Annotated in this window: 103 protein-coding genes and 1 tRNA gene (1 of these 104 running past the window's edge); 62 read left to right on the forward strand and 42 right to left on the reverse strand. The window is 57.8% G+C overall.

The genetic code is table 11. The features are described 5' to 3' along the window. Nucleotides 1–275: 275 nt before the first annotated feature. Nucleotides 276–1,478, reverse strand: coding sequence for a tyrosine--tRNA ligase (gene tyrS, locus Q0Y21_RS16835; protein ID WP_297797956.1), 1,203 nt, complete (start codon nt 1,476–1,478; stop codon nt 276–278). Nucleotides 1,479–1,780: 302 nt separating this feature from the next. On the opposite strand from tyrS, the gene Q0Y21_RS16840 reads away from it, so the two are divergent. Then, nucleotides 1,781–3,172 (forward strand): peptidoglycan DD-metalloendopeptidase family protein, encoded by a 1,392-nt coding sequence (locus Q0Y21_RS16840; RefSeq protein ID WP_297797958.1) that lies wholly within the window; start codon nt 1,781–1,783, stop codon nt 3,170–3,172. Between the two features lie 4 nt (nt 3,173–3,176). Next, nucleotides 3,177–4,274 (forward strand): anhydro-N-acetylmuramic acid kinase, encoded by a 1,098-nt coding sequence (locus Q0Y21_RS16845; RefSeq protein ID WP_297797961.1) that lies wholly within the window; start codon nt 3,177–3,179, stop codon nt 4,272–4,274. Here the strand turns inward: Q0Y21_RS16845 and erpA are convergent, their stop codons facing one another. The 4 genes from erpA to argC form a co-directional block, all read right to left on the reverse strand. Beyond that, on the reverse strand, nt 4,275–4,607 hold the full coding sequence (gene erpA, locus Q0Y21_RS16850) for an iron-sulfur cluster insertion protein ErpA (protein WP_297798503.1): 333 nt from the start codon (nt 4,605–4,607) through the stop codon (nt 4,275–4,277). Nucleotides 4,608–4,693: 86 nt separating this feature from the next. Further along, complete coding sequence (locus tag Q0Y21_RS16855) at nt 4,694–5,158, reverse strand: polymer-forming cytoskeletal protein (protein ID WP_297797963.1); 465 nt, start codon at nt 5,156–5,158, stop codon at nt 4,694–4,696. Between the two features lie 3 nt (nt 5,159–5,161). Continuing rightward, the gene (locus Q0Y21_RS16860) at nt 5,162–5,902 is read right to left on the reverse strand and encodes a DUF6776 family protein (RefSeq protein WP_297797965.1); all 741 of its coding nucleotides are present in this window, start codon (nt 5,900–5,902) and stop codon (nt 5,162–5,164) included. 9 nt (nt 5,903–5,911) lie between these two features. Then, nucleotides 5,912–6,949, reverse strand: coding sequence for an N-acetyl-gamma-glutamyl-phosphate reductase (gene argC, locus Q0Y21_RS16865; RefSeq protein ID WP_297797967.1), 1,038 nt, complete (start codon nt 6,947–6,949; stop codon nt 5,912–5,914). Nucleotides 6,950–7,095: 146 nt separating this feature from the next. Here argC and Q0Y21_RS16870 point away from each other — a divergent pair, with 146 nt between their 5' ends. The 6 genes from Q0Y21_RS16870 (at nt 7,096) to Q0Y21_RS16895 (ending at nt 13,200) form a co-directional block, all read left to right on the forward strand. Beyond that, a complete protein-coding gene (locus Q0Y21_RS16870; RefSeq protein WP_297797969.1) occupies nt 7,096–8,871 on the forward strand; it encodes a chloride channel protein in 1,776 nt (591 codons plus the stop codon). Between the two features lie 3 nt (nt 8,872–8,874). After that, a complete protein-coding gene (hemJ, locus tag Q0Y21_RS16875) occupies nt 8,875–9,297 on the forward strand; it encodes a protoporphyrinogen oxidase HemJ (protein ID WP_297797971.1) in 423 nt (140 codons plus the stop codon). Nucleotides 9,298–9,335: 38 nt separating this feature from the next. Beyond that, nucleotides 9,336–10,097 carry a hydroxymethylpyrimidine/phosphomethylpyrimidine kinase gene (locus tag Q0Y21_RS16880; protein ID WP_297797973.1) on the forward strand — a complete coding sequence of 254 codons (762 nt, stop codon included), beginning with the start codon at nt 9,336–9,338 and terminating at the stop codon, nt 10,095–10,097. Between the two features lie 4 nt (nt 10,098–10,101). Then, complete coding sequence (gene thiE, locus Q0Y21_RS16885; RefSeq protein WP_297797975.1) at nt 10,102–10,812, forward strand: thiamine phosphate synthase; 711 nt, start codon at nt 10,102–10,104, stop codon at nt 10,810–10,812. Between the two features lie 2 nt (nt 10,813–10,814). Beyond that, nucleotides 10,815–12,095, forward strand: a complete 1,281-nt coding sequence (gene hemL / locus Q0Y21_RS16890; RefSeq protein ID WP_297797977.1) for a glutamate-1-semialdehyde 2,1-aminomutase — start codon at nt 10,815–10,817, stop codon at nt 12,093–12,095. Nucleotides 12,096–12,309: 214 nt separating this feature from the next. Continuing rightward, on the forward strand, nt 12,310–13,200 hold the full coding sequence (locus Q0Y21_RS16895; protein WP_297798505.1) for a triacylglycerol lipase: 891 nt from the start codon (nt 12,310–12,312) through the stop codon (nt 13,198–13,200). Between the two features lie 46 nt (nt 13,201–13,246). On the opposite strand, the gene Q0Y21_RS16900 is transcribed toward Q0Y21_RS16895, so the two are convergent. From Q0Y21_RS16900 to Q0Y21_RS16915, 4 genes are all read right to left on the reverse strand, one after another. Further along, nucleotides 13,247–14,479, reverse strand: coding sequence for a tetratricopeptide repeat protein (locus Q0Y21_RS16900; RefSeq protein ID WP_297797979.1), 1,233 nt, complete (start codon nt 14,477–14,479; stop codon nt 13,247–13,249). Nucleotides 14,480–14,744: 265 nt separating this feature from the next. Further along, nucleotides 14,745–15,218 carry a hypothetical protein gene (locus Q0Y21_RS16905; RefSeq protein WP_297797981.1) on the reverse strand — a complete coding sequence of 158 codons (474 nt, stop codon included), beginning with the start codon at nt 15,216–15,218 and terminating at the stop codon, nt 14,745–14,747. Continuing rightward, complete coding sequence (locus tag Q0Y21_RS16910) at nt 15,215–15,928, reverse strand: zf-HC2 domain-containing protein (RefSeq protein WP_297797983.1); 714 nt, start codon at nt 15,926–15,928, stop codon at nt 15,215–15,217. Before Q0Y21_RS16910 ends, Q0Y21_RS16905 begins: the two co-directional genes overlap by 4 nt. 4 nt (nt 15,929–15,932) lie before the next feature. Then, nucleotides 15,933–16,520, reverse strand: coding sequence for an RNA polymerase sigma factor (locus Q0Y21_RS16915; RefSeq protein WP_297797985.1), 588 nt, complete (start codon nt 16,518–16,520; stop codon nt 15,933–15,935). A 243-nt stretch (nt 16,521–16,763) separates the two neighbouring features. On the opposite strand from Q0Y21_RS16915, the gene Q0Y21_RS16920 reads away from it, so the two are divergent. Then, on the forward strand, nt 16,764–17,651 hold the full coding sequence (locus Q0Y21_RS16920) for a DUF4382 domain-containing protein (RefSeq protein WP_297797986.1): 888 nt from the start codon (nt 16,764–16,766) through the stop codon (nt 17,649–17,651). A 59-nt stretch (nt 17,652–17,710) separates the two neighbouring features. Here Q0Y21_RS16920 and Q0Y21_RS16925 read toward each other — a convergent pair whose 3' ends face one another. Together Q0Y21_RS16925 and mrcB are read right to left on the reverse strand one after the other, a co-directional pair. Next, nucleotides 17,711–18,295 (reverse strand): tetratricopeptide repeat protein, encoded by a 585-nt coding sequence (locus Q0Y21_RS16925; protein WP_297797988.1) that lies wholly within the window; start codon nt 18,293–18,295, stop codon nt 17,711–17,713. Further along, entirely contained in the window at nt 18,292–20,619 is a 2,328-nt protein-coding gene (mrcB, locus tag Q0Y21_RS16930; RefSeq protein WP_297797990.1) for a penicillin-binding protein 1B, read from the reverse strand. Before mrcB ends, Q0Y21_RS16925 begins: the two co-directional genes overlap by 4 nt. Nucleotides 20,620–20,741: 122 nt before the next feature. On the opposite strand from mrcB, the gene Q0Y21_RS16935 reads away from it, so the two are divergent. From Q0Y21_RS16935 to Q0Y21_RS16945, 3 genes are all read left to right on the forward strand, one after another. Then, nucleotides 20,742–22,319 (forward strand): bifunctional aminoglycoside phosphotransferase/ATP-binding protein, encoded by a 1,578-nt coding sequence (locus Q0Y21_RS16935; RefSeq protein WP_297797992.1) that lies wholly within the window; start codon nt 20,742–20,744, stop codon nt 22,317–22,319. 67 nt (nt 22,320–22,386) lie between these two features. Further along, nucleotides 22,387–22,743: a pentapeptide repeat-containing protein gene (locus Q0Y21_RS16940; RefSeq protein WP_297797994.1), complete on the forward strand. Its 357-nt coding sequence runs from the start codon at nt 22,387–22,389 to the stop codon at nt 22,741–22,743. Beyond that, the gene (locus Q0Y21_RS16945) at nt 22,740–23,108 is read left to right on the forward strand and encodes a Rieske 2Fe-2S domain-containing protein (RefSeq protein ID WP_297797996.1); all 369 of its coding nucleotides are present in this window, start codon (nt 22,740–22,742) and stop codon (nt 23,106–23,108) included. The genes Q0Y21_RS16940 and Q0Y21_RS16945 overlap by 4 nt, the downstream gene beginning before the upstream one ends. On the opposite strand, the gene sfsA is transcribed toward Q0Y21_RS16945, so the two are convergent. Then, nucleotides 23,092–23,820: a DNA/RNA nuclease SfsA gene (gene sfsA, locus Q0Y21_RS16950; RefSeq protein ID WP_297797998.1), complete on the reverse strand. Its 729-nt coding sequence runs from the start codon at nt 23,818–23,820 to the stop codon at nt 23,092–23,094. The two genes, Q0Y21_RS16945 and sfsA, sit on opposite strands and share 17 nt — an antisense overlap. 176 nt (nt 23,821–23,996) lie before the next feature. Here sfsA and dksA point away from each other — a divergent pair, with 176 nt between their 5' ends. The 10 genes from dksA to pgi all read left to right on the forward strand — a co-directional run bounded on the left by dksA (nt 23,997) and on the right by pgi (nt 36,320). Further along, complete coding sequence (dksA, locus tag Q0Y21_RS16955) at nt 23,997–24,437, forward strand: RNA polymerase-binding protein DksA (protein WP_012139308.1); 441 nt, start codon at nt 23,997–23,999, stop codon at nt 24,435–24,437. 54 nt (nt 24,438–24,491) lie between these two features. Further along, on the forward strand, nt 24,492–25,364 hold the full coding sequence (gluQRS, locus tag Q0Y21_RS16960; RefSeq protein WP_297798000.1) for a tRNA glutamyl-Q(34) synthetase GluQRS: 873 nt from the start codon (nt 24,492–24,494) through the stop codon (nt 25,362–25,364). A 316-nt stretch (nt 25,365–25,680) separates the two neighbouring features. Next, complete coding sequence (locus tag Q0Y21_RS16965; protein ID WP_297798002.1) at nt 25,681–25,857, forward strand: hypothetical protein; 177 nt, start codon at nt 25,681–25,683, stop codon at nt 25,855–25,857. Beyond that, a complete protein-coding gene (locus tag Q0Y21_RS16970; RefSeq protein ID WP_297798004.1) occupies nt 25,847–28,810 on the forward strand; it encodes an ATP-binding protein in 2,964 nt (987 codons plus the stop codon). The genes Q0Y21_RS16965 and Q0Y21_RS16970 overlap by 11 nt, the downstream gene beginning before the upstream one ends. A 6-nt stretch (nt 28,811–28,816) precedes the next feature. After that, nucleotides 28,817–30,226 (forward strand): sigma-54 dependent transcriptional regulator, encoded by a 1,410-nt coding sequence (locus Q0Y21_RS16975; protein WP_297798006.1) that lies wholly within the window; start codon nt 28,817–28,819, stop codon nt 30,224–30,226. Nucleotides 30,227–31,034: 808 nt separating this feature from the next. Beyond that, entirely contained in the window at nt 31,035–32,357 is a 1,323-nt protein-coding gene (gene pcnB, locus Q0Y21_RS16980) for a polynucleotide adenylyltransferase PcnB (RefSeq protein ID WP_297798507.1), read from the forward strand. 2 nt (nt 32,358–32,359) lie between these two features. After that, a complete protein-coding gene (folK, locus tag Q0Y21_RS16985; protein ID WP_297798008.1) occupies nt 32,360–32,875 on the forward strand; it encodes a 2-amino-4-hydroxy-6-hydroxymethyldihydropteridine diphosphokinase in 516 nt (171 codons plus the stop codon). Nucleotides 32,876–32,988: 113 nt separating this feature from the next. Further along, a complete protein-coding gene (gene panB / locus Q0Y21_RS16990; protein WP_297798010.1) occupies nt 32,989–33,783 on the forward strand; it encodes a 3-methyl-2-oxobutanoate hydroxymethyltransferase in 795 nt (264 codons plus the stop codon). Next, entirely contained in the window at nt 33,780–34,631 is an 852-nt protein-coding gene (gene panC, locus Q0Y21_RS16995; RefSeq protein ID WP_297798012.1) for a pantoate--beta-alanine ligase, read from the forward strand. Before panB ends, panC begins: the two co-directional genes overlap by 4 nt. A 30-nt stretch (nt 34,632–34,661) precedes the next feature. Further along, nucleotides 34,662–36,320, forward strand: coding sequence for a glucose-6-phosphate isomerase (gene pgi, locus Q0Y21_RS17000; RefSeq protein ID WP_297798014.1), 1,659 nt, complete (start codon nt 34,662–34,664; stop codon nt 36,318–36,320). Here the strand turns inward: pgi and folK (Q0Y21_RS17005) are convergent. Next, the gene (gene folK, locus Q0Y21_RS17005) at nt 36,306–36,827 is read right to left on the reverse strand and encodes a 2-amino-4-hydroxy-6-hydroxymethyldihydropteridine diphosphokinase (protein ID WP_297798016.1); all 522 of its coding nucleotides are present in this window, start codon (nt 36,825–36,827) and stop codon (nt 36,306–36,308) included. The genes pgi and folK (Q0Y21_RS17005) overlap by 15 nt on opposite strands. Then, nucleotides 36,827–37,183 (reverse strand): dihydroneopterin aldolase, encoded by a 357-nt coding sequence (gene folB / locus Q0Y21_RS17010; protein ID WP_297798018.1) that lies wholly within the window; start codon nt 37,181–37,183, stop codon nt 36,827–36,829. Before folB ends, folK (Q0Y21_RS17005) begins: the two co-directional genes overlap by 1 nt. 144 nt (nt 37,184–37,327) lie before the next feature. Here folB and plsY point away from each other — a divergent pair, with 144 nt between their 5' ends. Continuing rightward, entirely contained in the window at nt 37,328–37,912 is a 585-nt protein-coding gene (gene plsY / locus Q0Y21_RS17015) for a glycerol-3-phosphate 1-O-acyltransferase PlsY (RefSeq protein ID WP_297798020.1), read from the forward strand. A 7-nt stretch (nt 37,913–37,919) separates the two neighbouring features. Here plsY and tsaD read toward each other — a convergent pair whose 3' ends face one another. Next, nucleotides 37,920–38,975, reverse strand: coding sequence for a tRNA (adenosine(37)-N6)-threonylcarbamoyltransferase complex transferase subunit TsaD (tsaD, locus tag Q0Y21_RS17020; RefSeq protein WP_297798022.1), 1,056 nt, complete (start codon nt 38,973–38,975; stop codon nt 37,920–37,922). Nucleotides 38,976–39,215: 240 nt separating this feature from the next. Between tsaD and rpsU the strand changes: the two genes are divergently transcribed. The 6 genes from rpsU (at nt 39,216) to Q0Y21_RS17050 (ending at nt 46,259) form a co-directional block, all read left to right on the forward strand. Beyond that, nucleotides 39,216–39,431: a 30S ribosomal protein S21 gene (gene rpsU, locus Q0Y21_RS17025; RefSeq protein WP_007153483.1), complete on the forward strand. Its 216-nt coding sequence runs from the start codon at nt 39,216–39,218 to the stop codon at nt 39,429–39,431. A gap of 154 nt (nt 39,432–39,585) precedes the next feature. Further along, nucleotides 39,586–41,322, forward strand: coding sequence for a DNA primase (gene dnaG, locus Q0Y21_RS17030; protein ID WP_297798024.1), 1,737 nt, complete (start codon nt 39,586–39,588; stop codon nt 41,320–41,322). A 174-nt stretch (nt 41,323–41,496) separates the two neighbouring features. Further along, nucleotides 41,497–43,335: an RNA polymerase sigma factor RpoD gene (rpoD, locus tag Q0Y21_RS17035; RefSeq protein WP_297798026.1), complete on the forward strand. Its 1,839-nt coding sequence runs from the start codon at nt 41,497–41,499 to the stop codon at nt 43,333–43,335. A 112-nt stretch (nt 43,336–43,447) separates the two neighbouring features. Beyond that, nucleotides 43,448–43,524, forward strand: a tRNA-Ile gene (locus Q0Y21_RS17040). 163 nt (nt 43,525–43,687) lie between these two features. Continuing rightward, complete coding sequence (locus Q0Y21_RS17045) at nt 43,688–44,851, forward strand: acyl-CoA dehydrogenase family protein (RefSeq protein WP_297798027.1); 1,164 nt, start codon at nt 43,688–43,690, stop codon at nt 44,849–44,851. 16 nt (nt 44,852–44,867) lie between these two features. Continuing rightward, the gene (locus Q0Y21_RS17050) at nt 44,868–46,259 is read left to right on the forward strand and encodes a sensor domain-containing diguanylate cyclase (RefSeq protein ID WP_297798029.1); all 1,392 of its coding nucleotides are present in this window, start codon (nt 44,868–44,870) and stop codon (nt 46,257–46,259) included. A gap of 72 nt (nt 46,260–46,331) precedes the next feature. Here the strand turns inward: Q0Y21_RS17050 and Q0Y21_RS17055 are convergent, their stop codons facing one another. Then, complete coding sequence (locus Q0Y21_RS17055; protein ID WP_297798031.1) at nt 46,332–46,880, reverse strand: PEP-CTERM sorting domain-containing protein; 549 nt, start codon at nt 46,878–46,880, stop codon at nt 46,332–46,334. A 646-nt stretch (nt 46,881–47,526) separates the two neighbouring features. On the opposite strand from Q0Y21_RS17055, the gene Q0Y21_RS17060 reads away from it, so the two are divergent. The 5 genes from Q0Y21_RS17060 (at nt 47,527) to Q0Y21_RS17080 (ending at nt 58,535) form a co-directional block, all read left to right on the forward strand. Then, nucleotides 47,527–50,643 carry an Ig-like domain-containing protein gene (locus Q0Y21_RS17060; protein ID WP_297798033.1) on the forward strand — a complete coding sequence of 1,039 codons (3,117 nt, stop codon included), beginning with the start codon at nt 47,527–47,529 and terminating at the stop codon, nt 50,641–50,643. Nucleotides 50,644–50,963: 320 nt separating this feature from the next. Further along, nucleotides 50,964–52,301: an alkane uptake protein AupA gene (gene aupA / locus Q0Y21_RS17065; protein ID WP_297798035.1), complete on the forward strand. Its 1,338-nt coding sequence runs from the start codon at nt 50,964–50,966 to the stop codon at nt 52,299–52,301. A 13-nt stretch (nt 52,302–52,314) separates the two neighbouring features. Next, nucleotides 52,315–55,578, forward strand: coding sequence for an Ig-like domain-containing protein (locus tag Q0Y21_RS17070; RefSeq protein WP_297798037.1), 3,264 nt, complete (start codon nt 52,315–52,317; stop codon nt 55,576–55,578). Nucleotides 55,579–55,753: 175 nt separating this feature from the next. Then, on the forward strand, nt 55,754–58,060 hold the full coding sequence (locus tag Q0Y21_RS17075; RefSeq protein WP_297798039.1) for a molybdopterin-dependent oxidoreductase: 2,307 nt from the start codon (nt 55,754–55,756) through the stop codon (nt 58,058–58,060). Nucleotides 58,061–58,079: 19 nt separating this feature from the next. Beyond that, a complete protein-coding gene (locus tag Q0Y21_RS17080; protein WP_297798041.1) occupies nt 58,080–58,535 on the forward strand; it encodes a DUF2489 domain-containing protein in 456 nt (151 codons plus the stop codon). 303 nt (nt 58,536–58,838) lie between these two features. Here the strand turns inward: Q0Y21_RS17080 and Q0Y21_RS17085 are convergent, their stop codons facing one another. From Q0Y21_RS17085 to Q0Y21_RS17095, 3 genes are read right to left on the reverse strand one after another with little or no spacing between them, the layout of a single operon-like run. After that, nucleotides 58,839–60,203 carry an HDOD domain-containing protein gene (locus Q0Y21_RS17085; RefSeq protein WP_297798043.1) on the reverse strand — a complete coding sequence of 455 codons (1,365 nt, stop codon included), beginning with the start codon at nt 60,201–60,203 and terminating at the stop codon, nt 58,839–58,841. 45 nt (nt 60,204–60,248) lie between these two features. Beyond that, on the reverse strand, nt 60,249–62,324 hold the full coding sequence (gene recG, locus Q0Y21_RS17090; protein WP_297798045.1) for an ATP-dependent DNA helicase RecG: 2,076 nt from the start codon (nt 62,322–62,324) through the stop codon (nt 60,249–60,251). An 8-nt stretch (nt 62,325–62,332) separates the two neighbouring features. After that, complete coding sequence (locus tag Q0Y21_RS17095) at nt 62,333–63,292, reverse strand: hydrogen peroxide-inducible genes activator (protein WP_297798047.1); 960 nt, start codon at nt 63,290–63,292, stop codon at nt 62,333–62,335. Nucleotides 63,293–63,403: 111 nt separating this feature from the next. Between Q0Y21_RS17095 and Q0Y21_RS17100 the strand changes: the two genes are divergently transcribed. Beyond that, complete coding sequence (locus Q0Y21_RS17100; RefSeq protein ID WP_297798049.1) at nt 63,404–64,273, forward strand: SDR family oxidoreductase; 870 nt, start codon at nt 63,404–63,406, stop codon at nt 64,271–64,273. A 53-nt stretch (nt 64,274–64,326) separates the two neighbouring features. Here Q0Y21_RS17100 and Q0Y21_RS17105 read toward each other — a convergent pair whose 3' ends face one another. The 5 genes from Q0Y21_RS17105 to Q0Y21_RS17125 all read right to left on the reverse strand — a co-directional run bounded on the left by Q0Y21_RS17105 (nt 64,327) and on the right by Q0Y21_RS17125 (nt 69,021). Then, nucleotides 64,327–64,713, reverse strand: coding sequence for a RidA family protein (locus Q0Y21_RS17105; protein WP_248185376.1), 387 nt, complete (start codon nt 64,711–64,713; stop codon nt 64,327–64,329). Nucleotides 64,714–64,798: 85 nt separating this feature from the next. Beyond that, nucleotides 64,799–66,931, reverse strand: coding sequence for a RelA/SpoT family protein (locus Q0Y21_RS17110; protein WP_297798052.1), 2,133 nt, complete (start codon nt 66,929–66,931; stop codon nt 64,799–64,801). Nucleotides 66,932–67,112: 181 nt separating this feature from the next. Next, complete coding sequence (gene rpoZ / locus Q0Y21_RS17115; protein ID WP_012139274.1) at nt 67,113–67,325, reverse strand: DNA-directed RNA polymerase subunit omega; 213 nt, start codon at nt 67,323–67,325, stop codon at nt 67,113–67,115. 91 nt (nt 67,326–67,416) lie between these two features. Continuing rightward, nucleotides 67,417–68,049, reverse strand: coding sequence for a guanylate kinase (gene gmk, locus Q0Y21_RS17120; protein ID WP_297798055.1), 633 nt, complete (start codon nt 68,047–68,049; stop codon nt 67,417–67,419). A gap of 105 nt (nt 68,050–68,154) precedes the next feature. Continuing rightward, nucleotides 68,155–69,021 carry a YicC/YloC family endoribonuclease gene (locus Q0Y21_RS17125; protein ID WP_297798057.1) on the reverse strand — a complete coding sequence of 289 codons (867 nt, stop codon included), beginning with the start codon at nt 69,019–69,021 and terminating at the stop codon, nt 68,155–68,157. A gap of 191 nt (nt 69,022–69,212) precedes the next feature. Here Q0Y21_RS17125 and rph point away from each other — a divergent pair, with 191 nt between their 5' ends. Then, entirely contained in the window at nt 69,213–69,929 is a 717-nt protein-coding gene (gene rph, locus Q0Y21_RS17130) for a ribonuclease PH (protein ID WP_297798059.1), read from the forward strand. Nucleotides 69,930–70,140: 211 nt separating this feature from the next. On the opposite strand, the gene Q0Y21_RS17135 is transcribed toward rph, so the two are convergent. Continuing rightward, nucleotides 70,141–70,947, reverse strand: a complete 807-nt coding sequence (locus Q0Y21_RS17135; protein WP_297798061.1) for an exodeoxyribonuclease III — start codon at nt 70,945–70,947, stop codon at nt 70,141–70,143. Nucleotides 70,948–71,028: 81 nt separating this feature from the next. Between Q0Y21_RS17135 and pyrE the strand changes: the two genes are divergently transcribed. After that, nucleotides 71,029–71,667, forward strand: a complete 639-nt coding sequence (pyrE, locus tag Q0Y21_RS17140) for an orotate phosphoribosyltransferase (protein ID WP_297798063.1) — start codon at nt 71,029–71,031, stop codon at nt 71,665–71,667. A 6-nt stretch (nt 71,668–71,673) separates the two neighbouring features. Next, the gene (locus Q0Y21_RS17145) at nt 71,674–72,315 is read left to right on the forward strand and encodes a DUF4124 domain-containing protein (protein WP_297798065.1); all 642 of its coding nucleotides are present in this window, start codon (nt 71,674–71,676) and stop codon (nt 72,313–72,315) included. Between the two features lie 71 nt (nt 72,316–72,386). Here the strand turns inward: Q0Y21_RS17145 and Q0Y21_RS17150 are convergent, their stop codons facing one another. Further along, a complete protein-coding gene (locus Q0Y21_RS17150) occupies nt 72,387–72,788 on the reverse strand; it encodes a hypothetical protein (protein ID WP_297798067.1) in 402 nt (133 codons plus the stop codon). A gap of 135 nt (nt 72,789–72,923) precedes the next feature. Next, complete coding sequence (locus Q0Y21_RS17155; protein WP_297798069.1) at nt 72,924–73,262, reverse strand: DUF2782 domain-containing protein; 339 nt, start codon at nt 73,260–73,262, stop codon at nt 72,924–72,926. Nucleotides 73,263–73,346: 84 nt separating this feature from the next. Here Q0Y21_RS17155 and polA point away from each other — a divergent pair, with 84 nt between their 5' ends. After that, complete coding sequence (polA, locus tag Q0Y21_RS17160) at nt 73,347–76,076, forward strand: DNA polymerase I (protein WP_297798071.1); 2,730 nt, start codon at nt 73,347–73,349, stop codon at nt 76,074–76,076. Nucleotides 76,077–76,295: 219 nt separating this feature from the next. After that, nucleotides 76,296–76,673: a hypothetical protein gene (locus Q0Y21_RS17165; RefSeq protein ID WP_297798073.1), complete on the forward strand. Its 378-nt coding sequence runs from the start codon at nt 76,296–76,298 to the stop codon at nt 76,671–76,673. A 37-nt stretch (nt 76,674–76,710) separates the two neighbouring features. Here the strand turns inward: Q0Y21_RS17165 and Q0Y21_RS17170 are convergent, their stop codons facing one another. The 3 genes from Q0Y21_RS17170 to Q0Y21_RS17180 form a co-directional block, all read right to left on the reverse strand. Then, nucleotides 76,711–78,132 carry an outer membrane protein transport protein gene (locus Q0Y21_RS17170; RefSeq protein ID WP_297798075.1) on the reverse strand — a complete coding sequence of 474 codons (1,422 nt, stop codon included), beginning with the start codon at nt 78,130–78,132 and terminating at the stop codon, nt 76,711–76,713. Between the two features lie 122 nt (nt 78,133–78,254). Further along, nucleotides 78,255–79,376, reverse strand: a complete 1,122-nt coding sequence (locus Q0Y21_RS17175; protein WP_297798077.1) for a PilT/PilU family type 4a pilus ATPase — start codon at nt 79,374–79,376, stop codon at nt 78,255–78,257. A gap of 167 nt (nt 79,377–79,543) precedes the next feature. Further along, a complete protein-coding gene (locus tag Q0Y21_RS17180) occupies nt 79,544–80,578 on the reverse strand; it encodes a type IV pilus twitching motility protein PilT (protein ID WP_297798078.1) in 1,035 nt (344 codons plus the stop codon). Nucleotides 80,579–80,725: 147 nt separating this feature from the next. On the opposite strand from Q0Y21_RS17180, the gene Q0Y21_RS17185 reads away from it, so the two are divergent. The 10 genes from Q0Y21_RS17185 (at nt 80,726) to Q0Y21_RS17230 (ending at nt 89,743) form a co-directional block, all read left to right on the forward strand. Then, the gene (locus Q0Y21_RS17185; RefSeq protein WP_297798080.1) at nt 80,726–81,430 is read left to right on the forward strand and encodes a YggS family pyridoxal phosphate-dependent enzyme; all 705 of its coding nucleotides are present in this window, start codon (nt 80,726–80,728) and stop codon (nt 81,428–81,430) included. Between the two features lie 62 nt (nt 81,431–81,492). Further along, nucleotides 81,493–82,326 (forward strand): pyrroline-5-carboxylate reductase, encoded by an 834-nt coding sequence (proC, locus tag Q0Y21_RS17190; protein WP_297798082.1) that lies wholly within the window; start codon nt 81,493–81,495, stop codon nt 82,324–82,326. A gap of 22 nt (nt 82,327–82,348) precedes the next feature. After that, on the forward strand, nt 82,349–82,930 hold the full coding sequence (locus Q0Y21_RS17195; protein ID WP_297798084.1) for a YggT family protein: 582 nt from the start codon (nt 82,349–82,351) through the stop codon (nt 82,928–82,930). 234 nt (nt 82,931–83,164) lie between these two features. After that, nucleotides 83,165–85,129: a dynamin family protein gene (locus Q0Y21_RS17200; RefSeq protein ID WP_297798086.1), complete on the forward strand. Its 1,965-nt coding sequence runs from the start codon at nt 83,165–83,167 to the stop codon at nt 85,127–85,129. 119 nt (nt 85,130–85,248) lie between these two features. After that, nucleotides 85,249–86,397 carry a homoserine O-acetyltransferase gene (locus Q0Y21_RS17205; protein WP_297798089.1) on the forward strand — a complete coding sequence of 383 codons (1,149 nt, stop codon included), beginning with the start codon at nt 85,249–85,251 and terminating at the stop codon, nt 86,395–86,397. Further along, on the forward strand, nt 86,394–86,996 hold the full coding sequence (metW, locus tag Q0Y21_RS17210) for a methionine biosynthesis protein MetW (RefSeq protein WP_297798091.1): 603 nt from the start codon (nt 86,394–86,396) through the stop codon (nt 86,994–86,996). The genes Q0Y21_RS17205 and metW overlap by 4 nt, the downstream gene beginning before the upstream one ends. Continuing rightward, complete coding sequence (locus Q0Y21_RS17215; protein WP_297798093.1) at nt 86,996–87,445, forward strand: DUF4426 domain-containing protein; 450 nt, start codon at nt 86,996–86,998, stop codon at nt 87,443–87,445. The genes metW and Q0Y21_RS17215 overlap by 1 nt, the downstream gene beginning before the upstream one ends. Beyond that, nucleotides 87,445–88,062, forward strand: coding sequence for an RdgB/HAM1 family non-canonical purine NTP pyrophosphatase (rdgB, locus tag Q0Y21_RS17220; RefSeq protein WP_297798095.1), 618 nt, complete (start codon nt 87,445–87,447; stop codon nt 88,060–88,062). Before Q0Y21_RS17215 ends, rdgB begins: the two co-directional genes overlap by 1 nt. A 26-nt stretch (nt 88,063–88,088) precedes the next feature. Beyond that, nucleotides 88,089–89,210 carry a radical SAM family heme chaperone HemW gene (hemW, locus tag Q0Y21_RS17225; protein WP_297798097.1) on the forward strand — a complete coding sequence of 374 codons (1,122 nt, stop codon included), beginning with the start codon at nt 88,089–88,091 and terminating at the stop codon, nt 89,208–89,210. Then, nucleotides 89,210–89,743: a hypothetical protein gene (locus tag Q0Y21_RS17230; RefSeq protein ID WP_297798099.1), complete on the forward strand. Its 534-nt coding sequence runs from the start codon at nt 89,210–89,212 to the stop codon at nt 89,741–89,743. Before hemW ends, Q0Y21_RS17230 begins: the two co-directional genes overlap by 1 nt. Before the next feature lie 14 nt (nt 89,744–89,757). Here Q0Y21_RS17230 and trmB read toward each other — a convergent pair whose 3' ends face one another. From trmB to Q0Y21_RS17245, 3 genes are all read right to left on the reverse strand, one after another. Further along, nucleotides 89,758–90,474, reverse strand: coding sequence for a tRNA (guanosine(46)-N7)-methyltransferase TrmB (trmB, locus tag Q0Y21_RS17235; RefSeq protein ID WP_297798101.1), 717 nt, complete (start codon nt 90,472–90,474; stop codon nt 89,758–89,760). A gap of 74 nt (nt 90,475–90,548) precedes the next feature. After that, entirely contained in the window at nt 90,549–92,072 is a 1,524-nt protein-coding gene (locus Q0Y21_RS17240) for a YifB family Mg chelatase-like AAA ATPase (protein WP_297798103.1), read from the reverse strand. 69 nt (nt 92,073–92,141) lie between these two features. Continuing rightward, nucleotides 92,142–92,396 (reverse strand): accessory factor UbiK family protein, encoded by a 255-nt coding sequence (locus Q0Y21_RS17245; protein WP_297798105.1) that lies wholly within the window; start codon nt 92,394–92,396, stop codon nt 92,142–92,144. Between the two features lie 387 nt (nt 92,397–92,783). Here Q0Y21_RS17245 and glnK point away from each other — a divergent pair, with 387 nt between their 5' ends. Together glnK and Q0Y21_RS17255 are read left to right on the forward strand one after the other, a co-directional pair. After that, nucleotides 92,784–93,122, forward strand: coding sequence for a P-II family nitrogen regulator (glnK, locus tag Q0Y21_RS17250; RefSeq protein ID WP_004578958.1), 339 nt, complete (start codon nt 92,784–92,786; stop codon nt 93,120–93,122). Between the two features lie 71 nt (nt 93,123–93,193). After that, the gene (locus tag Q0Y21_RS17255) at nt 93,194–94,462 is read left to right on the forward strand and encodes an ammonium transporter (RefSeq protein WP_297798107.1); all 1,269 of its coding nucleotides are present in this window, start codon (nt 93,194–93,196) and stop codon (nt 94,460–94,462) included. A 71-nt stretch (nt 94,463–94,533) separates the two neighbouring features. Here Q0Y21_RS17255 and Q0Y21_RS17260 read toward each other — a convergent pair whose 3' ends face one another. Both Q0Y21_RS17260 and speE read right to left on the reverse strand, forming a co-directional pair. Then, the gene (locus Q0Y21_RS17260) at nt 94,534–94,728 is read right to left on the reverse strand and encodes a DUF6316 family protein (RefSeq protein ID WP_297798109.1); all 195 of its coding nucleotides are present in this window, start codon (nt 94,726–94,728) and stop codon (nt 94,534–94,536) included. 93 nt (nt 94,729–94,821) lie between these two features. After that, a complete protein-coding gene (speE, locus tag Q0Y21_RS17265; protein ID WP_297798110.1) occupies nt 94,822–95,703 on the reverse strand; it encodes a polyamine aminopropyltransferase in 882 nt (293 codons plus the stop codon). A gap of 201 nt (nt 95,704–95,904) precedes the next feature. Between speE and speA the strand changes: the two genes are divergently transcribed. The 3 genes from speA (at nt 95,905) to Q0Y21_RS17280 (ending at nt 99,220) form a co-directional block, all read left to right on the forward strand. Continuing rightward, a complete protein-coding gene (speA, locus tag Q0Y21_RS17270) occupies nt 95,905–97,824 on the forward strand; it encodes a biosynthetic arginine decarboxylase (RefSeq protein WP_297798112.1) in 1,920 nt (639 codons plus the stop codon). 158 nt (nt 97,825–97,982) lie between these two features. Then, the gene (locus Q0Y21_RS17275) at nt 97,983–98,582 is read left to right on the forward strand and encodes a sigma-70 family RNA polymerase sigma factor (protein WP_297798114.1); all 600 of its coding nucleotides are present in this window, start codon (nt 97,983–97,985) and stop codon (nt 98,580–98,582) included. Beyond that, the gene (locus Q0Y21_RS17280; protein WP_297798116.1) at nt 98,579–99,220 is read left to right on the forward strand and encodes a ChrR family anti-sigma-E factor; all 642 of its coding nucleotides are present in this window, start codon (nt 98,579–98,581) and stop codon (nt 99,218–99,220) included. The genes Q0Y21_RS17275 and Q0Y21_RS17280 overlap by 4 nt, the downstream gene beginning before the upstream one ends. A 41-nt stretch (nt 99,221–99,261) precedes the next feature. Here the strand turns inward: Q0Y21_RS17280 and Q0Y21_RS17285 are convergent, their stop codons facing one another. Continuing rightward, a complete protein-coding gene (locus Q0Y21_RS17285; RefSeq protein WP_297798118.1) occupies nt 99,262–100,005 on the reverse strand; it encodes an SDR family NAD(P)-dependent oxidoreductase in 744 nt (247 codons plus the stop codon). Nucleotides 100,006–100,209: 204 nt separating this feature from the next. Here Q0Y21_RS17285 and Q0Y21_RS17290 point away from each other — a divergent pair, with 204 nt between their 5' ends. The 3 genes from Q0Y21_RS17290 to Q0Y21_RS17300 all read left to right on the forward strand — a co-directional run bounded on the left by Q0Y21_RS17290 (nt 100,210) and on the right by Q0Y21_RS17300 (nt 104,901). Beyond that, nucleotides 100,210–101,985 (forward strand): acyl-CoA dehydrogenase C-terminal domain-containing protein, encoded by a 1,776-nt coding sequence (locus Q0Y21_RS17290; RefSeq protein ID WP_297798120.1) that lies wholly within the window; start codon nt 100,210–100,212, stop codon nt 101,983–101,985. Between the two features lie 231 nt (nt 101,986–102,216). Further along, nucleotides 102,217–103,008 carry a tRNA cyclic N6-threonylcarbamoyladenosine(37) synthase TcdA gene (gene tcdA / locus Q0Y21_RS17295; RefSeq protein WP_297798122.1) on the forward strand — a complete coding sequence of 264 codons (792 nt, stop codon included), beginning with the start codon at nt 102,217–102,219 and terminating at the stop codon, nt 103,006–103,008. Nucleotides 103,009–103,029: 21 nt separating this feature from the next. Further along, nucleotides 103,030–104,901 (forward strand): sodium:proton antiporter, encoded by a 1,872-nt coding sequence (locus tag Q0Y21_RS17300; RefSeq protein WP_297798124.1) that lies wholly within the window; start codon nt 103,030–103,032, stop codon nt 104,899–104,901. 13 nt (nt 104,902–104,914) lie between these two features. Here the strand turns inward: Q0Y21_RS17300 and Q0Y21_RS17305 are convergent, their stop codons facing one another. The 4 genes from Q0Y21_RS17305 to Q0Y21_RS17320 form a co-directional block, all read right to left on the reverse strand. Continuing rightward, nucleotides 104,915–105,898 carry an NADP-dependent oxidoreductase gene (locus Q0Y21_RS17305; protein ID WP_297798126.1) on the reverse strand — a complete coding sequence of 328 codons (984 nt, stop codon included), beginning with the start codon at nt 105,896–105,898 and terminating at the stop codon, nt 104,915–104,917. Between the two features lie 74 nt (nt 105,899–105,972). Further along, nucleotides 105,973–106,449, reverse strand: a complete 477-nt coding sequence (locus Q0Y21_RS17310; protein ID WP_297798128.1) for an acyl-CoA thioesterase — start codon at nt 106,447–106,449, stop codon at nt 105,973–105,975. Then, nucleotides 106,436–107,533, reverse strand: a complete 1,098-nt coding sequence (locus tag Q0Y21_RS17315; RefSeq protein WP_297798130.1) for an SMP-30/gluconolactonase/LRE family protein — start codon at nt 107,531–107,533, stop codon at nt 106,436–106,438. The genes Q0Y21_RS17310 and Q0Y21_RS17315 overlap by 14 nt, the downstream gene beginning before the upstream one ends. An 81-nt stretch (nt 107,534–107,614) precedes the next feature. After that, entirely contained in the window at nt 107,615–108,406 is a 792-nt protein-coding gene (locus Q0Y21_RS17320; protein WP_297798132.1) for an alpha/beta fold hydrolase, read from the reverse strand. A gap of 406 nt (nt 108,407–108,812) precedes the next feature. Between Q0Y21_RS17320 and Q0Y21_RS17325 the strand changes: the two genes are divergently transcribed. The 3 genes from Q0Y21_RS17325 to Q0Y21_RS17335 all read left to right on the forward strand — a co-directional run bounded on the left by Q0Y21_RS17325 (nt 108,813) and on the right by Q0Y21_RS17335 (nt 112,074). After that, nucleotides 108,813–109,871 (forward strand): AraC family transcriptional regulator, encoded by a 1,059-nt coding sequence (locus Q0Y21_RS17325; RefSeq protein ID WP_297798134.1) that lies wholly within the window; start codon nt 108,813–108,815, stop codon nt 109,869–109,871. Nucleotides 109,872–109,873: 2 nt separating this feature from the next. Beyond that, nucleotides 109,874–111,304 (forward strand): cardiolipin synthase, encoded by a 1,431-nt coding sequence (cls, locus tag Q0Y21_RS17330; protein ID WP_297798136.1) that lies wholly within the window; start codon nt 109,874–109,876, stop codon nt 111,302–111,304. Between the two features lie 89 nt (nt 111,305–111,393). Next, complete coding sequence (locus tag Q0Y21_RS17335) at nt 111,394–112,074, forward strand: GntR family transcriptional regulator (protein ID WP_297798138.1); 681 nt, start codon at nt 111,394–111,396, stop codon at nt 112,072–112,074. Between the two features lie 13 nt (nt 112,075–112,087). Here the strand turns inward: Q0Y21_RS17335 and Q0Y21_RS17340 are convergent, their stop codons facing one another. Together Q0Y21_RS17340 and Q0Y21_RS17345 are read right to left on the reverse strand one after the other, a co-directional pair. After that, a complete protein-coding gene (locus tag Q0Y21_RS17340; RefSeq protein ID WP_297798509.1) occupies nt 112,088–114,286 on the reverse strand; it encodes a patatin-like phospholipase family protein in 2,199 nt (732 codons plus the stop codon). Between the two features lie 30 nt (nt 114,287–114,316). Further along, nucleotides 114,317–114,913, reverse strand: coding sequence for a hypothetical protein (locus Q0Y21_RS17345; RefSeq protein ID WP_297798140.1), 597 nt, complete (start codon nt 114,911–114,913; stop codon nt 114,317–114,319). 218 nt (nt 114,914–115,131) lie between these two features. Between Q0Y21_RS17345 and Q0Y21_RS17350 the strand changes: the two genes are divergently transcribed. Beyond that, nucleotides 115,132–115,343, forward strand: partial view of a hypothetical protein gene (locus tag Q0Y21_RS17350; protein ID WP_297798142.1) — the 5' portion only. The gene runs 154 nt beyond the window's last position; 212 of the gene's 366 nt are visible here — the first part of the coding sequence; it begins with the start codon at nt 115,132–115,134; the stop codon falls past the right edge of the window.

Here is a 115,343-nt window from a genome sequence, read left to right on the forward strand (position 1 = left end):
CGTTTACTTTTCCTTGTTTTCCGTCTCCGGAAAGCGCCGAAAAATGAACCGGCTTACTGCTTGTTTCGAGGCGCGCATTCTACACTGAACCGCCACCTTGTCAACCGCTTTCTGAAGAAATTCAAAACTCATTTTCTTCAGTACTTTCAAACAGTTGCCTTTCGAATCCGGAGCCGCCTGAGTGGCTTACCCCTCGAAAGAGATGCGCATTCTACAGAGCTCAGGCGAGGTGTCAACGCGCTTTTCAATATTTTCTCAAAAAACCAGGATTCCGCTCAATCCTTGACCAGAACACGGGCAATCTTCTTCTTACCCGCCTGGACAACATAGTCATCCCCGGCCGCGAACATCCGCTCGTCAGTGACCTGCTCACCATTGATGTATACCGCCCCGCGACCAAACACGTCTTTCGCCGCCTTGCCATTGCTCGCCAGGTTAGCCTCTTTCAACAACGACACAATGTGCAGCTCACCACGACCCGCCAGAGAAACCTCCACGGTTGGCACATTCTCGGGAATCTCGCCAAGACCCACGCGGTTGCCTGCCGACTTATGCGCAGTCGCTGCAGCTTCGGCATCATGGAAGCGGGTAATAATCTCCTCCGCCAGCACCTTCTTGTAATCCTGGGGGTTGGCGCCTGCCTCCACCTCTTTACGGAAACCTTCAACTTCCGCAAGCGGACGGAAGCTCAGTAATTCAAAGTAACGCCACAACAAATCATCCGGGATGGAAAGCAACTTGGTGTACATCTCACCCGGCGCATCGTTAACCCCTATATAGTTACCCAGGGATTTGGACATCTTCTGGACACCATCCAGACCTTCCAGAATGGGCATGGTCAAAATGACTTGAGGTTCCTGACCGTAGCGACTCTGAATCGTACGCCCCATCCCCAGATTAAAACGCTGATCGGTGCCGCCAAGCTCGACATCCGCCTCGAGCGCTACGGAGTCGTACCCCTGCACCAGCGGGTAAAGGAATTCGTGAATCGCGATGGGCTGATTCGAATCATAGCGCTTTGAAAAGTCGTCGCGCTCAAGCATCCTGGCCACAGTGCTCTGACCGGCCAACCGGATCATATCCGCCGCACTCATCTTGCCCATCCAGTCGGAATTGAAAACCACACGGGTTTTCGACGGGTCCAGAATCTTGAAGACCTGCTCTTTATAGGTAACGGCATTATCCGCCACTTGCTGGTCGGTCAACGGGGGACGCGTCGCACTCTTACCAGTGGGATCACCAATCTTGCCGGTGAAGTCGCCAATCAAAAAGATGACTTCGTGCCCCAGATCCTGAAACTGCCGCAGCTTATTAATAAGGACAGTATGCCCAAGATGGAGATCCGGCGCGGTGGGGTCAAACCCCGCCTTGATACGCAACGGCCGACCTTCCTTTAATTTTGCGACCAGATCGTCTTCCGGAATCAATTCGTCAACGCCACGCTTGATTATGGCTAACGCCTCATCGATAGATGCCATGAACTACACGTCCCCAGTTTTATCTAGAAAGATTCTCTCAGTTACAGACTTCAACAAAAGAAATCTGTGAGTTACCCGATCCCCTGATACATTAAATGCTCAGATTTTGAGCAAATTCGGATATACAGGGCGGCGCATTATAGCAATGACGCCACCAGAAATCTGGCGGATGGAGCCGTAACCGTAATGTTACACGCTGTCCCACATGCATTTTATACGGTAATCTGTTGGACTATACTTGAACAACAGCTTTAATTAGGTAGTTCAACCTACCGGAATACCGATTAAAACGGGTGTCACACGTGCTAAAAACGTTTCCCAAAACACACATTACCATTGCTGCCGCGGCAACAGTGGTAGTAACGACCGCCATTCTCATGAGCCCCAGCTCCGACGTTGAGGCCAAGAGAATGTCCTATTCCCTGGACCTGAATGGCAACCCAGTCACCAACTCTGCGCCCAAGGAAAGCACTCCGGTTGCAACTGAAGATAGGTCCGCGTCCGGAGCGAACGAGCGTTCAGCGACAGTGAATACCGAGCTCGCCAGCGCCGAATCGGCAGAGGACCAGGCGCCCAAGCTGAACTGGCAGGAACACAAGATCAAGTCAGGGGACACATTGTCCTCTCTGTTCCGTGAAGCAGGGTTCAACGATGCCATCATGCTCAAGGTCATCCACGGTGAAGGTGACGCAAGCAAACTGCAGCGCCTGTACGCAGGCGAAACCATCGCCTTCGCTACCGATGCCAATGGTGACCTGGCGGCCGTTGACCTGAAGCGCAGCTTGCTGGAAACCCTTCACATTTCCAGAAACGAGGACGGCTTCAAGGGAGAGACTGTTGTCCTCAAGCCAGAAGCCCGTCCGGCCTTCGCCTCCGGTGTCATCGACGGTTCCCTCTATGTTGCAGCCCGCGAAGCCGGGATGAGCGACAGGCTTGCCATGGAGATGGCTGGCATCTTCGGGTGGGACATCGACTTTGTGTACGATGTTCGCAAAGGCGACCGGTTCGAGGTGGTCTATGAAGAACTTTACCTCGACGGCGAAAAGTTCGACACCGGTCGCATTCTTTCTGCCCGCTTTATTAACAGGGGTGAAGACAACGTAGCGCTCCTCTACACCGACAGCCATGGTGACAGCGACTATTATTCTCCGGATGGCTCCAGCATGCGCAAGGCATTCCTGAGGACGCCGATCAACGCACGGGTTTCCTCCCCCTTTAACATGCAACGCCGCCACCCTGTTCTTGATGTCGTTCGCCCTCACGAGGGCACTGACTATGCCGCCCCTCCCGGAACCCCCATCAAGGCCGCCGGCCATGGCCGTGTACATTTCGCTGGCTGGAAGGGCGGTTATGGCCGCACTGTAATTCTCACTCACGGCGACAACATAACCACCCTGTATGCGCACATGAGCCGTTTGGGTAAAGGCATCAGGAACGGCTCCCGAGTGAAACAGGGGGAGACCATTGGCTACGTCGGCTCCTCCGGCATGGTCACCGGGCCACACCTGCACTATGAATTCCGCAAGAACGGCGCACCACGAAACTCCCGCACGGTGGATCTGCCGGATGCCAAACCGGTACCCAAATCCGAAATGGCTCGTTTCAGCAAGTTTGCGAAGCAGCAGGTCGCCCAGCTCGAAGTGTACCGCGACGGCCACCAGCAGCTCGCAATGGCCCAGGACCGGGACGAGTAAGCTCATGAGCAAGTGGCTGGGACTGATGTCCGGCACCAGCATGGACGGTATTGATGCCGTGCTGGTGTCCTTTCTGTCTGACCGGATCCAGATACACACCACGCACAGCATTGCTTACCCTGAGGATATTCGCCAACGCCTGACCCAGTTAAGCCAGAATCAGGGCACACCCGACGAACTCGGCGAGCTGGATCACATTGTGGGCAGCCTGTTTGCTGAGGCGGCCACACTTGCCATCGAGAAGGCAGGCATCCCCCGCAGCGAAATTTCAGCCATCGGCAGCCACGGCCAGACGATTCGCCACCAACCCCGGGGCAACACACCGTTTTCCCTCCAAATTGGCGACCCCAACCTGATTGCCGAGAGAACAGGCATTACCACCGTGGCCGACTTTCGCCGGCGGGACATGTCAGCAGGCGGACAAGGTGCACCGCTCGTTCCGGCGTTTCACAAAGCCTTTTTTGGCTCGGAGGCTGAAAACCGCTGCATTCTCAATCTTGGCGGCATCGCCAATATCAGCTGTCTGCCGGCCAGTGGAAGTCAGGCGGTCACCGGTTTTGACACTGGCCCCGCTAACGCCCTGATGGACGCCTGGTGTCAGTACCAGACCGGACGCCCTTTCGATGAAGATGGGCGATGGGCCGAAGAAGGCATGATCCATCAGGAATTACTCGAAGATATGCTCTCGGACGGCTACTTTATGAGGCCGCCCCCGAAAAGCACCGGGAAAGAGAAGTTCAACCTGGAGTGGGTTAAAACCCTGGCGCGCAGACATCCGGAAGTGTCTGAAGTTGATGTGCAGAGAACGTTGCTGGAGCTCACGGTGGCGTCCATTGCCCGCCAACTACCACATGCGCCGGATATGACTATTTTTGCCTGTGGTGGCGGTACCCGGAACCCGTTTCTGATGCGGGAACTGAAGCGTGCCTGCAGCCCGCTGACAATCACCTCTACAGCAGACTTGGGGCTTGACCCTCAGTGGGTGGAACCGGTTGCCTTCGGCTGGCTGGCCAAGCAAACCATGGAAAAACGCCCCGGAAACCTGCCTGAGGTAACCGGGGCGTCCAGGGAGAGGATTCTCGGCGCAGTCTATTTCGCCTGATCAGATGGAAAAGGAGCTACCGCACCCACAGGTGGAACTTGCATTAGGGTTACTCACCACAAACTGCGAGCCCTGAAGGCCTTCCGTGTACTCCACCGTTGCCCCCACCAGGTATTGATAGCTCATGGGATCCACCAGCAGCGTCACGCCATCCTTTTCAATTGCTGTATCTTCCTCGTCCTGATTGTCATCGAACGAGAAGCCGTACTGGAACCCGGAGCAACCACCACCAGTCACAAAAACCCGCAACTTCAGTTGAGGGTTGTCTTCTTCCTCAACCAACTCGCGCACTTTTGCTACGGCACTGTCACTGAGAAACAGCGGTGTGGCCATTTGTTCCTGAACTACACTCAAGTCCGCCTCCGGATTGCTGTACGTATGGTCAACACAATTATCATATTCCTGACTAAAACAATCAACTATTCGATTTCCACCCGATCTTCCGCTTCTGCCGAGTGTTCCGGCACGTCTTTGGCGGGCCTCTTCTGGTTGTCACTGTTCAACAGCCCGACCGGCTCACTCTGATGGACCAGATTACCATTTACAGCAGCGCCCATGGCCATCTCGATCAGATTGTAATAGACGTTCCCGTTAATGGAGGCTTTTTCGGCCAGTTCAAGGTGGGCAGACGCATACACATCACCATGCACCTGTCCATTGATAATCACATGAGGCGCCATGATGTCACCGGTGATCTCCCCCACTTCCGATACTCTGAGCACCGCATCACTGCCCTCTTCCGCGACGACCTTGCCCTGGACACGACCGTCAACATGCAATCCACCGGAAAAGTGTATATCGCCTTCCACTGTGGTGCGGGATGACACCAGGGTGTCGAAATGACCAGTCGGACGACGAGGTTTTTGTTTTTTCTTGCCGAGCATGTTTCAGTTCTCCGTTAGTTCAACCCAATCAAATGTACGTTCGGCCTGCGCAGATTTTTTGCCCTCGGATTGGGCAACCACCTGCACCTCCACCGGCTCAAAATCCGATGGCAGCTTCAGCAGCCCCTCAATATCCTGGAAGTAGCGAAAGCGGAACTGTACGCCAAGATCATCAATATCCTCAGAAAGATCGCGAAGCGCTATCACTTCTTTCTCATCATTGCGCTTACCAATGACGTTAACGGCAACAACGCCGGAAATATAACTCTTGTTGTTGCCAACCTGCGTTAGCACCAGTTTGAAACTGTAATCGTCCTGATGACGCCCCTGCTGCAGGGACAATCGGTCCACCTGGAGCCCTTTGCTTGTCTCAGAAGGCGCCATGATATTCTGATAGAAAGTCAGGTCTGCTTTTAGTGAAACAATCTGGGTTTCCAGATCGACTATGCTCTTACGAGCCTGATTCAGGGCCTGCTTATCAATCGTGCGCCCCCGCTCCAGATTCACCAATTGCTGGGACGCATCACTGTACCGGTCCTGAAGCTCCTCAACTTCCCGCTCCAGACGATCACGGGAGTCCTCAACCGAGGAAAACCGGAAGCCGCCCTGGGCAAGTCCGGCGGCGTACCCACCAACGGCGGCAGTCACTGAAAACACCAGCAGGATCAGCGTACGTCTTAACCGGTATCCTGGACGGTGGCGGATGACAACGTATTCTTCCGCCGGTTTTCTGGGCTCATTCACCGGCACGTCCTACGGCAGCATGGCGGGCGCTTCAAGCCCAAGCGTTTCTTTCAGGCCGAACATGATATTCATATTCTGCACCGCCTGGCCCGCAGCTCCTTTTACCAGGTTATCGATAACCGAAGACACAATCACAATATTGCTGTTTTCCTGGCGATGTAGCGCAATCCGGCAAAGATTAGCGCCCCGTACACTCCGGGTTTCAGGATGGCTGCCGAATGGCATGACGTCCACAAACGGCTCATCGCGGAAGCGGTTCTCATAGAGGGACTGCAGCTGGTCGAAATCCTCGGGGTTCGTCAACTCCGCGTACAGTGTCGCTTCGATACCACGAACCATGGGAATCAGGTGTGGTACGAACGTAATGCCGACATCTCGCCCTGCTGCGTGGCTCAGCCCCTGCCGGATCTCCGGCAAATGCCGATGTCCTGACGCCCCGTAGGCCTTGAAGCTTTCGCCAACTTCACCGTGAAGCATGCCAATCTTGCCCTGACGGCCCGCGCCGCTGGCACCGGATTTGGCATCGGCAATCAACCGGGATGGATCGACCAGGTTATTCTCCAGCAGGGGCAGAAAGCCCAGCTGTACAGCGGTCGGGTAACAGCCGGGGTTGGCTACCAGTTGCGCACCCCGCACTTCTTCCCGCACCACTTCCGGAAGGCCATACACAGCTTTTGCTGCCCATTCCGGACTCTCATGGGCCATACCATACCAGTTGGCCCAGACATCCAGATCTCGCAGACGAAAGTCTGCGGACAGATCCACAACGCGGGTTCCGGCTGCCATCAACTCAGGCATCATGCGCATGGCAACGCCGTGAGGTGTGGCAAAGAACACCAGATCACAAGCGGCAAGGGTATCCAGATCCGGCTCGGAAAACGCCAGGTCATAGTGACCACGAAGGTTTGGATACATATCCGCTACTGGCAGGCCAGCTTCCGAACGGGAGGTAATACAGCTCACCGTTGCTTCCGGATGTACTGCCAGAATCCTCAGAAGCTCCACCCCGGTATAACCGGTTCCGCCTACAATGCCTACTTTTATCACCTGTTACTCCAGCTCCGATCGTTTCGTATAATACGGGTCATGTTCTATTCACTAGTCTAACATGATAAGCCAACGACTTATTGCAGCCCGACAGCCGCCCGTTACAATAACCATACGATCCACCCACAACCGGAACTCCCGCGTTCATGCGAAAGATCTGGCACCAGATTACCGAGAACCTGTTTCCCGTCTTCCGTCGCAGGCTCTCCGGCGTGGATGCCCTGCCGCAGCTGGCTGTACTCGGCCTGCTTTCCGGACTGATCACCGGTGGTGTCATCCTGGTATTCCGCCTTGCCATCGAATGGCCCCTTGAATACTTTCTGCCGGGCGATGGATCGGAATCCTTTGAGGAGCTGGATTTTCTGACCCGGGGACTGTTACCCCTGGCCGGAGCCCTGGCCCTTGGCCTGTTTCTTCACCGCCTGGCCATCCATGATCGCAAGGTTGGCATTGTCCATATCATGGAACGCCTCAACTACCACCAGGGCTATATTTCCGTTCGTAGCGCCATTGTTCAGTTTATTACCGGGGTCACCACCGTCATTACCGGACAGTCTGCCGGCCGGGAGGGACCAGCCGTGCACCTGGGCGCGGCTTTCTCCAGCCTGATGGGCCAGTGGATGAGGCTCCCCAACAACAGCATTCGAACCCTCGTTGCCTGCGGTTGTGCCGCGGCGATATCCGCCTCATTCAACACCCCGCTTTCCGGTGTCATTTTCGCCATGGAAGTGGTGATGATGGAGTACACCATCGCCGTTTTTACACCCATCATTCTCGCAGCGGTCAGTGCAGCCATTGTCACCCAGGCCATCTACGGCTCGGAACCGGCGTTCAGTGTGCCGGCACTGACCATGAATTCCCTGATCGAGATCCCGTGGATTCTGGCCATCGCCGTGATTATCGGGGTGGCCGCCGCGCTCTTCATCCATCTTGTGGACACCATGGGCCGCTACCACCACCGCCCGGTGCTGCTGCGCGTTGCTTTCTGCGGACTGTTAATGGTGCCGTTTGCGCTGTTTATTCCGGAAGTGATGGGTATTGGCTACGACACCGTGGACCTGGCCATCCACGGGCATATGGCTTTCTGGCTGCTACTTGGAGCAGGCATCGCCAAACTGCTTATAACGTCTCTGACCATCGGACTGGGCATGCCCAGCGGTGTTATCGGCCCGACCATTTTCATGGGCGCCACCCTGGGTGGAGCCATGGGCCTCATTGGCGCCCAGATCGCGCCAGACATCGCATCGTCCGTCGGCTTTTACGCCATGCTGGGCATGGGAGCGATGATGGGAGCTGTGCTGCAGGCGCCACTGGCAGCGCTGATGGCATTAATGGAGCTGACCCGGAACCCCCATATCATGCTGCCAGGGATGCTGATCATCACAACCGCCAGCCTGGTCACCAGCGAAGCCTTTGGCAAAAAGTCGCTGTTTCTCACCATACTGAAAAGCCAGGGATTGAGTTACCAGAGCTCCCCCGTCATTCAGGCCCTGCGTCGGGTCTCGGTAGGCGCCATCATGGACCGCAACATATTGCGTACAGAGAGGCACCTGACGACTGAAGCTGCTCGCAAAATACTCAAGGCAGAGCCCAAATGGCTGGTGGTAGAAGGCAGTAACGGTCCCACAGCACTGCTGCCCGCAGTGGACCTCGCCCGCTACCTTGAAGACGCGGAAGAACTGGCTGCGGAAAAAGGCACCAAACCGGCGGACACCGTTGACCTGATGGAAATTCCGGCCAACCGCCGGGATATTGCGCCGGTCCAGTACCAGGCCACGCTCGAGGAAGCACTGGAGGTGTTTGACGGCAAGAGCGTGGAGGCTCTGTATGTTCAACGCCATGTTGCCCCCATGATCCAGCGGGTGTACGGCATCGTGCTGAAATCCGACATTGAAAGCTATTACCAATACCGACGGAGTTAAACGATGCTCTGGGTTAAAGCCCTCCATATCATTGCCATGGTCTGCTGGTTCGCCGGCATTTTTTACCTGCCACGACTGTTCGTGTATCACGCTGCCTGCGAGGATCAGCCCGGGCGTGAACGCTTCAAGGTCATGGAGCGCAAACTTTACCGGGGCATAACGACCCCCTCCATGATCGCCACGCTTATTTTTGGCGTCTGGCTGATCAGTTACAATGCGGGCGGATATTTCAGCCAGGGCTGGATGCATGTCAAACTGGCACTGGTGGCGCTGTTAATCGCCTACCATTTCTACTGCGGTCACCTGGTGAAGGTTTTCCGGGATGACCGGAACACTCGCGATCATGTCTTCTACCGCTGGTTCAATGAGTTACCAGTGCTTGTACTGGTCGCCGTTGTGATCCTGGCCGTTGTCAAACCGTTCTGAGGAGCTGAGCCATAAAACGTCACACCCGCCCCCAAGTATTGATCCTGTCCGGCCTTGACCCTTCCGGTGGTGCCGGAATACAAGCCGACATCCAGGCCGTAACGGCGCTGGGCTGCCATCCCCTGCCGATCCTGACCTGTCTGACGGTTCAGGATACGCGCAATGTGTATGGCGCCAGCGCGGTGGATGCGGAGTTGATTCGCAGGCAGTTGGACTGCGTCGCAGACGACGCCCCCATTCACGCCATCAAAACCGGCGCCCTGGGCAATGCCGACGTGGTGGAGGTTTTGGTGGAATTCCTCGGCAAGCACCCGGACGTTCCCGTCATCACCGATCCGGTCATCAAAGCCGCCGGTGGTGGTGATCTGGCAGACGACGCCCTGATCCGGACGATGAAGAAACGTCTCTTCAGCCACGCCGAAATGATTACCCCCAATGGGATCGAACTGGCACTGCTGGGCGAAAGCGACGATCCCACCGAAGCCGCTCAGTCGCTGATCGCTGAAGGTTGTCAATCAGTGCTGGCCACCGGCGGTCACGGAGAGGGACCACAAATCACCAATACCCTCTACACCCGGGACGCCGATCCCCTTTACTGGCATATCGAGCGAGTCGGCGGAGAATATCATGGCACCGGCTGTACCCTGGCAGCCGCTATCGCTGCCGGGCGCGCACAGGGCCTGTCACCACGGGCCGCGATTTCTCAGGCTCAGAATTTTGTTAACCACGCCATTCTCCACGCACTGAAGGTTGGTCGCGGCCAACCGGTACCGGATCGCGGCATTCCGTGGGAACAGTGATCTCATGACAGCAGCCCCTTTTGCCAAAGGCCTCGCGCCTGGCCTTTATGCCATAACCGACAGCACTCTTCTGCCTGACGACAAACTGGTGCCGACGGTGGAGGCCGCGCTGCGAGGGGGAGCGGTTATGGTCCAGTACCGGGACAAATCCGGTTCAGCAGTCACAAGACTGAATCAGGCCCGCAACCTGCTCGCCGCCTGCCGCAATGCAGGCATTCCCCTGATCATCAATGACGATCCAGAACTGGCGCAGCGTGTGGGCGCCGACGGTGTTCACCTGGGCCAGAGCGACAGCTCACTCATTGATGCCAGGCAACGGCTGGGGGACGGTGCGATCATTGGTGCGACCTGCCATGGCGACCTGACGCTGGCCGCGAAAGCCACCGGGGAAGGCGCAGACTATCTCGCCTTCGGGCGCTTTTTCGGCTCGGCCACCAAACCCGATGCACCGCCGGCAGATTTCTCGGTGCTGGCGAGCGCCCGCCAGTACAAGCGACCACTGACCGCGATTGGCGGAATTACAACAGGAAACGGGAGCGCTCTTATCCAGGCGGGGGCGGATATGCTTGCGGTGGTCGGCGACCTGTTCGACGGCAACCCTGAATATACAGAACGACAGGCGCGCGAGTTTTCGCGACTGTTCGCCGCCCATCACCCGCTGTTCCAGCCCCGGAAGAACATTCACGACACGCTTTCAAATCATCAGGAGCCTTGAACATGACTCACTCCGAAACCCTCTTTGCCGAGGCCCAGAAATATATTCCCGGCGGCGTTAACTCCCCCGTCAGGGCGTTCAAGGGCGTGGGCGGCACGCCCATCTTCTTCAAGCATGCCGAAGGCGCCTACCTGTTCGATGAGGATGATCGTCGCTACATCGACTATATCGGGTCCTGGGGCCCGATGATCCTTGGCCACTCCAGCCAGTTGATCAAAGACGCCCTCCACGCCCAGATCGACCTCGGCGTCGGATACGGTGCACCGACCGCCATTGAGACCGAAATGGCCAAAAAAGTGTGCGAACTGGTCCCCTCCATCGATCTGGTGCGCATGGTGAACTCGGGCACCGAAGCAACCATGAGTGCCATTCGCCTTGCCCGCGGCTACACCGGCCGGGACAAGATCGTCAAGTTCGAGGGCTGCTACCACGGTCATGTGGACTCTCTGCTGGTAAAAGCCGGCTCAGGAGCCCTGACTCTCGGCGTACCCAATTCGCCAGGCATCCCCGCCAGTCTGGCCGAACATACCCTGACGCTGACCTTCAACGACATCGATAATGTACGGGACACCTTCGCCAGGATGGGCGACGACATTGCCGCCATTATCGTGGAACCTGTTGCTGGTAACATGAACTGCATCCCACCGGTACCCGGCTTCCTGGAAGCGCTGCGGGAAGTGTGTGATGAGCACGGCACTGTGCTGATCTTCGACGAAGTCATGACCGGCTTCCGCGTCTCACTCGGTGGCGCCCAGGGCTACTACGGCGTCACGCCGGATCTGACGGCCCTTGGCAAGGTCATCGGTGGCGGTCTGCCGGTTGGCGCCTTCGGTGGCAAACGGGAAATCATGGAGCATATTTCCCCACTCGGACCGGTTTACCAGGCCGGCACCCTGAGCGGAAACCCCCTGGCCATGTGCGCCGGGCTGACCACCCTGAACGCGATTTCCGAACCGGGTTTCTATGACCGGCTGACCGAGAAAACCAATGCCGTGCGCGACGGGCTCAAGGAAGCCGCGGATGAAGCCGGCATTCCTCTCGCGGTTCAGAGTGCGGGCGCCATGTTCGGCTTTTTCTTTACCGACGCACCGGCCATCACCCGATTTGACCAGGTCATGGCGTGTGACGTGGAACGCTTCAAGGCCTTCTTCCAGGGCATGTTGAAGGAAGGTGTTTATCTGGCCCCCTCCGCGTTCGAAGCCGGATTCACCAACGCAGCGCTGTCACAGGATGACATTGATCACACCATAGCGGCAGCCAAACGCGTGATGAAGACACTGTGAACCCAAACCCGGATGGCAAGCCCCCTTTGGCTTGTCATCCGGGGCCACGCCCGTGACCTCTCTCACAAATCCAGACCTTTCTGGTCGCAACACCCACCGGAACATTGACTTGACACCTGCATGATCAAAGTATGTGCAAATCTCATACGAGATGATCAATCAAACAACAACAAATGCAGGTACAACGATGAAACAATGGCTCAAAGCAGCAACCATGCTGTGCATTCTGGCATGGTCCGCGCCGACCCTGGCGTGGTGGAACTCTACCCCATCCAATTATACCGATACCCGCTACCCGGTTGTTCTGGTACACGGTATGTTTGGCTTTGACTCTGTAGCAGGCATTGATTACTGGTACGGTGTGGCGGAAGGTTTGCGCAAATACGGTGCTGACGTATACACCACTCAGGTACCGGCCCTGGACAGTACGATTGCCCGCGGCGAAGCACTCCTGCCTCAGGTTGAGGCCATTGCAGCAGTTCATGGCAAGGTTAACCTGGTCGGCCACAGCCACGGCGGTCCAACCGCGCGATACGTTGCTCGTGTACGACCGGATCTGGTTGCTTCCGTTACTTCCGTGGGCTCGCCCCACAAGGGATCGCCGGTTGCCGACCTGATTGTCGGCTCCCCGGCTGAAGGCCTGGGTGCAACACTGGGTAATGCACTGGGCGGGCTCATTGACCTGTTGTCAGGCGGTGGCTACGACCAGGATATGAGCGCCAGCCTGTATTCACTGACAACTCAGGGAAGTACTGAATTCAACAACTTTGCACCCGCCGGCGTTCCGTCCACCGCCTGCGGCGAGGGCGCGTATTCCGCCAATGGGGTGCGCTTCTACTCCTGGGGGGGCACTGGCGTCCTGACCAACGTTCTGGACGTGTCTGACGCCCTGCTCGGCACTACCAGCCTCGCGTTTGGATTCAGCGCCAATGACGGCCTGGTGGGCCGCTGTAGCAATCACTTCGGTAAGGTCATCCGGGACAATTACTTCATGAACCATCTGGATGAGGTGAACCAGACGCTGGGGCTGCACAGCCTGTTCGAGACAGATCCGAAGGCGGTATTTCAGCAACACGCCAACAGGCTGAAAAACGCCGGACTCTGACGCCTTCTGTAAAGATGTCCTGGTGGCCCTCGTTGCCACCAGGAACTCAGAACACGCCTTCTATCGCCACCAAAGCGGTCTGGCGACGATAATCATAGCGGGCAAGATTGCTCTGGTTATCCCGGAACATCCACTCACCACGCACGGACCAACGCGCACTCAAGACGTACTCGGTCAGCAGAGTTCCCTGCGTACGCTTGTCCACCCTGCGCTCGGTCTCCAGAGCACCTTGTGAGTTGAATAAGCGGTGCGGATCCGCATACCGGCTATACCGATAACTGCCTTCCACGCCGACGTTCCAGCGCTGCGAGACTTTGTAGCGAAGCGCCAGCTCTACGAGATTGCGTTGTGGAGACACACTGACAAACTGCTCCCCGGATTCCAAGTCATCACGGTCGTTCATATCCCAACGGTACTGGGCGTCGACACGCCAGTGCCTAAAATCCTTGCGCCCCTTCAAACGAGCCTGATACCACTGCCCGTCATAGGCCTCGAAACCATCGCCCCCTTCGACGACCCCGGTAGACGCTGACGCCCGACAACGAGAGCCGCGGCCAACCACAGGACACTCGTCAAGCTGGTATGAAAAGTCCAGGCGGTAGGTACGCTCAAGCGCTTCAGAATCAAACCAGGATTGGCTGACACCGAGCGTCGCGCCTGCCTGGCCCGGCCCCAGGTTCTCCAACCAACTGGTTCCAATCTGGAGAAAATCGGTATCGAATTCAGATTCCGAGGGGTACTGGCGAGAATATGCCGCGCCTTCCAGCCTGACAGTAGAACCTTCAGCCTGATAAACATCTGCCGATCCTGCCGCCAAAAGCTCGGCAAATCCACCTTCCTGCCCTGAACTGCCTGCCTCCGGAACGCTGGCGATGTTGTCATCATATCCACCCGCCAAGGACACATAGGCCATCCAGGGACGCGGTGAAGGTTCCGGGGAGGGTTGCTTTCCTTCCTGAAGCTGGAGAATAGCCAGGGCCCGTATTTTCTCGTGAGCGGACTCGGACGCTGCACGATTAAACCAGAGCCTGGCCGTATCCGGATTACCGGCGGCCTTGGCGACCAACCCGAGGTTATACTCTGCCAGTGTCTGGCTGGAGGTACCGAGCAAAGCAGAGAAAGCGTTGGCGGCCAGCTCGTATTCACCCAGCCGGTAATAGACAACCCCCAGGTTGTACATCAGCGAGTTACTTTCGAGGCCCGCCGCACGGGCAGCCTCAAAGGAGATCCGAGCGGATTCAAGCTCACCGCTCTGGAAGTACTCTATACCTGCCGACATCTGTGCCCTTGGGTCATCAGACGCAGCCACCGGATGAGATACGGTCGCTATCAGCAACAAGCAAGACGTGGTGAAAAGCCGAACTGCAGCCTGCAAACAGATCTCTCCGGAGCCTGAGGAAAAACATTCACCGGCAAATTGACACAACATCAATATCGCCAGCGCTACTCAGGAGAGTATAACAAGCAAAGGCAGGAGAAAAGTCTATCTACACGATGTATACACCGCGTTGTTGAAGTCGGGATAGATCCACTGTCGTCAGCAATTAAAGCTCAGCAGCGCCGCTTTCCAGCTGTTCACTGGTACTATCCAGCAGTTCACCGGCGTCATCGAGCAAGTCGCCCGTGCCCGGCAAATCCGTTATATCGTCTTTGCCGGGCAGTAAATCTAGAAGATCATCACTACCGGGGCGATCCGAGTCAATCAGCTCTCTAGCCTCACTCGCCCTTTCAGACGCCGACTCTCCAATATCCTGCCCCCGTTCCATGGCATCCAGTGCGGCCTCAATGTCCGGACGTTCCGGACGAGCCGGCGTGCCCGGACGCTCGGAGCGACCTGTAACCATGGGTTCAGGCAATTCGATCTCTCGAACCACAGAGTTGGTCAAATCCTCGTCATCTACAACCATTCTCATGGTCACGTCCAGATCGTCCCTGGCCTGAGCCATTACTGGCCACGCCAGTAGTGCCACCAGGCACATCAGTGCCGGTTTTAACCACTGCCTGTCGTGCATTTTCATGATGCTGGCTCCGTATTATCTGCCTTGGTCTGACCGGGAATAGCTGCCCTGAAGGTTTTCTGACGCTGGCCATCGTCAATATGGGCCACCAGATCACCAGCGCCCGGGAACAGCACCCTGAGAGGCAACGCCAACACATTCTCACCCTGTTCCAGATCGACTTTCCAGCTCAGTTGCTGTCGGCCAGGGAACGTTGCCAGTTCAACATTGGCAGGTAATTCAAGTGTCAGAGTAACGTCCTCAAGAGGCTGGCCAGAGCTGAAAGCCAGGCGCACGGTCTGTATAACCGGCTCATTCACTGCCGACGATGAAGTCGCCAGGGATTCGTCAACTTCGGCCTGATTTGTCGCAATTGCGGGCTGCGACTGCTCAGAACCCGGTTTCAATCCCACACCGAGGGCGATACCAAGGGCCATTGCTGCTGCAACAGCTCCCCCAACCACCGGTGTACTCCAGCCACGATGACCGGTCTTGCCAGCAGCATTAGAGCGCGCAGCAGCCAGTACCCGAGTCTCGAAATCCGGTGATGGATCCGGAATGGCGTAACGACCAGACAGCGTCGACTGCAGCACCCTTTCATTGGTCAATCTTGTCGCACAGCGGGCACAGTCCGCCACATGCTGCTCCACATAAGCAGCCTGTTCCGCAGATAACTCATTCAACAAGTAGGGAACAAAAAGCTCCCGCGATTCACGACAAGACATATCCATCACCTCATTCCTTCACACGTCCAATGCCTGAAAAAGGTTCCAGTTCCCTCTGCAATTTTTCCCGTAAGGTCGCGCGACAGCGGTGTAAACGCGATTTTACCGTTCCCAGGGGGATGTCCAGAACCTCAGCGATGTCTTCCTGCCGCCAGCCATCCACATCATGAAGCATGATCAGAGCGCGCTGATCAGGAGCCAGGGTCGCCATAACCAGATCCAGAGCGGGCCCTATCCGGTCGATATCCACCCGTTCCTCCGGTCCCGCGTCTTCCGAGGCGAAGCTGTCAAGGTAGGCAGATTGGCTTTCGGAGTCCACCACTTCACTCAACGGGCGATCTGACTGCCGCCCCTTGCGCCGCACCTGGTCGATAAAGTGCCGATACAGTACGCGATTCAACCAGGGCCGCAACTGGTCTATGGACGCCAATTCGTCCAGGCGGGGGTACAGTTTTACGACCACATCCTGAACCAGATCCTCCGCATCCTGCTGCTGGCCAGCCAAACGGTACGCAAACCGGTACATCGCCTGCAAATGCGGCTGAACCAGCTTCTCGAATCGTTGGGACCGGGACTGTCGGAAAGGAAGTAATGCCAAAACCGGTGCTCGCCTTTGCTGTAAATCGTTATCTGGCTCAAACAGGCCTTCAAGTCTATACCAGATCAAGGATACGTTATACTTGACCAAGCCCTGCGCGCCGAAATCTTTATTAACGAGATATGAGAAAACGTTCACAAAAGGGCAGGAACTCAGCAACCTCACCTATCGTTTAATAGGTAACACCCAGCGCAATCCCAGCGCTTTGTAACTTTCAGAAAATAATAGACCCCGGAGGTTTGTATGAACCGCTCTCTGAAACTCTTTACAGTTGCCGCCCTGGCTGCGGGGGTTGCTGCCTGTGGCAGCGACAGTTCCGATGCAACCGGCACCGTGTCCTTTGGCCTTACGGATGCGCCGGCAACTGAATTCAGCAATGTCACCGTAGCGTTTACAGAGATCCAACTGAAACCTGCGGATAGCGACTGGATTTCTTTCCCGCTGGACGGGTTTGAAACCGTCAACATGCTGGACCTGCAAGGCGGTGTCACCGAACCACTGATCACAGATGAAGAAGTATTGGCTGGCAACTACACACAGCTACGGCTGATAGTTGATACTGACAATTCATTTGTAAAACTGAAAAGCACTGGTGACACAGAATATTCTCTGGCCGTACCCTCTGGCGAACAGAGCGGCCTGAAGCTGCAGGGCGAGTTTGTTGTAGCGGCCGATACCAGCACAGACTTTACCATCGACTTCGACGTCCAGAAAGCCGTTGTCAATCCTGCTGGACAGGCGCTGGCTGACTACATGCTGAGACCCGCCCTGCGTTTGGTGAACAACCTGGAGGTTGGCTCAATTGCAGGCACTGTTGACGCATCGACGGTCATCCAGACCGAATGTGCGGATGCAACAGCATACTCCGGCATGGTTTACGTGTATGAAGGATCTGGTGCCACTCCGGATGACCTGGGAAGTGAAAACGAACCTCTCGTGGCCGTCCCGGTCTCTGATGAGGACAACCCTGGCACCTACACCTATAAGGCGGCATTCCTCACCGAGGGTAATTACACTGTCAGCTATTCCTGCTCAGCCGACGACAACGAGATGGATGAAGATCTGACGTTCGTTGGCACACAGGATGTACAGGTTGAAGTGAACACCGAGAAGCCCATCAATTTCGAATAAGACAATTTGCTAACCATAAAAAACCCCGCGCTTGCGGGGTTTTTTATGGTCGCCTGGTTTTATAAAGCCCCGGCTCTCTCCTCGGCGCTATTCGCCCCGGCCACGTTGCCTCGGGCCCGACGAATATCCGCCAGCAATAGCCAACCTGAGCGCTGCAACCTGACATCATTACCGGTCAGAGACAGCCCCTTGAGGGTGAACTGCTCTGCGGATCCCAGCTGTTTTTTTGCCACATAGGCCTCGGAAAGCTTGAAATAGACCTCTGCCGAACGCGGCGCAATTCGTTGTGCACGCTCCAGCTGTGCGATCGCAGCGCCCGCGTCACCCTGTGCCAGATAGGCATCCGCCTGTCGGATCAGGCTTTGTGCCGCCGGAGACAGCTGGTCACCTGAATCCTGGTAACTTGGCGAACTCGAGCGACGATCCGGCTCAGGCGCAGGCTCTGATGGCTGCTCGCTCTTGCGCTCGGTGCGGATTTCTTCCTCCCGCGGGTAGGTTCTTGGCGGCTCGGGAACTCTCTCCCTCTCTACATCGCGGGATGAACCGCCTGCCGGCACATAAATGGAGCCACCCGGCGAGGCACAACCCACAACGGTCAGTGTCAACGCCAGCAAGCCGGCATTCTTGAGTGTTGTCATATTCATTGGAAAAGCCCTTCAAACCAGCCGCGGATCCGTCGTTCCAGCCTGCCCGAGCAGGATACCTGCTGCTCGGGCTCGCTACCGGTCATAAACGGAACCAGGCGTGCATTGTCACAGTACTCATCGGTAAGAGCCTGCCGTTGCGCATTGACCCAGTGATAATCGACCCCATCAGGCACCACCGGGGAGAATCCATGCTGGGGCACCTGCGCCATGAACCGAGCCCACACCGGCAGGGCACCAGACGCACCGGTCAGGCTGGTCGGGCCGTTGTCATCACGCCCGACCCAGGTCACCGCCAGCAGGTCACCGCTAAACCCGGCAAACCAGGAGTCACGACCATCATCGGTGGTGCCAGTCTTGCCAGCCAGGGTCAGTTGTTGTGGCACAAATCGATATGCGGAGCGGCCAGTTCCCTCCTGCATGGTTTCCTGCATCGCATACTGTACGAGGTGAACAGCTGCCGGATCCGCCACCTGGTCCACTTCCAGGCTGTAGCGGGACAAGGCTTCGCCATCAGGCCCCGTCACCTGACGAATGGTCCTGAGCGGCGTGTTAAAGCCCGAGGTTGCCAGCCCTTGATACATCTGCGCCACGATGACCGGCGTCATCGACACGGAACCAAGCAGCATCGAAGGATACCGGGATATCGTGCTGGTCACACCAAAAGCCTGCAGCGTCTCGGCAACCGCATCCACGCCCAGATCCAGTCCCACCCTGACGGCGGGCAGGTTATAGGACCGCGACAGCGCCTCATGCAACGGCACCTCACCACGCTCCTTGTGGTCATAGTTCTCCGGCTCCCAGCGGCGGTCATCTTCGAATACCAGAGAGAAGCGTTTATCCTCGACCGGCGAGATCAGGGTGTAGCGCTCCGGCTCCTGCAGGGCTGTCAGATAGATGAACGGCTTGATCAATGACCCAATCGGCCGCCGTGCATCCACGGCCCGATTGAAGCCGGCAAACTGGGGATCCCGGCCACCGACCATCGCCAATACTTCTCCGCTATCGCGGGAAGTTACGACCATGGCAGACTCCAGGGAGGTGTCATCCGCCCCGGAATCCATACGGGAAAGCATGTCTTTCACGGCAAACTCGGCGGCATTCTGGATACCGGGATTCAGGGTGGTAAAGATCCTCAACCCCTCACTTTGCAAATCCTCTTCCTTGTAATCCCTCGCCAGGTGACGGCGGACCAGATCGATGTAGGCCGGATAGCGGTTTTCGGAATACGACGGCCGCTCACTGACCCCCAGGGGCAGCGCTTTGGCCTGGCTTGCCTCGGACTGACTGACAATACCCGCCTCCGCCATGACATCAATGACCAGGTTTCGTCGCCCCGTGGCGCGCTCAGGATGGCGGCGGGGGTTGTAATAACTCGGCCCTTTCACCATGGCTACCAGCAGGGCCACCTGATGCAAGCGGAGATCCCGCATCGACTCCCCGAAATAGAACTGACTGGCCAGACCGAACCCGTGAATGCTGCGGGTTCCGGCCTGTCCCAGATACACCTCGTTCAGGTAGGTCTCGAGGATATCGTCCTTCTCGTAATGCAGCTCCAGAAGTGTCGACATCAGCGCCTCATTACCCTTGCGGACCAGGGTCTGTTCGCGAGTCAGGAAGAAATTCTTGACCAGTTGCTGGGTCAGCGTGCTTCCCCCCTGAACAACCTCTCCGGCCTGGATATTCACCAGCATGGCGCGGGCAATGGACAGCGGTGCCACTCCGAAGTGCTCATAAAACCCACGGTCCTCAATGGTCAGCAACGCCTCTTTCAGCAACTCGGGGACCTGATCCAGCTGCACCAGCACACGATCTTCCTTGTGGGCGGGGTAAATGCCCCCGATCTGGGCTGGTTCCAGACGCACGATGGGTGAGCTGTCACCGGACAACACCCGGAAATCCTGAATCTGATCCCCATAGATCGTCAGTGCCAGACGCCGTCGGGGTTCCCGCCCATCGGCAAACAGGAATCCGCGGGTGCTGATGACAAAGCGCCCACCATTACGGCTGTATGTTCCTGGCTTGGTACCGTCGCCCTTGCGGAAGCCGGACAGTTCCAGCTCGCGCTGAAGGTCACCGGAGCTGAGACTGGCGCCGTTATAGAGCTCTAACGGGCGGGCATACACCCGCGAGGGCACTTCGAATCGCCGCCCCTCGAAACGGGAAGTGACCACCGCGTCCAGATACACCATCCAGCCGACAAGCAATACCAGACCGATCAGTGAAACACGCCAGAACAGGCTCCAGAACCAGGGCCGTTTAGCGGAACCGCCCTTACCGGATTTTTTCTTTGCAGACTTTTTTGGGGGTGATGTTTTTTTCATGGCGCGATTATAACGAAAGCATCGGCCCGGAAGGCAGGTTATCCATGTGTTATTTCTGTAATCTGCCCGTTATGATAGGTGCCAGAAAAATCAACAAGTTCAGGGAATGCGAGGAGAGAGCCGTGAGCGACACCACAAGCAATGATTTGATTCTGGCTTTGCAGAATCCGGAGCTGTACGACCACCCGGTCAAGGATTTTCAGGTTTTTGAGACTCATATCTCCCAGGTCATCCTGACTGGCGACTACGCATACAAGATCAAGAAACCCATGGATTTCGGCTTTCTCGATTTCTCCACCCTGGAACGCCGCAGGCATTTTTGCGAAGAAGAACTGCGACTGAACTCCCGCCTCGCGAAGAGCCTCTATCTGGACATCATTCCGATCACCGGCACTCCCCAGGAACCGCAGCTCGGTGGTGACGGTGAAGCGTTCGAGTATGCCATTCGCATGCACCAGTTCGATCAGGCGGATCTGTTCGATGTCCGCCAGGAGAACGGCACCCTGACACCGGAGCTGCTCACCAGTGTCGCCCGCCAGGCAGCCGACTTCCATGACCGCTTGCCACCAGTGGCGGAGGACAAGCCCCTGGGCACCCCGGAAGCGGTCTATGCCGCCATGCAGGAGAACTTCGACCAGATTCGCCCCCTGCTTGACGACAAGGCATTGCTGGAACAGCTGGACAACCTGGAAGAGTGGACGCGCACGACCTTCGAGCGCCAGCGGGATCTGATTGCCAGCCGACGGGAAAACGGGTTTGTTCGCGAGTGTCATGGTGACCTTCACCTCGCCAACATCACCGTGTTCAAAGGCGAAGTCACGGTCTTTGACTGCATTGAATTCAGTGAGCCATTTCGCTGGATTGATGTCATTAACGATCTGGCATTCCTGCTGATGGACCTGGAATCCCGCCGCGAGCAGAAGCTGGCCAACCTGGTATTGAATACCTATCTCGAGTATCGGGGCGACTTTGAAGCACTGCCCCTACTCCCCTTGTACAAGGCCTACCGCGCCCTCGTCCGTGCCAAGATTGCGCTGTTCACCATGGGCAACCCATCACTCTCGGAAGCAGAAAAAAACGGGCTGATGCAGCGCTACCAGGATTACGCCCTGCTGGCCGAGAGCTATAGCAGCATTCCTAACCCCTACCTGCTGGCCACCACCGGCCTGTCCGCCAGTGGTAAAACCTGTGTCAGTGCCGCCATGGCAGAGGAGCTGGGCCTGATCCGGCTACGGTCCGACGTGGAGCGCAAGCGTTTGTTTGGCATGGGACCGCTGGAACAAAGCAAGTCTCCCACCGGCGGTAACATCTACACCGCGGAAGCCACCGAAAAAACCTACCAGCGCCTGGCCCACATCGCAGGCGACCTGCTGAGTGCAGGCTTCCCGGTCATCGTGGATGCAGCGTCCCTGAAACAGGGTGAGAGAACTCTGATGGCGGACGTGGCAGAAACCCAGGGGCTTCCCTTTGCGCTGATTCATTGCGAAGCCCCGGAAGACTTGCGCAGGGAGTGGGTACGAAAGCGCACCGGAGACGCCTCCGAGGCCACCGAAGAACTTCTGGACGCCCAGATGACCTGGTTTGAGCCGCTGACCACGGAAGAAAAGACCCACACCATCCACCTGCATACCGATCAGGAACATGTCGCCGAAGCGGTTGCGGACCGAATCCGTCAGCACTTTGGATTGCAGGAGCAATAAACGTCTACAATACCGGGTACCTGCCTCACCCGGGCAGGTACCGACAACAGACGCAGGGACCAGAACGATGGATACGGACGCAGTGCGCCATATCGACGATCCACTCTATGAAAAGCTCAGAAGCGAAAACATGGAGGCTTTCAACGCCGTCAAGGCCAAGCTGGATCCGCTTCCAAGCTTTGCTCACGGTGATTTTCGCGGGCTGGACCTCCGAGGCATGGACGCACAGGGGCTGGATCTGAGCCACGCCTATTTCCGCGGTGCGGACCTGCGCGGCATTGATTTCAGCGAAAGTCAGATGGAGGGAGCGAGCATTGCCGGCGCCAAGATTTCAGGCTGTTTTTTCCCTCATCAGTTGCACGCGGATGAGATCGTAATGTCACTCAATCACGGCACCCGAATGCGGTACAACACCGGAAAATGAACGAACACCACTCCTGGCACAAGGTGGGCTCACCAGACGACTTGGTGGATGACAGCTTCCTTGAATTCACACTGATCAAAGGCAACCCCGAAGATCAGACAACTGACCAACGGGGCTTTGTCTTTCGTCGTAATGGCAAAGTCTACGGCTACCTTAACCGATGCCCCCACCTGGGCATCGAACTGAACTGGATGCCGGGGCGCTTCATGGACAGCGATAACTGTTTCATCCAGTGCTCTACCCACGGCGCCCTGTTTCTGCCTGACAGTGGCGAATGCATCGCCGGTCCCTGCCAGGGCGAGGCACTCGTGTCCCTGGAAGTGGCCGAGTCCCGGGACGCCATCGAGGTCAGGCTTCCAGAATGACGGGCACCGGGCTGGTCAATGCCAATTTACCCGTGGGCCCGTCCCCATCCCCCAAATCCGAACGGTAAGCAAGCACTTCCACACCGGCGCTGACGGCATCCCTGAGCAAAGCACCGTAGGTCGCATCAATATGGTCCGCCGGGCGCACAGAGGTAATCCCGGTATGGTTGACCACGAACATCAGTATCCCCCGATCCCCTTTGGCGACCTGAGCCATCAACTCCCGCAGGTGCTTCTGTCCCCGGGTGGTGACGGCATCCGGGAAGAAGCCACGCCCATTCTCGCAGAGAGTGACGTTCTTGACCTCGACCCAGGCATCGGCAAGCTCAGCGTGACCTGACAGGTGGAGATCGATACGGCTTTTCTCCTCGCCGTACCGGACTTCGCTCCGACACACGCCATAGCCGGCCAACTCCTGCACACGGCCCGCCTCGACTGCCTCCCTGGCCTGCGCGTTCGGGCGGGCAGTATTAATACAGGCCAGCTCGCCGGGCGAAGTCTCTACCAGTTCCCAGGTATAACGAAGTTTGCGCCTGGGATTATCACTTTCGCTCAGCCACACCCTCGCGTTATCCGGCTGACAACCGAGCATGGAGCCCGTGTTGGGGCAATGAGCCACAACCTCCGAGCCATCTTCCAGTAACACATCCGCCAGAAAACGCTTGTAACGTCGAACTAGTTTGCCTTTAATCAGTGGTTGGGAGAAGTTCATGGTGGTCTCCATATGAAAGTCTGAACACAAGGCTGGCACCCCTGTAACTTATCTGCTATTTTCCGCAAATTCCCGTTTCAGGACGAATGCTTCATCCAGGGTCAATTCGCGCAGTAAAAGCTGGCGCGGCGGAAAGCAAAGCGTTCTTGTGAAGTACAAACAAGAGGCCGGGTTCAATGGCAAACACTGCAGAACAACCACGCGAACGTTTTACCAACTTCACCCCTTACGAAATGAAGAAGGGTGAAGAGTACATGAGTGCTGAAATGCTGGAGCACTTCAAGAATCTGTTACTGCAATGGAAGCAGGAACTGATGGAAGAAGTGGACCGCACCATGCACCATATGCAGGAAGACGCCGCAAATTACGCGGATCCAAGCGACCGCGCAACCCAGGAAGAAGAGTTCAGCCTGGAATTGCGCACCCGTGACCGTGAACGAAAACTGATCAAGAAGATCGACCAGACCATCGATCGCATCGACAAGGACGACTACGGCTTTTGCGATCAGTGTGGCGTGGAAATTGGCATTCGCCGCCTGGAAGCACGCCCGACGGCCACCTTGTGCATTGACTGCAAGACTCTGGCGGAGATCCGCGAGCGCCAGACCGGCATCTGAGCCGGACCATAGTCGTGTCAACCGGCCCCAGAATGGGCCGGTCTGTTGATTGCTATGGCTGATACCCCCTACAGAGGTCGCTTCGCCCCCTCCCCTACAGGTCCATTACATTTCGGCTCCCTGGTCACAGCGCTGGCCAGTTACCTTGAAGCCAGAGTCCATCAGGGCCAATGGCTGGTTCGTATAGAGGACCTGGATCCCCTCCGGGAAAGCCCGGAAGCCACCGACAGCATTCTCCACAGCCTCAGGTGCCACGGGCTCATTCCGGACGCCCCGGTTCGCTTCCAGTCCAGGCGTCACGGCGCCTATCAAAACGCCATTGATCAGTTACTGTCCGACGGAATCGCCTATCGTTGCGCCTGCTCCAGAAAACAGCTGAAGGAACACCATGGCAGGCACCCGGAACACTGCCGCCAGGGGCAAAGTGCGCCTGGCAACCGCCTGTTCGCCATCCGCTTCGCACTGCAGGATGAAATCTGCCACTGGCAGGATGAGCTGCTGGGAGCGCAAACCCAACAGGTGACCGCGGAAGTGGACGACCCCGTCATTCTTCGCAAGGAGGGGTTCTACGCCTACCAGCTAGCCGTTGTGGTCGACGATATCGACCAGGGTATCACGGACGTGGTAAGAGGCTCCGACCTTCTGGACATGACCGCCCAGCAACAACAGATTTACCGAGCACTGGGCGCCACACCCCCCAATTGGCTCCACATCCCGGTGATTCTTAACGAAGACGGACAAAAGCTCAGCAAACAGAACCACGCCCCGGCACTGGACGACCGGCAACCGGCCGGCAACCTGGCCGCAGCCCTGGCAGCCCTCGGGCAAAAACCACCAGCCAACCTGAGCCAGCAGCCCGTGGAAAACATCCTCGCCTGGGCAATCAGGCACTGGCAACGGGAGGCAATCCCCCTGACATCCCGGTAAGCTACGTGGTATAAGGAGCCTCTGAATAACTCCTGAATCGCCTCTGGCTTTCAGAGCCATTCACAATCAAGGCGCGACTTTGCAGGAATGTCTGGACCTTGCAAAAAGTCGCAACGCGGAGTGTGAATGGCTCTGGAAGCCCCGAAGGGCGCGCTCTGAAGGTTGCATCTGCGGCGTTGCGGCTCTTGCCAAGGGCTACGGCCATTGGCGGCGAACCGCGCCTTGCATCTACAACCTTCAGAACGCGCAGAGGCGAGTCAGGAGTTATTCAGAGGCTCCAAGCCCTTCACAAACTTCAGTGCGGATACCAAGCCTGATGTATATCTATCGTCTGGTCTTCCTGTTGGTTCTGGCCATCTATATTTTTTCACCGAACATCCTCGACTGGTGGACCTCCCCGGGTAACGCCTGGTACACGCCCTACATCATATGGGCCGGGCTGATCGCCATGGGTTTCTGGCTTGAATGGCGACGGGACCCCAATGAGTTTTAGCGCCCCGGGCCTGTTACTGGCCAGCCTGCTGTATCTGATGATTCTCTTCGGCGTTGCCTGGGTGACTGAGCGTGGTGTATTCCCTCAACACTGGGTACGACACCCCCTGGTCTACACCCTGAGCCTGGGAGTCTACGCCGGCATCTGGGCTGTCTATGCCGCCGTGGGTGTTGCCGCCGAGTCCGGCTTCGGCTTCCTGGCCTACTACCTGGGGATCAGCGGCGCATTCCTGCTGGCGCCCGTATTGCTGAACCCGGTGATGCGCATTGGCCGCGCCTATCAATTGACGTCACTGGCCGACCTCTTTGCCTACCGCTACCGCAGCCAATGGGCCGGCACACTGGTCACCATCTGCTCCGGCGCGGCCATACTGTCGTTGCTCAGCATGCAGATACAGGCTGTATCCACCTCTGCCAGCCTGTTGGCGCCGGATACCTCCCGCAACCTGATCAGCGTCATGTTCAGCATTACCGTGGTGCTGTTTGCGATGCTGTTTGGCACTCGTCGCAATCAGGGCTCCGAAACCCATCAGGGGCTGGTCATGGCGATCGCCTTCGACTCTGTCGTCAAGCTGACCGCCCTGTTAACGCTCGGCGGAGTGATCCTGTTCAGTGTGTTCGGCGGCATGAGCGGACTGGAAGTCTGGCTGGAGAGCCAGAAGTCAGCGGCCAGCACCATGACCATGAACATCGACGACGGCAGCTGGCGCGCATTGATGCTGATGTCTTTCGCGGGCGCCCTGGTATTGCCGCACATGTACCACATGACCTTCAGCGAGAACCCGTCACCCAAGGCTCTGGCAAAGGCCAGCTGGGGGCTGCCTCTGTACTTGCTACTGCTGGGACTGCCGGTACCTCTGATCCTCTGGGGAGGCCAGGAATTGGCTGCAACCACGGGACCCAATTTCTACGCCATCGGCACTGCCCAGGCTCTGGGCAGCCCGGCGCTGACCCTGTTGATGTACATTGCCGGCCTGTCCGCCGCCAGCGGCCTGATGATCGTCAGCACCCTGGCGCTGGCCGGCATGGTACTGAACCATGTGGTTCTACCCCTGCACACACCCAAGGACCACGGCGACATCTACCATTGGCTGAAGTGGATCAAACGCCTGCTGATCGCCGTAATTATTTTCGCAGCCTTGCTGTTCCATGAAACCATCGGCACCAATCTGGATCTTTCCATTCTCGGCATCATCTCCCTTTCCGGCATGCTGCAGCTGCTGCCGGGCGCACTCGGCGTGATTTACTGGCCCGAGGGTAACAGGCGAGGCTTGATCGCCGGACTGGTTTCAGGGATGGCCGTCTGGATTGTTACCCTGGTCCTACCCTTTTCCCATACCGCCAATCTGCTGGAATGGCTTGGTGCTCCGCTGGTGCCGGATTACAGCAACTGGCATATATTCACCTTCATCAGCCTGACCCTGAACGTGACGGTGTTTTCGCTGACCTCCATCCTCAGCGGCAGCAGCGCCGAGGAAGCCAGCGCCGCCCAGGCATGCTCCCTTGGCGCACTGTCCCGTCCCCAACGCCGCGAACTGGTGGCCACTTCGTCCTCAGACTTCATCCGCCAGCTGGCCGACCCGCTGGGCTATGGCGTCGCCAAACGCGAGGTCGAACGAGCCCTGGGGCAGCTCAAACTACCCAATATGGAATATCGCCCCTATCAGCTGAGGCGCCTGCGCGATCAGGTGGAAATCAACCTGTCAGGCTTGCTGGGGCCCGCCGTGGCCCGAGACCTGGTCAAGCGTCATCTGGGCTACAAACCCATGGCCAGCAGCGGCACCGCGCAGGATATCCGTTATGTGGAGCGGGCACTGGGGGATTACCAGAATCAGTTGACTGGCCTGGCAGGTGAACTCGACAACCTGCGCCGCCATTACCGGCAGACCCTTCAGAATCTGCCAATTCCGGCCTGCTCCGTGGGTGAAGACGGCGAGATCCTGATGTGGAATCACACCATGGAGCAGCTGACCGGCATTACAGCAGACGATGTCGTCGGCGCCCGCCTGATGGCATTGCCGGAACACTGGCACCTGTTGCTGGATGATTTCAACCAGGGCGAGGAGCTGCACCGCTACAAACACCGCATGGATCTGAATGGCAAGCCTCACTGGCTGAACCTGCACAAGGCGGCCCTGAGCGGCCCAGACCATCCGGAAGGTGGCAGCATCATTCTGGTGGAAGACCAGACCGAAACCCGGTTGCTGGAAGACGAGTTGATGCACAGTGAGCGACTTGCCTCTGTCGGCCGGCTGGCAGCGGGTGTGGCCCACGAAATTGGCAACCCGGTCACCGGGATCTCCTCCCTGGCGCAAAACCTGAAGCTGGAAACAGACAACCCGGAAATTCTCTCGACCGCAGAGCAGATTCAGCAGCAAACCCGGCGCATCTCCGCCATTCTGCAATCACTGATGAATTTTGCCCGCACGGGCAACCACTCCCAGGCCAACCACTACGAGCCGGTCATCATTCAACGCTGTGTGGACGAATCCATCAACCTGCTTTCCCTCAGTGATCGCGGCCTGGGTATCACTTATCTCAACGACTGCCCGGACCAACTGATGATACTGGGCGATGAGCAGCGACTGGTCCAGGTGTTCGTCAACCTGCTGGCCAATGCCCGGGATGCCTCTCCCGAGGGGGGAACGATCCGCATCAGTGGAAACCGCGATGGCTACTCCGCTATCATCGAGGTCACCGATGAAGGATCGGGCATCCCCCGAGACCAGCTTGATCATATATTCGAACCCTTTTACACCACCAAGGCCCCCAACAAGGGCACCGGCCTTGGTTTATCGCTGGTGTACAGCATTGTTGAAGAACACTACGGCAACATACATGTGGACAGCCCCGCAGACCCGGCAACCGGCCTGGGTACCTGTGTACGGTTGAAGCTGCCCGCATACGAACCGGAACCCGACAATGCTGTCACCAGCCAGAACGAAAGGTTGTAACCCCCTATGGCTCGTATTCTGATCGTAGAAGACGAAGAGATTATTCGCTCCGCAGTAAGGAAGTTGCTGCAGCATGCCGGTTATGAAGTCGCCGATGCAGGGTCCGTTGAAGAAGCGGAGCAGAGCCAGGATCCCGATGATTTCGATCTGATCATTTCCGATCTGAGACTTCCCGGCGCCCCGGGCACCGAACTGATCAATCGCGCGCCCAATACGCCGGTGCTGATCATGACCAGCTACGCCAGCCTGCGATCTGCAGTGGATTCCATGAAAATGGGGGCGGTTGAGTACATCGCCAAACCGTTCGACCACGATGAAATGCTGGCCGCGGTGGAGAATATCCTGGCCCGAAAACAGCACGCGTCGACCGATGAACCGGCACCGGACACCCCCACTTCCGGCGATGACACCGCAAGCGGCGATCCGGCGAGCATCATGTACGGCAAGTGCGAGGCGATGCAAAAGGTCTTTACCCTGATCCGCAAGGTGGCACCGACGGAAACCACGGTATTGATCCAGGGCGAGTCAGGCACGGGTAAGGAGTTGGCCGCCCGGGCCCTGCACCTGCTCAGCCCGCGGGCAGCCAAGCCGCTGATTTCCGTGAACTGTGCAGCGATACCGGAAAGCCTGATCGAATCGGAACTGTTCGGTCACGAAAAGGGCTCATTCACCGGCGCAGTCTCAGCCCGAACCGGCCTGATAGAAGCCGCCGACGGGGGCAGCCTTTTCCTGGACGAAATCGGTGAACTTCCGCCAGAAGCCCAGGCACGACTCCTGCGCGTACTGCAGGAAGGCGAGATCCGCAAGGTCGGGTCCACTCAAAGCCGCAAGGTCAGCGTGCGCATGATTGCCGCGACACACCGAAATTTGAAGGCCATGACCCGAACCGGTGAATTCCGGGAGGATCTCTACTACCGCCTGAACGTTATGCAGGTACGCATTCCACCATTGAGGGAACGGCAGGGGGATATCCTGGGCCTTGCCCAACGCTTCCTGCAGCGACAGGGCGAGAAGATGGGCAAGCCCAACCTGAACCTGAGTCCCGAAGCGATGCGTGCCATGGAGCGACACCGCTGGCCCGGTAATGTGCGCGAACTGGAGAACGCCATAGAGCGGGCCACCATTCTGTGCGACACGGACCTGATTACCCCTTCCCTGCTGGACCTGGAATATGAAGGTGGCGACGAATACATTCCGGAAACCCTGGTGGAGGGTAACAACGAGCAGGTACGTAATCGCGAACCAGAGTCTTCCAGCGACCTGTCCCTGGAAGATTACTTCCAGCATTTCGTGCTGGAGAATCAGGACAAAATGAGCGAGACAGAACTGGCGCAGAAGCTGGGCATCAGCCGCAAGTCCCTGTGGGAACGTCGCCAGCGCCTGGGCATTCCCCGCAAGAAAGGCTCGGGCAACTGAGGCTGCACCAGACAGCTGAGCGGCCCCAGATGGATAGCTACCTATAAAAGATGAACTCAAGCTCAACTGTTACCCTATGTTCCGTACGGTAACACTCACAAAAAACATAATGAGAAATCAGTAACACTTAGGTCGCATACGGGGTAACACTTACGACCCACTTTTATTAAGTTACTGTTATTTAAGGATTTAAAAAAACTGGCACACGCCCTGCACTCTATTAAGCGCGCAACAACAAAAACAAGAGTGACAACGCAGCGCCAAAACAAAAACAAAAAGCTGCAGGAAGACGTTCGGTAACAAAAACAAAAACAGAACGTGAGCGAACTGAGTGTTTTGGGTACTGTGCTTTTTAGTGGTCCCTTGGCACGTGCGAGTTGTAGATGTAGAGAAGAATCGTCTTCCAGGCGGCACTGCATTTACTCCCGACTCGCCCGATGCTTCTGACCGCTCTGTGTGTTCAAAGCCTTCCGTTTGCACTACTGAGATCCCTGGATTTGGGGATGAACAGTGGGGTACAAAAACGAAGAATAATCCCGGCAACAACAAAAACAATGCAGATCGTCAACGCTTTCAGGGCGGATTCGTGAGAACGGATCCGCCTTTTGATTATCTGACCGACGGAAAGCCCGCCCTACACTCCGGATTGAACAATTATTGTCCGCTTTCCCGGCCATTCAGCCGCAAACGTGTGCAAATCCTGTCCAAACCGTTAAACTCTCGTTTTTTGCTCACGCAATAACGGAATTCAATGCCTAACTCAAATACCTCTCCCTTCGAGAAGTTTGTCGAAAAAATCCAGTCCTTTATGCCGGGCACCGGAAGGAAGAAGCACCGCACCTATCAGCGGCGTGAAATTCCAAGGGACCAGCACAACGTCTCTCGGTCCGCAATCAGCGAACCGGCCAAAAAGGTGCTCCACCGGCTAAACAAGTCCGGTTATGAAGCCTACCTCGTGGGTGGCGGCGTCCGTGATATCCTCCTGGGCGGCCAGCCCAAGGACTTTGATATCGCAACCAATGCCACACCGGAAGAAGTCCATGACCTGTTCCGGAATTCCCGCCTGATCGGCCGCCGGTTCCGGATTGTGCATGTCGTGTTTGGCCGTGAAATCATTGAGGTCACCACCTTCCGCGGCAACGCTGTAGAAGCGGACGATGACGCCGACGACGATGATCGTCGCACCAGTGAACATGGCCTTCTGCTGCGCGATAACGTCTATGGCTCCCAGGAAGAAGACGCTCTGCGCCGGGATTTCACTGTCAACGCCCTGTACTACTGCATCCGTGACTTTACGGTCATTGATTTCGCCGGCGGCGTGGAAGACCTGAAGAACCGCCAGCTGCGGCTGATTGGCGATCCTGAAACCCGTTACCGTGAGGATCCGGTGCGAATGCTCCGGGCGATACGGTTTGCCGGCAAACTTGGCTTTGACATTGAGCCAGGCACCGAAGAACCCATTCGCGAGCTCGCCCCACTGCTGACCCACATCCCACCGGCGCGGCTGTTCGACGAAGTCCTCAAGCTGTTCTCTGCCGGGTACGGTGAAGCCACCTATGATTTGCTGAGGAAGTACAATCTGCTGGCTCCGCTGTTTCCCGAAACGGTCAGGGCACTGGATAACGGCGAGCCCGACGAACTGATTCGCCAGGCACTGCGCAACACCGATGCCCGTATCGCCAAAGGCAAGTCCGTCACTCCCTACTTCCTGTTCGCCGCCATGCTCTGGCCGGCACTGCAGGCGGAATGGCGACACCGACAGGATAACGGCGACCCGGTCCAACCGGCGCTTCACGGAGCGATTGCCAAGGTGATTGGCCGCCAGGTCCAGGCCACATCCATCCCGAAGCGCTTTTCCGGCCCGATGAAGGAAATCTGGGAGATGCAGATGCGTCTGCCCCGCCGCCAGGGCAAACGGGCCTTCATGGCCATGTCCCATCCGCGATTCCGCGCGGCGTACGATTTCCTGTTGGTACGGGAGTCTGCCGGAGAAATCGAGCCAGGGCTGGGGCAGTGGTGGACGGACTTTCAGGCGACCGACGAGCGGGGCCAGGAACGCATGCTCAGTGAGCTGAGCGCGGGTGCGCCCAAAAAACGCAAGCGCAAACGCAAGCCAGCCAACCGGAGCTGATCATGCCGGTGACCGACGCCTTTATCGGACTTGGTAGCAATCTGGCGGATCCGACCGCCCAGCTTGCCCGGGCTGTGGCTGAACTGGCATCGCTGCCGGACACCACACTGGTGGCGCAGTCGGCGTTTTACAGTAGCCATCCCGTCGGCCCCCAGGACCAGCCTGATTTCGTCAACGGCGCGGTATGGTTGCAGACCCGGCTCAGTCCCCTGCAGCTCCTCGACCGCCTGCAGCAGATCGAGCAACACCATGGCCGGGAAAGAAAGCAGCGCTGGGGGCCAAGAACTCTGGATCTGGATTTGCTGATGTACGACGATGACACCATCAGCAGCGAACGCCTGACCGTTCCCCATCCGGAACTTCCCAACCGCGACTTTGTGCTGCAACCTCTGCTGGACCTGAAGGCGGATCTGGCATTGCCCGACGGGCAGACCATTGCCCAGCTGAGGCAGCATTGCCCCGACAACAATCTGCGCCCTCTACCGCCGCTTCCCCGGGAGCCGTTTCCGCCCGGTTAATCCCGGGAGCGTGCTACTATTGCCTCAGCCACACCCCCGGATTACCCTTAACACCTGAATGCTGGCTGACCCCGGCGCGGTCTTGGCCCATCCACCCACAAGGCAAGGATTCTATGGCTGTTACCATCAATACCCTGCGGGAATACAAGCAAAAGGGCGAAGCCTTCTCCGTCCTCACCTCTTACGATGCCACCTTTGCACAGGTCGTCAGTGAGGCCGGAGTGGATGTGATCCTGATTGGCGATTCACTCGGCATGGTGCTTCAGGGCCATGACAGCACTCTGCCCGTCACCATGGACCAGATGGTCTATCACGTCAGCTCGGTCGCCAAAGGCAACCGCGGCTCACTGATCATGGCGGACATGCCGTTCATGACCTACGGCACCACGGAAGCGGCCCTTGAAAACGCGGCCGAACTGATGCGTGCCGGAGCCCATATGGTCAAGCTGGAAGGCACGGACTGGATGACCGATACCATCGCGGCCCTGAGCGAGCGCGGCGTTCCCGTGTGCGCCCATCTGGGCCTGACTCCGCAGTTTGTCAACAAATTCGGTGGCTACAAGGTACAGGGCCGCGATGACCACGCGGCAGAAATGATGATAGAGCACGCCTGCGAACTGGAATCCGCCGGAGCCGATGTCCTGCTTCTGGAATGTGTACCGGCACCGCTGGCCGCGCGCATCACCCAGGCCGTGAAGGCTCCGGTGATTGGCATTGGCGCGGGCGCTGACACTGACGGCCAGGTGCTGGTCGTGCACGACATGCTCGGCATCACCACCGGCCGCAAGCCCCGCTTCGTCAAGGATTTCCTGGCCGACACCGGTTCCGTACAAAAGGCGGTGGAAGCCTATGTCAAAGCCGTACGCGACCGCTCATTTCCCGCCGAGGAGCACACGTTCAAAGCATGAGAACCGTCAACTCCCTGAAAGAAATACGCACCATCCTTGCCGGTTATCGCCGGGAAGGCAAAACCATCGGCCTGGTCCCCACCATGGGCAACCTTCACGAAGGGCACATATCGCTCGTACGTAAGGCCTGCGAAGCAGCCGACGTGGTGGTAACCAGCATTTTCGTCAACCCGATGCAGTTTGGCGCCAGCGAAGATCTGGACAGCTACCCCCGCACCCTGGAAGAAGACCAGAGAAAGCTTGAGGCCGCCGGCAACACCCTGGTCTTCGCCCCCGGCGTTGAGGAAATCTACCCCAACGGCCTGGTCCAGCAAACCAAGGTGATTGTGCCGGAAGTCAGCGATGGCCACTGCGGAGCCAGCCGCCCGGGACACTTCGAAGGGGTGGCGACGGTGGTGACCATGTTGTTCAACATGGTTCAGCCGGACGTCGCGGTATTCGGAGAGAAAGACTTCCAGCAACTGGCCGTTATACGCAAGCTGGTACGTGATCTGATCATTCCTGTGGAAGTGATCGGCGCTCCCACCATCCGTGAGGATGACGGGCTGGCGAAGAGCTCCCGCAACGGCTACCTGAATGACACGGAACGAACCATCGCTCCGGTGGTTTACCAGACCCTTCAGGAATGTGCCCGACAGCTCAGCGAAGGGCGCACTGATTTTGGCGCCCTGGAGCAGGAAGCCAATGATGCGCTGACTTCCGCCGGCCTGCGTCCGGATTACTTCAACATCGTCAACAGCCTGACCCTGAAGCCGGCCGCTGCGGAAGACACCGAACTGACCATACTGGCTGCCGCCTTCCTCGGCACCACGCGACTGATAGACAACCTGTCGATCACGCGATCCTAACTGAGACTCTGACAGCCGAAAGGAATCATCATGCCCCAGGATCCCACGCCACTCACGTCTCGACCCGAGTGGCGGGCTCTTGCGAGCCTCCAGCAAGACCTGAAGAACACGCCCATGCGGGCGTTGTTTGAACAGGACCCCGACCGTGCGCGGCGTTTTTTCAGCGAGGGGGCGGGCCTATCCCTCGATTACTCCAAAAACCGCATGACCGACGAAGTCCTGGCCAGCCTGATAGCACTGGCGAGGGAGTGCGGAGTGTCCGAGCGGACAGAAGCCATGTTCCGGGGTGACCGCATCAACGTCACCGAAGGCCGACCCGCCCTGCATACCGCCCTGCGGAATGTCGGCGGTGACGCGGTCATGGTCGACGGCATCGACATCATGCCCGAAGTGGAGCAAACACTGGCCCGCATGGAGTCATTTACCGACGACATCCTGTCAGGTCAGCGTACAGGCTTCACCGGCAAACCCTTTACGGACGTTGTGAGCATCGGTATTGGCGGTTCGTTCCTCGGCCCGAAACTGGTCAGCGAGGCACTAAGGCCCTACCAGAACGGTCAGCTCAGAGGCCACTTCGTGGCCAACATTGACGGCTCTGACATTTCCGAAGTTCTGCATCAGGTGAATCCGGAAACCACCCTGTTCCTCGTTCAGTCCAAGTCCTTCCGCACCCAGGAAACGCTGGAGAACAGCCAGATTGCCCGGGACTGGTTCCTGAAAAACGGGGGCACCGAGACTACCATTGCCCGACACTTTATCGCCGTGACAGCCAACCCCCAAGAGGCGGAAACATTCGGCATCGCCGGCGAGAACATTTTCCCGATGTGGGACTGGGTAGGCGGCCGCTATTCGCTATGGTCGGCGATCGGGCTGCCCATCGCCCTGCTGGTGGGCATGGCCAACTTCCGCGCTCTGCTGGCCGGTGCTCACACCATGGATCAGCACTTTCGCCATACCCCACTGGAACAGAACCTGCCGGTGATCATGGCCATGCTGGGTGTCTGGTACAGCAACTTCTGGGGCGCCGCGACTCACGCCATCCTGCCCTACGACCATTACCTGGAAAGCCTGCCCGCGCATTTGCAGCAACTGGACATGGAAAGCAACGGCAAATGCGTCACCCAGGGTGGTCAGGCAGTGACCTATCCTACCGGCCCCATCATTTGGGGCGGTGTCGGCGCCAATGGCCAACACGCCTACCATCAGTTGCTGCACCAGGGCACACGACTGATTCCCGCGGATTTCATTATTCCGTTGCAGAGTCAAAACCCGGTGGGTGAACACCACGCCATGCTGTTTGCCAACTGCCTGAGTCAGTCACGGGCCCTGATGACCGGTAAAACCGAGGAAGAAGCCCGGCAGGAACTGGAGCAGGAAGGACTGTCACCAGACGACATCGAGGCCCTGGCACCACACAAGGTGATTCCCGGCAACAAACCGAGCAATACCCTGCTGATGGACAAACTCACCCCGGAAACCCTCGGCGCACTGATTGCGCTTTATGAGCACCGCACTTTTGTTCAGGGTGTGATATGGGATGTGGACTCATTCGACCAGTGGGGCGTGGAGCTGGGCAAGCAGATGGGCAAGGGTATCCTGGACCAGATCATTGGTGACCCGACGCCGAAAGCCAAAAGCGACAGCTCAACCGCGCACTTGATCCGGCTGTTCCAGTCAAAGCGGTCGTGAAATCCGCCTGCCCTTCCAGGTAAAGTCGATTGGCCAGAGTTTCTGATCGCTTGAGTACGACTGCCACAACTCCCGATAGGTCTTGCCACAGACCGGGTGGCGGTCGTTCGGCGCAATATCGGACAGGGGCCAGAGCACAAAGGCGTTCCTGAGAATTTCATCTCGGGGCAACTTCACGCCGTCGACTTCACCGACGACATCGTTATACGTGAGGATATCGAGGTCCAGCGTCTGCGCACGAAATCTCGGCTCACCTCGTCGGCGACCATTATCAGCTTCCAGCTGCTTGAAACGACGCGAAAGCTCGCCAACACTCCAGTCCGTATCTACACCGACCACCAGGTTGTAGAAAGGTGACCCATCAAACCCGACGGCCTCACTTTCGTAGACCGGTGAAATCGTCAACACCTCAAACCACTCCGAGAGAGCATCCAACGCCACCGTAATGTAGTGTGACCGGTCGATATTGCTGCCGATGCTGATATACACCCGCGCCCTGGCGGTCATCACTGCTGCCCCCGTTCAATACGGACACCAACGGCTCTGGCAGTTGGCACCGCACCCGGCTTACGCAGCGTCAGCTTTAGCCATGGCACACCGAAATCCGTCTGTATCATGGCTGCAAGCCCCTCGGCCGCCGCTTCCAGAAGCTCAGGCCTGGCGTGCTGCAGCCAGCGGGTCACTTTCTCGCTGACCGTCGCGTAGTCCAGCGCATCGGCAACGTTATCGGACGCTCCGGGAATGCGGTTATCCCAGCCCATCTCCAGGTCCACCACCAGCCGCTGGGTAACGTCACGCTCCCAGTCATATACGCCAATCACCGCCTCTACGGCCAGGCCCTCGATCAGAACACTGTCTGCCACCGAATTATTACACTCTTTGCTGATTGAATAACGTACAGGCTACGGATACTGTGTGATTCTCGGCCTGAGGCGTTCGTGGGGCCGGCATTTTCGCATAAATTCACCGGACGCGTCTTTGCTCCGGACCAATTGCCCGGGAATTCAATGAGTGACCCTGTACTGATAGTTTTACTGTGCGCTCTGGCCTACCTGGTCGGCTCCGTGCTGTTTGCCGTTGAGATCTGCAAGCTATGGAAGTTGCCAGACCCGCGCGCACTGGGATCCGGTAATCCGGGGGCCACCAATGTCTACCGTAACGGTGGCTGGGTGCCCGCGGCCCTGACCCTGGCGCTGGATGCCGCCAAGGGCTTTGTGCCGGTATGGCTGGCCCACGCCGCCGGCCTGTCGATTCTGGCCCAGGCCATGGTTGCGCTGTGCGCAGTCACCGGCCACATGGTGCCGGTTTTCTACCGCTTCAAAGGGGGAAAGGGCGTTGCAACCGCACTGGGTTCGGGTCTGGCGCTGGCGCCCCTGACCACTGTGCTGATGGCTGCGATCTGGGCGCTGGTCCTGTGGCGTTGGCGCATCTCGGCATTGGCATCAATCATTGCCATCGTCAGCGGACCGCTGATCAGCGCGCTCATTGATCCCAAAACCCTGCCCCTGTTTGGCTTGCTCGCCATTCTTATTGTCGTGCGCCACCGCAACAACCTGATACGCCTGGCCCAGGGGCGCGAAGCCAAATTCTAGCGCCTGATCAGTCCACCAGCCCATTCGAACGGGGCTGTGACACGGGCGGCAGGGTATTCATTGGCCAGCGCGGGACCGCCAGAATACGATCGCCATCCCTCTGCCCCGCCTGCAGACGCTGGCAACCGGCATAAGCAATCATGGCGCCGTTGTCGGTGCAAAACTCGGGACGAGCGTAAAACACACTGGCCCTGTGCTTTTCCGTCATCTTCTCCAACCCTGCCCTCAGGCGTTTGTTAGCGCTTACCCCGCCAGCAATAACCAGCCGTTTGCAGCCCGTCTGCTCCAGAGCCCGCCGGCACTTGATGGTCAGCGTATCCACCACGGCTGCCTCAAACGCCAGGGCAATATCCGCCCGGGTCTGATCATCCAGGCCACCAGCTTCTTCCTCCGCTGTGACGGTATTGAGCGTAAACGTTTTCAGGCCACTGAAGCTGAAGTCCAATCCCGGGCGATCCGTCATCGGCCGCGGGAACCGATAACGGCCAGCGGTGCCCTTTTCGGCCAGGGCCGCCACCCTCGGACCGCCAGGATAGTCGAGCCCGAGCATTTTTGCGGTTTTGTCAAAGGCTTCCCCGGCGGCATCATCAACCGACTCCCCCAACAACTCGTATTCACCGATACCGTCCACCCGGACCAGCTGTGTATGCCCACCGGACACCAGCAAGGCCACAAACGGAAATGCCGGTGGCTGTAGTTCCAGCATGGGCGCCAACAGATGGCCCTCCATGTGATGCACACCCAGCACCGGAATACCCAGGGCAAAGCCCAGGGCGTGGGCGACGGAACCACCCACCATCAGCGCCCCGACCAGGCCCGGACCGGCAGTATAGGCAATGCCCTCAAGGTCCTTACGGCTGCGCCCGGCTTCTGCGAGCACCTGATCGCACAGGGGCAGCAACTTACGGACATGATCACGCGACGCCAGCTCCGGCACCACGCCACCATAGTCCGCATGCATATCAATCTGGCTGAAAAGAGCATGAGCCAACAGGCCCTGCTCGCTGTGGTAAAGGGCGACTCCGGTTTCGTCGCAGGAGGTTTCAATTCCGAGAATCAGCATAGATAATGGATCACTACGGGTGGCATGAATGGTCAGGAGCGGTATTTTAGCAGAAAGCCGAAACCCACTGGCAGTTTCATCGAACAAACATTGACCTCACCCCGGAGCAGGGGCTATCATTGCCGCCCTTAAATACGCACTGGTCGAGTTTTAGCCAATCTGACCAGGTATCGAGTCGATTCGACGCACGAGTCGATCAGACAAAACAGAAACCGAATACATCAGGTAGGTGATTTTCGAATGCCAGCTGTTAAAGTGAAAGAGAATGAACCGTTTGACGTAGCCCTGCGTCGCTTTAAGCGTTCCTGCGAAAAAGCAGGTGTACTGTCGGAAGTACGTCGTCGTGAGCACTACGAGAAGCCGACAGCCGTTCGCAAGCGTAAGGCAGCCGCTGCCGTTAAGCGTCATCTCAAGAAGCTTCAGCGGGAACAGCGCAAGTTCGAGCGTCTGTACTAAGCTTTAGCTGACGCCGCTTGACTGCATACCAATAATCGCCTGTTAAGCCGCAGGCTGCACAGAGCGATTCCTAAATGCCGCCGAGGCCTGGCTTCGGCGGCATTTTTGGCTATTGGCGGCGCTAAGCCGGCATTCCTGTGCAACCGGAGTCATCATGAGCGGACTGATCCCTCAACGTTTTGTTGAAGATCTGCTGGATCGAGTGGACCTGGCGGAGCTTATCGGATCACGCATCACGCTGAAGAAAGCCGGCGCCAACTACAAGGCCCGCTGCCCGTTTCATGATGAGAAGACACCGTCCTTCAACGTACGCCCCGACAAAGGCTTTTACCACTGCTTCGGCTGTGGCGCCCATGGCGACGCCATCAGTTTTGTGCGGGAGTTCGAGGGACTGGGGTTTACCGAAGCGGTCGAGGAACTGGCGAAACGTGCCGGCCTGGAAGTGCCTTACGATCAAAGCGCGCGACAGGAAATCCAGCAGGCCCGTACACTGACCGACGCCCTGGATTATGCCAGTCGATTTTACCAGTCCGCGCTACGCAGCCCGCAGGGCGAATTCGCGAGGGACTACCTCAGGCAACGGGGGCTGGACGACAACATCATCCAGCTATACCAGTTGGGGTATGCGCCCGGCACGGGCACCGCGCTGTTTGATTCCTGCAACAAGGACCTGCAGGGGCCACTGATTGAAACCGGTACGGTTTCCGATAAGTACGGCCGCCCCCGGGATCTGTTCCGCAATCGGGTGATGTTTCCGATTCGCAACAGCAGGGGCAAGACCATCGCTTTCGGGGGGCGAACCCTCGGTGACGACAAGGCCAAGTACATCAACTCTCCGGAGTCCGATGTTTTTCACAAGAGCCGGGAAATCTACGGCCTGTACGAAGCCAAACAGGCCATCCGGCAGCTGGACAAGCTGCTGGTCGTGGAAGGCTACATGGATGTTATCGCGCTGGCGCAGCACGATATCCATTTTGCGGTCGCCACACTGGGCACAGCGACCAACCAGGACAGCCTGACCGCCCTGCTCCGGCAGGTACGGCACCTGGTCTTCTGCTTTGACGGTGACCAGGCCGGATTCCGCGCTGCGGATCGCGCCCTGGAGAACGCCCTGGAACTGATGGCGGATGGACTGCACCTCCAGTTCCTGATGCTGCCGGATGGCGAAGACCCGGACACACTGGTCCGCAAGGAGGGCACTGAGGCCTTCCAGAAGCGAATTGAAGGCGCCACACCCTTGTCCCGCTATCTGTTTGACCGACAGAGCGAGGGGCTGGACCTGCAGCTGCCGGAGCACCGGGGAGAACTCCGGGCCCGGGCGGAACCACTGCTGAACAAGATGCCCAGAAGCACCCTGCGGGATGCCATGTGGCATGAGATGCTGCGGCTTTGCGGTGGCCGCAACGACTGGCAGAACCGCCGCCCACAAAACGGGCAGAAGCGGTTCGGTGAGCGCCGCGACAGAATTCAGGAAGAACGGATTGATGTCAGGCTCAGCAAGGACAGCACGCTGTGCCTGGCCCTGCTGGAAGCCCCGGATATGGCCAGCGATGTGGTCGAACTGGCACGCCAGTCCCGGCAGTTTGGCCAGGCAAGGCGTTTCGCGGAATGGATACTGGAAGGCCAGATCCGCGATCGCCGCAAACTGGTGCGCACACTGGCCACCGACAAGCAGGCGCGGGAGCGCTTTTACCATCTGTTCGACGGCATTGAGCACATACCGTCACGGGAAAGCACCCTGGCCGGCGCCAGGGAGCTGCTGACCCCGAATCAGGAAGCGGCCCGCAAGCAGCGCCTGATGTCATTGCTGTCTGCCAAGCGAAGCCTTGCAGACCTTACGCCGGAAGAACGCCAGGAGCTGAAAGCTCTGAGCGAGCGTGCCGAAGACTGACCCGCAATCCAGGGTTGCGGGGCAAAAACAGGAAAATACAGGGTCAAACCTGTATTGCACTTGAAACTTGAAGCGTTGATCACCATCTAACCATCCGGTGGCAGAGCAACCGAGCGGCAGCTATAATGGCTGTTTAACTTTTTTTCCTTTTACCAGCGAGTTCACAGGGTGTCTATGTCAGGCAATTCGCAGAAATCACGTTTGAAAGACCTCATTGCACGAGGCAAGGAACAAGGTTACCTGACTTACGCCGAGGTAAACGACCACCTCCCGGAAGACATTGCCGACCCGGATCAGGTCGAAGACATCATTCGCATGATCAATGACATGGGTATCCAGGTGTGCGAGGAAACCCCCGACGCCGACACCCTGCTCATGACCGAAGGTGACTCCACCGCCGACGAAGCTGCTGCCGCTGAAGCCGCTGCCGCCCTCGCCGCCGTTGAGACCGACGCCGGTCGCACGACCGACCCGGTTCGCATGTACATGCGCGAGATGGGTACTGTTGAACTGCTGACCCGCGAAGGCGAAATCGTCATCGCCAAGCGCATCGAGGAAGGTATCCGTGATGTGATGGCTGCCGTGGCTCACTTCCCGGGCACCGCTGGCACTGTGCTGCAGGCGTATGAGCGCATCATTGAGAACGAAGGCCGCATTAATGACATCGTCACCGGCTTTCTGGACCCGGACGACGCCGAGCCATTCATGGGCGAGGAAACCCCGGCAGAAAGCAGCAGTGACAGTGACTCATCCGACGACGATGACGACTCCGAAGAAGAGACCGAAAGCGGCCCGGATCCCGAAGAGACCCGCCTGCGTTTCGAATTGCTGAAAGAAAAGCTCGATGCCGCCCACGAGGCACTTGAGAAGCACGGCCGCGGCGACAAGAAAACCCAGGAAGCCCTGAACGAGCTGGGACAGGTATTTGCCCCCTTCAAGCTGGCCAACAAGGCATTTGAGGAACTGGTTAACGTTGTTCGCTCCACCAACGACCTGGTGCGCGAAAATGAGCGCGCGATCATGAAGATCTGCGTCCGTGAATGCAAAATGCCCCGCAAGGATTTCATCAAGTCTTTCCCGGGCAATGAAGTCAGCCTGGACTGGGCCGAAAAGATTGGCAAGAGCAAGAAACCCTACGCGTCCGCCATCAGCGAGCGTATTGACGAGATTGTGCGTCTGCAAAAGCGCATCCATAACATCCAGACCGAAGTAGATCTGGAAGTTTCCGACATCAAGGAAATCAACCGTCGGGTTTCTATCGGCGAAGCCAAGGCGCGCCGCGCCAAGAAAGAGATGGTTGAAGCCAACCTGCGCCTGGTTATTTCCATTGCCAAGAAATACACCAACCGTGGCCTGCAGTTCCTGGACCTGATTCAGGAAGGCAATATCGGCCTGATGAAGGCGGTCGACAAGTTCGAATACCGTCGTGGCTACAAGTTCTCTACCTACGCTACCTGGTGGATTCGTCAGGCCATCACCCGCTCCATCGCAGACCAGGCCCGCACCATCCGTATTCCGGTGCACATGATCGAAACCATCAACAAGCTCAACCGCATCTCGCGCCAGATGCTGCAGGAAATGGGTCGCGAACCCACACCGGAAGAGCTTGGCGAACGCATGGAGATGCCGGAAGACAAGATCCGCAAGGTCCTGAAGATCGCCAAAGAGCCGATCTCCATGGAAACCCCGATCGGTGATGACGAAGACAGTCATCTCGGTGATTTCATCGAAGACATCCAGGCGCTCTCGCCGGTGGACTCCGCGACCGCAGAAGGTCTGCGGGAAGCCACCCGCTCGGTACTGGCCGGCCTCACAGCCCGTGAGTCCAAGGTACTGCGCATGCGTTTCGGTATCGAGATGAACACCGACCACACCCTGGAAGAAGTCGGCAAACAGTTCGACGTCACCCGGGAGCGTATCCGTCAGATCGAAGCCAAGGCCCTGCGCAAACTGCGTCACCCTTCCCGTTCCGATCACCTGCGCGGCTTCATTGACGACCAGGGCAACGGATAACACCGCAACAACAGTAGCGGGCGCCACCCCTCACCGGTATAATGGCGCCCGCTTTGTTTCCCCTCCGGGGCGACCTCACAAAGCAAACCTTAAAACAGCATTCGCTGCATAAGGGCCTATAGCTCAGTTGGTTAGAGCAGAGGACTCATAATCCTTTGGTCCCTGGTTCGAGTCCAGGTGGGCCCACCATTCATATCAGATACTTACCTTAGAAACAGCCAGGCTGACTCTCCAGCACCGGACACCACTTTTCTGCAACGTCGCACAGTTCGGAATAGGCAGTCACGTAATAGTCTGCTAAAACTATAACGGTCTATTCAAAAAGATTGGCAGTCAAAGGCACCCCAAGCTCATGGATGAACTGCTCCCTCCCAGCCTGATAAGACTCCGCCATATTGCCAGGGACATCACCGACCAGGTATTGGTCCCGGAAGCGCAAAAGGTGGACGAAAACGCACAGTGGCCGAGCCATGCCTTTGAGGCACTGGCACAGGCTGATCTGATGGGACTTCATGTGCCTAAAAGGTTGGGCGGTCACGAGCAGGGACTGCTTGCACTCGCTGCAATCATCGAAACCCTGGCGCAAGGGTGCAGCTCTTCCGCCCTGTGCTACGCCATGCACTGTGTCGGCTCCGCCGTTATTGCGAGCAAGGCCACCAGGTATCAGCAGGACAAATACCTTGTCCCCATTGCAGATAACCGACACATCACCACACTCGCCCTTTCGGAAGCCGGCACCGGTGCTCACTTTTATCTGCCGCAAACACAGTTGTCGCGAGTCGATGGCCATTTCGACATCCACGGCACCAAACAGTTTGTAACCAATGGCGGACATGCTGACTCCTACGTCATCTCCGCCCAGGTCAGTGGCCAGACCACAGGCGGTGGTGACTTCAACTGCCTAATGGTCGACCGCGACACTCCAGGCATCGGTTGGCTGCCGGACTGGCGAGGTCTCGGCATGCGTGGCAATTCATCTCGCGGCATGCAACTCGATCAGGTTCGGGTTCCCACTGACAACCTCCTTGGAGAGGAGGGAGATCAGATCTGGTATGTGTTTGAGATCATCACCCCGTACTTTCTTACAGCCATGGCGGCAACCTATACCGGGTTGGCTCTGGCATCGCTCAACCAGACCATCGACCAGATCAGCCACCGCACCTACGCCCACGCCGGTGATGGGCTGGCCGATCACGATGTCATCCAGTATCGCGTTGCCCAGATGAAGATTGCCGTCGACAGATGCCGCGCCCTGCTATACCGGGCAGCCTATCTCGTGGATCAGGGACACCCTGAGGCACTGACCCAGATCATGATGGCCAAAGCTGACTCGGCGGATACTGCCGTATACGTGACAAACGAAGCCATGAGCTGTTGTGGCGGCAGGGCCTACCGGGATAACGATGCCCAGGCGCGCCGCCTGCGTGATGCTCGGGCAGCGCACGTCATGTCCCCTACAACCGACCTGTTAAAACTGTGGATCGGTCGGCAGGCTTTGGGAATGCCACTCCTCTAGATGGGAGGACGACTGCGTGGTTGGATTTGTACTGATCCTCGAGCCGGCCAATACGGCCTCATCGCATCGTGACACACTGACGGAGGCACTCCAGGACTCCTCCGTCCCGCTGTATGTCTGCGGGAACCTGACCGGAGCCAGAGAATTACTGGAGAGGGAACAACAAAACGGGAATGAGCTGCTCCTGGGTATTCTGGATGCAGGCCTGACACAACCACTGGTTTGTGCCCAAACACTGGCCCCGATAGCGCCTTTGGCACATTGGAGCTTTGTGGGTGTTGACGAGCACTCCCCACTCACTCGCCAGATCCACTCTCCCTTTAGCCGAATGGGCAAATACTGCTCAGCGGAACGCTACCTTTCTGCGCTGAACATTCAACAGCGGCTGGAAGAAAGCCAACAACGGTACGATCATCGCGATCGACTCGCCAACATAAACAGACAGCTCAGCGTGTCGCCCAAAGACCCTCTGCGGGAGTTGAAACGCTTTACCCAGTCCACCGACTTTCTGACCCACCTTTTCGAGACCGCTAACGAGGCAATGATCGCGACAACTGTCGACGGCACCGTTGTCCAGTGGAACCTGGCGGCAACACACCTTTTTGGTATCGACAGCGACAAGGCGATCAATCGGAATGTCCGGACGGTTGCTTCCGATCAGTGGCATGACCAGTTGCCGGTAATACTGGCGCAGACCCTCAACACCCCCGAAGGCTACATGACAGCGGAGTTACGATGCCGACTGAACTCAGGTGCTCTCTGCGACGTAGAATTGAAACTGGCTCAAATCAGGGACAGGCAGGACAATACCCTCGGCCTGTCCCTGTTCGTCAACGATATCAGCGTCCGTAAACGCGCCCAGGCCGCCCTGAACATTATGAACAAGCACCTGGAAAAGCTGTCCTTCCAGGACGGACTGACCGGCGTCGCAAATCGGCGTCGTTTCGACGTAGCCCTTGAACAGGCCTGGTCCGAGGCTCGCCGGCAACAGGCCCCCGTCAGCCTGGCCATTTTCGATCTGGATCATTTCAAGCGCTATAACGACTGTCTTGGGCATCTTGCAGGGGATGAGTGCTTGCGTAAGGTAGCCGAGATTCTGTCTCAGACCGTTCGCCGTTCCAGCGATATGCTGGCACGTTATGGAGGAGAGGAGTTCATTCTGTTGCTGCCCCACACCGGATATCAGCAAGCGAAAACCTTATTGCTTCATTGCCAGAAAAGGTTGGCGCAAGAGAACCTCCTGCACCCGGATTCACCAGTGGGCCATCAGATCACCTTCAGCTGTGGCATTGCCACAATTATGCCCGATTCCGACGATCCCACCTCACTGATTCAGGCGGCTGATCAACAACTCTATCGCGCCAAACAGGGCGGGCGTAATCGCATTTGCACGGATCACGACGGCTAACGAAAAACGCCCCTCAGGGAGGAGCGTTTCCGTTATTGACGCATTCGAATACAACAACACCAAGCTGCTGGATCAAGTCTGCTTTCTAGCCCAACGACCTTTAAGACCGATGGCAAACAAGCCAAGACCCAGCAATGCCAGCGTACCTGGCTCGGGCACCGTGACCGTATCGCCTATGGGAGCAACGTGACTGATGATCAGCTCCTCGCCATCCGGCAGGTTGAAACCAGCACTCACCAACGCAGAGTCGATGACCGCCCAGTCCAGACTTTCGTTATTTTCAAACAGTCCCCACCAGGTAGAGTTCTTGATCATAAAGTACTCGGTCGGGCTGTCCAACCCGAATCCGATGATGGAACTACTTCCATCCACGAACTCGTAGGAGACATCCTCTTCCTTGACGCCATAGGTTGTGTCGGTCCCTAGCACATTATTTATCCAGCACGATTCCACCGACTCACTACTGCCACTACCACAGAATCCCAGTGAATTGAGGTCGTTGGTTTCCGCTGCAAGAGGGTCGACATCCCCAACATCAACGCCCCCGATCATATATCCCCATGCGGTACCGGCAAGCGACATAGACGCCACCAGCACCAAGGATTTAGAGAACGTTCTCATAGTATTTCTCCATTAAACTTCGCCTGTTAATGACAATCGTTCAAACAGACTTCTTCCTTATTTGGACGCCTTACGCCTAATCAGCCAAGGTCCGGGTTTTGGATAATCAGCCCTTAATCCGAATCTGGCCTCTTCGAATGAGCAAGCACAAGCCACGCCAATGACATAATTTTTATATAAAACATATAGTTGAATAACACTCAGCGGCCTCATTTACGCCAGCCATATTCACAACTGTAAATTTCGTCGACATTTTTGGATAATCAGCCGCAATCCGGCTAAAAGGAGCTGGCCATGAGGCCACAGGTATTGGGCAGCCAGCTTCTTTGCGTCAGTTTTATTTACAAACCTGTTTACCATGTACCAATTGCCAACCACATCACAAAAACACAACAAAAACTGATTTCATGGCTTATTGGAATCCACCACGAATCCCATAACCGTGCCGGCTTAATCGCGAATTGACCTACCCCCGACACCTCCAACGTCGCCAAAGCCAAACCTTTGGCCCAATCAATGGGCCTACTATCCCAACCAATGATAAAGCGGTCACAAGAACCGCAACGACTCACAATAACAACGGAGTACTCGAATGAATGGCTCTCCCTCTTCCAGCAGGGGACCGCTGTATATAGCGGCTCCAGCTATGATTATCCCCAGAACAGCCCTCCTTGCCCTGATGGCCATCGGCATCGGCCTGACAGGTTGTGGCGGCGAAGAACAAACCATACGGGACACAGATAACAGCCCTGGTGAACTTTATTTCAGCTACCCGGCCGCTGACCAGGCAGCCGTTCCCGTCACCACCCCGGTTTTCATGCGTTTTACCCGGGCCTTGTCATTGGATGAGAATAAGCTCTCCCCGGACATGTTGCGCCTGGAAAGCGACCAGGGGGAGATGGTCACCCTGACCGATCTGACCGTGACGAGCGGCCAGCAAGGCATTGCCGCCCGACCACAGCAGCCTCTGAGACCGGGCACCCGCTACACCCTGGTCAACAACGGCCTCGCCACCAGCATGGGCGAGATTACACTGCCGGATGGTGGTATTTCTTTCACCACAGCACCCGCAACCCGAGGTCCACTACTCGATCGTACCGAGGGCAATGGCTTTCGGGTTGCCCGCATGATTCCCAAGGGGACCGATGCCTACCCGGCAACCGACATCTCGGTACTGCGTATCCAGTTCACCGAGCCGGTGAATGAGCAGACTCTGATCTATGGCGAAACCATCAGCCTGCTGGATGCCAGCAACACACCTGTACCTGCAGAAATGTACGTTCAGGGCCACCGGGTTACCGTCGATCCGGACGACGATCTGGATCCGTCCCAGACCTACACCATCAGCCTGACCGAGGGTATCCGCAGCACCATTGCTGACGCGCCCCTGGCGTTGCCACCAGAAGCGCCGTGGACTTTTACACCATTGGACTCGACCTCTCCGAAGGGTGTCCGCGAACGCATGGCCCAGACAGCCACGACCGATACCGGAAAGCTCGCGCTGTCCGGCGAAGACTATAATTCAGTACAACTGAGCTCTCTGTTACTGGGCGACAGCAACGCCACCACCGCGACCGGTACCGTATTCGCGGAGCTCGGTTTTATTCCGAAGTTCGAAAACGCCGGGCAAAGCGTGCCACTGCGAATCGGGCGGGGCGCGCTGATGACCGGGTCTGATGTGGTCGTTAACGTGGCCGGGGCGCTGCCTGCAGGCTTCTCATCGGAAGCGGTGGAAGTCCGCTTCCTGTCCGATGCCAACGGCTTCCTGATGAAGAACCCGTACACCGACAACGAGAACGCCCCCCGCCTCGTCGAACTCTACATCGATATGGCACTGAATACCGGCAACACCATTGCCAACGCCGCCCTGGGCCAGGAACTGCTTCACGTGCACCTGGTCGGGACCGCCATGGTGGAGGACGGCGCCCTGAGTATTGAAGCTGTGGGTGTCATAGAACCCGACGTCATGGGCGTGGATGTTGCCTCGGGACTGATTTCCTTCCGCCTGGAAAGCTATCGCAACCCGGACGATGCCCCCTCCGAGGCCAGCTTTGCGGATAATAAAGCACCAACCATTAAAAGCTGGGTGCCGGGCGAGGACAATCAGGACAAGGTTCGGCCGGGCGACCCTGTTATCGTCTATTTTTCCGAGCCGGTGCTGCCGGGGTCTGTGTCCCGCGAAAGCATTTCCCTGATAAAAGATGGCGTGGAGCAACGATTCACCTACTCACTGAACGGCTCGATTCTCTCCATTCAGCCTACATCTCCGCTGGCACACGGTGCGCGCTACAGCCTGCTGCTTAACGGAATACAGGATCTGTCAGGACAGGGCCTGACCGCCCCACAACTTGATTTCGAATTATCCCCTACGTTGGACGGCACCCCGGCCGACCAGTCCCCTATCGCCCTGACGACCTTACCGGGGTTCCCCTGTGCCAAGGATTCGGTCGACACTGCCGGCGGCCACCAGGGGCGATGCTCCGGGGGCAAGGCATCGGATGACCTATTGCCGATTCCGCAGCACCCGGGAAACCAGCCCATTGCGGTTCGCTTTTCCCAGAACATCGACCCGGCAACCATTATCGCCGGCGATTCGCTGACGATTGAATCCTTCGAAGACGGCGGATGGACACCGGTGCCAACCAATGATTACACGCTCCAAACCGGCCCGAGACATCTACTGATCACCCCAATGGTGGGCTGGAGTGAAAACACACTGTATCGCTACACCCTTAACGCCAACACGGCGATTCGCTCAGCAGCCAACCTGCCCCTGCAAACGCAGATCCTGACCCAGGGAACCCGTGATCAGGACAACCGGACATTCGGCGGCCAGCCCCTGGTGAACTACTTTACCGCCACCAAACCGCTGAGTGACCGTGTCGCCCTTCCCCTCAGGAACCTGCCTGCAGCAGACGCCAACGCAGACCTTGCGTATCAGTCGGGCCTCGAAGCCGGCTCCGTTTCCGGAGAAAGCATCCCCAATGCCGCAGGCCTGAGAGCAACGGGCGTCAGCGCCATCAATGAAGAGACACTGGTACAAGGGGCCAACATTGGCTGCGCATTCGCTCTTGCTTGCGAGAAGGACCAGTACATCTACCTGAGCGCCATGCTGGACACCCTCGTGGCCGGTGACACCGATGACAATGGCGACATCCCCGTTGATATATTGCCCTCAATTCTCGCCACCACTTCGAGCAGCGTATGGGCTTTTATCGATACCAGCTTTGTTGATGCCTTCCCCGATTTCGTGTTGAGCGTGGATCTCAGTGAAAACGAGGAAATACCCACCGGACCGATGCTCATGCGCATCCGCTACGATGAAAATGACGACGGCCATTCCGTAGCGCCAAAAGGCAGAATCCGTTCAGACGAAAACGGTGACCTCACATTCGAGACCACCCTGAACGTTTACCTCGATGCGCCCTACCTGAACCCCAGCATCGGCCCCGCCAATCTCGGGCACAATCTTCGTAGTTACCCGATTGACCAACTGGTTCTAAAGGGGCCTATCACGTTCCTGGAGGACGGCAGGATGCAGATTGCGCTCGATAACGTGGAGGCGGTCCCGATCGATGTCGAAGTGACAGGACAAATCGATATCACTGCCGAAAATACCGGCGGTATCTGCGGGAGCATTCTGTTCCAGTGGTTGTGTGAAGGTATTGCAAACGAAGCGATTGATGCCAACACCCGCATCCACCTGGAAATCCCCGCGGGCCAGCTACGCCTCAATTACATCTCCCCTTATACCCAACACTAGGCAACTTCCCATCCCGAAAACGCAATAGAGGCCAGCTCCCGCTGGCCTCTATTGCATGAATCGGACACAAAATCTCGCACTCACTCACACATTTCCAACAAAGTCTGTCAGTTATGACCTCGCATTACCTTCCTTACTGGTCAATGATGGGGAAGCACAAAAGTGTTCTTTTCGACGAGCATTCATGTCATTGAAGCCAACGTCCCAAAAAGACAAGGTCGTTACACTCCGAAACAGTTTTACCAGTATCCATAATTGTGACCAGGCTCATCACCTCAGTCACATGAACATGACAGACAAAAATAACAGGAGTCACATTCATGTCCGGTTCCCACCGTTTCGCAGTACGGGCACTTACGCTTGCCGTCGCCACCACCTCCGCAGGCTTTGCGGGTATCGCATCCGCCAGTATGGGCAACCTCGGCACTGCCTACGGCATCATGCCCGTAGATGTCGCGACCGCCCAGTCACTGTCCATGTTTAACGACCAGGTCTCCGCCACCTACTACAACCCGTCCTATCTGACGACGGACGAACGTGGCGAGCTGACCGGCGGTATTCTCCACGCCGAGCAGGAACTTCGCTCTGCCCGCTCAGATGCGGACGGCGATATTGTGTCCGATTCCCCCAGCCAACACGTGCTGCTCGGCATGAAAACCAATCTGGGTTCGCTTACCCGTTTCGACCACCCGATTTACCTGGGCTTTATTGTTGGCGTTGAGAAATACGGCAAGGAGATGTTGGCATTTTCTTCAGAAACATCTGAGACAGGCCAGTACCTCCAGTACGGAAAAGAACCTCTGTTCCTGAACGTCGGTGGGGCAACCCCACTCTGGCGGGGCATTTCGGGTGGTTTCTCGGTTCGAGTAACCCTGGAAGCCGAGGCCCAGCTCGACGCAGTATCCACTCTGGGCGGTGAAACCAGTCGCGAGCAACTGGCCGTCAACGCCGAGCCGTCGCTGAAATCCATCCTTGGCACCACCATCCGGTGGGGCGAAACACTGTGCCCTGACAGCGATTGCTTTCTGGATGGGTGGGAAAGTGCGCTTACCTATCGCACCAAATCATCTGCCTCAACGGCGGTAAACTCCAACATCATCGTGACCCAGACAATCCCGGACCCCGGTCTCAGCCTGGCCGTGGCAACCATCGACTCCTTCCAGCCTGAAACATTTGGTTTCGGTACCCAGTACAAAGGCGATGGCTGGCGCGTTGGCGGTAGCATCGAGCAGCAGAACTGGTCTGAGCTGGAAGATGAGTTTGCCGGCGACACCATCCGCGACCAGGAAAGCGTCAGTTCCGGTGACCGCATCCGTTTTGACGACATCCTGATCCCTCGCATTGGTGCGGAGCTCGACCTTGGCGAGCACTTTGCCTTTCGCGGTGGCCTGGCGTACGAGGAATCGCCTCTCAAAACCACGCGCAACCCGGAACTAAACTACCTGGATACGGACAAAATCGTAGCCGGTGTTGGCATCAGCGCAACCTATAAGCGCACCCGCTTGCTCGCGTACCCGGTACGGCTGGATCTTGGCTACCAGTACCAGCAATTGCAGGAACGGGATTTCACCATCGTTGACTTTGACGGCAACGAGCAGGAAGCCACGGCCGATGGCGATATCCATGTAGTCAGCGGTTCCATTACCCTGAAGTTCTGAGGAGAGGTCTGCCATGAACTACAAAAATACATTGGCACTGTTACCCGCTGCGATCCTTGCTGCCTGCGGCGGCGGGGAGACACAGTCCATAAATGAGCCGACGACGCCAGGCTCGGTTGTATATTCCTACCCATCCGATGGTCAGGGAGAGGTCAGCCCGAAGTCCGACCTGGTATTGCGATTTTCCCACGCACTGTCCGATGAGGATGTTGCCAGCAAGATCCGCATTACCGGTGGTGGCAGCGAAGTTGCTTTTTCAACCGAAGGCGTGGACGGTAATCGCAGCCTGAAAATCTCCCCGCAGGGCGAACTGGAGCCCGGCACCGAGTACACCATTGAATTCGCCGAAGGCCTGCTGGCCGAGGGCAACCGTATTATCCGGACACCCAACGCCGTTGGCGCCGCCGGTGTGCAATTCTCCACCCGTGGGGCACTCAGCGGCATTGCAGGGCTCGATAACCTGAGTTCCAGCTTCGACGTGGCAGAGATGATTCCGGCGCCTGGCACAGTGTTCAGGCCCATGGACATCTCCACCTTCCGCCTGCGCCTCACCCAAACGGTGCACCCTGAGTGGAAAGAACTGGGCGGCATTATCGAGATGACCGACAGTAACGGTGACCAGGTGCCCGCTAAAGTTCTGGTCAAGGGCCGCCAGGTCACTATTGATCCCTGCATACCAGACACTCCGGAGCTGTGTGGCCGGGATAATGATTTCCTGACCCCGGGCGAAACCTACACCGTGTCCATCAGCAATCTGCCCGGCCTTAACGGCGGTGTGCTGGAGAATTTCAGTGAAGAGATCACGCCGCGCGATACCGGCCCGAGAGTCGTTCTGTTCCAGGAAGTCATTGATTCCGGCCTGAATGCGGGTAGTACAGAAACCGACGCGCGCCGCTCGAAACTGAACGGCCAGATCATTAACGGCGTCACCCTGAACTCTGTTCTACAGGGAACCGCTGGCCCGTCACAGCAGACCGGCGGACTGTTCGCCGAACTGGCATTCGCACCGGCCTTTGAAGCCGACGAACCTTTGCCTCTGCGCGTGCCCAAAGGCAGCCTGCTGAACAGCAGCAGCCTGGACGTACGCATCAATGGCACAGTGCCCATTATCGACCCGGACACCGGCGGCATTCAGCAGACTGGCAACATCAAGGTCACCATGCTGTCCGATGCCACCGGCTATCTGATGCCTAACCCCTATACTGACGACCAGAGCGCGCCCCGCCACGTCAAGCTGTTCATGGACGTGTCCATGAACACGGAGGAAGAGCAACCGAATGCCTCTCTGTCCCAGGACCTGCTTGGCGTTGAACTGACCGGTATTGCGCTGGTGGAAGACGGCACGCTGACCATCGACGCCATCGGCATGGTCGAGCCCAACCTGCTGGGTCAGGAAGTCACCGACTCCACCATTGCCTTCCGCATCGAAGCAGCTACCGACTCCACCTCCCAGCTCGACGCGGCCGATCAGCGGGACGAGGAACTGGAAGACCTGACCGGACCACAACTGGTCAGTTGGATGCCAGGGCCCGAAAACGCATTTCCCGAGACCCGACAGGACATGCAGCGTCCGGGCGACCCGGTGGTGCTGAACTTTGATGAGCCACTGGATGCCGACTCCGTTCCGGGAAATGTCATGCTTTCCAGCAGCGACGGCGATGTCGCCAACCTCAGGACCAAAGTGGACGGCACTGTGCTGGTGATAAACCCGGAAGGTGGCCTGAAACATGGGGTGGACTACACCGTGACCATAAATGGTGTAACGGATATCTCAGGGAACCCAGCCAACATCCCCGCCCTTAAATTCAGCCTGCTGGACATTGGCGAAGAAGGTGGGGTTACCCAGCGATCTCCGATTGCTCTGACAACCTTTCCTGGCTTTCCCTGTTACGTAGACCAGACCGATACACCGGTCGATCTGAGCGCCGGCACTCATGGGCAATGTGCAGATGCCGCCTCTAATGGCCCGCAGGGACAGGTACTTCCGGTCACTACCATCCCCAAGGATCGTCCGATCGTGGTGGTCTTCTCTCAATCCATGAATCTGGATTCCGTTCGTCTTAACGAGACCTTTACCGTTGAGAAGGTGGATGCCAGTGGCGCCGTGGAAGGCAGCGTCGCCGGTCGACTGGAAAAGAACAATCAGCGCATCCGCTTCTATCCTGATGAGCCCTGGGAAGTTGGTGGATTCTATCGTTACACCATGAGTTCCATCGCTGAAGGAGAGTGCACGGACGGCGCCTCAGACAACTTCATCTGCGGTGAGAACGGCCTCGCCTTCAAAACCGACCTGCTGGTGGACCCTGAGAGTATCGGCGGCCCTGATATGGAGATTTTCTTCCGCGGCGTGGAGACAACCGAAATGGTGTTCACTCCTCTTCGCAACCTCCCCGTCAGGGATAGCAACTCCAACTACGAAATTGACTGCCCCACGCTTGCCGACACTGACTGCAACCTGGAGCCATTCAATCACCCGGCCGATGGCGAAGGCGGATTCCTGCCCTCGGAGAACGCCGCGCAATTGGCGGTGGTTGAGCTCGACGAGAATGGTGACGTCGTGTCAGAGAAGGAGGCCAGTGTTCTCAACAACTCCGCCGGCGCCAGCGTGGGCTGTCCCACCGACGAATCCTGCCCTGAGAACAAGTTCATTTATCAGACCTACGGCCTCAACACCGAGGTCGTGGGTCCGGAGCTGGATGCGAATGGCAATAAAGTCGGCGTGAAGATCCTGCTCTATCCGACCATGCTCCCGACCACGTCTGCAAGCGTTTTCATCGACGGCCTCGGTGAGCAGGTCACCGGCCCTCAGGTCTTGCGGATGACCTATGGCGAGCCCAGCGAGGACAATCCCCTGGGGCTCGTGGAGGGTTCCATCGTCGAGGGAGAGGACGGACGCCCGAAGTTCGAGGCAAAGGAGGTCAATCTGACTCTGGACGCACCTAACCTGGCTCTGCCGGACGGCGGGACCTTACTCTCTCACAATCTCTACAGTTACCCCATCTCACTGGAACTGGAGGGACCAATTACGTTCTTCGACGACGGGCGAATGCAGATTGAACAAAGGAACCTCAATACCCCCGAAATCATTGTCGAAGTGAATGCTGACCTGTTGATCGTTGGCGACCTCATAGACTGCCTTCTCGACCCGGTGAGCTGTCTTGACCCAGCGGGTCAAATCGAGAGTGGCGCCATCAGGATTCCCCTGATTATCCCTGAAGGAGGCATCTACCTGAACTTCCTCTCCAACCCAATCAAGGAGATCCCGGCGCAGTATTGATCACGGGACTCACCCGCACTCCAGGCCAGCCTTCGGGCTGGCCTTTTTTATGGCCGCTTCTGCCAGATCGGGCTTTTCCCCTCGCGCTCATTTCCTGCTAATCTGGTTGCCTGTTGAAACCACCCCGCTTGTTGCTGCACCTAACTTAATAAAAAGAGCCATTCAGGAGAGACCCATGGAAAACGGCACCCATTACCGCACCTGCCATTTGTGTGAAGCCATGTGCGGCGTGGCTATCGAAGTCAAGGATGGGCACATCGCTTCCATCAAGGGTGATGAAGACGATCCGTTAAGCCATGGCCACATCTGCCCCAAAGCGGTCGCTCTCCAGGATCTGCACGAAGACCCGGACCGCCTGAAAAAACCGATACGCCGAACAGCCAACGGCTGGCAGGAAATGGACTGGGACGAAGCTTTCGACCTGGTGGCCGATCGTCTTCACAGGGTGCGCAAGGAACAGGGCCGCAACAGCATCGGGGTGTACCTGGGCAATCCGAACGTTCACAACCACGGGTCACTGGTGGCGACCATGCCGTTCTTGCGGGCCATTGGCAGCCAGAACCGGTTCTCTGCCACCTCCAACGATCAACTACCCCATATGCTGGCCAGCCTGGAAATGTTCGGGCACCAGATCCTGTTTCCGATTCCCGATATCGACCGCACCGATCTGTTTATCTGCATCGGCGCCAACCCCATGGCCTCCAACGGCAGCCTGATGACGGTGCCGGACGTCCGCGGGCGACTGAAAGCCCTGAAAGGTCGTGGCGGGAAAATGATCGTGGTGGATCCGCGACGTACGGAAACTGCCAAATTGGCCGACGAGTTCCATTTCATCCGCCCCGGCACTGATGCACTGCTGCTGATGGCCATGGTGCATACCCTGTTCGATGAGGATCTGGTCAACCTTGGCCACGCGGAGAACTGGACCAAGGATGTCGACCTGCTGCGCCTCGCGTCCCTGAGCTTCACCCCGGAGGCGGTCAGCCCGCACACAGGACTGGAAGCGGATTCCATCCGTCAGCTGGCACGACAGCTGGCCACCACACAGAAAGCTGCGCTTTATACCCGCATGGGTACGAGCACCCAGGCCTTCGGGGGCGTGGCCACCTGGTTGGCCTACTGCCTGAACATCCTGACGGGCAAGCTGGACGCCACCGGCGGAGTCATGTTCACCCAGCCCGCAATCGACCTGGTCGCCCTTGGCGGATTGTCCGGCCAACAGGGGCATTTCGGCAAGCGCTACAGTCGTGTGAAAAAGCTGCCGGAATTCGCTGGTGAATACCCCGCCAGTACCATGGCGGATGAGATGCTGACACCGGGCGAAGGTCAGATCAGGGCATTTGTTACCGTCGCCGGCAACCCGGCGCTGTCCAATCCCAACGGCGGTCGGCTGGAGCAGGCCCTGGAAGGGCTCGACTTCATGGTGTCGGTGGATTACTACCTGAATGAAACCACCCGCCACGCAGACGTGATCCTGCCCCCCACGGCTGCCCTCGAACGCAGCCATTACGACCTGATTTTCAGCATGTTTGCGGTGCGCAACTTCGCCAAATACAGTGATGCCCTGTTCGAGGCCGGCGAGGATACCCGCCATGACTGGCAGATCCTGCTGGAACTGGCACACCGACTGGAGAAGAAACGTAAGGGCGGTCGCCTGCCCCTGCGCGCTGAACTGGGTTGGCGGGCGTTCAAGCAGGTTGGACCCGACCCGATTCTGGACCTGTTGCTACGCTCCGGACCCTATGGGGCAGATATTGGTCCGGCCCGAGGGCTGGTACAACCGACCATCGATCTGGTCATGGACATCCTGCCCGATCGCCATCCGCTCCAGGGCATTGCCAAACTCAGCCCTCTCAACCGCCATTGGCAGGACTTGCCCAAGGGGTTGTCCCTGACAGCGCTGCGGGACAACCCTAACGGTGTCGACCTGGGCCCCCTCAGGCCCTGTATGCCCGAAAGGCTGTTCACCCGTGACGGCAAGGTAAATCTCGCGCCAAGGCGCTATCTGAAGGATCTGGACCGTCTCCACGAGGTTCTGGCCCGCCCTGCCACGGATGACTTGCTGATGATTGGCCGCCGCCATGTACGCAGCAATAACTCCTGGATGCATAACAGCCAAAGACTGGTCAAGGGCAAGGATCGCTGCACTCTCATCATCCACCCGAGAGATGCCGCGCGCTGCGGACTTCAGTCCGGCGATTCAGCGGAAATCGCCTCGGACTCTGGCGATGTATCCGGTAACATCGTGCTGCCCGTTGAGATTACCGAAGACATTATGCCCGGTGTGGTCTCTGTTCCCCATGGCTGGGGCCATCATCGTCCGGGCACCAGTCAGTCCGTGGCATCGGCCCATGCCGGGGCGAGCATTAATGACGTACTGAGTGACCAGCAGGTAGACCCTCTGGTGGGCACGTCAGTCCTCAACGGCCAGAAGGTTAAAGTGAAGGTCTGGCGTGCGGAACGCCAGCGCAAACGCGCCTGATAAAAACGAGGATTAGCCTATGCCCCTGTGGCTCCAGTGGACACTGATTATTGCTGGCCTGATCGCCATCGCCGTGCTCTCGGCGTTCATCGTGCGCCAGGCCAGGCTACTGAAGACAAACCGCAGGCGGGCAGACAAGAACCGGGCGTTCCAGTCGGAACGCCGGCAATCGATGGTGGAAAGCATCCAGGTGATTGCCCTAGCGGTTGAAGAGGATCAGGTCGAATACTCGGAGGCCTGCCTGCGGCTGAAAGGGTTGCTGGACCACGTAGCCCCGGAATTACTGGAACAGTCGCCTTTCCGGGTCTTCCAGGAAGTCTACGCCCAGATCCAGCACATGCCGACGCACAGGGCGCGCCAGGCTACGGACACCCGCTTTATCGAAAAGATGGACAAAGAACGCCTTGCCATAGAAGAAAAGCACGCGGACGCTATCCGTCGTGCGGCAACGGCCCTTCGACATCACACCTTCTGACGCCACCCCATACTCCCGCGAATTTAATTTGTAACATTTTGTAACCGGGGCACACCAACACCAGGGGCATTTAACTTTGGAAATCAATACATTCCAGTGTTTCAAAATTGAAACAGTCGGCCTGACAGCTATTCGCTACCAAGGTTGACTTTTAATTTCAAGCTCATCGTCTAAATTTAAAGACAAGGTAGTCCCAACCAATCTCTGCGGACACCTTACGTTGTTTTCTCCTGATAAGTTTGGACGACTCTGCAACAAGCGGGTGAGCTTGCCGGCCCTTGGGCCGGCTTTTTTATAGTAAATTCAAGGGGCCATCATGCCAGCCATGGCCATGACACTGGCTTTATTGCCGACCAGCCTGTCGAACTGCTCTTCTACAGCGGCCTGATCCAGCCCCAACGATTCATACATGGTGCGGGGTACTTCCTCGCCGCCTCCCAAAGCGACGCCACGTTCTGCGAGCAACTGACGCCCCAGCCATAGCAACCTGGCATAGACGGCGTGTTCACCCTCGTAGTCCGGGTTTTTCTGGTAACGAATCGCCAGGACCACCTCATCGGGCATTCCCCAGTTCTGCATCAGCTCGGCAGCTATCTGCTCGCGGGTTATTCCCAGAAAATATTGTTCGGTCACCGCGGGGTCCATGTTCGCATTCACTTCCAGTGAGCGACACACGAGCTTGAAATGGGGTGGAAAAACCTGAGCCAACACCAGATAACCAAAGTTGTGTAACAGTCCGGCCAGATACGCCAGACCGGATACGGGGCGCTCTCCACGGGGCATCATCGCACTCAGGATGCTCGCGGCCTGAGCCTGCCAGATGGCCTGCTGCCAGTAATCCACATACCCTTCCGGATGGTCCTTTGGTTTGGCAAGAGCCCGGCCGAGGGCCAGCCCCATTGACAGATTCATCACCAGATCGAATCCCAGCACCCGTGAAACGGCATCATGCACCGATCGAACCTGTCCTGCCGCAGCATAGAAGGACGACGAAGCCCAGCTCACGATCTGTGCCGCCAGACTGGGGTCACTCTCGACAATATCAACCAGGTCCCCCATCTCCGCATTGGGATTTACACGCAAGCGAATAATACGCTGGGCAGTCTCGGGAAGTGGTGGCAGCTCGAGCGTGTCTTCCAGGCGCTGATGGATTCTCAGCCCGGTGAATTTCTTGATGGCAGAATGGAGCTGATCCAGGTCCTTCTCCGGGTAATCCAGATTGATCCGGATGCTTTCCGGAGCCACCGCAAAATCCGCCCTTTCAGCCTGAGCGGTCATCGCACGAAAATCCTCACTCGGCATCACCATGGCCAGGTCTTGCGACCCGAGAACGATGGCAATGGCCTCAAGGCTGTCCACGCGATGGTCCACAATGGTGGGCCACCCGGTCAGCGACGGCAACGCCGGCAACTCGGCCAGCCCTGCACGCTCCCTGACTCTCAGCTGCTCACGACGCTTCATCACCCGCAGATCCCGCCCAAGCTGACGATTGAGCGAGTTGATATCGAGAAGGTCATCATGCCGGCATATGGCCTGCACGTTTCCCTGATCGTCACTGAGCAACACCATTCTCAGCAACTGGTCACTTTCTGCCTGACGCATATCCCACAGGGCCACACCCCCCGCGTTGTCGCCCAGCGCTTCCCGGACCGAAACCGGTAATTCCATGGTTATTCCCCAATGTCTGGCGTGCCATCTCGTGACACAATGACTTTAGACGTCGCCGTACCGAATTCTCTCACCCAGCCAACGACGAATCAGGCCACCGACTACTTCGGGTTGCTTCATCAACCCCGGCGCCATTTCACGGATTGGCTCAATCCAGCCCTTGTCACGCTCGAAATCAGCCAATCGAAACTGCATCATGCCGGTTTGGCGCGTTCCCAGTACCTCACCCGGCCCACGAATTTCCAGGTCTTTCTCCGCGATCACAAAACCATCCTGGCTGTCCCGCAGGGCCTGCAACCTGGCTTTACCATTCAGGGACAGTGGCGGGTGATACATCAGCACACAGAAACTGGCCTGCTCGCCCCGTCCTACCCGACCACGAAGCTGATGCAACTGCGCCAGCCCGAGCCGCTCCGGGTTTTCAATAATAATAAGCGAGGCGTTCGGAACATCCACGCCAACCTCGATGACCGTCGTTGCCACCAACAGGTCCAGCTCACCATGCTTGAATCGGGTCATGACCTCGGCTTTTTCCGCCGCTTTCAGGCGCCCGTGAACCAGGCCAATTTTCAGGTCCGGAAGGCGTTCCGACAACTCCTGGGCGGTTACCTCCGCTGCCTGGCACTGGAGCGCTTCGGATTCTTCAATCAGTGTACAGACCCAATAGGCCTGGCGCCCCTCCCGGCAGGCGTTGCGAACGCGCTCGACCACATCGTCCCGTCGGCTATCGGGTATGGCGATGGTTTCAATAGGTTTTCTCCCGGGCGGCAGCTCATCGATCACCGAAGTATCCAGGTCGGCATAGGCGCTCATGGCCAGGGTTCTCGGAATCGGCGTCGCGGTCATGATCAGCTGATGAGGGGCAAGGGACCCACCCACCCCTTTCTCCCGCAAAGCCAGGCGCTGATGGACACCAAAGCGGTGTTGCTCATCGACGATCACCAGGGCCAGACGGTTGAACACCACATCGTCCTGAAACAGGGCATGGGTGCCAATCGCCACCGTCGCCTCACCGCTGCTGACCTGCTCCAACGCTTCCCGCCGGGCCTTGCCCTTGACCTTGCCGGACAGCCAGGCCAGACGAATACCCAGTGGCTCGAGCCATTCCCGGAAGTTCTGGTAATGCTGTTCCGCGAGAATTTCGGTAGGGGCCATTAACGCGACCTGAGCCCCCGCGCCTATGGTTTGCAACGCCGCCAACGCGGCCACCACGGTTTTCCCCGAACCAACATCCCCCTGGACCAGGCGCAACATCGGCAACGGCTGACTGAGATCCTGGCGGATCTCACCGACAACGTACTGCTGGGCTCCGGTCAGGCGGAAGGGCAAGGCATCCAGAAAGCGTTCCACAAGGTCACCGGCGGGTAACAGCGGCAAGGCTTCCCGCGCCTGAATCTGCTCCCTGACCTGTAACAGGCTGAGCTGGTGGGCCAGCAACTCTTCCATCACCAGCCGTTGCTGGGCCGGGTGCCTGCCTTCCATTAACAGGTGAACCGGGGCATTGGCGGGAGGCGAATGCACCAGCTCTACGGCCTCCGTTATACCGGGCAGTTGATAGTCCGACAGCAAGGCCGCGGGCAGCCAGTCTCGAATGGGATAACGCTTCAGATAGGACAATGCCTGCTGGCACAGGGATCTCACCCGCGGCTGCTGGATCCCTTCTGTCAGGGGATAGACTGGTGTCAGGGTCGCCTGACCTTCCGCCGGCATGGGGGGCGGATTGATCTGATACTCCGGGTGGTAAAACTCATAGCCGGCCCGGCCGGGCCGGACTTCGCCAAAGCACCGCACCCGGGTGCCTTCAGTCAGCTGATTTTTCTGAGCCGCGTTGAAATGAAAAAACCGCATTACCAGGAAGCCGCTCTGGTCCTTCAGAGTCACCTGCAGGCTGCGGCGGCGCCCCATGACCAGATCGGCTTTCATCACCTCGCCTTCCACCACACCGACATCGCCGATGCGCAGGTTTCCCATGGGAATAATCCGGGTACGATCTTCGTAACGGTGGGGCAGATGAAACAGCAGATCCTGCAGGGAATGTATCCCCAGCCTGGCCAGCCGGTCCGCCAGGGCGCTTCCTACGCCCTTGAGTGTGGTGACCGGAATATCATCCAGTGAGGTCATGGCAGGCCTCAGGCGCTGACTGCAATGGCCGGGGTATCGGATTTTGCCTTTTCTATGACGCGACACTGACTTGCTGCCAGCGACAGTACATCAATGGCTTTCGGACGCGGGAACGTCACCCTCCAGGCCAGGGCCACCGTGCGAAACGGAACCGGCGGGGCGAACGGTCGAACCGCCAGAATGTCTTCGTGATACTGCATGGCGGTAGCCGCTGAGAGTGGTAGCACGGTAATACCCAGCCCGGAAGCGACCATGTGGCGAATGGTTTCGAGGGAGCTGCCCTCCGTGACCAGTGCCGGGGACGCCGCACCGGCATGACGGGTGACGGCCTCCACCAACGGAGGGCAGGACTCCAGTACCTGGTCCCGGAAACAGTGGCCAGGGCCAAGAAGCAACAGCTGCTCCTTAGCCAGTTCTTCTGCTGTCAGGCTTTCTTTCTCCGCCAGCGAGTGCCCTGCAGGCAGAAGGACCACAAATGGCTCGTCATACAGCGGCAGGGTTACGACTTCCGGCTCTTCAAACGGCAAAGCAATAATGATGGCGTCCAGTTCGGAATGCCGGAGTTTCTGACGCAGGTTGGCTGTATAGTTCTCTTCGATGAACAGCGGCATATCCGGCGCGGCGCGCCGCAATTCAGGCAGAAGGTGAGGAAACAGGTACGGACCAATGGTATAAATGGCACCGACTTTCAGCGGAGAGTTCAGCTGGTTCTTGCCGTCCTGGGCCATGTCCTTGATAACGCCAACCTGATCCAGAACGCGCTGGGCCTGCTCGATAATACGCAGACCGGTTTCGGTGACCCGGATACTGCTCTTGCTACGTTCAAACAGGGGAATGCCGAGCTCGTCTTCCAGCTTCTTCACCGCCACACTCAGTGTGGGCTGACTGACATGACAGCGCTCGGCGGCGCGGCCAAAATGCCTTTCCCGTGCCAGGGTAACAACGTATCGTAACTCGGTGAGAGTCATGGTGAGCTCCGGTCAGGGTTTTTCCAGGTCAAAAGTTCGTCCAGGTCGAAGTTCTGTGTGTTTGAAATTCCCGTTGGTTGATACGCCAAAGCATAAGGATTGAAATTGTCTATGGCAATCACTGAAAGCAATAAACAGCCACGAATTCTCATCGCCGGCTGTGGCAAGCTGGGCGGCAGCATTGCCTCATTACTGACCGAGCAGGCCGAAGTGTTCGGGCTCAGACGAAACCCGGACCGGATACCCGCCGGCATCCATCCGCTGGGAGCCGATCTTATGCAGGCAGACCAGCTTAAGGACGTTCTACCCGACCGGCTCGATGCCGTGGTCTATTGCCTGACCCCCTCCAGCTATGATGAGCAGGGCTATCAGGATGCCTATGTGAACGGCCTGAACAACCTTCTGTGCGCGCTGTCGGGACAGACACTCCAACGTCTGATTTTTATCAGCAGCACCAGCGTCTACGCACAGGATGATGATAGCTGGGTCGATGAATCCAGCCCAACGAAACCGTCTCGTTTCAGTGGACAGACCATACTGACCGGCGAGAAGGTCGCTCTGGAGAGCGGATTCCCCAGCACCATTGTTCGCTTCAGCGGGATATACGGCCCTTCTCGCCGGCGCTTCCTGGACGCCGTAGTCGCCGGCAACATGGATCCGGTCAGCCCCGGCCCATTCAGCAACCGCATTCACGAAGTCGATGCCGCCCAGGTCGTGGTCCACCTGATCAACAGATCACTGAACGGGGAAACGGTGGAAGACTGCTATATCGCCAGTGACTGTGAACCAGTCCGGCTCGATGAAGTGGTGCACTGGGTTCAGGCACAGTTGCCATGCTCGGCGCCAGGCGCGGATGCCCGCAAAGGTGGGCGGGCCGGTAGCAAGCGGTGCAGTAACCAGCGGTTGCTGGACGCCGGTTACCGCTTTCGCTATCAGGATTTCCGGGCAGGCTACCGGGAAATGATTACCGAGCGCCCATAAAAAAAGCGGCCAGTTCAAGTGGCCGCTTTCTTATCGCTGTTGGTACCGGGCTTTCAGCTCAGAACCATCACCGCTTCCATTTCGATAGGCACGCCCTTGGGCAGGGCCGCCACTCCAACAGCGGCACGAGCCGGGTACGGCTCCTGGAAATACGTTGCCATAATTTCGTTGACCGTGGCGAAGTTGGCCAGGTCTGTCATGTAGATGTTGAGCTTGACGATGTCTTTCAACTCACCGCCACCGGCTTCGCATACCGCTTTCAGGTTCTCGAACACCTGACGGGTCTTGGCCGCGAAATCACCGGCCACCACTTCCATGGTTTCCGGTACCAGAGGAATCTGGCCCGACAGGTACACGGTATCGCCGGCCTTTACTGCCTGGGAATAGGTACCGATTGCCTGGGGGGCATTCTCGGTCTGGATAATGGATTTATTGGTCATGACCTCTGGGTTCCTCTCTTCCAAAACGCCAATCGTCGCCCCTTGAAGCGCACCCTGTCAACCAGCCGTTGGTCGGCCCTCGGGGTTAATGACGCACCCGGTTGATGTGGGTCACGGCGCGAATATTGCGAATTCGCCGCATGACTCTCGCCAGGTGGCGACGCCCGTTGACATGCACCACCAGACTGACAACGCCCAGCCGTGCATTCTGCTCTTCCACGTTGATGCGTTCGATGTTGCCGTCAGCCATGGCGACAGCGTTAGCCACCTCCGCAATCACCCCACGCTGACGCTCAAGCTCGACCCGCAACTCAACAGAAAACTCGTCAGTAATATCCTTGGCCCATTTAAGGTGGGTCAGGCGCGCGCGCCCCTCGTCGTCCTCGGGCAAACGGGAGCAGGTATCGGAATGGATCATCATGCCCTTGCCCGAGTCCATAATACCCACCACCGGATCACCGGGAATCGGCTTGCAGCAGCTGGCAAAACGGACCAGCAGGCCCTCGGTACCGCGAATGGTCACCGGACTACCCTGGGACCGGGCATCCGCCACCGAAGCAGCGGCTTCCTCCTCACCACTGACCAGCTGCCGGGCGACCAGATAGGCCATGCGATTTCCCAGCCCGATCTCACTGACCAGGTCATCCATGCTGGTGACCTGATTGTGTTTGACCACCGCATTGATCTGACTGTCACTGATTTTGGACAAGCTGGTACCGAAGCCTTTCAGTGATTTCGTCAGCAGTGCCTTGCCGAGCTCCAGGGATTCGGTCCGTTTCTGATTCTTCAGCACGTGACGAATGCTGCTGCGGGCCTTACCGGTGACAACAAAACTCAACCACGCGGGGTTCGGGCGCGCCCCGGGGGCGGTGATGATTTCCACGGTCTGACCGCTCTGCAATGGCTGGCTCAACGAGCCCAGGTTGCGGTTGATACGGCAGGCAACGGTGGCATTACCAATATCGGTGTGAATGGCGTAGGCAAAGTCCACCGGCGTCGCGCCACTGGGCAATTCCATAATCTTGCCCTTGGGCGTGAACACATAGATTTCATCCGGGAACAGATCAACCTTGACGTGTTCAATGAATTCCAGGGAATCGTCCGCCCGCTCCCGCATTTCCATCAGGCCCTGCACCCAGCGGTCCACCCGGGACTGGTTCACACTGGTCACGCTGGAGGGTTCGTTCTTGTACATCCAGTGGGCAGCAATACCGTTGTTCGCAATATGCTCCATTTCCTCGGTACGGATCTGGATCTCGATGTTCACGTGCATACCGAACAGCGTGGTGTGCAGGGACTGGTAGCCGTTCGCCTTGGGCATGGCAATGTAATCTTTGAAGCGTCCGGGCAGCGGCTTGTAGAGGCTGTGCACGGCACCGAGAATGCGGTAGCAGTCGTCCTCGGTATCGGTGATGATGCGGAAGGCGTAAACGTCCATGATTTCGTGGAACGACTTCTGCTTGAACTTCATCTTGTTGTAGATGCTGTTCAGGTGTTTTTCACGCCCCAGAATGCGGCCCGGCAACCCCCGCTCTTCCAGTTTTTCCTGCAGCTTGCCCCGAATCTCGTCGATGATTTCCCGGTGACTGCCTCTCAGTTTCTCCACCGCCTTGGAAATGTACCGCGATCGCATGGGATACAGGGACGAGAAGCCCAGATCCTCCAGCTCGGTGCATATCGAGTGCATGCCCAGGCGATTGGCAATGGGAGCGTAGATATCGAGGGTTTCGGTGGCAATACGCAGACGCTTTTCATAGGGCATGGGGCCCAGGGTGCGCATATTGTGCAGGCGGTCCGCCAGCTTCACCAGAATAACGCGGATATCCCGGGCCATCGCCAGGGTCATCTTCTGGAAGTTTTCCGCCTGGGCCTCAGCACGGGAGCGGAATTCAATCTGGGTCAGCTTGCTGACGCCGTCCACCAGCTCGGCGACATCCTCGCCAAACTGATCTGAGAGGGCATCCTTGGGAATACCAGTGTCTTCAATAACGTCGTGAAGCATGGCCGCCATCAGGCTCTGATGATCCAGCTTCAGGTCGGCAAGGATATGGGCAACCGCCAGGGGATGGGTGATGTATCGGTCGCCACTGCGGCGCATCTGGCCTTCATGGGCTTGTTCGGCATAATAGTAGGCCCGTCGCACCTGGTTGATGCGATTGGTATCCAGATAGGAGCTGAGTTCTTTCGCCAGCCCTTCAACCGTTGCCTCTGCCGACACCGCGCCTCCGAGTACAGGTTAAAATGTACAGATCGAAAATCAGGGACAAAAAAACCCGAATGCAAGCATCCGGGTCCTTCCACTGTCCTTCCAGTCATGCCTTATAGTTACACTATAAAAAGGCGGGGACAGATTTCAATGCTTAAGGCAGGTTGCCAGGTATTTCTCCCGGCCCCGAGACTTACTCGGGATCTTCTTCTGTCAGAAGACTGCGGGTCACCTTACCTTCGGCGATTTCACGCAGGGCAATAACCGTAGGCTTGTCATTCTCTTCCGGCACCATCGGCTCGAAGCCCTTGGTGGCAATCTGACGAGCGCGCTTGGTCGCCAGCATAACCAGCTGAAAACGGTTATCAACGTTTTCCAGACAATCTTCAACGGTAACTCGTGCCATAACTTCCCCGACAAAATAAGAAAATGAGTATTTCAGCAGACCGCATAGTTTACTGCGGCCGGTTCAATTTGTATACAGCGGAAACGCGACGTCAGCCCTGTTCCGACAGGCGCGCCAGCAAGTTCCGATGGCGAACCTGCTGGGCCGTCATCCGCAGGCGCTGACTGCGAACAATTGCCAGCAGATCATTCAGTGCCACGCCAAAATCATCGTTCACCACCAGGTAATCAAATTCGACAGCGTGGCTACACTCTTCTGCGGCCTCTTGCAGCCTGCGCTCAACCACCTCTGGCGCATCCGTCCCGCGACCGGTCAGTCGCTCGCGCAACGCTTCCGGTGATGGCGGCACAATGAATATACCAACACATTCGGGAATGACCCGTCGCACCTGTTCGGCGCCCTGCCAGTCGATTTCCAGGATCACGTCCCGCCCCTTTGCCAGGGTTTCACGAACCCAGACCTGGGAGGTGCCGTAATAATTACCGAACACATCGGCATGTTCGAGAAAATCACCACGGCCAATCATGGCCTCAAACTCGTCACGGCTGACGAAATGGTAGTTCACCCCGTCCTGCTCACCCTCTCGCATTGGGCGAGTAGTATGGGAAACGGATACCCCCAGCTTCTCATCACTGCGCAGCATTTCCGCCACAAGGCTGGTTTTCCCCGCCCCGGAAGGGGCCGAAATCACATAGAGAGTACCTTGTTCAACTGCCTGGCTCATGGTGCACAACACTCCGGATCCTGACTGAATTCCGCGACATCCCACCGGTCACAACCCGCTGCCGCAATTAACAAGGGACGGAATTATACACGATGCGGAAATCCCTTACTCCAGGTTCTGCACCTGTTCCCGCATTTGCTCGATCAGCACTTTGAGATCCACCGCTACGCGGGTCACCCGCGCGTCGATGCTCTTGCTGCTCAGAGTATTGGCTTCGCGATTCAGTTCCTGCATAAGAAAATCCAGGCGTCGGCCGATGGCGTCATCGGACTGCAGGGTTTCCGATACCTCGGAGACATGAGCCTCCAGACGGTCCAGTTCCTCTGCCACGTCACTCTTCTGGGCCAGCATCACCATCTCCTGGGCGATCCGTTCCGGATCCAACTCAACTTTCGCCTTCTCGAACCGCTCCTTCAGATTCTTCTCCTGGGCCTTCAGCAATTCCGGCATCAGGCTGCGCACCTCACTGACGAGATCACCCATGGTCTTGAGACGATCATCAAACAGCGGCCGCAAACGCTCGCCTTCCCGTTCACGGACTGTCACCAGCTCCGCAACCGTTCGCTTGAACAGCTCTCCCGCCGCCGTCTGTGCCGGGCTATAGTCCAGCTCCTTGGCTGCCAGCACACCCGGCCAGCGCAGGATATCCAGGGCACTGATGTGGGCAGGGTTATCCAGCATCCGATTGATGTGATTCGCCGCCTCGTTCACCGCATGAGCCACCTCTTCACAGACCTCAAACTCCTGAGTCGCGCTCTCAGCCGTCTGCAGGCGCATGGACACATCCACCTTTCCACGCTTGAGTTGCTGACGAATCTGATCGCGGAATGCATTCTCCAACTCGCGGAGCGCCTCCGGCAACCGAAAGGAGGGCTCCAGGTACCGATGGTTCACTGTACGAATCTCACACGTCAGTGTTCCCCACTCTCCCTGGGTATCCTGTCGGGCAAAGGCAGTCATACTTCTGATCATGGCGACTCCGCTTGTCATCAAGTGCAATCGTTCAAGTTTAGCAGGCCGGCGCGCAAAACCGCGAACCCGACCAACGCCGTGACCCTCCACGGCAGAGACCGGAAATTCCCCGTGTTATACTCGGCGGTCTTTCATTTTCTCAACAACCGGGTATAACGCCCGGACATCCACTACCACTATCAGGAAACACTATGCGACCAAGCGGAAGAACTCCGGAACAACCGAGAGACATCCGAATTACCCGCAACTACACCCGCCACGCAGAAGGCTCCGTACTGATCGAGTTCGGCGACACCAAAGTCATCTGCACCGCGTCTGTCGAGAACAAGGTTCCCCCGTTCCTGCGCGGCGAAGGCAAAGGCTGGATCACCGCCGAATACGGCATGCTGCCCCGCTCCACCGGCAGCCGCATGGGCCGCGAAGCCGCCCGTGGCAAACAGGGCGGCCGCACCGTCGAAATCCAGCGCCTGATCGGTCGTTCCCTGCGTGCGGCGGTTGATTTGAGCGCTCTGGGCGAGCACTCCATCACCATCGACTGCGACGTCATCCAGGCCGACGGCGGCACCCGCACTGCGGCCATCACCGGCGGCTGCGTGGCCCTGGTCGATGCACTGAACCACCTGGTCGCGGAAAAGCGCCTGAAGGAATCACCGCTGAAGCAGATGGTTGCGGCTCTCTCGGTTGGCGTGTACAAAGGTACCCCGGTTGTCGACCTCGACTACCCGGAAGATTCCGAAGCCGAAACCGACATGAACGTCATCATGACCGATCAGGGTGGCTTTATCGAGATTCAGGGTACCGCCGAGGGTGCGCCGTTTGTTCAGGAAGAACTGGACAGCATGCTGGCGCTGGCGAAGAAGGGTATCGATCAGCTGTTTGAGATTCAGAAGGCAGCTCTGGAGGGGTAACTTCCCGGACTTGTGAGTGTCGGATTACGGCTGACGCCTAATCCGACCTACGACTGGCTTGCAAGATTAACTGCAGAGTCCGGGCGCCGGGCCTGAGCCTTCTCCCCAGACTGTTGAAGGCCAGGGACGGCCTGAAACAAGCGCACATGGATGTGCTCGTAGCGTGTCTGGGGAGAAGGCTCAGGCCTGGCGCTTCCTCCCAAACTGAAAACTAAAAGCCGATTTCGATGTCGTAGTCCATGATCACCGGCGCGTGATCGGAGAACCGGGTGCCGGTGTCTATCCAACCGTCCTGAATGGTCTTGCGAATGCCCGGCGTCATCAAGTGATAGTCCACCCGGATACCCGCATTCTTACGCGAACCTTCGATCTGCTCCGGCCACCAGGTAAACTGATTACTCTGCTTGTTGATCTCGCGGAACGCATCGATACAGCCCATCTCATCAAACAGACGATCCAGCCACGCCCGCTCATGGGGCATGAAACCAGACACATCCAGCTTGTGGTAAAGAGGACTCGCGTCCGTCACATGGTGGGCAGTCTGCAGGTTGGCGCAGAAAATAAACTGGCGACGCTTACGCAACGTCTTCTGCATGTGCAGACCGAAGGCGTCCATGAAGTCGTCCTTGTGGTCCAGCACGGTCAGATCATCATCACCGATCAGCTCGTCTTCCCGCCCCAGAGCACAGGGGGCCAGGACACAGGCAACCGAAACCTTGTCAAAGTCCGCCTGAATAAAGCGCCCTTCGCGGTCCGCCTGTTCATTGGCGAACCCATACATGATGGCCTTCGGGAAATGACGGGTGTAGATACCGACACCGCCATCCTCGTTGTTCTCGCCATCGATGAAATAGGCCTCGTAGCCTTCCGGAATCAGGTTAAAGTCTTCAACTTCATAGGCCCGCATGCGGTGATCCTGGACGCACACCACATCTGCGTCCTGCTCGGCCAGCCACTCGAAGAAACCTTTTTCAACAGCCTGGGCCAGACCGTTGACGCTGATTGATACTACCCGCATACGTGTTCCCTGATTCGGTTTGTGTGTATGATACCCGTTTTACACTTTAATTAAAGATCCACACCCGCCAGAAGCCCTGTCATGCACGACTATCAGCAACATTTCATTGAATTTGCCATTCGCCGTAACGTTCTCCGTTTTGGCGAGTTTCAGCTCAAGTCCGGACGTACCAGTCCGTACTTCTTCAACGCCGGCCTGTTCAACACCGGTGAGGATCTGCTCGAACTAAGCAAGGCCTATGCCGCAGCCCTGCAGCGCAGCGGCCTGGATTATGACATTATTTTCGGCCCTGCCTATAAGGGCATACCGTTGGCCACCGTAACGGCCATGGCACTGGCCTCTGAAGGCCAGAACAAACCCTTCGCCTTCAACCGCAAGGAAAAGAAGGATCACGGTGAGGGCGGCAACATCGTCGGCGCACCACTTGAGGGCAAGGTACTGATTGTCGATGATGTCATTACCGCCGGCACCGCCATCCGCGAATCCATTGATCTGATCCGTGCGGCTGGCGCCGAGCCTGCTGGAGTGCTGATAGCCCTCGACCGGCAGGAACGTGGCACCGGCGAACTGTCCGCCATTCAGGAGGTGGAACAGGACTTTGGCCTGCCAGTGGTCAGCATCATTCAACTGGATCAGGTTCTCGATTACCTGAGCAGCCAACCAGACTTTGCCGAACACGCCAGTAACGTTGCACAATACCGGGATCGTTATGGAGTCTGAGTTCACATGAAGCATCTGACCAGGTTTTCACTCATCATTTCCGCCCTGCTGCTGACAACAGCTGTAGCAGAAGCGAGAATGTACCGTTATACGGATGAAAACGGTCAACTGGTCATTAGCAATACCGTTCCCCAGGAAGCCTCCAAACGGGGATACGACATCCTTAACTCCAAAGGCCGTGTTATTGACACGGTCGCCCCTGCTCCCACGCCGGAAGAAATTGCCGCCCGGGAAGCTGAAGAAAAGCGTCAGGAAGCCGAGCGACTTCAGCTCGAACACGATCAGACGCTGCTAAAACGCTACAGCCATCCCGACGAAGCCGTCAGGGCCATGCATCGAAAAATCCGTGAACTGGAAAGTCTCAACCAGCTCAAACGGGGCAACATTTCGGTGATCGTCAACCAACTGGATAGCGAAGAAGGTCGGGCAGCCGACATGGAACGCGCCGGGCGTGAAGTACCAGAATCCACTCTGGAAAAGATTCGGCGCCTGGAAGCCCAGATCCGTGACATTGAGCAGGAAATTGCCTCCCAGAACTCCGAAATCCAGTCCCTGCGCGAGAATTTCGAGGCTGATATCCGGCGCCTGGAAGAGCTCACGGGAGAGGAGCGAACACTTCCCCTCGAACTCCCCGAAGAGCAGCAGTAAACATTACCCGGGACACAAAAAAAAGGCCGCCCCGTTGGGGCAGCCCCTTTCATTTCTGACCACTAAGCCGATCAGGCAGTAGCAGTGCTCTTCTTGGCGGTGGTCTTACGCGCCGCAGGCTTCTTGGTTTCAACAGACTTCTTGGCAGTCTCGGCTGCTTCGGAAACTTCTTCTGCTGCTTCGGAAACAGCGTCCGCGCCTTCGGCGGCTTCTTTTTCCAGCTTGGCAACCAGCTCAGCTGCAAAACCGTTAAAACGGCTGTTCAGGCTGCGCAGCTGCTCGAACAGGCTTTCGCTGTAGCCGTCGTAACGGGTACGCAGGGTCTTTACGCTGTATTCGCGCACTTCAGACTCCAGCTTCTCAGCATAATCGAACGGCTTGGAAGCGAGCTTCTTCTGCTGCTCTTCTGCGGCGTTGATGCCCTTCTCTACGATGTCCTGAAGCTGTTCCTGATATGACTTGAGTTTACCCATAATAGTCTCTCCTGAGATTGTCGAGGTTGTGGATTCGTTACGGATCCTTATGACACTCCCTCAGGCTACGGCTAAAAATTAGAATGTTCATACTAATAAGGCCGCCCAGAACACAATCAGGGTGAGATCGTGACGTTACCAGCGGAAAATGACCCAGCTGGGCACCAGCATGTCGGTCTCGTCCTCACGGATCCAGCCACCACCATCGGCCGGCACCAGATAGTATTCCGGCCCTACTTCCGGCACGACCTTGATCTCCACCAACTGACCATTCACCCGGTATTCGTAAAACACTTCCTGCTCACCGGGTCGAATCACGATCTGCGGTCCCTCGGAGGACGGCTGGTAATCGGACACCACAACGGGCTCTTTCGGGGTTTCCACAACCTCCTCATCAAGCCCGCCACTCTGCTGCGCCAAAGCAGGGGCACAAAGCAGTGCGGATACAACACCCAGGCAGGTGATTCGCTTCATTTTCGTGATACCCTTTCGTCCATTCATGACTACAGAGTTGCACAACGCAACCCCTGCTTCAATCAGAATTCGGACCTGCTTGATATGACACAGCAACAGACCCCACCGGTCGTTCTTGTAGACGGCTCATCCTATCTGTTCCGGGCTTACCACGCCTTGCCGCCCCTGACTACCAGCAAAAACCAGCCAACCGGCGCCATCAAGGGCGTCATCAGCATGCTGCGGCGTCTGGAACAGGACTTTCCGGGCTCCAAGATGGTGGTGGTGTTTGATGCCAAGGGCAAAACCTTTCGTCATGACATGTACGAAGACTACAAGGCCAATCGTCCGCCCATGCCGGACGATCTCGCCACTCAGATCAAACCGATCCACGAGATAGTGAAAGCCATGGGTCTGCCCCTGCTGATCGTACCGGAAGTGGAAGCGGACGATGTGATCGGCACCCTGGCCCATGAAGCCACCAGTAAGGGGATTGATGTGGTCATCTCCACCGGTGACAAGGACATGGCGCAACTGGTCAGCGACCATGTCACCCTCATCAACACCATGACCGAAACCCGCATGGATCGGGACGGGGTGATAGAGAAGTTTGGCGTCAAGCCGGAGCAGATCATCGACTATCTTGCCCTGGTCGGCGACAAAGTGGACAACATTCCCGGCGTTAACAAATGCGGCCCCAAAACCGCGGTGAAATGGCTGCAGGAACATCAGGACCTGGACCATGTCATCGCTAACGCGGACAAGGTCAAGGGCAAGATCGGCGACTACTTGCGAGAGGCCGTGGACACCCTGCCCCTGAGCCGTGAACTGGCAACGATTCGCACCGACGTCGACCTGGAGTTCGGGCTGGAGGATCTGCAGCTGCGCAACCAGGACGACAGCACCCTGCTGGATCTGTTCCGGGAGTATGAATTCCGTGCATGGATTGCCGAACTGGAAGACTCCGGAGACGCCTCCTCCGATACTCAGACCGAATCCACCAGCAAGAACAGCAAGCCGCTGGAGAAACGTTACAGCGTCATCACCGACCAGGCAGAACTGGACACGTGGATCGACCGCCTGAAGAAAGCCCCCCTGTTCGCCTTCGACACCGAGACCACCAGTCTGCGCTATATGGACGCGGAGATTGTCGGGGTATCGTTTGCCATCGAACCCGGTGAAGCCGCTTATGTGCCCCTGGCCCACGATTACATGGGCGCGCCGGACCAGTTGGACCGGGACAAGGTATTGTCGCAACTGAAACCACTGCTGGAAGATCCCGACGCAAGAAAGCTGGGGCAAAACCTGAAGTACGACAAGAACGTGCTGGCGAACCACGACATAACTCTGGAAGGCATCGCCGAAGACACCATGCTGGAGTCCTACGTTCTTAATTCCGTGGCTTCGCGACACGACATGGACACCCTCGCCAGACAGTACCTGGATGAACAAACCATCACCTTTGAGTCCATAGCCGGCAAAGGCGCCAAGCAACTGACATTCAACCAGATTGATCTGGAAAAAGCGGGGCCCTACGCCGCCGAAGACGCTGACATTACCCTCAGGCTGCACCAGGTACTGCGCCCGCAACTGGCGGAAACCGGCAAACTGAAGTCCGTGTACGAGGACATTGATCTGCCGCTGGTGCCGGTACTTTCCCGCATGGAGCAGCGCGGTGCGATGGTCAGCGCCAGCACTCTGAAACAGCACAGCCAGGAACTGGCAGAGCGGATGGCGGAACTGGAGAAAGAAGCTCACGAGGAAGCTGGCGAAACCTTCAATCTGGGCTCCCCCAAGCAGCTGCAGGCCATCTTCTACGACAAGATGGGCCTGCCGGTCATCAAGAAAACGCCCAAGGGCGCTCCTTCAACCGCGGAACCGGTGCTGCAGGAACTGGCTCACGAGCACGCCCTGCCGCGACTGATTCTGGAGCACCGCAGCCTGAGCAAGCTCAAATCGACCTACACCGACACCCTGCCGGAGCTGATACACCACCGTACCGGTCGCATCCATACCTCCTATCACCAGGCGGTCGCGGCCACCGGACGGCTGTCGTCGTCGGAGCCCAATCTGCAGAACATACCCATCCGCAGCGAGCAGGGTCGTCGTATTCGTCAGGCCTTTATTGCCCCCGAAGGTTACAAACTGGTGGCTGCAGACTACTCCCAGATTGAGCTGCGGATCATGGCCCACCTGTCTGGCGACAAGGGGCTGCTGACCGCATTTGAACACGGCGAAGACATCCACAAGGCAACCGCTGCCGAAGTTTTCGGTGTTTCACTGGGCGATGTCACTGGCGATCAGCGCCGCAGCGCCAAAGCCATCAACTTCGGGCTGATCTACGGCATGTCCGCTTTTGGCCTGGCGCGACAGCTGGACGTCGGGCGCAATGTTGCCCAGGAATACATCGATCGCTATTTCGAGCGTTACCCGGGCGTTTTGAAGTACATGGACAGCATCCGCAAACAGGCCCACGACGACGGGTACGTGGAAACCCTGTTCGGCCGCCGACTTTACCTGCCCGAAATCAACGCTCGCAACAAGCAGATGCAGCAGGCCGCTGAACGCACCGCCATCAACGCGCCGATGCAGGGAACCGCCGCCGACATTATCAAACGCGCGATGATCGACGTCGAAAACTGGCTGTTGAACAACCACGCAGACGATGCACGCATGATCATGCAGGTACACGATGAGCTGATACTGGAGGTCAAAGAGGGCGCGGTGGAGAAGATCTGCAAAGGCCTGGAAGACAGGATGTCCGCCGCTGCCAGCCTCAACGTTCCCTTACTGGTCGAGGCCGGCGTCGGCAACAACTGGGACGAGGCACACTGATTCGTGGGCGGGCCGGGCGACCATCCGGCCTGCACCATATTGGTACCAATTTGGGGCAGGTTCCGATCTAAATGCCCCGTTCCGGCCCACCCTTCATATTGCCGACTCAACAACGGCGCGCCTTCACGAAACGGCATGAAATTCGCAGGCTATTTGCTTGTCGGCTCCCATATCCACAAAGGAGCCAGGTTGTGACAATTCTTTTCCGAGGCCGTTACCATGACATCTCTGGCATCTGAACGAAGCTGGCTACTGGACCCTGGCCTGCTCAAACTCGTCCACCAGTGCCGTCGAATGATCCACACCGAGTTCGGGGTCAAACTGCACCTCACCGAGGAGCATCTCGAGCAAAGGCTGGCAGACTACGCCCGTAAAACACGTTCCAGCCAGCTGATACGAACCTGGGAAACCCTGAAAGAGCGGGTTCCGCATCTTGATATCGCCGAAACAGAGGACGACAACCCGGAAGGGTCCAAACGAACCTACCGCGGGCAGGCGATGCCGGAAGACAGTAACGGCAAGGACAGCCATGAAGAGGGAGAAGAAGCCCGACCACGACGAACCAAGGTGATTTATCGCGGCCAGGTGGTTGGCTGACCGGATCCAATCCAGTCAGCCTGTCAGCAGAACCCGCTTAGAAAGACTTACTGACCTGGATGCCTGCACTCCAGGCGTCGAGTTCGTACTCACCCCGGTAGTTGCTCGGATCTTCAGTGCCCGTGGGCAGCCGGGAGACCTGTGACGGGTTTTCATGCTGGTAGTTGCGCTCGTCCACCTTGCCATTGCCGTCGAAGATCAGGGTGCCGGCCGCCACATCCACGGTCCAGCCAGTGCTCTGATCGGCCCATTGGGCACCGAGAGTCAGCCAGTGGCGGTCATTGGAGGGAATCCGTGCCGTCACGAAGTCTTCATTAACCGGTGACTCATCAAAGGCATAACCGGCCTTGAAGGCCCACTCCGGAGCCGCCTGCCAGATCCCGCCAAGGTTGAACTGCCAGGTGTTCTGCCATTTCTCGGTGATGTGACTCAGGACGGCACCTTCCTGAGGCGCCTGAGTTATCTCTCCCCCCGTTTCACGACTGACGATATCCAGTTCTTCAAAGCGGCTCCACTTGGCATAAGTCGCGCCTGCCAGGAGCGTTACAGTACCCGTCAACTGGTGGCGCGCACCAACGGTAATACTCTCGGGAATGGCCAGCGGCACTTCCACCTTCTCAGACACGCTGGTCGGGGTGACCACCCCAGCCGCCGGATTGACGTAGCCAGTCAAATCCGCGTCACCCTTGAGGTTCAGCTCGGTGCCAGTTTGAGCGGACAACCCGAACTGGGTCCTCTCAGACAGCTCATACAGGAAACCCACACGGAAGGTGACGCCAACATCGTCTCCTTCAATGTCTGCGTAACCCTGGTCATAAAATCCGGGATCGGGATTGCCACTGGGCGCCGTTACTGCAACGCTGGCCAGCGAGTTATCCAGAAACCGCGTGAGCTTGCCTTCGGCATAAATGATGTTGATACCCGCGCCCATGGACAGGCCCTGGCCGTTACTGACGGAAACGGATGGGCTGAAGGAGATCGCAGTCAACTCGGTTTCATCAGCAAAGAAACGCCCTGTGAAGTCATCGTCGTAATCCGCAGCCAGGCCGAACGGCGCATGAATACCGAATCCGACATCAACGGAATCACTGACTTCGTGCGTCATGTAGACATTGGGGAGGACCGCCGGGTCAGCAATATCTCCGCCGCGCGAACCCCGTACCGGGAGCCCCAGCTGATTGATTGCTTCCACGCCCTCTTTTGCTTCCGCATCAATATCCAGCACAGCCGCACCGAACGAGAGGTTAGTACCAGACAGCTGACTCATGCCCGCTGGGTTGAACAGCACGGTGGTCGCGTTCTCGGGATTGGCGGCGGTGCCGGCATTGGCAACACCCATGGCGCTGGCGCTTTGCTCATTCAAGGCAAAACCACCAGCCAGAGTACTAACGGGGGCCGCGGCGAACGCCAGGGGGACCAAGCGGATGGCACAAAAGAGATTGGACTTGTTAAGGCGCATACTTCCTCCTGTTAATTTGGCGGCGGAGTATACGCATCTCGGGCCAATGGCCTCAAATGCCATCCCTACTGGTTCGGGACACTAATTATTTTAGACGTTCGTCTGATTCTCTTAACGTTCGATCAATCGTCCTGGATCGACAACTTGTCCACGGACGAGGACAGCTGGTCGGCGCCCTGGGCGTCGGTACCCAGTTTGATCATCAGGCGCAGGTCATTGGCGGAGTCCGCATGAGCCAGGGCGTCCTCGTAGGTAATGGAACCTTCTGCATAGAGCTTGTACAGGGCCTGATCAAAGGTCTGCATGCCCGCTTCGTTGGACTTGGACATCAACTCCTTGAGCTTGTGGACTTCTGCCTTACGAATCAGGTCTGCCACCAGCGGTGTATTGATCAGCACCTCAATCACCGCCTTGCGGCCCTGACCATCCGGCGTCGGAATCAACTGCTGGGCCACAATGGCCTTAAGGTTGAGGGACAGGTCCATCCAGATCTGATTGTGCTGTTCCGGCGGGAAGAACTGAATGATGCGGTCCAGCGCCTGGTTGGCGTTGTTGGCGTGAAGCGTGGCCAGGCACAGGTGACCGGTTTCCGCGAACTGTACCGAGTATTCCATGGTCTGACGGGTCCGCACCTCACCGATGAGAATCACGTCCGGCGCCTGGCGCAGCGTGTTCTTGAGTGCTACTTCGAAGCTTTCGGTATCAATCCCCACTTCCCGCTGGGTCACGATACAGCCGTGATGCTGGTGGACGAATTCGATGGGGTCTTCGATGGAGATAATATGGCCACGGCTGTTGCGATTACGATGCCCCAACATGGCCGCCAGGGAGGTGGACTTACCGGTACCGGTGGCACCGACGAACATGATCAGGCCCCGTTTGGTCATCGCCAGGTCCTTGATCACCTCCGGCAGGGCCAGGTCATCAATCTGGGGAATCTTTATCTCGATCCGACGCAGAACCATGCCACAGAGGTTACGCTGGAAGAAGGCGCTTACCCGGAAACGGCCAATGCCCCGGGCACTGATGGCGAAGTTACACTCATGGCTTTCCTCGAACTCGGCCCGCTGCTTGTCGTTCATGGCTCCGTAGACAAACTCACGGGTCTGCTCGGGGGTCAGGGCGTTCTTGGTGACCGGGAGCACCTTGCCGTTCACCTTCATGCTCGGTGGCACACCGGCGGTAATAAACAGGTCCGAACCGCCCTTTTCCACCATCAGCCGCAACAGTTTTTCGAATTCCATGATTTGTTACCTACTCTTTCAACATTCGGCGCCGGGGCAGGCCGGGTGAAACTGTCCGGGACACGCTGTGAATACGTCCCTTTACGCTTGACAAAAACATCCCTGTTTTTGACAGTCCCGGACAGTTTCACCCGGCCCGCCCGCAAACATTAATCGTGCCTACCAGATCAGAAATTGTCTGGCATTTTTGCCTTGGCCTTGGCTGCTTCACGCGAGATAAGGCCTTTCTGCAACAGGCGCTCCAGGCACTGATCCAGAGTCTGCATGCCGATGGAACCGCCGGTCTGGATGGACGAATACATCTGGGCGATCTTGTCTTCCCGGATCAGGTTACGGATCGCCGATGTGCCGATCATGATTTCGTGGGCAGCAATCCGGCCACCGCCCATTTTCTTCATCAGCGTCTGGGAAATAACTGCCTGCAGGGATTCCGACAACATGGAACGGACCATGGACTTCTCCTCCGCCGGGAATACGTCAACCACCCGGTCGATGGTCTTGGCAGCGGAGGTGGTGTGCAGAGTGCCGAATACCAGGTGCCCCGTTTCCGCTGCGGTCAACGCCAGACGGATAGTCTCCAGGTCCCGCAATTCGCCCACCAGAATAATATCCGGGTCTTCCCGCAGGGCCGAGCGCAATGCTTCATTAAAGCCCAGGGTATCCCGGTGCACTTCCCGTTGGTTAACCAGACACTTCTTGGATTCGTGCACGAATTCGATGGGGTCCTCGATGGTGAGCACGTGCTCATAACGACTGTCATTGATGTAGTCGATCATCGCCGCCAGGGTCGTGGATTTACCGGACCCCGTCGGTCCTGTCACCAGCACCAGCCCCCGAGGCACCGAGGACACGTCCTTGAAGACCTGACCCATACCCAGATCTTCCATCGTCAGAACCTTGGACGGGATGGTCCGGAATACCGCACCCGCACCCCGGTTCTGGTTGAAGGCGTTAACACGGAATCGGGCGACACCGGGAACTTCGAAGGAGAAATCGGTCTCGAAAAATTCTTCGTAGTCCTTCCGCTGCTTGTCGTTCATGATGTCGTAGATCAGCCCATGGACTTCTTTATGCTCCATGGGTGGAAGGTTAATCCGGCGCACATCGCCATCAACACGAATCATCGGGGGCAATCCGGCGGACAGGTGCAAGTCAGACGCACCCTGTTTGGCCGAGAAGGCAAGCAGTTCAGTAATATCCATAGATTTCCTCGGAAGGCGTTTTTCTTTTATCCAGGTCTGAAGCCGGCTCCGGTGCGGACCCCGCAGCCAGTATCACTTGGCATTTCAGTAACCTGCGGGTAACGTGTCAGCGAGACAGTGACAGACCGGACTCGGCGGATTCACACTATGAGCAGCATAGCAGACAACATCGGGAGCGTAACCCGACGCATACAAAAAGCAACATTGAAGGCCGGGCGGCCTCCCGCTTCTGTGCACCTGTTGGCAGTCAGCAAGACTCGTTCAGCAGAGGACCTGAGGGCAGCGGTAGCCGCTGGCCAGATGGCCTTCGGAGAAAACTATCTGCAGGAGGCCCTGGACAAGATGGCAGCCCTGGAGGATCTGCCAGGCATCGACTGGCATTTCATCGGTCCCATCCAGTCCAACAAGACCCGTCAGATTGCCAACGCCTTTTCCTGGGTGCACAGTGTCGATCGCCTGAAAATCGCTCGCCGCTTGAGTGAACAACGAGACGCCAGCCTGCCGCCCTTGAATATTTGCCTGCAGGTCAATATCAATGAAGAAGACAGCAAATCCGGGTGTTCACTCGAAGAACTGGAGGGGCTGACCGGGGCCATAGGTGAGCTGCCCAACCTCTGTCTCCGGGGGTTGATGGCAATCCCTGACCCCGATCAACCGGAAGCGAAATTGCGGGCCAGTTTCCGCAAACTGGCCAATGCACTGAAAAACCTGCGCCAGGGTCAACCCGAAGCCGGCCCCCTGGACACCCTTTCAATGGGCATGTCCGGCGATATGGAAATGGCCATAGAAGAAGGAGCAACCTGGGTTCGTGTTGGCACCGCCGTCTTTGGCGAACGGCCACCTAAGAGCTGAATCGGTCAGTTCCTGTTATCATCGGGACCGGATCAACGACAGATCAACTTGTGGAGTGAACTTTGAGCACATCACCAACCATTTCGTTTATCGGGGCAGGCAACATGGCCAGCGCCATCATTGGCGGTATGCTGGACAACGGTTTCAAGGGAGCCGATATCTGGGTCAGCGCTCCCGATGACAGTCACCTGCAGTCCATTCGCAACCGTTTCGGCGTCAGTGTGACCACTGATAACCGCTACTGTGCACAGCAGGCCGACATGGTGATCCTGGCGGTGAAACCCCAGGTCATGGCGGATGTCTGCCGCGACATTGCCCCCGTGGTGCAGAACACCCGCCCGCTGATGGTCTCCATTGCCGCTGGCCTGGAAGCCGGAACACTGGACGAGTGGCTCGGCGGCGGTCTGCCGCTGGCCCGGGTCATGCCCAACACCCCCTCCCTGGTTGGCAAGGGCGCCGCCGGGCTGTTTGCCAATGATCAGGTCAGCGACAAACAGAAGAAAATGGTCGAAACCGTCTTCAACAGCATCGGTTCCGCCCTCTGGGTTGATGAGGAATCCCTGCTGCACGCCGTTACCGCCCTGTCGGGCAGCGGCCCTGCCTACTTTTTCCTGATGCTTGAAGCTCTGGAAGATGCGGCCACAGAGGCCGGCATTGCTCCGGAGACGGCCCGTCAACTGGCGATTCAGACCATGGCCGGCGCCGCCGAAATGGCCGGTCGCAGCGAACACGACCCCGCACAACTGAAACGTAATGTGATGTCCCCCGGGGGCACCACCGAGCGCGCAGTCCATACCTTTGAGGATGGCGGCCTGCGGGAACTGGTCAAGAAAGCCTATTCCGCTGCGTTCTCACGCTCAGAAGAAATGGCCAAAGAACTGGCCGGCAAACAGTAACCGATAACGGAGACACGGCTTCATGCTGGCTGATATTCTGATCACGATCCTGCTCATCGCGTCGACCTTCTACATGACTATCGTGCTGCTGCGTTTTTTGCTGCAGCTGGCAAGAGCGGATTTCTACAACCCCATTTCCCAGTTTGTGGTGAAAGCCACCAACCCACTGCTGCGACCGCTCCGGAGAGTCATTCCGGGTTGGGGAGGTATCGACGGTGCTGCTCTGGTGCTGGCCATCGTTATTCAGGCCATCGCATTTCTGCTGATTCTGGTGACCCTGAACGGTGGCATGCCAAGCATCAACCCGATCACTCTGCTGGTGTGGGCCGCACTGAATGTACTGGACCTGATCGTCAAGATTTACTTCTGGTCGGTCATTGCCGTCGTTGTAATCAGCTGGATAGCTCCCGGGAGCCATCACCCGGCCATTCAACTGGTAGCGCAGATCACCGAGCCGGTCATGCGCCCGGTGCGCAACGTTATACCCTCAATGGGCGGTCTGGATTTGTCACCGATTGTGGTGTTCCTGATCCTGAACGTGATATCGGTAGTTATTAACCATATGAAAATTGCCGCTGGCATGGGCGCACTGGCTGGAATGTAAACCAGATCCCGAAAATACATTTTGTTACAGTTAGCAACGCAAAACATCATATCCGGGCCACCGACTCATCCTACTGATTCGGTGGCCTTTTTTGACCAAAACCTGCCTCTCTGCTATACACACCTGCTTTGACTCCCAAAGAAATGCACAACAGTTGGGATATTATTGCCTATAGTTTGCCGTTAACCCGTGCACCAAAACCGTTACCCGGAAGTCGCGCAGAAGGAAATTCCGATGAACAAACAAGGAACTCTGTCGCAGCAGGTAGAGGCCTACCACAACTGGAAGAAGGAACTGATCCGCCAGATAGGCCGATATCGATTGTGGTTGCAGGATAACAACCTGTTTTCAGAGGACGTAAGCCGCCGTATCCGGCACGGCCTGGAATTATTGATTGAAGACGAGCTGACCATTGCCTTTGTCGGGGAATACTCCCGTGGCAAAACCGAGCTGATCAACGCCCTGTTTTTCTCCGAGTATGGCCAGCGTATGCTGCCATCTCAGGCCGGACGCACTACCATGTGTCCCACCGAGCTGTTCTTCGATCGCACCGAAAACGCCAACTACCTGATGCTGCTCCCCATTGAGACTCGCACCGGGGAATTGTCCCTGCATCAACTCCGAAAGCAACCCGAGCGCTGGGTCAAGCATGACCTGGATGAGCGCAACCCTGAAATCATGCGGGAAGTGCTGTCCGAGGTCGCCCGGGTGAAAAGCGTCACCCCCGGTGAAGCCCGTAACCTGGGCTTCGACGAGAACATGTTGGAGCACGACCGCAACAACCCCGGAAACGTACTGGTACCGGCCTGGCGTAACGCCCAGATCAGCATTCGCCACCCACTGTTCGAGCGCGGCCTGCGCATTCTAGACACACCCGGCCTCAACGCCCTCGGGTCTGAACCGGAACTGACCATCAGCATGCTGCCTCGGGCCCATGCCATCATTTTCCTGCTCAGCGCCGACACCGGTGTCACCGCCAGTGACATGACCATCTGGAAGGACCACATCGATACCGAGCATGCCGACCATCGCGCTGGCCGGTTTGCCGTACTCAACAAGATCGACGTGCTCTGGGATGATCTTCAGGGCGAGCAACACACCCGCGACGCGATTGACCGGGTTTGCGGCTACACGGCCGATCACCTAGGCATCCGCAGTGGTGATGTCATCCCGTTGTCAGCCAAGCAAGGCCTTATGGCCCGCATCAAACAGGACCATGACCTGTTTGACCGCTCAAACCTGGGCCAGCTGGAACAGCTGATCATCAAGCGCATCCTGATGCACAAGGAAGAATTGATCACCCAGAGCCTGATCAATGATCTGCTTGGCATGCTCCAGAACAGCCAGGCCGCCATGCAAACCCGTCTTGACGCCCTGGAAGAGGAACTGCAAGCCTGTTCCGGCGTGACCATGGACAAGGAAGCGCTGCACCGTCTCGCTGACCGCGCCCAGAAGGATTACGAGTTTTACTACAAGAAACTGATCACCCTGCGCTCCAGCCGTCGTCTGATGGAATCCCAGGGTGAGATGCTGAACAAGCTGGTCGACGAGCAACGTTTCGAAGAACACGCCAGTAAAGTTCGTACAACCATGTCCAAAAGCTGGACAACGGTCGGCATGAACCGCGGCATGGAGCACTTTTTCGAGCTACTGGAAAGCGACCTGAATAACCTGATGAGCGAAGGCTTGCTGGCGGAAAAAATGGTCGGAGCCATCTATCGTCGTTATAACGAAGACACCCGCGCCCGTCACCTGGAACCCATCCCCCTGCGTTCGGGCCGCCACATCATTGCCGTAAGGGAACTGCGCAAAAAAGCCCGGCGTTTCCGGGCAAACCCCAAAAACCTGTTGAGCGAACAATCCGTGCTGATCAGGCGGTTCTTCAACGTCATGGTCAACGAGGCCCGCACCCTGCATGAAAGGGCCCGGCACGACGTGGAACGATGGCCATCGGAAGCCCTGCTGCCGATCATGCAGTACTCAATGGAACAGAAACAGCTCCTCGAACACCAGATCCGACGGCTTAAGGACATGGTACGCAGTGACCGGGACAGTCGTGCCGAGCGTAAACGCCTGCAAAACGCCATCACCGACTTGCGCCGTCAGCTGGAACTGGCAGACGCCATGCATCGGCAAATCCGCAAGCCCGCCCCCACGCTGATTCAACAGAAAGTCGTCAATATATCCGGCGCCATCTGAGGCGCCCGGTTTTCTGCGGTTGCAGGCACGGAGAGCGGCCTTTAAACTGCTGGGCTGGCAACCGCTCTCCCCGCGTTGTTCCAGACTTTCACTGACTGAACCAGGAACCTGTCGCGCCGATGCCCGATTCCCTGCCAACGGATTCTGTCGGGATTGTCACCCCGCAGACGCTACATTTTGACGCGCCCATCACCCTGGCGTGTGGGCAAACGCTGGATAGTTACGATCTGGTGATCGAGACCTACGGCACATTGAATGCCGACGCCAGCAATGCCGTTCTGATTTGTCATGCCCTCAGCGGCCATCACCACGCCGCCGGTTACCACTCGATGGAAGAGCGAAAACCTGGCTGGTGGGACAGCTGCATTGGCCCGGGCAAGCCCATCGATACAAATCGCTTCTTTGTCGTCAGCCTGAACAACCTCGGAGGCTGCCACGGCAGCACCGGCCCCAACAGCGTCAATCCGAAGACGGGCAAACCCTACGGCCCGGAATTCCCGGTGATTACAGTCAGCGACTGGGTACAGAGTCAGGCCCTGCTCGCGGACCGGCTCGGCATCGAATGCTGGGCCGCTGTCGTAGGCGGCTCCCTTGGCGGCATGCAGGCACTGCAGTGGAGCCTGGATTACCCCGACCGGCTGCGTCATTCGGTGGTGATTGCCTCCACCCCTCGCCTGACGGCCCAGAATATCGCCTTCAACGAGGTGGCACGACAAGCCATCACCTCGGACCAGGAATTTCACGACGGCCGTTACCAGGATTTCGATACCGTGCCTCGCCGCGGCCTGATGCTGGCACGAATGGTGGGCCACATCACCTACCTGTCCGACGCGTCCATGGGTGAAAAATTCGGCCGGGAATTGCGGGACCAGGCCTACAAATTCGGCTATGACGCGGAATTCCAGGTGGAGAGTTACCTGCGCTATCAGGGCGAACGCTTCTCAGAGATGTTCGATGCCAACACCTACCTGCTGATGACCCGCGCACTCGATTACTTCGACCCTGCGTACGAGTATGGCGGCGACTTATCGAAGGCCCTGGCGCCTTCCAACTGTGAATACCTGGTATTGTCCTTCAGTACCGACTGGCGCTTTACCCCGGCCCGCTCCGAGGAGATGGTCAACGCCATGATCGCGGCAAAAAAACGGGTAAGTTACGCGGAAATTGACGCGCCCTGGGGCCACGACGCCTTCCTGATCCCGACCCCCAGGTATACCGACATCTTTAACGCCTATATGGATCGTGTCGCACGGGAGGTGGGCGTATGAGACCGGATCTGGAAATCATTCAGCAATGGGTCAAACCCGGCAACCGGGTACTCGACCTGGGCTGCGGTGACGGCACCCTGCTGGACTTTTTGCAGCGTGAACGTAACGCAACCGGCTTTGGACTGGAAATTAATCCGGACCACATTACCACCTGCATGGGTCGTGGCGTTTCGGTTATTGAACAAAATCTGGACACGCAGGGACTGGGTAATTTCGACGACCGGACCTTCGATACCGTGCTGATGACCCAGGCCCTGCAGGCCGTACGACGACCGGACATGGTACTGGAGGAAATGCTCAGGGTGGGCCGTGAAGGTATCGTCACCTTCCCCAATTTTGCCCACTGGCGCCTGAGATGGGGCCTGACCCTGAGAGGGCGCATGCCGGAGTCCGAAGCCTTGCCATACAAGTGGTACAACACGCCTAACATCCGGCTGTGCACGTTCAGGGATTTTGAAGCCTTGTGCCGCCAGAAGAACATCCGCATCAAGAGTCGCCGGGTGGTGGATGGACAACACCAGAATAGCTGGCTCGCCCGCCTATGGCCTAATATGCTGGGAGAGATCGCCATTTACCGTATTACACGGGAGGAGACCTAATGCAGAACACCCAACATTGGCTGGCAGCCGCTCTGCTCTGCCTCGCTTTCATCAGCTTCCAAGCGCACGCTGCCGGCGCAAAGGATTTTGGTGAGTATCAGGTACATTACAGCGTCTTTCCAAGCACCTTCCTTGACCCTGAGGTGGCGAAGGCCAACAACCTCACTCGCAGCCAGGGTATCGGCATCGTCAACATCGCGATCATGCGCGAGGATGAAAGCGGCGGGCTGACTACGGTAACGGGACAGGTGGAAGGCAAAGCACTCAACGATGTCCAGCAACCCAGTTTTCTGGCGTTCCGGCGAATTAAGGAAGGTGAGGCGGTGTACTTCATAGCAGAATACCAGTACCGCAATGCCGAACTGATGACCTTCCAGATCACCGCTCGCCCCAGCGGCGCCGGAACAGATCTTCCCATCCGATTCTCTCACACGCTGTTCAACGACTGATGACTGAAACTCGTACGAAGCTGGTCATCGCCAGCAACAACAAAGGCAAGATCGCGGAACTAACCGACCTGTTAGGTCCGCTTGGCATTGAGCCGGTGGCACAGGGAGAACTTGGTGTCAGCGCAGCGGAAGAACCCGCGGTGACTTTTGTCGAGAACGCCATTCTCAAGGCCCGCCATGCCGCCCGCGCCACTGGCCTGCCAGCACTGGCCGACGACTCCGGACTCGCGGTTGATGCCCTCGGCGGTGCGCCCGGCGTCCGTTCGGCCCGTTACGCAGGCGAAAACGCGAGCGATGACGACAATGTACAGGCGTTACTCGAAGCCATGTCTTCTGTTGCAGAGGAAGAACGAGGCGCCCAGTTTCACTGCGTGCTGGTGTACCTGCGCCACGCCGATGATCCAACACCCATTGTCTGTCATGGCCGCTGGCCCGGAAGCATTCTGCCCAGCCGCCGTGGCGAAGGCGGCTTTGGCTACGACCCCGTATTCCTGGTTCCGGAAACAGGCTGCAGCGCTGCCGAACTGAGCCGGGAGCAAAAGGGCAAAATCAGCCATCGCGGCCGCGCTCTGACACAACTACTGGATCAGCTTAGGGCCAGGGCGGCATCGTCGTGACCTCCAGCTCCGCAGGGGCGGGTACAATGCTGCCGCCCCTGAGCCTTTATATCCACGTGCCCTGGTGCGTTCGCAAGTGCCCCTATTGCGACTTCAACTCCCATGCCTTCAGTGGTGATATTCCGGAAGACGCCTACCTGCGGGCACTGCTGGAGGACCTGGATCAGGATCTGGCCCTGACCGGTGGCCGCAGCATCCAGACTGTCTTTATTGGCGGTGGCACACCGTCGCTGATGTCCCCCGATTTCTATCAGCAGCTTTTCCGCGCCCTGAAACAGCGCCTGGATTTCAACCCCGACGCCGAGATCACCCTGGAGGCCAATCCCGGGACCGTGGAGCAGGCGCGATTTGAGGGGTTCCGTGAAGCCGGCATTAATCGCCTCTCCCTGGGCATCCAGAGTTTCAACCCGGACCATCTGAAGGTTCTCGGCCGTATCCACGATGACAAGGCGGCCCATCAGGCGATTCAGGCGGCCAGACAGGCAGGCTTTGACAACTTCAACCTGGACCTGATGCATGGCTTGCCGGGACAGACACCGGACAACGCCATCGCCGACCTTGAAGCGGCACTGGCATGGGAACCACCTCACGTTTCCTGGTACCAGCTGACCCTGGAACCCAATACCGAATTCTACAGCCGTCCCCCGGCTCTGCCGGATGACGAACGCTTATGGGAGATCTACGAAAAAGGGGGGGCCTATCTGCGACACCATGGCTATAGCGATTATGAGGTGTCCGCCTGGTCCCGCCCCGGCATGGCGTCCCGCCATAACCTGAACTACTGGACCTTTGGCGACTACCTGGCACTCGGTGCCGGCGCTCATGGCAAGATTACCGGCTCCGGGCATTCGTCGCGATACTGGAAAACCCGGCAACCGTCCGCTTACCTGAATCGTATCGGCAGCCGCACCGCCGGCAGCGAGACCATCGCACCGGACGACTTGCCGCTGGAGTTCCTGATGAATGCACTGCGACTGACTGAAGGCGTGGACGATCAATTATTCAGTACACGAACAGGTTTACCCCTGAGCACGGTTGCGGTAAAACTTGAACAATTGAGAAAGGAAAATCTGCTGGCCCCTGACCGGCTCAAAGCCACCGAACTTGGCCACAGGTACCTGAACAGCCTGCTGGAGCGTTTTCTGTAATGCACATGCTGAGCACCGTCCGATCACTGCCCAAACGCTTGAAGCTGGGCATGATCTTCTCCATCATCCTGCTGGTGGCCTTGCTGGCCATCAACCAGCCCCTGCAAACCGGTTCAGCTCCACAGGGCATCATCAGCTACCAGTTGGCCGCCACCGCAGATCATTCCATGGCCATCCTGCGCAGCTGGCGCGGGGACGTCATGATCTGGGCGTACACCTCGCTGTGGCTGGACTTCCTGTTTATTCCTGTCTATGTCATCACCCTGTTGATGATGACCAACCTGATTATGCGGGATCGCCCGGGGGTGCGCGAGCGCAACGTGGCCCGCTGGGTCAGGGCACTGTTTGTGTGTGCCGGCGCCAGCGACGTGTTGGAAAACATTCTTCTGCTGAACAACCTTAACCCGCCAACCGACACCATCAGCCTGTCCGCCACTATATGTGCGCTGATCAAGTACACCGGATTGATGCTCGGGTTGGCGGGGCTGGTCATTATCCGCGCAGCGAGGCGTCACCCGCTCGCTCACGGGTAACGCCACATCCGGCATCAGTTGGTGCGGTGGAAGAGCAGATCCCAGACACCGTGGCCAAGTCGCTCGCCACGTTTTTCAAATTTGGTCATCGGACGATCATCAGGGCGGGGCGAAAACTGGCCTGGCTCAGCGGCATTGGCAAAGCCTTCGGCCTCGCTCATCACTTCCATCATGTGCTCGGCGTAGTTCTCCCAGTCTGTTGCCAGGTGCAAAATCCCACCAACCCGAAGCTTGTGGCGAATACGCTGGACAAAGTCGTGCTGGATCAGACGGCGTTTATGGTGCCGCTTCTTGTGCCAGGGATCCGGGAAGAACACCATCACCCGGTCAAGACAGGCGTCCGGCAGGCACAGATCGATGACGTCATTGGCATCAATGGAGTAGACCCGCACATTCTCAAGCCCACGGTCCTCAACTTCCTTCAGCAACGCCCCCACCCCGGGCAGGTGCACTTCAACCCCGATAAAATCCTGTTCCGGTGCAGCTTCGGCCATGTCAGCAAGCGATTTGCCCATGCCAAAGCCAATTTCCAGGTTGAGCATGGCATCGCGCCCGAACACCTGGCGCGGATCAATCATGCCCTGCTCGCGGGTTAACCCGTAGATCGGCCAGCTACGCTCATACGCATTCTTCTGGCCTACAGTCATCCGACCCTGGCGCAAAACGAAACTGCGAATGCCACGGCGCGTGGTTACCGGGGAATCGTTGGACAGATCTTTTTCATCGGTCATCTGGGGTCCTCAACCGCAGCAAGCGGATTCTGGTTCTGGAGAAATTACCGCACAGTTTACCAGAGTGGATCGATTCAGGCCGACACAACCGAATTGGCCGATTGCTGCCGGTCCAGCTTGCGATAGCCCAACGCCTCCACCAGATGGCCATTGCCGATACCTTCGGCCCCATCCAGGTCGGCCAGGGTCCTCGCCACGCGGAGGATCCGGTGCAAGGCGCGGGCGGAGAGCCCGAGTTTCTCCATCGCCCCGGACAACAGTGCTTCTCCCTGGCTGTCCAGCTGACAGTATCGGTGCAGATCATTGCCACCCAGGCCTGCATTGATGGTTCCCCGCTGCAACTGGCGATCGCGCGCCCGGGCCACCCTGGCCCTGACCACTTCGCTCGCTTCACCGTCCGCCTGTTTCTGCATTAACACGTCCCCGCCCTGCACCGGCACCTCCACGTGAAGGTCAAAGCGATCCAGCAACGGCCCCGACACCTTACCCCGGTAGCGCATAACCTGCTGCGGCGTACACTGGCACTCGATCGTCGGGTGGCCATTGTAGCCGCAGGGGCATGGATTCATCGCCCCTACGACCTGGAACATGGCAGGAAACGTTACCTGCCGGGCGGCACGACTGATGGATATCTCACCACTTTCCATAGGCTCCCGGAGTACCTCAAGCACCCGGCGCTCAAACTCTGGCAATTCATCGAGAAACAATACGCCGCGATGGGCGAGAGAGATTTCTCCCGGGCGGGGACTGCTACCGCCACCCACCATGGCAACGGCAGAAGCGGTATGATGGGGCGAGCGGAACGGCGGCTGCCGCCAGTAACCGTCGCGCACGGGCAGCCCCGCCACGGAATGGACACTGGCTACTTCCAGAGCGGCATCGGTGGTGAGCGGCGGCAAAATACCGGGCAGCCGGCTGGCCAACATGCTTTTCCCGGTGCCCGGCGGCCCGTAAAAAAGCAGGTTGTGGGCTCCGGCGGCCGCCACCTCCAACGCCCGTCTTGGTACGCTCTGCCCCCGGACATCCGCAAGATCCGGCCCGGCTACTGCGTTTTCATCCAGTGACGATGGCGGAATGGGCACCAGCGTTGCGCGGCCGCATAAGTGTTCACACACGGTCAGTATGTGGGCAGCAGAGAGCACATCGTCCTGGCTTGCCAGAGCAGCCTCGGACGCATTCGCCTGCGGCACCAGCAACCTCCGCTTTTCCTGCCGTGCGGCCAGCACGGCCGGCAGTATGCCTTTGAGGGGGCGCAAGGCGCCATCCAGGGACAACTCCCCCACGAACTCACAGGCAGTCAGGCTTTCCGGGGGTATCTGCCCCGACGCCACCAGGATACCCAGGGCAATTGGCAGATCGAAGCGACCGCCCTCTTTCGGCAGATCGGCGGGGGCGAGATTGATCGTGATACGACGGGCGGGGAATTCGAAACCGGCATTCAGCAGAGCGCTGCGGACCCGCTCCTTGCTTTCCCGAACCCCGGTCTCCGGAAGCCCGACAATGGAAAGGGCCGGTAATCCACCGGACAGATGCACTTCAACTGTTACAGCAGGTGCGGATACACCAATGCTGGCGCGGGAATGGACAATAGCTAACATAACGACCTTCCGTGGTCAGATTCTTTCGGCATTCATCGTATGGGCACGCCGGCCCATCTCAGTGCAGACTCACTGATCCTGCAGCTTGCTTTCCAGGGCGGCCACGCGCTTCTCCAGCGCTTCGACCTTTTCACGGGTCTTCATCAACACCGCCTGCTGGGCATCAAACTCTTCACGGGTCACCAACTCCAGACGGGAAAGCACCGTCATCACGGTCGCCCTTGCCTGGGTTTCGAAATCTTCCCGGGCCGCACGGGCCATATCGGGCACAAACTGGCCAAACTGCCCCTGAAGCTGGGCCAAGAAATCCTGCGGACCTTTCACAACATCACCTCTCTGGCATCAACGGGTTCCGGCACCAACCGACGATCAGGCGCCCGGAATGAACTTGCGGGAGTGTAACACATCGCTGGCCCTGCCATACTGTGCCCTGTCCGCAGTATAATAACGCCGCAGGACGGCTGGCACGGTGCGCCAATTTGGCTCGCCGTGAAAGCCAATGCTCTTTTTTGGTGCAGCATAATGTTCCAAACTGGAGCGTCATATTTTTAGGTCATTGAAAATATGTGATTTTTTTTGCGTTGGCACACCCGATGCTCAAAGCCTTGTACGCAATCCGCACAATTGGTGTGCGAGGTGGCAGCATCCCGACCTCAACACAAACGGCCAATGGGCCCTCACTGTTGGGACGGCTTTACCAAGGAGAAAGCAATGAAACTTGTGACAGCGATCATCAAGCCTTTCAAATTGGATGATGTCCGTGAGGCACTATCCGAGATTGGCGTGCAAGGCGTAACCGTCACCGAAGTGAAAGGCTTCGGGCGGCAAAAGGGCCATACAGAACTCTATCGTGGCGCGGAATACGTGGTGGATTTCCTGCCCAAGGTCAAGGTTGAAGTCGCCATTGGTGACAACCTGCTGGATCAGGTTATTGAGTCCATCACCAAGGCTGCCAACACCGGCAAGATCGGTGACGGCAAGATCTTCGTGACTGAACTCGAACAGGCGATCCGTATCCGGACCGGTGAAACCGGCGAGGAAGCGGTCTGATAACAGCCTGAATTCCCGATAGCCAACGCAAAAAACTTATAACCTGAAAAGCCTCGTGCGGAGGGCTTCATATGGAAAGCAATATCTTTCACCTGCAGTACGCTATAGATACCTTTTATTTTCTGGTGTGCGGTGCATTAGTCATGTGGATGGCAGCTGGCTTTGCCATGCTGGAATCCGGCCTGGTTCGCGCCAAGAACACCACTGAAATTCTCACCAAGAACGTGGCATTGTTCGCAGTGTCATGCACCATGTACCTGATCTGCGGTTACGCGATCATGTACGGCGGCAACATCTTCCTGTCCGGCATGGGCGACGTGGACGTCGGCGGTGTCATGGGCGAATTCGCCAGCCGTGACGGCGGTTTCGAGGGTGGCTCCATCTACTCAGGCGCGTCTGACTTCTTCTTCCAGGTGGTGTTCGTAGCCACGGCCATGTCCATCGTGTCCGGTGCGGTTGCCGAGCGTATGAAACTCTGGGCTTTCCTGGTGTTCGCCGTCGTCATGACCGGCTTCATCTATCCGATGGAAGGTGCCTGGACCTGGAATGGTGCCGATGTCTTCGGCATGTACAACCTCGGCGACCTTGGCTTCAGTGACTTTGCTGGCTCAGGCATCGTTCACATGGCCGGTGCAGCCGCCGCCCTGGCAGGTGTTCTGCTTCTCGGCGCCCGTAAAGGCAAGTACGGCCCCAATGGCGAGATTCGCGCCTTCCCGGGTGCCAACCTGCCGCTGGCAACACTGGGTACTTTCATCCTGTGGATGGGCTGGTTCGGTTTCAACGGCGGTTCGGTTCTGAAACTGGGGGATATCTCCAGCGCCCACGCCGTCGCGATGGTCTTCCTGAACACCAACGCAGCAGCTGCCGGTGGCGCCATCGCCGCACTGATCACTGCTCGCCTGATGTTTGGCAAGGCTGACCTGACCATGCTGCTGAACGGCGCACTGGCCGGCCTGGTAACCATCACCGCTGAGCCGTCCACCCCGACAGCCCTGACGGCAACGCTCTTCGGCGCCGTGGGCGGTGTCCTGGTGGTACTGAGCATCGTCACCATGGACAAGCTGCGCATCGACGATCCTGTGGGTGCCATTTCGGTTCACGGTGTCTGTGGTCTGCTGGGTCTGCTGCTGGTGCCGATCACCAACGGTGATTCCACCTTCTTCGGCCAGATCGTGGGAGCCCTCACCATCTTCGTCTGGGTCTTCGGTGCCAGCCTGATTGTCTGGGGTATCCTCAAGGCGGTCATCGGCATCCGGGTCAGCGAAGAAGACGAATACGAAGGCGTCGATCTGTCCGAGTGTGGTATGGAAGCCTATCCGGAGTTTGTCAGCAGCAAATAACGTCTGCCGACAGGAAAACGCAAAAGGGGCGCTCCACGGAGCGCCCCTTTTGTTTATCGACCAAACAGGGATTACATGGCATTGCGGAAGATATCATCTTCCGAATGACGCAGATAAAGCATCAGTTCCATCTTTGCTTCATTCACACTGTCAAAAGGCCCTTCAAAGGTCCCTTCCCGGGTCTGAAAGAACCACTGACCATTGATTGTGGTAAACCGATCACTGCGGAACCAGTTTCGTTCCTGCTCACCTCTTCTAACATCCATATCCTACTCTCCAGCTACAACCGAACGGCTATTATCGATCACTTACTGATCACTTTTGCAGTGTAGCGAACATTCTCCGAAATGCGAAATTCATCAGGCCTCGCCCGGGATCACCCGATCCTCAAGTACATCCACCATGAACTGAGGCATCGCCAGAGCACCATGATGGGTGCCGGCGTTATAATAACGGGTCACAAACGGCCGCTGCTCGGCGTCTTCCTCGCGGAAATACTGCACCGGCTTTTCTTTGCCCGCCATGGTGCAGCTCCACCAGCCCGTCGGATACACCGGCTGCGGAAACGGCAGCGTCTGAACATGATCAAAGCCGGCCTTGCGCATGTCCTCGTGCATGGTCTTGATGATGGTATCGGTGTGCAGCATGGGGGATTCGCTCTGCTGGACGAGAATGCCGCCGTCTCGAAGGGCCAGCATGGCGTCCCGGTAGAAGTCCTGGGCAAACAGGCCTTCTGCAGGGCCCACGGGATCGGTACTGTCGATGATGATCACGTCGACGCTGTTGGGCTCTACATCCCGCATCCACTGGATACCGTCACCGAAGAAGAAGTTGGCGCGCGGGTCATCGTTGGAATCACAGAGTTCCGGGAAATACTTTTCCGACAGCCGGGTCACCCGCTCATCAATCTCCACCTGCCAGGCTTCCTCAACGCCAGGATGCTTTAGAACCTCCTTCAAGGTGCCGCAGTCACCACCACCCACGATCACCACTTTCTTCGGGTCACGATGGGTAAACAGTGCCGGGTGGGTCATCATCTCATGGTAGAGAAAATTATCCCGGCTGGTCAGCATCACGCAGCCATCAAGAACCATCAGGTTTCCGAACGTTTCAGTCTCGTAGATCTCCAGCTTCTGGAATTCGCTCTGTTCTTCGTGCAGCTTTTTCTTTACCTGCAGGGAAAACGCGGTTCCCTGGTCCTGAAATACTTCGGTAAACCAGTTTTCGTTCAATGCCGTCATAATGTGTCCCTCGTGTTGCTCAGCGAGCCTGTGTCATATTGCAGGTATTGTAGGTCTGACAGGCCCTCAGCTAAAGCACTATAGCCCATGGTCACCCCCGTATTTTCCACAAGCGGTTCTTTTAGCGGGACCGAGTAATCCATACAATGTCGACCAGACGCCGACTTTCGTCCGGCACGGAATCAGTACAGGATGACCCCAATGACCCAGGCCTCCACAAACACCGCCCACAAGGTGTACAACATTGCCCACTGGAGCGATGGCTATATCGATGTCAATACCCGTGGCGAGGCGCTCATCCGGCCAGACCGGGGCCGCGGTGACGCCACTGGAGAAGGCATCAACCTGCTGGAGCTGACCCGCACCCTGACCGCCCGAGGCATCCAGCTGCCGGTGCTGATCCGTTTTATCGACATTCTCCACGACCGGGTCAACAAGCTGTGTGGAGCCTTCAACAAGGTGGCCCTGGAACAGTCCTACCAGGGGCAATACACCGCGGTCTATCCCATCAAGGTCAATCAGCAGCGGCGTGTGGTCGAGGAATTACTGCGCGCAGAGCCAGCGGCCAGCAACAATCAGATTGGCCTGGAGGCGGGCAGCAAACCCGAATTGATGGCGGTATTGGCAATGTCAGGCCAACCGGGCTCGGTGATTGTCTGCAACGGCTATAAAGATCGCGAATACGTCCGCCTTGCGCTGATCGGACAAAAGCTCGGGCACCGGGTATTCATTGTGGTGGAAAAGCAGTCAGAGCTGCCGCTGATTCTGGAAGAGTCCCGAAACCTTGGTGTGTCACCACTGATTGGCGTGCGCGCGCGACTGGCCACCATTGGCAAGGGCAACTGGCAGAATACCGGCGGCGAAAAGTCCAAGTTCGGCCTTTCCGCCAGCCAGGTCCTGGATGTCGTGGCAACGCTCCGCGACGCAGATGCGCTGGACACCCTCCAGTTACTGCACTTCCACCTGGGATCCCAGATAGCCAACATCCGCGATATCCAGACCGGTCTGAAGGAATGCGCGCGGTTTTACAGTGAGCTGCGCAAAATGGGCGCACCCGTTGGCACCGTGGATATCGGGGGCGGCCTGGGTGTCGATTACGAGGGCACACGCTCACGCAGCAGCTGTTCAATGAATTACAGCGTCCATGAGTATGCCTACAATGTTATCCATGTCCTGCAGGCGGAATGTGATCGTGCCGGCATTCCCCACCCTGACCTGATCAGCGAATCCGGCCGCGCGCTGACAGCCCATCACTCGGTACTGGTTACCAACGTCATTGACCAGGAAACGCCAGATGCTCGCGCACCCTCACAACCCGAAGTGGACGCCGCCGCACCGCTGCAGGATCTTTGGCGCGATCTGGAAAGTCTGAAAGACGACAACACCCCCCGCTCCCATGCGGAAATCTACCATGACGTGCTCCACGCCATGGCCGATGTGCACGCCCAGTTTGCCCATGGCCTGTTATCACTCAACGAGCGGGCAAACGCGGAAACCTTGTACACCAGCTGTTGCCGGTTGCTGAGATCCCAGCTGGACAGCGCCAATCGGGCACACCGGGAAATCATTGATGAGCTGAACGAAAAGCTCGCCGAGAAACTGTTCGTGAATTTTTCGCTGTTCCAATCCCTGCCGGATGTCTGGGGCATCGACCAGATCTTCCCGGTCATGCCCATCAACGGGCTCGACCGCCCGCTGTCCCGCCGCGCGGTCATCCAGGACATCACCTGCGACTCTGATGGCCGGATTGATCGATACGTGGACGGTCAGGGCATAGAGACCACCTTGCCGTTGCCGGAAGCAAAACCCGGTGAACCACTATTGATGGGTTTTTTCATGACCGGTGCCTACCAGGAAATCCTCGGCGACATGCACAACCTGTTCGGCGATACCCACTCGGTCGACGTGCACGGCAATGGCTCCGGAGAATACACCGTCAGCGACGCCACGACCGGCGACACTGTCGCGAAAGTGCTGCGCTACGTCAATTTTGAGCCCGCGTCACTTCTGGAGTCCTATCAGCGCCAGTTCGAGACCAGCCAACTGCCTGAAGAAGAGCAGCATCAGTTGCTTGGCGAGCTCAGAAACGGGCTTGAGGGGTACACCTACCTGGAAGAATAGCACTCCTGGTCACACTCAAAGGCACCACAGTTTTTTGTCCGGGGCACTCATCCAAAAACCCAGTTCGCCCGTATAACAGGAAACTGACAAACCCTCGACGAGTGCATAGAATAATGACCAGGACCAGTTCAAACCATGCAACAGTCAAGGAGCTTCCGGTGAAGACACTGGATCAAAAGCCCGCTCGCCCCGAGGGCCGAAAGGACCCCTGGAGCCAGTTGCTGGAGAAAGTGGGTAAAAACCAGGACCGCCAGGCGTATCACGCGCTGTTCGAGCATTTTGGCCCGCAGATCAAGTATTACGCTATGGCGAACGGCATGGCCAGTCACGCGGAGGAACTGGTTCAGGAAGTATTTGTCTCCATCTGGCGGCGCTCCTGCCTGTACGACTGGCGTAAGGCTGCGGCTTCAACGTGGATCTTCACCATTGCCCGTAATCAGCGCATCGATATGTTGCGGAAGATGAAGCGTCTCAGCGTGGAAATGCCGGTGGAAACAGAGGACCTGTGGCAGATTCCGGGCGAGAACGAGGACGAGCCGGTGACGTCCCTGCACCGCCTGATGTCAGAACGGCGGATCAGGGAATCCCTGAGCCACTTGCCGGAAGAACAGATCACCGTCATTGCCAAGGTGTATATGGAGAACAAATCCCACCAGATGGTGGCGGATGAGCTCAATATTCCTCTTGGCACGGTGAAGAGCCGGGTGCGCCTGGCGTTGAACAAATTGAAAGTGATTTTGCAGGATCAGAACGTATGACACGGCACCATCCCGACAGCCTGACGCTGATGGAATACAGCGCCGGCAACCTGACCGAGCCCCATGCCCTGTGCATCCGGCTGCATCTGGATAAGTGCCCGCACTGCCAAAGCCGGGTCGACACCCTGGAGAGCCTGGGAGCTGTAATGATGGAGAATCATCCCAAGGCCGATGTGAGCGAAAGCATGTTCGACAGCATCCTGGCGCGCATCGACAATGGAAGCGATGACAACGAAGTCATGGCCCGGGTCAGTGTCAGGACAGATCCGCTGCAGAAACTCCTGGGGGAGGATCTCGACAGTCTGCCGTGGAAACGTCAGTTGGGCGATGTCAGTGTTCTGGATATCTCCGAACGCTTTCCGGGGCAGCATGAACAGGTTGTCCTGCAGAAATTGTCAGCTGGAGGCAAGGCGCCCGTTCATACTCACAGAGGCGAGGAGACCACCATCGTCCTGCAGGGGGCATTTGCTGATCAGAAAGGTGTCTTCAATCAATGGGATTTTGTGGTTCTCAATGATCAGGACGAACACAAACCGGTTGCAGTTGGCTGTGAGGACTGCATCACCTTGTCCGTGCTCAGCGCCCCGGTGAAGTTAACCGGCACCTTTACAAGGCTGCTCAACCCGTTCATTCGCTGAACAGAACGGAATAAGTCCGGGGCACGCACATCCCGGACTTATTACCAGCGAAGCTCTTCTCCGTCCCAACTCAGAAAGCAACCATTCCGGCTCTCATCCAGGTCATCGACAATCGCCAGTATGTGCAACGCGGTCTCATGGGGGCTGTGAACCTCTAACTGCTGCAACGATCTTGAAAACGGCTCGCTCAGCGCTGATCGGGTTGTGCCTGGGTGCACCGCCACGCAGGCCACCGGTTTGCAACGACGGGGTAACTCTACCGACAGCGTTTTCACCAGCATATTCAATGCGGCCTTCGAGCTCCGATAGGCATACCAGCCGCCGAAACGGTTGTCACTGATTGAACCCACCTTGGCTGAAATCGCGACAATACGTTTAAAGGATTTGTGACGCAGCCAAGGCAGCAGAGACTTTACCAACATCCCGAACGAACTGGCGTTGACCTGCATGGAACGTAAAAATGCTTCGGTCTCCAGATCCTCGAGTCGCTTCTCGGGAAACGTGCCGCCTCCGTGCAGTACGCCCACCGCAAAAATCACGCAATCAAGCCCGGTATCGTATGGCAAGGCCCGCGCCAGCGTGGCTTGCATTTCATCAGCGTCACCCGGTTTCTCTGCATCCCAGCGCATCAGACAGACCTGACTGGCCGTCCTTACCTCTTCGGGCACCTTGTCAGGCTGCCTGCATAAACCAAAGACCCGGATCTCCGGATCACGACGAATCAGCTCCCTCGCGATGCTGCTGCCGATCGCTCCGGATATACCAGCAATCAGAACGTTTCTCAAAACGCCTACCTCGTCAGAAGTGTCATTGAAAAATTCAATACTGTTGATACGAATCCTTTTGCATTCGGACGTCTGCTCCGGGTGAACCGCCTCATTCAAACAGCCGTATGAACTTTGGCATTACACAGGCACATCTGTTGCGGCCGATTGGCGCCAACACGATTCATACCCTAATGATCTGCGTTGAGTTGAGGAGAGACCTCCATGCAATACCAGGCTCCGGCGAATGACCTTCGCTTTCTGTTGTTTGATGTACTGGGTGCTGACAGGCTCCATGAGCTGGAAAAGTACTCCGATGCCACCCCCGACCTTATAACGGCGGTGATAGAGGAGGCTGGCAAAGTGGCGGCGGAGATCATTCAGCCGACCAATCAGACAGGCGACCGGGAGGGCTGCAGCTACGATGCCGAATCCAAATCGGTCAAAACTCCGGCTGGCTTCAAGCAAGCGTACCGGACGTTTGTGGAAGGCGGCTGGACAGCGCTGGACGCCCCTCTTGAATTCGGCGGGCAGGGCCTGCCCCACACCCTCAAGTTTGTTGTCGACGAAATGGTGTGCTCTACCAATCTGTCACTCGGCATGTATCCGGGGCTGACCCACGGCGCGATCAGCGCCCTTCACGCCCATGGTTCCGACGAGTTGAAGCAGACCTACCTGGAAAAACTGATCTCCGGCGAATGGACCGGCACCATGTGCCTGACCGAACCCCAGTGCGGTACCGATCTCGGCCTGATCCGCACCCGCGCCACTCCGAACGACGATGGCAGCTATGCCATTGAAGGGACCAAAATCTGGATTACAGGCGGCGAACATGACCTGACCGACAACATCGTGCACCTCGTGCTGGCCAAACTGCCTGGCGCACCTGATACCACGAAAGGTATTTCGCTGTTTGCAGTCCCCAAAATCCTGCCCGAATCCGGGGAGCGCAACCCGGCCTTCTGTGGTGGCCTCGAACACAAGATGGGCATCAAGGGTTCCGCCACCTGTGTGATGAACTTTGAGGGCGCGAAGGGCTGGCTGGTCGGCGAGCCCAACAAGGGCATGCGCGCCATGTTCACCATGATGAACGAAGCCCGTCTGATGGTTGGCATGCAGGGGCTGGGGCTCGCCGAAATGGCCTATCAGGAAAGCCTGGGCTTTGCCCGTGAACGCTTGCAGAGCCGATCCCTCAGTGGCCCTGAAAACCCCGACGGTCCGGCGGATCCCATTATTGTGCACCCGGATGTACGGCGCATGTTGATGCGCCAGAAAGTACTTAACGAAGGCATGCGCGCACTGGCCTTGTTCACCGGCCATCAACTGGACCTCTCCGTAGCCCACCCGGATGAGGCTACCCGGGAAGCAGCCGATGATCTGGTGCAACTCCTGACCCCGGTGGTCAAGGCATTCCTGACGGACGAAGGCTTCAATAATGCCAACACCGGGCTGCAGGTGCTGGGTGGTGCCGGCTTCACAACTGATTGGCCATTGGAGCAACTGGTTCGTGACGGACGTATTGCACGCATTTACGAAGGTACAAACGGCATCCAGGCCATGGACCTGGTCGGCAGAAAACTCAGCCTGAAAGGCGGTCAACTGGTGCGAACGCTGTTTGGGGTGCTGACGACCTATCTCAAGGATAACCCCCAAGCCCCTCACCGTGAGGAACTCAAGGAAGCAATCAAGGCATTGGAGGAAGCGACCCTGTGGCTGGCCGCCCATGCGCCCAAAGATCCCGAGCAGGCAGGTGCCGCAGCAACGCCTTATCTTCGGGTAATGGCCCTGACCGTGACTGCCTACCTTTGGTCCCGCATGGCGGCGGTCGCTGACCAGCAGTTGGCGGCCGGTCACGGAAACACCCCCCTGCTGGAGAGTAAGAAGATATCCGCCCGCTTCTACTTCGAGAAATTGCTGCCGGAAGTGCACGGGCTGCTCAAGGATATTAAAAGTGGAAAGGACGCATTAATGGCGTTCTCGGACGATCATTGGGCTGCCTGACACAGCACAAATACACCAATGGCCGGAAATGACCGATAATTGTCAGACAATGACCTTCAGAACATCGGCCCGAAAATGGATACTAAGCGGGTTGATTAGTGTCTCTGAACTAGTCCTGTTCAACTCCCCTTTGGGTTGAACACTTGCTTGTTAGCCACGCCCCGCGTGGCTTTTTTTTTCCCTTCCTGCTTGCGTTACAATCTCCGTCCCTGATTTCACCGGAGACTTCCCATGACCCCTGACGACTATGGCTTTCGCTTTGGCGGGATTGAGCGCCTGTATGGCCGTCGCGCACTGGAAGCCTTCCGCCAGTCACATATAGCCATCGTCGGGCTGGGCGGCGTAGGCTCGTGGGCGGCTGAAGCCCTGGCTCGTTCCGGTGTCGGCACCATTACCCTGATCGACATGGACGACATCTGTGTGTCCAACACCAATCGTCAGCTTCATGCTCTCGAAGGCCAGTACGGCTACACCAAGACCGACGCCATGGCCGCAAGGCTGAAAGCGATCAACCCCCAGGCAGACATTCGCGTGCATTTCGGTTTCCTGACCCTCAAGAACGTCGGCGACCTGATCACCCCGGAGATCACCGGTGTGGTGGATGCCATCGACAGCGTCAAAGCCAAAGCGGCTCTCATTGCCTTCTGTCAGCGGCGCAAGATTCCCGTGGTCTGTGCCGGCGGCGCCGGCGGCCAGATGGACCCGACCCAGATCCGGGTTGCCGACCTCAGCAAGACCACACAGGATCCATTATTGGCCAAGGTTCGTAACATGCTCCGTCGGGAGTACGGTTTTTCCCGCAACCCCAAGCGGCGGTTCGGTATCGAAGCCGTGTACTCACTGGAGCAGCTGACGTATCCTGCCGGTGACGGTGAGGTCTGCCTGCAGAAACCCGCTACCGATGGCCCGGTCCGGCTGGATTGCGCCTCCGGATTCGGGGCCGCCAGCCCGGTCACCGCCAGTTTCGGCTTTTTTGCAGCCTCGCGACTGCTGAACCGGATCGCACGACGCGCCAACCCATAACTCAATGGACCTGAAGTCATTATGCCCGTAAGCACTGTTCTGCTTCTCGCAAGTATCGGCGTTCTCTCCCTATTCTGTCAGTGGCTCGCCTGGCGCGTCAGGATGCCTGCCATCCTGTTCCTGCTGGCGGGCGGTATTGCCGCGGGCCCATGGCTGGGTTTTCTGGCACCGGAAGTGGTGTTCGGCGATTTGTTGTTCCCACTCATTTCCCTGTCCGTCGCCATCATTCTCTTCGAGGGCAGCCTGACCCTGCGTTACGAGGAAATCCGCGGCCACGGCAAAATGGTGCGCAACCTGATTCCGGTCGGCTCTATTGTCACCTGCATCATCGGCACACTGTCGGCACGCTGGCTACTTGACGTGTCCTGGGAGGTGGCATTGCTCTTCGGCGCGATCTCCATTGTTACCGGGCCCACAGTGATCGCCCCGCTGCTGAGATCGGTTCGACCGGACGCCAAACTGGCCAACATCCTCCGTTGGGAAGGCATTATCATCGACCCGGTAGGTGCCCTGCTGGCGGTTCTGGTGTTTGAAGGCATTGTGTCCTGGGGCCAGGGCAATGTTTTCGGGCACTCGCTGTATATTTTCGGCAAGACCCTGGCGGTGGGTTTCCTCATCGGCGCGATAGCTGGCTATCTGAATGGTCTGGCGCTGAGAAAACACCTGATCCCCCAGTACCTGCACAACGCCGGCACCCTCACCTTCATGCTGGGCGTTTATGCCCTTTCCAACGAGCTGGCCCATGAGTCGGGGCTGCTGACCGTCACCGTCATGGGCATCTGGATGGCCAACATGAAACAGGTGCCCATCGACAGCATCCTCGAGTTCAAGGAATCCCTCAGTGTGCTGCTGATCTCGGCCCTGTTCATCATTCTGGCGGCGCGGGTTGAGTTTTCCGCCATTGCCGAGTTGGGCTGGGGCCTGGTCGCTGTGCTGGCGGTTCTGATGCTGGTGGCACGACCGATGAGCATCTTTCTGTCCGCTATCGGTACCAGTCTTAACTGGCGGGACAAACTGTTCCTGAGCTGGATAGCCCCGCGAGGCATCGTTGCCGCAGCGGTTTCAGCGCTGTTTGCGTTTCAGCTGCAAAAACTCGGATATGAAGGTGCCGGCGCGCTGGTCCCGCTGATTTTCATGCTGATCATCGCCACCGTCACGCTTCAGAGTCTGACCGCCCGGCCGCTGGCGAAACTGCTGAAGGTTGCCGAACCGGCGGAGTTCGGTTTCCTGATACTCGGGGCCAATCCGGTTGCCCGGATGATCGCCGCTGCCCTGAAGAAGTACGAAGTACCGGTGACGCTGGCGGACACCAACTGGGAAAACGTCCGACAGGCGCGTATGAACAATATCCCGGTCTACTTCGGCAATCCGGTGTCCGAGCATGCCTCCACCCACCTGGATCTGACCGGGATTGGTAACCTGCTGGTCATTTCCCCCTACAAGCACATGAACTCACTGGCCACCTACCATTTCCTGGACTGGTTTGGAAAGGATTCCGTGTTCACCCTGGCGGAAGGTGATCCCGAACAGAAAGCACGACACCAGACCGCCGAGAAGATCCAGATGACCCGGGGCCTGTTTGATGGCGTCAGCTACGCCAAGCTCGCGAGCCTGGTCAGTCAGGGCTACACCGTGAAAACCACCCAGCTCAGTGACGAATTCAGCTACGAGGACTTCCTCGAGAAGTATCATCGCCAGGCACTGGTACTGTTTGTCTTTGACAGTAAGGGACGGGTATCTCCGGTACTGGATATGGAACCCATCAAGCCGGAAAATGACTGGATCCTGATCAGCCTGGTGCCACCCCAGGCTCCGAAAGAGCGAAAGGAAAGGGAAGAGCGACCGGAAGAAGCAGGGCAGGAACTGCCGGACGGAGTCTCCGCCCGGGACTGAAGCGCCTCCGAGTCTAGCGGCAGTCAAGCACCAGCTTGCCGCGCACGTGGCCGCCCTCGAGCAATTCGTGGGCGTCGGCCACCCGGGCCAGCGGAAAAGCCTGTTCGATATGGACCTTGACGTCACCGTCCTCGATCAGCTCCGCGATCTCGTCCAGGTGGAACACATCCGGGCGCACAGTCATGCCATGGGCCCGCAGCCCCAGCTCTTCAGCGGCACTGATAATCTCATCCGCGGTGACCGTGGGAATGGTCACCAGCACCCCGTGCTCACCGAGTGTGTGCAGGGAACGCTTGCCAGTGTCACCGCCAACCAGATCCAGCACCACGTCCAGGCCATAGCACTCCTCGGCAATATCCGTGGTGCGATAATCAATCACTTCGTGAACCCCCAATTCCGCCAGGAAATCACGGTTTCCGGCTGATGCGGTCGCGACCACGTGGGCGCCCCGCTCCAGGGCGAACTGGACGGCAAAATGCCCAACACCACCGGCACCAGCATGAATCAAAATCTTCTGCCCCGACTCCAGCTTGGCCACTTCGAACAGGGCCTGCCACGCCGTCAGAGCCGCCAATGGCAACGCACCGGCAGCCAACAGGTCGAGCTCCTCAGGGACAATAGCCAACTCATCTGCCGCCGCCACGGCATATTCCGCGTAACCGCCTCCCGTCGCCGGGAAACCGATCATACCCATGACCCGATCCCCCGGCGCCAGGGTTGTCACATCATCCGCCACGGCAACCACTTCACCCGCCACATCATAGCCTGGCGTCCAGGGCAGGGAGCTCTCGATCTGGCGAGCAGCGAACCCCAGGCCCTTGCGGGTCTTCCAGTCAATGGGATTAAGACCGGCACCATGAACACGGATCAGCACCTGCCCGCTATCGGGGCCGGGAATCTCTGAGGTGACAACCCGCAGCACATCACGGTCACCAAAGCGATCGTAGATCACATGGCACATGGAGGATTCAGCATTCTGATCAACGAGGTTTTCCATGAGGCTCTCCGCACAACGGTGGTAACGGCAAACAGGCTTTCTTCAGACTAGCAGAAGTTGGCGCGCGAGGTGATTCAATCCAGTGTCAGGCCCTTGCCGCCGGCCACCACGGCACTACCAAGTATCTCGGCAAACTCTTTCGGAGCCCGGGAAGGACGCTGGGTTTTCATGTTTACGCAGGCATGGGTGGACATCGCCCGCACCAGTGTCTTGCCGTCGGCAACACGCACCAGCTGGAACTGGCGCGAGGAACGGAACCGGCCATCGTATCCGGTCAGCCAGGTGCCCAGAACCAGGCGATCCCCGGCATTGGCCGAAGCAAGGTAATCAATCTCGGTGCGAGTAATGGCCATGGCTTTTCCAGTGGCCTCATGCAGTTCCCAGGTCATGCCCAGACTTTCGATGTGTGCCCAACTGACGTCTTCCAGCCAGCGGACATAAACCACGTTATTGGCGTGACCGAGGCGATCCGTGTCTTCATCCTTTACCAGGATATCCATGGTAAAAGGAGACGGCAGGTCCCACTCAATCATCTGGTCATTGTCGGTCATTGCTCCCGCTCTCCAAACCCGGAATAGCCCGCAACGGTAGCCGGCCGATGCGGTCGTTGTGAAGTGAACCAAAGTATAGGTGCCCACCGTGAGGGTTAACCGAGGTGATTTCCTGCAGGTGTGTTCCGCGGGTATCGTGGAGACTGGTGATCAGCTCGCCGCTGGCGTCGAATGCCAGCACCAGCCCATACTCCTGAGGCTTGGGGTGGAAGCTTTCCGGCAGCTTGGCCACCAGATCTTTCAGCCAGGGCTGACGGTGCATGGAATCCACCTGAGGGTTACGAAGCGTCGGAAAGGCCACCCAGTATCGCCCGGCCTGATCCACCGCGAGGTTGTCCGGGAAGCCCGGCAGATTATCGGCGAAAACCTCTGCCTGCCCCGCCCTGGGGCCATGGATCCAGTATCTCAGGATACGGTATTTCCAGGTTTCATTGACCAGCACATAGTCCCCTTCCGGAGACACCGCCACGCCGTTGGCGAAGTGCAGGTTTCTCAACAGGGTTTCCGTTTTTCCGGTACGGGGATTATAGCGGAGCAGGCGGCCATGGGGACGCATCTCCAGCAAATCCAATACGTAATCAGGTTGCTCGAAACGGGAGCTGGCGTCGGTGAAGTAGATGCGGCCATCCGGGGCAATATCCACATCGTCGGTGAACCGGAACGGCGTTCCCTCCGATTCCCGTGACAACAGGGTGATGGACTTGTCCGGGGCAATCGACAACAAGCCTTCCCAGGCATCCGCCACGATCAGGTTGCCGTCGTCATCAAATACCAGCCCGAGGGGACGACCACCGGTTTCCAGCCACTCTTCGACTCGCCCATCCGGCCAGACCCGCACAATCTTGCCGTCCTGAGTGCCGGTGTACAGCACACCGTTGGCGTCCACCGTGGTATCTTCCGGTCCATACACTTGGCCGCGGGCTAGCAGGTCAGACAGTCGCAACAGCTCATTGGGGGCGAGTTTTCCGGTCAGTGCCGGTGGTGCGGGTGCGTTCCAGGCTTTACTGTCAACGGGAGACGGGGACAGCAGGAAGCCCCCCAACAGCACAAATACGATCAGTAAAAGACCCAACAGCCACTTCATACAGACATTCGTCCCTTTCAGAAACAATGACGTAACCTTAGCAGAGACGCGGGCACGGCTACACCGTTGCCCGGGCCTGGCTCACTGTTTCAGGAAGGCCCGACACAAGGCCTCAAATGCGTCAGGTTTCTCCGCATGCAACCAGTGGCCCGTGCCTTCGATGATTTGCAGTTCGGCGGATGGAAACAAACGACGAATCTCGTCCCAGTGCTTGTCCTGAATATAGGCTGAGTCCTCCCCCTTGAGGAACATTACCGGGCCGTTATAGGGGCCATCGCCTTCCGGAGCCAATGCCAGTTTCGGATAACTGGCCTCAATGACCGGCAGATTCAGACGCCAGCGATACAGGCCTTCTCCCGGTTTCTGCTCGCCCTCGGGAACCCGCTCCAGGTTTTTCAGCAGAAACTGCCGAACCGGGGGCATTTCGACGTACTCCGCCAGCAGTCTGTCTGCGTCCCGACGGGTTTTTACAGCCGTCAGGTCCAGCGACGTCAGCCCTTCCAGAATGGCATCGTGACGGGGCTTGTAGGCAACAGGCGCAATGTCCGCAACAATTACCCTGTCCACCCGCTCCGGTGCCATAAGCGCTACCTGCATGGCGGTTTTTCCGCCCATGGAGTGGCCAAGAATGGCGGCCTTGTCCAGCCCTTGAGCGTCCATATAGGCAACCACATCCGCCGCCATCGCCGGGTAATCCATGGTCTCGGTATGAGGAGAATTGCCATGATTGCGCTGATCCAGGGCATGGACCTGCCAGCCTTCCTGCAGGCGCCGTATGATTCCGCCGAGGTTATCCATGGACCCGAACAACCCATGCAGGACGATCAGGGGGGCGCCTTCGCCAGTAATACGATGGTTCAGCTCAACACTCATGGACGTTGTTCTCCTGATCGATTCATTCTTTTGAGTCAGCGGGATACATTACCATTGCCGGGAAAAGGAGCAAGGCCGGAGACGGCCTCGATTTCTACAGGCATAAAAAAACCGGGGAGATCCCCGGTTCAAAGGTCAATAGCGTACGATTTGCCCGTTCAGCAGTAGAAGATGCTGTTCAGGTACTCCGCGAGCGCCTCGCAGTTGCGGCGTTCACGTTCGTTATGGGGCACGAAGATCTCGCGTTCCATAATCATCTCCTCCTCTTTAATGCCTTTCCATTGCTCCAACCTGATGACTTAATGCTATCGTTGTTGGTGTGACAAACCGTTGACAGGCTGTCCCATCCGCTTGACATTTTGTCTCAGCAAACATGAAAAGCTGTTAACAACAGGAATGGACCATAGTGAACGCAGTTCCGGCTGAAACAACGACAACACCTCTGGTAGCCGCCTCCAGCACTCTCGCGCTGGTGCACTACCTGGATTGCCGGGGCGTATTGGACCGTGAGCGGGTCGAAGCGATCACTGCGACAACCCTGGAAGCGCTTCGGGACCCGGACCTGAGGGTGCCGGCCGACAATCACTATCGGCTATGGGAGCACGCCGAACAGGTGACCGGAGATCCTGGCGTGGGTCTCCATGCCGGACAAGTGGTCGATCCGGAACGCATGGGACTGGTGGGGCACGTGTTTTTTAACTGTGACACCCTGGGAGAAGCGGTTACTCAATATGTACGACTACACCGGCTGATCAACGAGTCCGTGACCCTCAGTTTTGAGCAGACCGGTGAACAGGCAATCCTCACCTGGCAGCCCGACAGCCCCGGCCATTACTGTCGTCAGGATATGGACCGTACCCTGGCGGCGGCGCTCTGCCGCACTCGCCATTTCATTCATCCCGGGATCAGGGCGGAATGGGCAGAGATCGCTCATCCCCGGCCACGTTACGCCAGTGAATACGAACAGCTGCTGGGCGGCCCCGTCACGTTTGGCTGTGCCGCCATGCGCCTGGCGTTCAGCAGTCGCCATTTGAGCCATCCGATCCCCCACCGAAACCCCTATGTGTATTCGGCGGTGCTGCAGAAGGTCAACTCCCTGATGGCACGCCTGCAGACCCGACGCACGTTCAGTCGCAAGGTGCGACGCCTGATCTCCCGCCAGATGTCGACGGAAAAGATCGACGCCGACACCCTGGCACGGCAATGCCACATGAGCCGGCAAACCCTCTACCGCCGGCTCAAGAAAGAAGGCCTGAGCTTTCATGACCTGGTAGAGCAGGTACGTCAGGACAAGGCCCTGAGATACGTGGCGGCTGATCAGTATGCTCTGGGAGAAATTGCCTTCCTGCTGGGGTTTTCCGAACTCAGCGCTTTCAGCCGTGCCTTCAAACGCTGGACCGGCATGGCCCCGGCGCAATACCGTGCCCGTCATCTTGCCGGAGAGGCCGGCCAGACACAGGAATAACGATGCCCGAAACGACCCTGATCGCCATCGCTGTCGGCCTGCTGTATCTGGCCGCGTTGTCCTGCGTTTACCGGATACTGCTGACATACCGCACGACCCAGGGCGCGATTGCCTGGATCATTTCACTCATCGGCCTGCCCTACGTAGCCGTACCGCTGTTCCTGTTGTTCGGTCGCAGCCGTTTTGGCGGTTATGTCCGTGCCCGACGGATGGGTGACGCCGCGCTGACCGATTTGATGAACCACTTCGAACAGCAAACCACCTCCCTGTCACACCCCGCCAGCGAACATTTCGGCGATGAACTGCAGGTGCTGTGCAATCTGGGCCGGCAACCCTTCACCAGCAACAACCACTGCACTCTTCTGAAAGACGGCGAGGCCACCTTCGAAGCGCTCTTCGATGCCATGGAAAATGCCCGCCATTACATCCTGCTGGAGTTTTACATCATCCGCTCCGACAAGGTGGGTCAACGCATCAAGTCCATCCTCAAACGCAAGCTGGCGGAAGGTGTGCAGGTCTGGCTCCTGTACGACGATATCGGCAGCGTCTGGCTGCCCCGAACCTACCTGAAAGAGCTGGACCGAGCCGGAGCCCGGGTTGCGTCCTTTGGCAAAGGCAACATCCGGCGTCGGCGCTTCCAGATCAATTTCCGCAATCACCGTAAGTTACTGGTCTGTGACGGCCATACCGGCTTCGTTGGCGGCATTAACCTCGGCGACGAATACCTCGGCACCGCCATGGATCAGGAACCCTGGCGGGATACCCATTGCGGCATTACCGGGCCAGCGGTCATCGGCCTGCAACTGGCATGGCTGGAAGACTGGAATTGGGCAAGCAGCGAATTTCCCGAACTTAACTGGCACCCCAGCCTGCCTGCTTCCGGAGATCATCAGGTGCTGGTCCTGCCTACCGGCCCTGCGGACACCTACGAAACCTGTGCATTGTTTTTCCTGAATTGTATTAATAATGCCCGGACCCGCATCTGGATCGCATCACCGTATTTCGTACCAGACTTCCAGATTATGAACGCTTTACAGTTGGCGGCCCTGAGAGGCGTGGATGTACGCATCATCATTCCGGAGAAATCCGACAACCGGTTAATCAGGATTGCAGCCTACTCCTACCTCGTCCAGGCCTGTCAGGCGGGGGTCGGCATCTATCGTTACCAGCGGGGTTTCATGCACCAGAAGGTCATCCTCGTGGATGACCGCTACGCCGCCGTGGGCACCGCCAATCTGGACAATCGCTCCATGCGCCTGAACTTTGAAATTACTGCGATCACCACGTCCCAATCCTTTGTCTCCGACGTGACCGCCATGCTGGAAGAGGACCTTGGGCACTCGCGGTTGATGACCCAAAGCGAGTATCAGGACCGGTCCGTTGCGTTTCGCCTGGGCTGTCGCGCCGTGCGATTACTTGCGCCCTTGCTCTGACCGGGACAGTAGACAGGCATTTTCCCCCGCAGAAAGAATATGAGAGTATTCAGGGAACCGAGCCCGGGATGCAGTAACGAAGCAGGACTATGACAACATTCAAGCCCCGAGAAACCCTCACCGAACAGGTTGCCCGCCACATTGAGAACCTGATTGCCTTTGGACAACTGCGATCCGGTGAACGCATCTACGAGAGCGCGATGGCCAAACAGATGGATGTCAGCCATGGCTCCATCCGGGAAGGTCTATTGCTGCTGGAAAAGCGTCACCTGGTCCGCAACGTTCCCCGCAAGGGCGCGTTTGTCACGGAACTGGACGACTACTTCGTTCGCAGCCTGTACGAGATCCTGGAACTGTATCTGACCCATACCGGTCGCAAACTGGCACGTCAGTGGCAGCCGGCAGACATGGACAAGCTGGAATCCCTGTACCAGCAGATGAGGGCGAACTTCGAACGCAACGACCTGATGCGCTTTCTGGAGCTCGGCATTGAATATACCCAGGCCTCCCTCGCCTACGCAGACAATTACTTTATCGTCTCCGCCATTGACGATCTCTGGCCTTCCGCCAAGCGCTGTGCTTTCGTAGCCTTCCAGAACGGCGGCAACCGGGTATTGGAGGACAACCTTGTCCACATGGAAGAATCCATCCAGGCGATCAAGGATCGGGACGAAGACCGGTTGGCGACCATCCTCAAGCGCTATGCCGAGCAACAGTGCCGTCAGGTCCTCGAGGCACTGGCCAGCCACCAGGCGCGTCGCGGCGCCTGACTGGGACAAAGACTCAATAGAACAACTGGGTGAATGAAAAGCCGATGTTCAGGTAAGCCGTCCAGTTATCTTCGTTATTGTAGGCAGCCGCAAACTGCACCGGCCCCAGAAAGGTATCGACCCCGGCAAACGCACTCCAGGATCTGACCGTATTGTTCCAACTGGCATCATCGAACGATTCCCAGGCGTTGCCCGTCTCGATGCCAATACCGGCAAACCAGGGCACCAGCGGCCCACCAAACTCCTGACTGGCAAACAGTGATGCCATCGCAGCGTTTTCGCCGGTAATTTCACCCGGGGCATAGGCCGACAGCCGCCGGAAACCGCCAAGGCGAACCGTATTCTCGATGCCAGGCTCCCCCCGGGTGACGGCGTGGGCATACAGCAGTCCAGTCATGGTGAAACCCTGCCAGCTACCGGTACCCAGCCCCATTCCGGTCACCGAATCAAAATGCCGGTCCGAGCCCAGGTCCTCCCGTTCCAGCCGACCGCGGATACCGGCGAAACCACCGGACTGGGGATAGAAGATATCGTTCAGGGAATCATGCACCAACTGAAGACTGAAGCCGCCCTGATGGATGGTCCCGGAGGGCGCCACCGATGCACCAAGCTGATCATCGACGGTGGCATAGCCCCGGGAATAGCCAAGCCGGACGTCGCCGTTGCCCCCCAGCTCCATGCCGAGTGCCAGATCCAACTGACGGAAGGTAACGTCCACCTCTGAGATACGAGCGCCGTCATCGCCAAACACACTGAAGCTGTTCCGGGAATATTCCAACCCGGTGATCACGTAGCGTTCATAACCATAATCCAGGGGCTGGAACCATTCCGTGCGCACATAGGGCTCCGTCCCCAGTTGCAAACCGGTTCGCCATTCCCCGCCGAGGGCGTTCAACTCTGTCACGCGCAAGGCTGACCCGACATTAAAGCGGGTTTCGCCGTCGAAGTTGTCCTCGTAGTTCAGACCAAAAGCCAGGTAGTTGGGCCCCCAGGATTTTTCCTGCACTTTAATGGTCAGCACGGTTCCCTCGGAGGATGGAGACAGCGAATAGGACACCGTTTCGTAATAGCCAAGACCATAAATCCGCTTGAGATCGTCCTCAAGCGCATCCACATCCAGAGGCTGACCGACTTCCTGTCGAATCCTGGAACGGAGGAACTCCCCGGCCAGACGGGAATTGTGATCCACCTCAATGCGGGCGATGTCCCCGAGCGGCAAGCCACTCTTGTTCAGCGACTCCCGGAACCGTGTCCAGCGCTCCCGGGGCACACTCAAATGCCGCAACTCGGACGCATGGGAGCGGGCGCTGGTGGCACCCAGTTCAAACAGGACCGGTGCGTCATAAAAATCCGCGGATGTGCGCCCCTCCAGATCGGGACGAATCAGCACGTCCTGATCTTCCAGTCGCGCCAGCTGATGGTCGGTATTCCTCCGCGTCATCATCGTCGTCAGTTGCCCGACAACCGAGAAGGCCTCCTGCAGATCCTCAGCTTTCAACAAAGGGTCGGTAATATCCACCGCAATCACAATGTCCGCGCCCAAATCGCGGGCCACTGTCACTGGCAGGTTGTTGGCAATCCCGCCGTCCACCAGCAGCCGGCCATCCAGTTTGACCGGCGCGTAAACTCCGGGAATGCTCATGCTGGCACGGATTGCCTCGGACAGGTTGCCACTGCCAATCACTACCTGTTCGCCGGTTTCCAGGTCGGTGGCCACCGCACGGAAGGGAATCGCCAGCTGATCAAAGTCTTCTACCAGCGCGGCATCGCGGGTCAGCTCATTAAGAATAAAGCCGAGATTCTGACCCGCGATAATACCTCCGCCGACGTGTAGCCCGTCCAGGCGCACGCCAATCCCGGGCACAACCGGAAAGCGCCAGTCTTCCTGTTTACGGCGTACAGGCTTATAGGCGCGGCCCGGATCGTCGCGAAAACTGGACAGCCAGTCCAGGTCGATGAAGCGTTGCTCGATTTCCTCTACCGGCATACCGGACGCATAGAGCGCCCCGACCGCAGACCCGGCACTGGTGCCCACTACCAGGTCCACCGGAATCCGCATTTCCTCCAGAACCCTCACCACACCGACATGGGCCATACCTTTGGCACCACCGCCACTGAGCACCAGACCCACCTTGGGTCGATCCCCGGTCGGCTCCGCTGTGACGGTAAACGAAAAAAAAGCAACGCAGGCTGCAAGCAGCAGGATAAACATCCTTGGCAAGGGAGGGGTCCTGTTATCTAGTCACTGGTTTTTGGTCGATTCATCGTCGGCCAGCGACAGGTGTGACACATCGGGCACCATCGGTGGTGGCAGATCACGCTCAACGCCCAGATCCGTGCCGGCAGGCGCCAGTGTCCACTCATCCAGGTGCTGAAACATCGGCGCTTCCACCTCCTGATGCTCCGCCAGGCTGACACCCACCGGGTCGAGCGATAGCGCGGATCCCGCCAGGATGGAATCCACCTTTTCCCCTGCTACCGATAGCCGGTCACCGGGCTCGACAGCTGGCGCCTCACCACTGGAATGTGCCGACTGCTGTTGGGGGGTAGGTTCAGCAGGCTCAGGATTCGAAGCCGGGGGTGGAGAGGGTGTTTCACGTCGTGCTGGCTCGGTACCCGGCATCGGCTGCACGTAGGCAACCATACCGTGCTTCGCCAGTACGGCCCGGTATTTCTCCGCCTGCTCCGCTTCCAGCTTGTTGCGGATCACGACTGGCTGACCACTGAACATTCGTCCAACCTGCTCAGCGCTGGCCTTGAACAGTGTCCGTGCATTATTGCGGGCGGTAGCGACATCGGTACCCGGCGTGCATTCACCCTTGAAGACGAGCTGAAACATCAATCTGCCTCTTGCTGAACCTGTTTACCAACATGATAGTTGATCCGCGAACGCCGGGGAAACCCGGGACTGACCGGATACTTTTTGATCAAATCGCAAACAATTGAAAAATCTACGCAGTCCGCTGCGCAAACGCCACCAGACTCTGCGATAATCTCCGTAACCAAACTTTACAATCGGTAACATAGAGCCCGGATCGGCACCAAGGAGTGGCCTCCATGAACAGAACTTTCAGGCTTTTTACCTTTGCCCTGTTATCAATCCTCGCAATCCGCCCGGCCCTGGCAGAGAATCTGGACGTGCTGATGAGCAATGTCTTTATCAACGGGCAGCCGACGTATATCGGATACGAGAGTGTGGAACGGGAGGATATTCCGGTCTCCGCCCCGGTCGATCGCAAGTACCTGATCGTCGACTTCCGCTTTCAGTC

The organism is uncultured Marinobacter sp., from assembly GCF_947259545.1.
In the GTDB taxonomy this organism is placed as follows: Bacteria; Pseudomonadota; Gammaproteobacteria; order Pseudomonadales; family Oleiphilaceae; genus Marinobacter.

Coding starts and splice junctions, on each gene's coding strand:
- tyrS (WP_297797956.1), bottom strand. CDS start 1,478: ATGGCATCTATCGATGAGGCGTTAGCCATAATCAAGCGTGGCGTTGAC.
- Q0Y21_RS16845 (WP_297797961.1), top strand. CDS start 3,177: ATGAGCAAGTGGCTGGGACTGATGTCCGGCACCAGCATGGACGGTATT.
- erpA (WP_297798503.1), bottom strand. CDS start 4,607: ATGGCCACACCGCTGTTTCTCAGTGACAGTGCCGTAGCAAAAGTGCGC.
- Q0Y21_RS16855 (WP_297797963.1), bottom strand. CDS start 5,158: ATGCTCGGCAAGAAAAAACAAAAACCTCGTCGTCCGACTGGTCATTTC.
- Q0Y21_RS16870 (WP_297797969.1), top strand. CDS start 7,096: ATGCGAAAGATCTGGCACCAGATTACCGAGAACCTGTTTCCCGTCTTC.
- hemJ (WP_297797971.1), top strand. CDS start 8,875: ATGCTCTGGGTTAAAGCCCTCCATATCATTGCCATGGTCTGCTGGTTC.
- thiE (WP_297797975.1), top strand. CDS start 10,102: ATGACAGCAGCCCCTTTTGCCAAAGGCCTCGCGCCTGGCCTTTATGCC.
- hemL (WP_297797977.1), top strand. CDS start 10,815: ATGACTCACTCCGAAACCCTCTTTGCCGAGGCCCAGAAATATATTCCC.
- Q0Y21_RS16895 (WP_297798505.1), top strand. CDS start 12,310: ATGCTGTGCATTCTGGCATGGTCCGCGCCGACCCTGGCGTGGTGGAAC.
- Q0Y21_RS16900 (WP_297797979.1), bottom strand. CDS start 14,479: ATGTCGGCAGGTATAGAGTACTTCCAGAGCGGTGAGCTTGAATCCGCT.
- Q0Y21_RS16905 (WP_297797981.1), bottom strand. CDS start 15,218: ATGAAAATGCACGACAGGCAGTGGTTAAAACCGGCACTGATGTGCCTG.
- Q0Y21_RS16910 (WP_297797983.1), bottom strand. CDS start 15,928: ATGGATATGTCTTGTCGTGAATCGCGGGAGCTTTTTGTTCCCTACTTG.
- Q0Y21_RS16920 (WP_297797986.1), top strand. CDS start 16,764: ATGAACCGCTCTCTGAAACTCTTTACAGTTGCCGCCCTGGCTGCGGGG.
- Q0Y21_RS16925 (WP_297797988.1), bottom strand. CDS start 18,295: ATGAATATGACAACACTCAAGAATGCCGGCTTGCTGGCGTTGACACTG.
- mrcB (WP_297797990.1), bottom strand. CDS start 20,619: ATGAAAAAAACATCACCCCCAAAAAAGTCTGCAAAGAAAAAATCCGGT.
- Q0Y21_RS16940 (WP_297797994.1), top strand. CDS start 22,387: ATGGATACGGACGCAGTGCGCCATATCGACGATCCACTCTATGAAAAG.
- Q0Y21_RS16945 (WP_297797996.1), top strand. CDS start 22,740: ATGAACGAACACCACTCCTGGCACAAGGTGGGCTCACCAGACGACTTG.
- sfsA (WP_297797998.1), bottom strand. CDS start 23,820: ATGAACTTCTCCCAACCACTGATTAAAGGCAAACTAGTTCGACGTTAC.
- dksA (WP_012139308.1), top strand. CDS start 23,997: ATGGCAAACACTGCAGAACAACCACGCGAACGTTTTACCAACTTCACC.
- gluQRS (WP_297798000.1), top strand. CDS start 24,492: ATGGCTGATACCCCCTACAGAGGTCGCTTCGCCCCCTCCCCTACAGGT.
- Q0Y21_RS16965 (WP_297798002.1), top strand. CDS start 25,681: ATGTATATCTATCGTCTGGTCTTCCTGTTGGTTCTGGCCATCTATATT.
- Q0Y21_RS16970 (WP_297798004.1), top strand. CDS start 25,847: ATGAGTTTTAGCGCCCCGGGCCTGTTACTGGCCAGCCTGCTGTATCTG.
- Q0Y21_RS16975 (WP_297798006.1), top strand. CDS start 28,817: ATGGCTCGTATTCTGATCGTAGAAGACGAAGAGATTATTCGCTCCGCA.
- pcnB (WP_297798507.1), top strand. CDS start 31,035: ATGCCGGGCACCGGAAGGAAGAAGCACCGCACCTATCAGCGGCGTGAA.
- folK (WP_297798008.1), top strand. CDS start 32,360: ATGCCGGTGACCGACGCCTTTATCGGACTTGGTAGCAATCTGGCGGAT.
- panB (WP_297798010.1), top strand. CDS start 32,989: ATGGCTGTTACCATCAATACCCTGCGGGAATACAAGCAAAAGGGCGAA.
- panC (WP_297798012.1), top strand. CDS start 33,780: ATGAGAACCGTCAACTCCCTGAAAGAAATACGCACCATCCTTGCCGGT.
- pgi (WP_297798014.1), top strand. CDS start 34,662: ATGCCCCAGGATCCCACGCCACTCACGTCTCGACCCGAGTGGCGGGCT.
- folK (WP_297798016.1), bottom strand. CDS start 36,827: ATGACCGCCAGGGCGCGGGTGTATATCAGCATCGGCAGCAATATCGAC.
- plsY (WP_297798020.1), top strand. CDS start 37,328: ATGAGTGACCCTGTACTGATAGTTTTACTGTGCGCTCTGGCCTACCTG.
- tsaD (WP_297798022.1), bottom strand. CDS start 38,975: ATGCTGATTCTCGGAATTGAAACCTCCTGCGACGAAACCGGAGTCGCC.
- rpsU (WP_007153483.1), top strand. CDS start 39,216: ATGCCAGCTGTTAAAGTGAAAGAGAATGAACCGTTTGACGTAGCCCTG.
- dnaG (WP_297798024.1), top strand. CDS start 39,586: ATGAGCGGACTGATCCCTCAACGTTTTGTTGAAGATCTGCTGGATCGA.
- rpoD (WP_297798026.1), top strand. CDS start 41,497: ATGTCAGGCAATTCGCAGAAATCACGTTTGAAAGACCTCATTGCACGA.
- Q0Y21_RS17045 (WP_297798027.1), top strand. CDS start 43,688: ATGGATGAACTGCTCCCTCCCAGCCTGATAAGACTCCGCCATATTGCC.
- Q0Y21_RS17055 (WP_297798031.1), bottom strand. CDS start 46,880: ATGAGAACGTTCTCTAAATCCTTGGTGCTGGTGGCGTCTATGTCGCTT.
- Q0Y21_RS17060 (WP_297798033.1), top strand. CDS start 47,527: ATGATTATCCCCAGAACAGCCCTCCTTGCCCTGATGGCCATCGGCATC.
- aupA (WP_297798035.1), top strand. CDS start 50,964: ATGTCCGGTTCCCACCGTTTCGCAGTACGGGCACTTACGCTTGCCGTC.
- Q0Y21_RS17070 (WP_297798037.1), top strand. CDS start 52,315: ATGAACTACAAAAATACATTGGCACTGTTACCCGCTGCGATCCTTGCT.
- Q0Y21_RS17075 (WP_297798039.1), top strand. CDS start 55,754: ATGGAAAACGGCACCCATTACCGCACCTGCCATTTGTGTGAAGCCATG.
- Q0Y21_RS17080 (WP_297798041.1), top strand. CDS start 58,080: ATGCCCCTGTGGCTCCAGTGGACACTGATTATTGCTGGCCTGATCGCC.
- Q0Y21_RS17085 (WP_297798043.1), bottom strand. CDS start 60,203: ATGGAATTACCGGTTTCGGTCCGGGAAGCGCTGGGCGACAACGCGGGG.
- recG (WP_297798045.1), bottom strand. CDS start 62,324: ATGACCTCACTGGATGATATTCCGGTCACCACACTCAAGGGCGTAGGA.
- Q0Y21_RS17095 (WP_297798047.1), bottom strand. CDS start 63,292: ATGACTCTCACCGAGTTACGATACGTTGTTACCCTGGCACGGGAAAGG.
- Q0Y21_RS17100 (WP_297798049.1), top strand. CDS start 63,404: ATGGCAATCACTGAAAGCAATAAACAGCCACGAATTCTCATCGCCGGC.
- Q0Y21_RS17105 (WP_248185376.1), bottom strand. CDS start 64,713: ATGACCAATAAATCCATTATCCAGACCGAGAATGCCCCCCAGGCAATC.
- rpoZ (WP_012139274.1), bottom strand. CDS start 67,325: ATGGCACGAGTTACCGTTGAAGATTGTCTGGAAAACGTTGATAACCGT.
- gmk (WP_297798055.1), bottom strand. CDS start 68,049: ATGAGCCAGGCAGTTGAACAAGGTACTCTCTATGTGATTTCGGCCCCT.
- Q0Y21_RS17125 (WP_297798057.1), bottom strand. CDS start 69,021: ATGATCAGAAGTATGACTGCCTTTGCCCGACAGGATACCCAGGGAGAG.
- rph (WP_297798059.1), top strand. CDS start 69,213: ATGCGACCAAGCGGAAGAACTCCGGAACAACCGAGAGACATCCGAATT.
- Q0Y21_RS17135 (WP_297798061.1), bottom strand. CDS start 70,947: ATGCGGGTAGTATCAATCAGCGTCAACGGTCTGGCCCAGGCTGTTGAA.
- pyrE (WP_297798063.1), top strand. CDS start 71,029: ATGCACGACTATCAGCAACATTTCATTGAATTTGCCATTCGCCGTAAC.
- Q0Y21_RS17145 (WP_297798065.1), top strand. CDS start 71,674: ATGAAGCATCTGACCAGGTTTTCACTCATCATTTCCGCCCTGCTGCTG.
- Q0Y21_RS17150 (WP_297798067.1), bottom strand. CDS start 72,788: ATGGGTAAACTCAAGTCATATCAGGAACAGCTTCAGGACATCGTAGAG.
- Q0Y21_RS17155 (WP_297798069.1), bottom strand. CDS start 73,262: ATGAAGCGAATCACCTGCCTGGGTGTTGTATCCGCACTGCTTTGTGCC.
- polA (WP_297798071.1), top strand. CDS start 73,347: ATGACACAGCAACAGACCCCACCGGTCGTTCTTGTAGACGGCTCATCC.
- Q0Y21_RS17165 (WP_297798073.1), top strand. CDS start 76,296: ATGACATCTCTGGCATCTGAACGAAGCTGGCTACTGGACCCTGGCCTG.
- Q0Y21_RS17170 (WP_297798075.1), bottom strand. CDS start 78,132: ATGCGCCTTAACAAGTCCAATCTCTTTTGTGCCATCCGCTTGGTCCCC.
- Q0Y21_RS17175 (WP_297798077.1), bottom strand. CDS start 79,376: ATGGAATTCGAAAAACTGTTGCGGCTGATGGTGGAAAAGGGCGGTTCG.
- Q0Y21_RS17180 (WP_297798078.1), bottom strand. CDS start 80,578: ATGGATATTACTGAACTGCTTGCCTTCTCGGCCAAACAGGGTGCGTCT.
- Q0Y21_RS17185 (WP_297798080.1), top strand. CDS start 80,726: ATGAGCAGCATAGCAGACAACATCGGGAGCGTAACCCGACGCATACAA.
- Q0Y21_RS17195 (WP_297798084.1), top strand. CDS start 82,349: ATGCTGGCTGATATTCTGATCACGATCCTGCTCATCGCGTCGACCTTC.
- Q0Y21_RS17200 (WP_297798086.1), top strand. CDS start 83,165: ATGAACAAACAAGGAACTCTGTCGCAGCAGGTAGAGGCCTACCACAAC.
- Q0Y21_RS17205 (WP_297798089.1), top strand. CDS start 85,249: ATGCCCGATTCCCTGCCAACGGATTCTGTCGGGATTGTCACCCCGCAG.
- metW (WP_297798091.1), top strand. CDS start 86,394: ATGAGACCGGATCTGGAAATCATTCAGCAATGGGTCAAACCCGGCAAC.
- Q0Y21_RS17215 (WP_297798093.1), top strand. CDS start 86,996: ATGCAGAACACCCAACATTGGCTGGCAGCCGCTCTGCTCTGCCTCGCT.
- rdgB (WP_297798095.1), top strand. CDS start 87,445: ATGACTGAAACTCGTACGAAGCTGGTCATCGCCAGCAACAACAAAGGC.
- hemW (WP_297798097.1), top strand. CDS start 88,089: ATGCTGCCGCCCCTGAGCCTTTATATCCACGTGCCCTGGTGCGTTCGC.
- Q0Y21_RS17230 (WP_297798099.1), top strand. CDS start 89,210: ATGCACATGCTGAGCACCGTCCGATCACTGCCCAAACGCTTGAAGCTG.
- trmB (WP_297798101.1), bottom strand. CDS start 90,474: ATGACCGATGAAAAAGATCTGTCCAACGATTCCCCGGTAACCACGCGC.
- Q0Y21_RS17240 (WP_297798103.1), bottom strand. CDS start 92,072: ATGTTAGCTATTGTCCATTCCCGCGCCAGCATTGGTGTATCCGCACCT.
- glnK (WP_004578958.1), top strand. CDS start 92,784: ATGAAACTTGTGACAGCGATCATCAAGCCTTTCAAATTGGATGATGTC.
- Q0Y21_RS17255 (WP_297798107.1), top strand. CDS start 93,194: ATGGAAAGCAATATCTTTCACCTGCAGTACGCTATAGATACCTTTTAT.
- Q0Y21_RS17260 (WP_297798109.1), bottom strand. CDS start 94,728: ATGGATGTTAGAAGAGGTGAGCAGGAACGAAACTGGTTCCGCAGTGAT.
- speE (WP_297798110.1), bottom strand. CDS start 95,703: ATGACGGCATTGAACGAAAACTGGTTTACCGAAGTATTTCAGGACCAG.
- speA (WP_297798112.1), top strand. CDS start 95,905: ATGACCCAGGCCTCCACAAACACCGCCCACAAGGTGTACAACATTGCC.
- Q0Y21_RS17280 (WP_297798116.1), top strand. CDS start 98,579: ATGACACGGCACCATCCCGACAGCCTGACGCTGATGGAATACAGCGCC.
- Q0Y21_RS17290 (WP_297798120.1), top strand. CDS start 100,210: ATGCAATACCAGGCTCCGGCGAATGACCTTCGCTTTCTGTTGTTTGAT.
- tcdA (WP_297798122.1), top strand. CDS start 102,217: ATGACCCCTGACGACTATGGCTTTCGCTTTGGCGGGATTGAGCGCCTG.
- Q0Y21_RS17300 (WP_297798124.1), top strand. CDS start 103,030: ATGCCCGTAAGCACTGTTCTGCTTCTCGCAAGTATCGGCGTTCTCTCC.
- Q0Y21_RS17305 (WP_297798126.1), bottom strand. CDS start 105,898: ATGGAAAACCTCGTTGATCAGAATGCTGAATCCTCCATGTGCCATGTG.
- Q0Y21_RS17310 (WP_297798128.1), bottom strand. CDS start 106,449: ATGACCGACAATGACCAGATGATTGAGTGGGACCTGCCGTCTCCTTTT.
- Q0Y21_RS17315 (WP_297798130.1), bottom strand. CDS start 107,533: ATGAAGTGGCTGTTGGGTCTTTTACTGATCGTATTTGTGCTGTTGGGG.
- Q0Y21_RS17320 (WP_297798132.1), bottom strand. CDS start 108,406: ATGAGTGTTGAGCTGAACCATCGTATTACTGGCGAAGGCGCCCCCCTG.
- cls (WP_297798136.1), top strand. CDS start 109,874: ATGCCCGAAACGACCCTGATCGCCATCGCTGTCGGCCTGCTGTATCTG.
- Q0Y21_RS17335 (WP_297798138.1), top strand. CDS start 111,394: ATGACAACATTCAAGCCCCGAGAAACCCTCACCGAACAGGTTGCCCGC.
- Q0Y21_RS17340 (WP_297798509.1), bottom strand. CDS start 114,286: ATGTTTATCCTGCTGCTTGCAGCCTGCGTTGCTTTTTTTTCGTTTACC.
- Q0Y21_RS17345 (WP_297798140.1), bottom strand. CDS start 114,913: ATGTTTCAGCTCGTCTTCAAGGGTGAATGCACGCCGGGTACCGATGTC.